The following is a 111316-nucleotide window of genomic DNA, read 5'->3' on the forward strand; positions in this document are numbered from 1 at the left end:
GGGGCGCCCCCGAGGGCGTCCGCGCCGGGCTGATCAAGGTGGCGGGCGACTACCACGGCCTCGACCCGCACACCCGCCGGGTGATGGCGGCGGCCGCCGAGGCGCACCACGCGACCGGGGCGCCGATCGCCGTGCACCACGAACTCGGCACCGCCGCACCCGACGTCCTCGACCTGCTCTGCGAGCGGTACGGCGTGCCGCCCGAGCGGGTGGTCCTCGGGCACCTCAACCGGTTCCCGGACCTCCGGCTGCACCGTGAACTCGCCGCGCGGGGCGCCTTCGTGGCCCTGGACGGCCCCTCGCGGGCCAACCACGCGAGCGACCACCACCTGTTCGACACGGTGGCGGCCCTGGTGGAGGCCGGGTTCGGCGACCGACTGCTCCTCGGCGGCGACACCACCACCCGTAGCGCCCGTTCCGCCCCCGGGCCCACGCACCTGCTCACCGCCCTCGCGCCCCGGCTGGCCCGGGAGTTCGGCCCCGAGGTCCCGCACGGCATCCTCACCGCCAACCCGGCCCGCGCGTTCGCGGTGGAGTGGCGGGGCTGAGCCCCGCCACCGCCGCCCGGGGCCGCCGTCCGCCGCCGCCCGGGGTCGCCGTCCGGGGCCGCGGACCCCGCCGGTGTCACATGTGCGTGCCGCCGTCGATCCGCAGCTCCGTCCCGGTGACGAAGGCGCCGTCGTCCGAGGCGAGCATGGCGATCACCCCGGCGACGGTCTCCGGCCCGGCGAAGCCCTGCCCGAGCGCGGGCGAGAGCTTGGCGAGCAGGCCGAGGTCCGCGTCCGCCGGCAGGCCCGGGTTGTTGGTCATGCCGCTGTCGATGCTGCCCGGCGCGACGCACACCGCCCGCAGTCCCTGCTTGGCGTACTCGGCGGCGATCGCGTGGGTGAAGGACTGGATGCCGCCCTTGGTCGCGGCGTAGGCGGCCATGTAGGGGTGGGCGAAGGCGGCGGAGGTGGAGCTGAAGTTCACCACCACACCCCTGCCGCCGGCGAGCAGCGCGGGCAGCGCCTCCCGGGTCATCAGGAAGGTGCCGGTCAGGTTGACCGCCACGATCCGGTTCCAGAAGTCCAGGCTCGTCTCGTGGGTGTGGGCGGAGCGCAGGATGCCGGCCGCGTTGACCAGGACGTCCAGACCGCCGAGCCCGTCGACCGCCCCGGCCACCACGGCCCGTACGGCGGCCTCGTCCGACACGTCCAGCACCGCCGTGGTGAGGCGGTCGGCGGTGCCGTCGGCGGTGGCGCGGTCCAGGGTGGACCTCAGGCCGTCCTCGCTGACGTCGACGGCGACGACCCGGCCGCCCTCGGCGAGGATCCGGTGCACGGTGGCCCGGCCGATGCCCGAGCCGCCGCCGGTGATCAGGACGTTCCGTCCCTCGAAGCGCTCCATGGTGGTTCTCCGTTCCGTTCGTGGTCTCTCGACCTCGATGACACGGTACGCCTGAATGGCACGTCGTGCCAAAAAGTCTCGACACGCCAAAAGGGCTCGACATGCCAAAAGGGCTCGGCGTGCCCAACCGACGTGAGATGTCACCGATCCCTTCGTCCGCGTACGCTGAGCCCGTGACCGGACGTCCGACCCTGAACCAGCGCCGCCGCGAGAGCACCCGGCTGGAGATCGCCCAGGCCGCGGCCGAGCTGTTCGCCGCCCGCGGGGCCGAGGCGACCACCGCCGAGGAGATCGCCACCGCCTCCGGCATCTCGCTGCGCACCTTCTACCGCTACTTCTCGGAGAAGGAGGACGCCGTCGCCCCGCTGCTCGCGGCCGGCGGCGAACGCTGGGTGCGGCTGTTCACGGAGAGCGCCGCCGACCTGCCGGTCCGCGAGGCGCTGGAGCGTTCGGCGGCGGAGTCCCTGAGCCCGTCCGACGCGCCCGCCGCCGAGGCCCTGCGCTGGACCCGCGACCTGCTGCGCGACCCCCGGCTGGCCACCGTCTGGCAGCGGGTGCACGCCGATTCCGAGGAGCGGCTGCGGGCCGCGATCACCGACCGCTGCCCGCCCGGGACCGATGTGCTGGAGATCCGGCTCGCCGCGGCCGCCGCCACCGCCGCGATCCGGGTCGCGCTGGAGCAGTGGGCCCGCTCCGGCGCCCCGGCCACCGGCCCCGGTTCGCCGCGCGAACTCGGTGCCCGCTGCATGCGCGAACTCACCGCCGGCCTCGACCTGTGGACCCGCGTCAACTGACGCCGCCTCCGTCACCCCCCGCCGCGGCGGCCGCGACAGGTGCGGCCAGCGGCTCGAAGCACACCCCCACGGCGCGCTTCTCCTCCTCAAGACCGATGGCGTCACCGCTGGTCGGCGGGGGCGGCGGGCACTCCGGAGCGGCTACGCTGGGTGGTCGCGCCTCGGCGACGGAGCCCCGCGGTGGACGGGGGAACCGGGGCGGCCCTCCCGGGTGTCCTTCCCCCGGGGGCGGGGGAGTACGAGGCGTGGGAGCAAACACGACATGGGTCTGACGAGCCACAAGGTGCTGGCACTGACCGTTCTGGTCGCCGTCGCGGCGATGGTCGGGACGGTCTGGCTGTGGCCGAGACTGTCGAAGCGGAACTGGAAGGCCGTCCTCGGCCGGATCGGCGCCCTGCTCGTCACCCAGCTGGCCGTGCTCGCCGCGCTCGGGCTGGTCGCCAACAACTACTTCGCGTTCTACAGCAGCTGGGACGACCTGCTGGGCACCGGCGACAGCGGGCCGGTGGTCATCCACAACAAGGTGGACGCCTCCGGCCGGCTGCGCGTCGAGACCATCGGCCACGCCGAGGTCCAGGGCGGCGGGGCGCTCGGCCGCGACCGCGACAAGTCCGGCGAGATCCGCGAGGTCCGCATCGACGGCGCCACCACCCGGCTCTCCACCGAGGGGTACGTCTACCTGCCGCCGCAGTACTTCCAGCCCGAGTACGAGCAGAAGCAGTTCCCGGTCCTGGTCGTCAGCACCGGCTTCCCCGGCATCGCCAAGAACCTCGTCACCCGCCTCAACTACCCGGGCGCGGCGCTGAAGCTGCTCCAGGAGGGGCGGATGCAGCCGACCGTGCTGGTGCTGGTGACCCCCTCGCCGGCGCTGCCCCGGGACACCGAGTGCGAGGACATCCCGGGTGCCGCGCAGTCCGAGACCTACTTCACCAAGGACGTGCCCTCGGCGGTCCAGGCGACCTACCGGGTCTCGGCCGACCCGCGGGCCTGGGCGTTCATGGGCAACTCCACCGGCGGCTACTGCGCCCTCAAGCTGGCGATGCGTCACCCCGAGGTGTTCCCGACGGCGGTCTCGCTCTCCGGCTACTACCGGGCGGCCGACGACCCGAGCACCGGGGACCTCTTCGGCGGCAGCGAACGGCGCCGCGACGAGGCCGACCTGATGTGGCGTCTCAAGAACCTGCCGCAGCCCGCGGTCTCCGTGCTGCTGGCCGGCACCCGGGAGGGCGACGGCGACTACCGGCGCGAGACCGAGGCGTTCGTGGCCGCCGCGCACGGCCCGATGAAGGTCTCCTACAGCATGCTGGAGACCGGAGGCCACAACTTCGAGACCTGGAGCAAGCTGCTCCCGTCCTCACTGGAGTGGATCTCCCAGCGCCTGACCGTCCCGGCCGCGAGCCCGTCGGCCTGACCGTGCGGGCCGTCGGCCGGTCGGCCCGACCGCACGGACAGGTGTCCGCGGGGTCGGGCGCTCAGGCCACCTGCTCCAGGGTGCCGGTGTGCAGCTCGCCGACCCGGCCGCCCTCGCCCTCGTACGTCCAGAACGCGCGGACCGTCATCCGGGCCAGGTCCATGACGTGGCTCACGGTGATGCCGCTCACCTCGGTCCAGCTGACGAAGTAGAGCTGCGGGCCGACCTCGGCGACGTGCAGGGAGACGTCCTCCCACTGGCCCGCCGACTCGCCGAGGCCCTCCCAGCGCAGCCGCTTGCCGTCGGCCGAGTACGCGTTGCGGAACGCCGCGCCGTTGTCGACCCGGAACAGGAAGGTACGGCCGGCGAAGGCGGGCGGGGACGCGGTCATGGCGGGGCGGGTCTCCTCGTCTCTGGACGTGCTGTCGTGGTGCTCGCTGCGACCCGGACGGTTCCGGGCGCGGATGGATCTCCAACCTATCCGACCACCCCGCCTCCGTGGCGCACTTTCCCCGCCGGACCCGCCACCGCGGCCAGCCCGGCCACCGCGGCCACCTGGAACCGCCGCCCCGGGGGCCGGGGCGGCGGTGTGAGCTGCGCGACAACCACCCCCGGAAGGTTGTCCGTGCGCGGACGGCCTGCCTAGCCTGCAGAGGCTTCCGCCACAGCGGAGCCCCGCCGTCGGGACGCCGAGTCCCGTCCACCCGCCGGCCGGCAATCGAGCACCACAGCGGACGGGAGCGGGGGACCCAGGTCAGTGCCCGGCCGCGCGCTCAACGCGTGCGAGTCGTGGCTAGGGGTGAAGCCGCTCTCCGGACGGCCGGGCAACCTCGCGCCCGAACCCGACAGCTCACCTCGCAGGCGTCGCAGAGGACCACTGCCATGCAGAAGCCTGCCCCGCGCTCCGCGCCCCGCCATGCCCGCCCCTCCCGGCGCGGCCGCACCGCCGCCCTCGCCGCCACCGGGGCGCTCGCCGTCACCGGCGCCGGCCTGCTCGGCGTCCCCGCCGTGACCGGCGCCCAGGCCGCCACCCTGCCGACCGTCACCCAGGACAAGCTCACCCCGGCCACCATGGTCGCGGGCAAGGCGTCCGCCGCCTCGCTGACCCTGCACTCCTCGTCCTGCTTCACCGCGAAGACCGTCGGCGTCGGCCTGCGCGACGCGGCCGGGAAGAACCTCGACTTCCCTGGGAACAGGAGCAACGTCCAGGTGTGCCCGGCGGGCCTGTCGATCACCACCGGTACCCGCACTCTGGCGGCCGGCACCTACACCCAGTTCGGCTTCTGGCAGGACAGCACCGGCGGCTGGCACAACCTGCCCTCCCGGCAGCTGGTCGTCTCCGGCACCACCACCCCGACGCCGACGCCGACGCCGACCCCCACCCCGACGCCCACCACCCCCGCCACGGGTGCCCCGGTCGCGGGCAAGAAGCTGACCTGGTCCGACGACTTCGACAGCCTCGCCCTGGGCTCCCGCTGGACGGCCGACCGGAGCAGCTCCTACCACTACGGCGACCACAACCCGAACGACAACAAGCTCGACTGGCTGAACAAGAACAACGTCGCCGTCTCCGGCGGCGTCGCCACCTTCACCGCCCGGCCGAGCGCGCACACGCTGGAGAACGGCAAGCAGGCCTGGGACACCGGGCTGCTCACCACCGAGTACTCCAGCGAGGGCTTCAAGGTGAAGGTCGGGGACTACATCGAGACCCGGGTCAAGCTCCCGGCCGGCACCGGAGCCTGGCCGGCGCTGTGGACGTGGAACAGCACCAGCGGCACCCACGGGGAGATCGACTCCTTCGAGTACCACAGCGACAACCCGAACCTGCTGGAGCTGACCAACCACATCAACCCGGGCCACCTGTACGTCACCGACGCCAAGGCGATCGCCCACGACCAGTGGGTCACCGTCGGCACCCACTACGGGGCCACCTCGGTCGACTGGTACATCAACGGCGCCAAGGTCTTCTCCGACGGCAAGGGCGTCGGGGCCGGCTGGACGGCGTACCCGATCCTCAACCTGTCCCTGAGCGCGGGGAACTACCACCCCGCGCCCTCGGGCACCACGCCGATCACCTTCGCGGCGGACTACGTCCGGGTCTACCGCTAGCAGCGGGCCACCGGTCCGGGGCCGACGGTCAGACGATCGGCCTCGGACCGGTGGACTCCACGACCTCGATCGTGAACGGCTGCCGGTTGTTGCTCTCGATCCGGTCGTCGTCGCCGCGCACCGCGACGTAGCCGCCGGCCAGCGTGCCGAGGGGGACCTCGGGGGAGAGCCGGAGCGGGATCAGCGCCGTCGCGCTGCGGAACTTCGGCAGACCGGCCGGGAAGGTGCAGCGCACCCGGTGGCCGTTCTGGAACTCGTAGCAGTTCTCCGGGAAGAACGGCGGCTCGGCCGTGACACCCTCGGGCAGGGTGATCACGACGGTGAACGGCGAGGCGGTCCGGTCCGGGCCGAGGTTGCCGACGAAGGCGTGCAGGACGGTGGTGCCCCCGGGCGCGGCCGGGTCCGGGTCGATCCGGACGACGTAGAGGTCGGAGTTCGAGGGCAGGGCCGCCACCGCCGGGTCGGCGGTCGTGCCCGGGGCCGCGGCGCCCGGGTCACCGGCCCCCGGCGCCGGGGCGCTCGCCCCGGGCGCGGACGCCTTGTCGTCCGGCGGACAGACCGCCCCCGCCTGTCCGGCGGCCAGCACCGCCACCACGCACCCCGTCACCAACGACCTGCCGAGAAGCCTCCGAACGGAACCGCTGCGGGTCATCGCCGCTCACCCAACCCTTCGTGTCCAGCGCCCCGCGCCGTCGCGGGTCGCGTCCGGACCAGCGTCGCCGACGGGTCTCCGGGGCCGGGGCGACCCGCCCTCGGACGGCCCGAAGGGTGGCTCGAACGGGTGAACGCCCGGGCGTGTCGCCCGCACTGAACGTGCGTCAGGGGGCCAGGACCTGGCCCAGCCGGGCCGCGATCCCGTGCATCACCGGCACCAGCGAGGCCGTGCCGGCCTGCTCCTCCAGCGCCCTGATCCGGGCCTCCGGGCCGGAGACGGACAGCGCCGTCGGGGTCGGCGCGCCGGGGACGGCGAGGGCGATGCAGCGCACCCCGATCTCCTGCTCCTGGTCGTCGACCACATAGCCGCGCTCGCGCGCCTCGGCGAGCTGGGCCATCAGCTCCCGCGGGTCGGTGACGGTGTGCGGGGTGTGCGCGGGCAGCGGGTTGGGGCCGAGGACGGCGCGCGCCTCCTCCTCGGGCAGCTGCGCCAGCAGGGCCTTGCCGACGCCGGTGCAGTGCGGCTGCACCCGGCGGCCGACCTCGGTGAACATCCGCATCGAGCGCCGCGACTGCACCTGCCCGACGTAGACCACCTCGCCGCCCTCCAGCACCGCCAGGTTGGCGGTCTCGCCGGTGGCCTCCATGAGTTCGGCCAGGTAGGGGCGGGCCCAGTTGCCGAGCAGACGCCCGGCGGTCTCGCCGAGCCGGATCAGCCGGGGGCCGAGGGTGTAGCGGCGGGCGGTGTCCTGGCGGACATAGCCCTGCTGCGCGAGGGTACGAACCAGGCGATGGATGGTCGGCATCGGCAGTCCGGAGGAGGTGGAGAGCTCGCTGAGCGTCGCCACGCCGCCGGAGTCGGCGAGGGCCTCCAGCAACTGGAAGGCCCGTTCGACGGACTGCACCCCGCCGCCGGTGCGCTCCTGCCCCGTCGGGGCGGGCGCCTTCGGGGCACCGCCCTCGCCGCTCGCGGTGCTCCCGCTGCTTGCGGTGCTCTCACTGCTCTCGGAGGTCGGGGCCACCGGCGTTCCCTTCGCGGTCGGAGGAGGAGTACAGTCCCAGCGATCATCTCAACAAACCGTTGAAATTCTGTATCGCGGAAACTAGTCTCCACCTTACAGAATCAAGCCCTCCACTTAGGAGTGTCCTGCTCATGGCTGCAGATCAGGGACCCGGAGCTTCCCCCACCGCTCCGGTCGTCACGGTCGCGGGTCCGCGCGTCCACCGGGCCGAGGAGGTGCTCACTCCGGAGGCGGTCGCCTTCGTCGTCGGCCTGCACCGCTCCTTCGAGGGCCGGCGCCGCGAACTGCTCGCCCGCCGCCGGGAGCGCCGCGCGGAGATCGCCCGCACCGGAACCCTGGACTTCCTGCCCGACACGGCCGGGGTCCGCGCCGCCGACTGGCGGGTCGCCGAGGCGCCCAGGGCGCTCCAGGACCGCCGGGTCGAGATCACCGGCCCCACCGACCGCAAGATGGTGATCAACGCGCTCAACTCCGGCGCGAAGGTCTGGCTCGCCGACTTCGAGGACGCCACCTCCCCGACCTGGGAGAACGTGGTGAGCGGTCAGATCAACCTGATCGACGCCTTCGAGGGCCGGATCGACTTCGCCACCGACGCGGGCAAGGCGTACACCCTGCGCCCGGCCGCCGAACTCGCCACCGTCGTGGTCCGCCCCCGCGGCTGGCACCTCGACGAGAACCACCTGCTGGTCGACGGCGAGCCGGTGGCCGGCGCGTTCCTCGACTTCGGCCTCTACTTCTTCCACAACGCCGCCCGGCTGCTCGCCCGAGGCGCGGACGACCCGAACTCCGGGCCGTACTTCTACCTGCCGAAGACCGAGAGCCACCTGGAAGCCCGGCTCTGGAACGACGTGTTCACCCACGCCCAGGCCGAGTTGGGCATCCCGCACGGCACCGTCCGCGCCACCGTGCTGATCGAGACCATCACCGCCGCCTTCGAGATGGACGAGATCCTCTACGAGCTGCGGGAGCACGCCGCCGGCCTCAACGCCGGCCGCTGGGACTACCTGTTCTCCATCGTCAAGAACTTCCGGGACGCCGGCGAGCACTACATCCTGCCCGACCGCAACACCGTCACCATGGCCTCGCCGTTCATGGCCGCCTACACCCGGCTGCTGGTGCGGACCTGCCACCGGCGCGGCGCGCACGCGATCGGCGGCATGGCCGCATTCATCCCCAGCCGCCGGGACCCCGAGGTCAACGCGGCCGCGCTGGAGAAGGTCCAGGCGGACAAGGACCGCGAGGCCGGCCACGGCTTCGACGGCTCCTGGGTCGCGCACCCGGACCTCGTGCCGGTCGCCCGCGCCTCCTTCGACGCCGTGCTCGGCGGGCGCCCGCACCAGAAGGACAACCCCGGCCCGGACGGGCCGGTCACCGCCGAGCAACTGCTCGACATCGCGGGCGCCGGCGGCAGCTGCACCCGGCACGGGCTGCACAACGCCGTCCAGGTCGGCATCCGCTACATCGAGGCCTGGCTGCGCGGCCTCGGCGCGGTCGCCATCTTCCACATGATGGAGGACGCCGCCACCGCCGAGATCTCCCGCTCGCAGATCTGGCAGTGGATCCACAACGACGTCGTCCTCGCCGACACCGGGGAGAAGGCCACCGCCGACCTGGTCCGCCGTCTGGTCGCCGAGGAACTCACCGCGCTGCGGGCCGAGGTCGGCGACGAGGTCTACGCCGCCGGACGCTGGCGCGAGGCCGCCCAGCTCTTCGAACAGGTCGCGCTGGCCGAGGAGTTCGCGGACTTCCTGACCCTGCCCGCACTGCCCCTGCTCGGCTGAGGTCCCGGCCCGCAGCACCCCTGCCGGACCGAGGTCCACGCTACCGGCCGGGCGTGCCGCCGGCCCCCGCCAGAGCGGCGCACCCGGCCCGCAGGGTGCGCCGTTCCGTACGGCGACACCCGGCCCGGTGGTGCGGAGCGGCCCGGCCCGTCACCCCTGGCGGCAGGTCAGCGCGTCGCCGAGGGCGTTGCGCCGGTAGAGCACCCGGCGGCCGTGCCGGGTGCGGTCCAGCAGACCGGCCGAGGCCAGCGCCCCCAGGTGGCGGCTGACCGCGCCGGGCGTCACTCCCAGCCGCTGGGCCAGCTCGGTGGTGCTGGCGGGCGAGGCCAGCAGGACGAGCAGCCGTGCCCGCGCCGCCCCGACCAGTCCGACCAGAGCGGCCGGCGCCGTGCCCGGCCCGGTCCCGCCGGCCAGGCCCTCCCCCATCGTCGCCCGGCCGCGCGCCGGGTAGGCGATCAGCGGCGGGCCGTCCTGGGTGATGTCGGTCTGCGCACCGATCCCGGCCAGCGTCGGGATCAGCACCAGGCCCCGCCCGGCCACGTCCACCGAGGTGCCCAGCGCCTGCACCGCCGGATTGCTGTCGTTCAGCCGCAGCACCCCGGCCCGCCAGGAGATCCGCTCGTCGAGGTCCGCGAACAGCCCCTCCGAACCGCGCTCCGAGAGCATCCGGCCCCGGTGGGCGAGGTCCGCCTCCAGCACCTCCCGCGCCCGGGGCCACCACGCGGGGGCCAGGCAGCGCGTCCAGTACGCCGACAGTGCCTCCGCCACCCGGTCCCGCAGCTCCACCGGACGGTCGACCAGCGCGGTCAGCACCGGCGGCAGCGGGCTCCCGTCACCGGAGTAGGCGGCCAGCACGTCCGTCCTGACCTCCTCCGGCGGAGTCCGGGCCAGCTCCGCGAGCTCGTCGTGGAAGTCCGGCCGCGGCACCGCCGGACGAGGCGTCAGGAAGTCCGGCACAAAGGCGTTCGGCGTGATCAGCGCGTCCAGCAGCGCGGTGTCCAGGGTCTCCCAGCGGTCCTGCCAGCCGGCGATCCAGGGCTGCTGCTCCGGGTAGTACCACGTCCAGCGGCGCGCGCGCAGACCCAGCACCGTCTCCTGCAGGGGGGAGTAGGCGAACCAGGTGGCGGCGAGGTCCTCGACCCCGAGGCGGAACTCGAACATTGACCGTAACGGTAAAAGAATTCCGCCCGCCCGGGAACCCCGCTGTCCTTGCTCCATGACCTCCTCCCCCCGCACGGGGGCGCGCCCGCGCGCCTCCGGCCGCCGCCTCCTGCCCGCCGACCCGCTGCTGCGCAGACTCGTCCTGATGGGGTTGGTGAACTCCGTCGGGGACGGGCTCTTCGTCACGGTGAACGTGCTGTTCTTCACCCGCTCCATCGGTCTGACGCCCACCTCGGTGGCGCTCGGCCTCACCGTGGCCGGCGTGTGCGGGGTGTTCGCCGGGGTGCCGATGGGGCGGCTCGCCGACCGAGTGGGGAGCAAGCGGCTGCTGCTGGTGGTCGGGCCGCTGGAGGCGGCGGCCGTGCTCGGCTACGCGTTCGTGCACTCCTTCGCCGCCTTCGTGGTGCTGGCCTGCGCCGCGACGGCGCTGTCGCGCGGGGCGACCGCGGTGCGCAGCGCGCTGATCGCCCGGGCGCTGCCCGCCGAGGGGCAGGTGCGGGCGCGGGCGCTGCTGCGCTCGGTGATGAACGCGGGCCTGGTCGTCGGCTCCGGCGGTGCGGCGATCGCGCTGCAGGCCGACAGCTACACCGGGTACGTGACCATGATGGTGCTGGACGCGGTGAGCTTCCTGGGGGTGACGGTGCTGCTGGCGGGCCTGCCGGTGTCGGGGACCGCCGCCGGTGCCCCCGGTGCCGCGGGCGCCGCGGGTGCCGCCGCGGACGACCCGCGCGGGCCGCGGACGGCGCTGCGCGACCGCCGGTACCTGCTGGTCACGGCGCTGCACGCGGTACTGGAGCTCCAACTCGCCGTGCTGACGGTGGGGTTGCCGCTGTGGATCGTGCTCGGCACCGGGGCTCCGGCGGCCATGGTCGCGGCGGTCAACGTGGTCAACTGCCTGCTGGTGGTGGTGTTCCAGGTGCGGGCGAGCCGGGGCGTCACCGATGTGGCGTCGGCGGCGCGGGCGTGCGCGCGCGGGGCGCTGCTGCTGGCGGGCGGGTGCCTGGTCTACGCGGCGGCGCAGTACGGCCCGGCGTGGGCGGCGGCCGGAGCGCTGCTGGTGGGGGCGCTGGTGCACACCCTGGGCGAACTGCTGACCTCGGCGGGCGGCTGGACGCTCAGCCTGGACCTGGCGGACCCGCGCTCGCACGGCGAGTACCAGGGGGTGTTCATGAGTGGGCAGGCGGCCGCGCACGTGATCGGGCCGCTGGTGGTGACGCTGACGGCGGTGGACCACGGGGCGGTCGGCTGGGTGGTGCTGGCGGGGGTGTTCGCGCTCACCGGACCGGCGCTGACGGCGGCGGTGCGGGGCGCGGGCCCGGGGGCGGTCCCGGCCGCGGCCGTTCGCCCCGGCTGAGCCCGGGCCCGGTCTGTCGCGCACCGGTGCGGGCGCCCCACGGGGGTGGGAGCCGGCTCCGGTGCGGCGGCACGCCGCGGCCCCGGACCCTCGCCGTGGGTCCGGGGCCGCGGTCCACCGGCCGGGCGGGCCGGACCGGGAGGATCCGGGGCCGTCCGGCCGGTGGAGTCCGGGTGACGCACCGTCCCTGGGGCGGCCCGGAGTTCGGGTGGAGAGCGGTTCTCGGTGTGCGGTTCTCGGTGAGCGGTGGAAAGGTGCGGACGGATCGTCAGATCGGCCTGGCGGCCAGCTCCTTGGCGGCCCGGGCGCAGGCCTGCGCGATCCGGTCCTCGTTCACCGTGGTCAGCTGCCCCTTCTCGACGACGGCGTTGCCGTTGACGAAGAGCACGGCCAGCGGCGGCAGCGCGCCCAGGGCGAGCGCGGCGACCGGGTCGGCGATCGAGGAGTGCATGATGCCGTCGACCTTCCACAGCGCGAGGTCGGCGAGCTTGCCGGCCTCGATCGAGCCGATCTCGTTGTGCCGGCCGAGTACCCGGGCGCCGCCCATGGTGCCCAGGCGCAGCGCCTGCCGGGCGGTGAGCGCGGTCGGGGTGCCGTGCAGCCGGTTGATCAGCAGCGCGTTGCGCAGCTCGGTGCCGAGTTCGCCGGACTCGTTGGAGGCGGTGCCGTCGACGCCGAGGCCGACCGGGACGCCGGCCGCCAGCATGTCGGGGACCCGCGCGATCCCGGCGGCCAGCCGGGCGTTGGAGGAGGGGCAGTGGGCGACGCCGGTCCCGGTCTCGGCGAACTTGGCGATGTCGGAGTCGTTCATGTGGACGCAGTGCGCCATCCAGACGTCCTCGCCGAGCCAGCCGACCGACTCGAAGTAGTCGGTCGGGCCCATCCCGAACAGCTCCTTGCAGAAGGCCTCCTCCTCGGCCGTCTCGGAGCCGTGGGTGTGCAGCCGGACGCCCTTGCGGCGGGCGAGTTCGGCGGACTCGCGCAGCAGCCGGGTGGACACCGAGAACGGCGAGCAGGGCGCGAGCGCGATCTGCAGCATCGAGTCGGCGGAGGCGTCGTGGTAGCGGTCGACGGCCTCCTCGGAGGCGGCGAGGATCGCGTCCAGCTCCTCGACGGCGTGGTCCGGCGGCAGGCCGCCGTCCTTCTTGCTGCGGTCCATCGAGCCGCGCAGCGCGGTGAACCGCAGGCCCAGCTCCTGGACGGCCTCGATCTCGGCGCCGAGGATGTCGCCGCCGTCCTTGGGGAACACGTAGTGGTGGTCGGCGGCGGTGGTGCAGCCGGACTTGAGGAGCGCGGCGGCGGAGCCCTGGGCGGCGGCGTGCACGAGCCGGTCGTCGATCCGGGCCCAGGTCGGGTAGAGGGCGACCAGCCAGTCGAAGAGGATGTTGTCCTGGGCCAGGCCGCGGGTGATCCACTGGTAGAAGTGGTGGTGGGTGTTGACCAGGCCGGGGGTGACGAGGTGGCCCTCGGCGTTGATCCGGCGTACCACGTTGTCCAGCCAGGACGGGGCGGGGCCGTCGCCGACCGACTCGATCCGGTTGCCGAGCAGGACCACGTGGCCGCGGGCGTACTCGGTGTCGTGGGCGTCGACGGTGGCGATCGCGGCGTTCTCGATGACGATCCGCTGATCGGCGGGCGGGGGCTGGACTGCCATGGTGACTCCAAGGGGGAGGGCCGGGCGGGCACGGTGCGCATGCCCGCCCGGTGGGTCAGGACGGTGACGGGGTCGCCGTCGGCACCGACGGGTCGGACGACCCCTCGGCGGTGGCCCGGCGGGTGGCGCCGAGGTGGTGGAACAGCAGGTTGAGCAGGACGGCCGCGACGCAGCCGGCCGAGATGCCGGAGTGGAGCAGGGTGCGGGCGGCCTCCGGGAAGGCGTCGTAGAAGGTCGGCGCGGCGATCGGGACGATGCCGACCCCGAGCGAGACCGACACCAGGACGGTGTTGGCGCCCGAGTCCAGGCCGGCCTCCGCGAGGGTGCGGATGCCGCTGGCGGCGACGGTGCCGAAGAGCACGATCCCGGCGCCGCCCAGGACGGGCTGCGGGACGAGCGAGACGACCGCGCCGAGCACCGGGAAGAGCCCGAGCAGGACGAGCAGCCCGCCGCCGGTGGCGACCACGAAGCGGCTGCGGATCCCGGTCAGCGCGACCAGCCCGATGTTCTGGGCGAAGGCGCTGGCCGCGAAGCCGTTGAAGACCGGGCTGACGGCGGTGGCGAGACCGTCGGCCCGCAGTCCGGCGGCGAGGGTCTTCTCGTCGGCCTCGCGGTCGACGATCCGTCCCAGGGCGAGCATGTCGGCGGTGGACTCGGTCATGGCGACCACCATGACGATGCACAGCGAGGCGATCGCGGCGGCGTCGAAGATCGGCGCGCCGAAGTGGAAGGGCGAGGGCAGGGCGAAGACCCGGGCCTCGTGGACGGCGCCGAAGTCGGCCAGCCCGAGCGGGAAGGCGAGCAGGGTGCCGACCGCCAGGCCGATGAGCAGGGAGAGCTGCTGCCAGAAGCCGCGCAGCAGCCGGTTGCCGAGGACCACCGCGCCGAGGGTGAGCGCGGCCAGCCCGATGGCCTTGGTGGAGCCGTAACCGGGGGCGTCCGGCGAACCGCCGCGGGCCCAGTTGACGGCCACCGGCAGCAGGGACACCCCGATGAGGGTGATCACGGTGCCCTGGACGACCGGGGGGAAGAACCTGATCAGCTTGCAGAAGTACGGTGCCGCGAGGAGGCACAGGATTCCCGCGACGATCACCGCGCCGAAGATCACCGGGAGGGCGTCCTTCGGCCCGTGCTCCTTGGCGATGGCGATCATGGGGGCGACGCCGGCGAACGAGACGCCGTTGACGAACGGCAGCCGGGCGCCGATCCGCCAGAAGCCGATGGTCTGGAGCAGGGTGGCCAGTCCGGCGGTGAACAGGCTGGCCGATATCAGGAGGGCGAGTTCGGCGGGGCTCAGGCCCACGCCGGCGCCGACGATGAGCGGGGGAGCGACGACTCCCGCGTACATCGCGGCGACGTGCTGGAGCCCGCTGGTGAGGAGCCTCACCGGGGGCAGGAGCTGGTCCACGGGGTGGACCTCCGGTCCGGACGGCGTGCCGGCGGGGCGTGCCGGTGCGCCGTCCGGGCCGGGTGTTCTCGCAGGGATGGAACCGCCGTCGTTGCTGCCGGTGGTGCTGGGTGCCATGTCGAGCCCCTCTTGTGCCTCGGCTCTCGGCGCGCCCGTGACGCTGGAGGTGTCCCCCGAGGGCGGGGACGGCGGAGCAGGAGTCCCTCGGGGCGGGTTCTCCAGCTCCCCGGGCCGGCCGCCGTGAGGCTGGGCACGGTCTCCGATGGGTGGGGGTGGAGAAGCAGGTGGTGCGGGAGGTGCAGCGGGTGGTGCGGTCGGTGCGGACCGGCGCCTTCGGTTCAGGCGACCGGGATCACCGGTACGACGCCCTCGCGGTGCACGGTGCCCTCGATGAGCCCGTACATCCGGTCGGCGGCGTAGTAGACCTCGTTCTCGTTCTTGAGTCCGAACGGTTCCAGGTCGACCAGGAAGTGGTGCTTGTTGGGGAGTTCGAGCCGGACCTCGTCGACCTCGGCGCGGTTGTTGAGGACGCGGGTGCCCATCCCGTGCAGGGTCTGCTGCAGCGAGTAGGAGTAGGTCTCGGCGAAGGCTTCCAGCAGGTGCCGCTTGATGTGGGTGTAGCTGCGGTTCCAGTTGGGCTGGGCCTCGTCGTCACGGCCGGTGAAGCCGTACTTCCAGCGGGCGGTGACCTGGGTCGCGAGGATCCGGTCGTACGCCTCCTGGAGGGTGGTGTACTTGTCCTTGATGTAGCCCCAGAACTCCGAGTTGGTGGAGTTCAGCACGACCAGGTCCTTCAGTCCGGAGATCACCTGGACGGACTCCCCGTCGTAGACGATCTCGCTGGTGCGGACCTCCTGGCCGGTGCGGACGAAGGAGTGCCCGACCTCCTCGGAGCCGATGAAGCGGGCGCTGCTGTCGGGGGTGCGGATCCGGTCCCAGGAGTACTCCTCGATCCGGATCCGGGCCCGGTGCACGACACCGCGCTCGGTGTCGTCGACGAAGTGCCGGGCCAGGAGGATGCCGAAGGCCTCGGCCGAGTCGATCCCGTACTCCTTGGCGAAGGCGAAGACGGTGTTCTTGGTGGTGTCGGTGGGCAGGCAGTTGGCGTTCGACCCGGTGAGGTGGACGTCGTCGAACTCGCCGGAGAGGGCGACCGAGACGTTCAGGTCTTTGATCTCGTGGCGGGTCGAGTCGCGGTAGACGCGGACGATCCGGTTCTCCGCCTTGCCGTACTGGTTCTGACCGAGCACGTGGGCCATGACATGGCTCCCATATCAATCGATCGGTCTAGCTTCCGCGGTAGACCGAGTATCCGAACGGGTTCAGCAGCAACGGCACGTGGTAGTGGTGCTGCGCGGGCGCGACCGTGAAGACGATCGTGACCTCGGGGAAGAACGGCGGCTCCGCGGACTTCCGGGCGAAGTACGCGGCGGTGTCGAAGAGCAGCCGGACGACCGAGCCCGCCTCCACGGCCGGCAGGTCCTTGGCCCGGCCGTCGGAGTCCGTGGCGGAGGTGCCGAGCACCTGCCAGCCACCCTCGGTGTGCAGTGCGAGCTCGACCGGGACGCCCTCGGCCGGGCGGCCGAGGCTGGTGTCGAGCACGTGGGTGGAGATGCCAGTCATGGGTGGGGTGACCTTACTGATGGCAGAGGTGGTGCGGGGGACGCGGAGGTGCTGCGTCAGTGATACCTGAGGCGGCGCCGGAGGCGTCCGACCGACCGTCAGTTGTCGTCGAGCAGCCGGTTGATCCGGATGTCGTTGATCTTGCGCAGTTCGCCCCGGACGATCTCCGCCTCGGTGGCGGGGTCGTTGGGCCGGCGCTCGCGCAGGGCGTCGAGCATGGTGGCCGCGGTGCGGCCGGTCGCGCAGATCAGGAACACATGGCCGAACTTGGCCTCGTAGGCGGCGTTGGCCCGGCGCAGTTCGTCGAGCAGGGCCTCGTCGGCGCCGTGGACGCCGGCCTGCTCGCGCTCGGAGACGGCGTCGCCCGGCTTGGGCGCGCCGATCCGGGCGTGGCCGGCCATCGCTTCGTGCAGGTCGGAGGCGGAGAGCCCGGCCATCGCCTTGGCGTTGGCCTCGAGCAGGGCCCGGCGGTCCTTCCACGGACGGGCCGCCGCGACGGCGTCGGCCCAGGCGGGGCTGGTGCAGACGTCCAGCAGGATCTCCCTGAGCTCGGCGGCGTCGGCCGCCGCCAGGGCGTCAAGGGCGTGGGGGTGGTTGGTCACGGGTGGACCTCCTGGAGAGTGGTGCCACCCGCACAAGCTAGATCGGTGGGATCAGGCCGTCAACACTTTGTTGAACGGTTGGTGGTTACGTTTCGCGACGGCCCTGGTCGCGGGGTGTTTCGTGTGTGATGAGACAAGTGCGCCCCGCCGGGGCCCGGGTCAGACTGGCCGGGCCGGCGGGGCGCACCCCTGCGGAAGGGGTCAGTTCGGCTTCGCGCCGTCCTGGCGGTTGAGGTAGTTGTACACGGTGAAGCGGCTGACGCCGAGCGCCGTGGCGACGGTCTCGACGCCGTGGCGGACGGTGAAGGCGCCGCGCTCCTCCAGCAGTGCGACCACGCGCTGCTTCTCCCAGCGGTCCAGCTCGGTCAGCGGCCGGCCGTCGAACTGGCGGGTCATCTCGGCCAGTAGGCGGTCCAGCGCGCTGCTGAGGTGCGGCAGCCGGACGGCCAGCGCCCGTTCGCCCTCCCACTCCAGGACGACGTCCTCGGCCTTCGCCTCGTCCAGCGGGACGGGCGTCGCGCCGACCGCGTCCAGCAGCGGCTTGATCGCCGCGGCGAGCGGGTGCTCGGTCTGCTCGGTCACGGCGTACCGCCCTCCCCCGCGGCACTTCCGCCCTCGGCCTCGGTGTCCGCGAGGACGCTGACCTGGACCGAGATCCGGGTCGCGCCGGCGTCCAGGCTCTCCCGGAGCAGCTTGGTCACGGCGGCCAGGATCTGCTCCGCCTCGCCCTCGGCGCCGGTGCCGAACGGGCCCACCGCGACGTCGAGGCCCGCCTCGTCGACCACCTTGCGGGCCGCCGCGGCGTGCGGCGGGAACGTGTCCAGTTCGAACGGTTCTGTCGTGAACTCCACCATCAATCGCACCCGGCCACTCTAGCGAGCGCGCGTACGGCGGTGGGCCGGTCGCGGGGGACCGGCCCGCGGGCGGAGCGCTTCAACAATTTGTTGCAGATGCCTTGACAGTCGCTCGATGCCCCGGACATGCTTCCACCAGACAGAATCCCTCTTCCGGATCGTGGAAGTTGCGGATGTCGGAAGAGAGAGTACGAGGTGATGGACATGGCCGCCGGAACGAGCGCCGCCGCCCGGCACAGCTTCACGGTCAACCTGTCGATCCTGTTCGGCGAGCTCCCGCTGCTGGAGCGCCCGGCCGCGGCCGCCGCCGCCGGCTTCACCGCCGCCGAGCTGTGGTGGCCGTTCGGCGAGGAGCACGACCCGTCCGAGGCCGAACTCGACGCGCTGCGCAAGGCCTTCACCGACGCCGGCGTCCGCCTCACCGGTCTCAACTTCCTCGACGACCTGACCCTGGGCGCCCGCGGCACCGTCTCGCTGCCCTCGGAGCGCGAGCGCTTCCGGGCCAACGTGCCGGTCACCGCCGCGCTCGCCGCCGCGCTCGGCACCCCGGCGCTGAACGCCCTCTACGGCAACCGCGTCGAGGGCGTCGACCCGGCCGAGCAGGACGCGCTCGCCCTGGAGAACCTCGTGCTCGCCGCCCGGGCCGCCCACGGCATCGGCGCGATCCTGCTGGTCGAGGCGCTGAACCGGCCGGAGTCCCCGGACTACCCGCTGGTCTCCGCGGCCGCCGCGGTCGAGGTGGTGGACAAGGTCAACGCCGCCACCGGCCTGGGCAACGCCAAGTTCCTCTGCGACCTCTACCACCTGGCCCGCAACGGCGAGGACCTCGCCGCGGTCATCGACACCTACGCCGACCGGATCGGCCACGTGCAGATCGCCGACACCCCCGCCCGCAACGAGCCGGGCACCGGCGGGCTCGACTTCGAGGACCTCTTCGCCCGTCTCACCGCGGCCGGCTACACCGGCCGGATCGGCCTGGAGTACCGGCCGTCCACCGGCGTCAGCGCCGACAGCTTCGAGTGGCTCGCGCGGGAGCACCGCGCGGCGGCGCTCTGATCCCCTTCCCTCCCTCCGCACCCCGCACGCACGCAACAGAAGGAACGACGCGATGAGCCGCAAGATCGCCTTCATCGGCCTCGGCATCATGGGCAGCCCGATGGCGGCCAACCTGGTCCGGGCCGGCCACCACGTCACCGGCTACAACCTCACCCAGCCGCAGATCGACGCCCTGGTCGCGGTCGGCGGCCACGGCGCCACCAGCATCGCCGACGCGGTGAAGGACGCCGAGGTCGTGATCACCATGGTCCCGGCCGACCCGCACGTCGAGCAGGTCGTGCTGGGCGAGGGCGGCGTCCTCGAGCACGCCCGCCCGGGCACCCTCCTCATCGACATGTCGAGCATCACCCCGCAGACCTCGATCAAGGTCGGGGCCGCCGCGAAGGAGAAGGGCGTCCGGGCCCTGGACGCCCCGGTCTCCGGCGGTGAGGCGGGCGCGGTCGAGGCCGTGCTGTCGATCATGGTCGGTGGCGCCGCCGAGGACTTCGCCGAGGCCGAGCCGCTGTTCGCCTCGCTCGGCACCACCGTGGTCCACGTCGGCCCGGCCGGCGCCGGCCAGACCGTCAAGGCCGCCAACCAGCTGATCGTCGCGGTCAACATCCAGGTGCTGGCCGAGGCCGTGGTCTTCCTGGAGAACGCGGGCGTGGACCTCGCCGCCGCGCTGGACGTGCTCGGCGGCGGCCTGGCCGGCTCGACGGTGCTGAACCGCAAGAAGGCCAACATGCTGGACCGCGAGTTCGCCCCCGGCTTCCGGATCGACCTGCACCACAAGGACATGGGCATCGTCACCGACGCCGCCCGGGCCGTCGGCGCGGCGCTGCCGGTCGGCGCGGTCGTCGCCCAGCTGGTCGCCTCCGCCCGCGCCAACGGCGACGGCTCCCTCGACCACTCGGCGCTGCTGCGCGGCGTCGAGCGGCTCTCCGGCCGCGAGGTGAAGTAGCCCCTCGGGCCCGGCCGGTCCCACCGGTCGCGGGGCGAAGCAGCCCCGCGACCCCACAGCTCCTCCCGGTGGCGTGACCCTGTCCGGTCGTGCCCGCGCCACCGGGAGGCCGACCGGCGGCCGACGGCCGACGGCGTTCGTCGGCCGCCGGCCGACTCCAGACCCGATCGGCGGGCGGGCCGGGGCTCATCCGCCCGCCCGTCGATCGACCAGGCTGCGACGCGCCCACCCTCACGGGGCACTTCGGTCGTGCACCCGGCGCGTCGCACCGGCTCCCTCCCTCACCGAGGGGAGCCCCTCGTACGTCGGAAGCGGGCGAGGGGAACGGCGGGGAGGGAGCCGCTCCCGGGCCGCCCGGGCCCATGCTTGACGAACCATTGCCAGACCAGCCCGGAAGTGAGGCCCACGCCATGCCCGCCACCCCCCACCAGGGCCATGTGGTCGTAGCTCCCGACAAGTTCAAGGGCACCCTCGAAGGCGCCGAGGCCGCCGCCCGGATCGCCGCCGGCATCCGCCGGGCCGCGCCCGGCACCGAGGTGCGCGAACTGCCCGTCGCCGACGGCGGCGAGGGCACCCTGGCCGCCGCCCTCGCGGCCGGTTTCACCAGGGTCGCCGCCAAGGTGGCCGGTCCCACCGGCCTGCCGGTGGACGCCGCGCTCGCCGTCCGGGGCACCACCGCCGTGGTCGAGCTGGCGCAGGCCTCCGGCCTGGCCCGGCTCCCCGGCGGGCGGACCGCCCCGCTCGCGGCCGGCTCCTACGGCGTCGGCCAGCTGATCGCCAGGGCCGTCGCCCAGGGGGCCCGCCGGATCGTCCTCGGCCTCGGCGGCAGCGCCGGGACCGACGGCGGGGCGGGCATGCTCCAGGCCCTCGGGGTCTCGCTGCTGGACGCCGACGGCGTCGAACTCCCGCCCGGCGGAGCCTCGCTGCGCCGACTGGCCCGGATCGACCTCGGCACCTCGGCCCGCCTGATGGAGGGCGTCGAGGTGGTCGTCGCCTGCGACGTGGACAACCCGCTGCTCGGCCCGCGCGGGGCCGCCGCCGTCTACGGCCCGCAGAAGGGCGCGGACGGTGAGGACCTGCTGGTCCTGGAGGAAGGTCTGACCCGGTTCGCCGACGTGGTCGCCGCCGCCGTCGGCCGGGACGTCCGGGAGGCCCCCGGCGCCGGGGCCGCGGGCGGGGTCGGCTTCGCCGCCCTGGCCGTGCTCGGCGCCACCATGCGACCCGGCATCGAGCTGCTGCTCGACCTGCTGGGTTTCGACGGGGCGGTGCGTGGGGCACGCCTCGTCGTCACCGGCGAGGGCTGCCTGGACGCACAGACGCTCCACGGCAAGGCCCCCGCCGGCGTCGCCGCGGCGGCTGCCCGGGCGGGGGTTCGGGTGGCCGCCGTCGCGGGACGGGTGGAGCTGTCCGAACGCGAGTGGCGCTCCGCCGGCTTCGTCGCCGCCTACGCCCTCGCCGAGTTGGGCGAGACCCCGGGCGAGGGCATGACCAGGGCCGGGGAGCTGGCCGAGGTCGCGGGGGAGCGGCTCGCCGCCGACCTCCTGCGCCGCTGACCCGTCCGGTTCCGGCCTCCGGGCCCTGCCCGCTCCGGCTCCCGTCCGCCGCGCCCCTCGTAGTTTCCTCCATTGACGTTTTGTTGAAGGCGGGCCTAGGCTCCGGGCCATCCTTCGGCGCACCCCTCGTACCAGCCATCCCCTCATCAGGCTTCGGAGGTTCCCCATGCCCATCAGCGAGACCGAGGTGATCCGCTCCCGCCGGGTGGTCCTGCCGGACGGCGAGCGTCCCGCGGACGTGCTGGTCCGGGCCGGGCGGATCGAGCGGATCGCCCCCCACGGCACCCTCCCGGCCGACGGCCACCGGGTGACCGACCTCGGCGGCACCGCCCTGCTCCCCGGCCTGGTCGACACCCACGTGCACGTCAACGAGCCCGGCCGCACCGAGTGGGAGGGCTTCGCCACCGCCACCCGGGCCGCCGCCGCCGGCGGCGTCACCACGATCGTCGACATGCCGCTCAACTCGGTGCCCCCCACCACCACCCTCGCCGGGCTCGAAGCCAAGCGGAAGACCGCCGAGGGCCAGGCCTGGGTCGACCTCGGCTTCTGGGGCGGCGCCGTCCCCGACAACCTCGCCGACCTCGAACCCCTGCACCGGGCGGGCGTGTTCGGCTTCAAGTCCTTCCTGGCACCCAGCGGCGTCGACGAGTTCCCGCACCTCGAGGCGGCCGGACTGGAGGCCGCGCTGGCCGAGCAGGCCCGGCTCGGGGCGCTCGCCATCATCCACGCCGAGGACCCGGCCGTCCTGGCCGCCGCGCCGCAGCAACCCGGCGTCCACTACCGGGACTTCCTCGCCTCCCGCCCCGCCGACGCGGAGACCGCCGCCGCCGCCCGACTGCTGGACGCGGCCCGCCGCACCGGCGCCCGGGTGCACGTCCTGCACGTGTCCTCGGCCGCCGTGCTGCCGCTGCTGCGCCGGGCCAGGGCGGACGGCGTCCGGGTCACCGCCGAGACCTGCCCGCACTACCTGACCCTCGCCGCCGAGCGAATACCGGACGGTGGCACCGCCTTCAAGTGCTGCCCGCCGATCCGCGACGAGGCCAACCGCGACGCGCTCTGGGAGGCCCTGGCGGCAGGGGAGTTCATCGCCGTCGTGTCCGACCACTCGCCCTCCACCCCGGACCTCAAGCTGCTGCCCGAGCACGGCGGCAGCGGCGACTTCGCGGCCGCCTGGGGCGGCATAGCCTCCCTCCAGCTCGGCCTGCCGGCGGTCTGGACCGAGGCCCGGCGGCGCGGCCGCACCCTGGCCGAGGTGGTCGGCTGGATGTCGGCCGGCCCGGCCCGGCTGGTCGGCCTCGACGGGCGCAAGGGCGCCATCGCGGTCGGCCACGACGCCGACCTGGTGGCCTTCGACCCCGACGCCGACTTCGCCGTCCACGCCGCCGAGCTGCACCACCGCAACCCCGTCACCCCGTACGCGGGCCGGACGCTCACCGGCGCCGTGCGCACGACCTGGCTGCGCGGCCGGGTCGTCGACCCGGGCGGCGAACCGTTCGGCGTCCGGCTCACCCGCCCCAGCAACCCGTCCGAGGAGATCCAGTGACCACGGTCCCCGCCCAGAGCGCTCCCGCCACCGCCGGTACTCCCGGCGGGGCCCCGGCCGCCGCCCCGGCCCGCGCGCCGTTCACCGAGCTGGTGAACCTCGCCTCCCGCGCCCTCGGCGCCGGCGTCGTCGCCACCAACGAGGACACCTTCGCGGACGCCGAGAACCTGCTGGTCGCCGCGCCCGCCGAGTTCCGCCCGCACACCTTCGGCCACAAGGGCCAGATCATGGACGGCTGGGAGTCCCGCCGCCGCCGCGGCGCGAGCGCCGGGCAGCCGCACCCCACCGACGAGGACCACGACTGGGCGGTGGTCCGGCTCGGCGCGGCCGGGGTGGTCCGCGGACTGGTCGTCGACACCGCGCACTTCACCGGCAACTACCCGGAGAGCGCCTCCGTCGAGGCCGCCTCGGTACCCGGCCACCCCTCGCCGGCCGAGCTCGCCGACGCCGAGTGGACGGAGATCCTGCCGCGCACCCCGCTGCGGGGCGACACCGCCCACGCGTTCCCGGTCGACTCCGCGGCCCGGTACACCCACGTCCGGCTCAACATCTTCCCGGACGGCGGGGTGGCCCGGCTCCGCGTCCACGGCGAGGTGCTGCCCGACCCGCGCGAACTGGACGGCCTCACCTTCGACCTGGCGGCCCAGGAGCACGGCGGTGTCGCCGAGGCCGCCTCCGACCGCTTCTACTCCTCCCCGCACAACCTGAACGCTCCCGGTCGCGCCTCCGTCATGGGCGAGGGCTGGGAGACCCGGCGTCGGCGCGACAAGGCCAACGACTGGGTGCGGATCGCCCTGGCCGGGGGCGGTGAGGCCCTGGCGGTCGAGGTGGACACCACCCACTTCGTCGCCAATGCCCCCGGCTGGGCCGACCTCGCCGGTTACGACGCCTCCGCCGGCGGGGACCCGGCGACCGACGCGGACGGCTGGTTCCCGCTGCTGCCGCGCACCCGCCTGCAGCCCGACACCCGGCACCGGCTGCGGCCGGCCCCCGGCCGCCCGGTGACCCATGTGCGGATCGACGTCCACCCGGACGGCGGCCTCGCCCGCCTCCGGATCACCGGCCGCCTCACCGAGGCCGGCCGGGCCGCCCTCGCCCTGCGCTGGTTCGACGCCGTCCCGGCCGCCGAGGCCGAGGGCGCGCTCACCGAGGCCGGACTGACCGCCGCCGAGGCCGCCGAGCTCACCGCCGCCCGTCCGCTGGGCGGGCCGGTCGCGGCCCGGGCCGCCGTCGCCGGGCTCAGCCCGTCCGACGGCCCCGACGGCGAGCACTCCTCCCGCCGCCGCTCGGCCGCCTGGCGACTGCTCGGCATCTGAGCGGTCGACCGCCCGAGCATTCGCGCATCCGAGCATCCGGTCCGGCGGCGCCGCGCCGTACTCGACGCAGCATCACATCTCTCCGCACGCAAGACCCTTATCGACACCGAAGGACCCGTCATGTCCAAGATCCTGACCACGGAGTCCGGCGCCCCGGTCGCCGACAACCAGAACTCGGCCTCGGCCGGCGAGTACGGCCCGCTGCTGATCCAGGACCAGCACCTGCTGGAGAAGCTGGCCCGGTTCAACCGCGAGCGCATTCCGGAGCGCGTCGTGCACGCCCGGGGCTCCGCCGCGTACGGCTACTTCGAGGTCACCGACGAGGTGTCGCAGTACACCCGCGCCGCGTTCCTCGGCGAGGTCGGCAGGCGCACCGAGCTGTTCCTGCGCTTCTCCACCGTCGCGGGCAACCTGGGCTCCAACGACGCCGTCCGCGACCCGCGCGGCTTCGCGGTCAAGTTCTACACCGAGGAGGGGAACTACGACCTCGTCGGCAACAACACCCCGGTCTTCTTCATCAAGGACCCGCTGAAGTTCCCGGACTTCATCCACTCGCAGAAGCGCGACCCGTTCACCGGGGTCCAGGAGGCCGACAACGTCTGGGACTTCTGGGCGCACTCGCCGGCCTCGACGCACCAGATCACCTGGCTGTTCGGCGACCGGGGCATCCCCGCCTCGTACCGGCACATGAACGGCTACGGCTCGCACACCTACCAGTGGGTCAACGAGCAGGGCGAGGCGTTCTGGGTCAAGTACCACTTCAAGACCAACCAGGGCATCCGCTCGCTGGACGCCGGGCAGGCCGCCGAGGTGGTCGGCGGCGACGCCGACAGCCACCAGCGCGACCTCCACCAGGCCATCGAGCGCGGGGTGTTCCCGACCTGGACGCTCTACGTGCAGCTGATGCCGGTCGCCGAGGCGGCGGACTACCGCTTCAACCCCTTCGACCTCACCAAGGTGTGGCCGCACGCCGACTACCCGCTGGTCAAGGTCGGCCGGCTGGTGCTCAACCGCAACCCGGAGAACGTCTTCGCCGAGGTCGAGCAGTCCGCGTTCTCCCCGAACAACTTCGTGCCCGGCATCGGCCCGTCCCCGGACAAGATGCTCCAGGGCCGGCTGTTCGCCTACGCGGACGCCCAGCGTTACCGCCTCGGCGTCAACCACACCCAGCTGCCGGTCAACGCGCCCCGGGCCACCGAGGCCGCCAACTACGGCCGCGACGGCCTCAGCGCGCTCAACCCGGCCGGCCGGGGCCGGAACTACGAGCCCAACTCCTACGACGGTCCGGCGCAGACCGACGCGGCGCTCGCCGCCCCGACCGCGCTGAGCGGCTGGACCGGCACCTGCACCACCCCGGCGCACACCAAGGACGACGACTTCTTCCAGGCCGGGGAGCTCTACCGGCTGATGTCGGAGGGCGAGCGGGGCCGGCTGATCGCCAACCTGGCGGGCTCGCTGGCCCAGGTCACCCGGGACGACATCGTGGAGAAGAACCTCGCCCACTTCCACGCGGCCGACGAGGAGTACGGCACCCGGCTGGAGGCCGCGGTGGCGAAGCTGCGGGCCGTCGACGAGTCCTGACCCCTGGTCCTCGCCCCCCGTTCCAGGGCGGCCGGCCCCGCACGCCGGCCGCCCCTCCCGACCGGGCCGTTCCCCCGAGGCAGTGGGGGAGCGGCCCGGCGGCGTCCCCCGGTCCGGCACCCCGGCCGGAGCGCGCGGGAGTGAGCGGGTGTCCGGTGGGGCATATGCCAGTCAAGCGATTCACCGTGTCCGCCCGAATATTCCACGAGGGGGAGTTGGTGGAGGCGGGCGGTGGATAGGGTGGACCCTACCCGCGGGTCACCTGGCGGGTGGACATCGGAAGGGGACGACATGTCGACACCAGCCCCGGGCCGTCACGCCGTACCGGAGCAGGGAGCGCCCGGTCCGTTCACCTCGCTGCGACACGCCCTCAGACTGCTGGAGGCGGTCGACCGGCACCCCGGTGGCGCCACCCTGGTGACCCTCGCCCGGGAGACCTCGCTCGGTCTCCCGACGGTCCGCCGGCTCGCCGAGATCCTGGAGGTCGAGGGCTATCTCGACTGCCAGGACGGCGGTTGGGTGATCGGCGGCACCTTCGCGCTGCTCGGCCAGCACAACCGCGAGCAGCTGGTGCGCGCCCGGATGGACCGCAAACTCGACGAGCTGCGCGAGGAGTTGGGCGCGGCGGTGTACTTCAGCCGGTACCACGACGGGGAGTTGTCGGTGGTGGCGGTCTCGGCCTCCGACCTGGCGCCGGCGGTGCAGGAGTGGGTGGACTTCCGGGCCACCGCGCACGCCAGCGCGATCGGCAAGTGCCTGCTCGGCCAGCTCGACCACGACGGCCGGCGGGACCACCTGTCCCGCCACCCGGTCGCCCGGCTGACCTCCAGGACGGTCACCGACGCCGACCAGCTGATGCACCGTCTGGAGCGGCAGCCCGCCACCGTGCCGGTGCTGGACATCCAGGAGTACGCCGTCGGCACGGTCTGCGCGGCCGTCCCGGTGACCGCCGGCAGCACGGTCGGCTGCCTGGCCACCTCGATGCCGGTCGGCGACGCGCACCGGCTGAAGGCGGCCGCCGAACTGCTGGCCGCCCGCGCCGCGCCGCTGATGCTCGCGATGGCGGTCTGACCCGCCGCACGCCCACGGGACCCCGCTCCGGCGGGGTCCTCGCGTTTCCGGGCCTCCCGGTGGTCCGGGTTTCCCCGGGCCGGGTTTCCTCGGTCCGGGTTTCCTCGGTCCGTGTTTCCCGGTGGTCCGCGCGGTGCACATCACTTATTAGACTCGATGTCGATAAGGCGTGCCGAACCCCTTGTGGCGCGGGCTACCCGCGAGTACGTTTTGCCGGGTCGAGCCGCCACCCGCAGGTCAGGAGGGCCCTCCCATGCCCAGCCCCACCCCCGTCCCCGCCCTCGCCGCGCCCGCCGCCCGGGTGCACGAGAGCCTCGTCCTGGAGCCCCGCGACGTCCGCTTCGACTGGGCCGGGCTGCCGCTGCACTGGATCCCCGACGAGCCGATGGCCACCCACGTCATCAACGTGCTGCACCTGCTGCTCCCCGAGGGCGAGCGCTGGTTCGTCAAGGTCTTCAAGGACGCCCTCCCGCTGGTCCGCGACGAGCAGCTCCGCGAGGAGGTCCTCGGATTCATCGGCCAGGAGGCCATCCACGCCGAGGCGCACCAGGAGGTCCTGGACCACCTGCTCGGCCAGGGCCTCGACCCGCGCCCCTACGTTCGGCAGGTCTCCTGGCTGTTCCAGCGCGTCCTCGGCGACAAGCCCGGCCTGAGCCCCGCCCGGCAGCGCGAGAACCTCATCGAACGGGTCGCCTTCGTCGCCGCGATCGAGCACTTCACCGCCTTCCTCGGCAACTGGGCGCTCAACTCCCCGGGCCTGGACCGCGCCCAGGCCGACCCGACGATGCTCGACCTGCTGCGCTGGCACGGCGCCGAGGAGGTCGAGCACCGCAGCGTCGCCTTCGACCTGATGGTCCACCTCGACCCCGGCTACGCCCGCCGGATCCGCGGCATGCTCGTCTCCGGCCCGCTCCTGGTCCACCTCTGGGTGCGCGGCGCCCGCTTCCTGCTGGCGGCCGACCCGACCCTCGACGGGCGGCTCAGGCCCACCTGGCGCGAGACCGGCCGGATCGCCAAGCGGGGCCTGCTGCCCGACCCGGTCCGGTCGATCCGCTCCGGACTGCGCTACCTGCGGCCCGGCTACCACCCCACCCAGGAGGGCTCCTCCAGCCAGGCCCTCGGCTACCTCGCGACCTCCCCGGCCGCCCGCGCCGCCGCCGGGCGGTGACCCCGGGGGCGCCGCCCGCCCCTTCGCCGCCCGCCCAGCCCGATACCCCCGCCGCCCGCGCCCCGCCGCCGGCCGCCACCGGAACCGAGGACCCCGCCGGATGGACCTGAGCACCCCGCCCCCCGACCTCTACGGCCGCCCCCGCGCCGACACCTTCTTCCGCTTCCTCACCGCCTTCGGCGACCGCTACAGCCCCGCCCTCGGCAGCCCGCTGCTGCGCCGCAACCCGCGCCGCCCCTACAGCCGCCCGACCGAGGCCCTGCAACTGGTCGTCACCGCCCGCCGTCGGGTAGCCGCCGACGTCGTCGAGCTCACCCTCGCCGACCCCTCCGGCGGCCCGCTCCCCGGCTGGCAGCCCGGCGCCCACCTGCGCCTCACCCTCCCCTCCGGCCGCGAGCGCCACTACTCGCTCTGCGGCGACCCGGCCGACGGCGCCGAGTACGCCGACCGGACCGACCGGACCGACCGCGCCGACCGGACCGACCCGGCCGAGGGGGCCCGCTACCGGATCGCCGTCCGCCGCCTGCCCGACGGCGGCGGCGGCTCCGCCGAGATCCACGACACCCTCCACCCCGGCACCCGGCTCACCGCCCGCCGCCCGCGCAACGGCTTCGCCTTCTGCGCCGAACCGGCCGTCCTGTTCCTGGCCGGCGGCATCGGCATCACCCCCCTGCTCCCGATGGTCCGGGAGGCCCGGCGCAACGGCCTGGACTGGCACCTCGTCCACACCGGCCGCAGCGCCGACACCCTCCCGTTCGCCGCCGAACTGCGCGTCCTCGACCCGGCCCGGGTCCACCTGCGCACCGACGACGAGCACGGCGGCCCGCCCACCGGCGCCGAACTCCTCGCGCACGCCCCGCGCGGAGCCGCCGTCTACTGCTGCGGCCCGGCCCCGATGCTCACCGCCGTCCAACGGGCCCTGGACGCCTCGCCCGCCGCCTCCCTGCACTTCGAGCGCTTCGGCGCGGCCCCGGTCACCGACGGCGAGCCGTTCACCGTCCGCCTCGGCGCCGACGGCCCCGAACTGCCCGTCCCCGCCGACCGCTCCGCCCTGGACGTGCTCCGCGAGGCCCGCCCCGACCTCCCGTACTCCTGCAAGCAGGGCTTCTGCGGCACCTGCGAGGTCCGGCTGCTGGCCGGCACCCCCGACCACCGCGACCGCCGCCTCACCCCCGAACGGCGCGCCGACGGCGCCCTGCTGCCCTGCGTCTCCCGCGCCGCCGCGGGCGAGACCCTCGTGCTCGACGTCTAGCCACCAGCGCAAGAAGGAGCCCCCGCCGTGCCGCGCACCCCCGCCTTCCCGTACACCGAGCGCGACCTCGCCCGCTTCCGGGAGACCCAGCAGCTCGCCTACGACTGCGCCGAGCAGGTCGCCGCCTGGATCGAACCCGGCGTCACCGAGCGCCAGGCGACCGCCCAGCTGCGCCGCCGCCTGGTCGCCGCCGGTGTGCAGGACTTCTTCCACGTCCCGTTCGCCTGGTTCGGGGACCGGACGGCGTTCCGCCACTTCCGCACCCCGCTGCAGTTCTTCGCCGGCAACCGCCGCCTCCAGGAGGGCATGCCGTACGTGCTGGACTGCGCGCCCGTCGTGGACGGCTACACCGCCGACATCGGCTACGGCGGCAAGGTCGGCGAGAACCGGGTCTGGGACCGCCTCGCCGCCGACCTCCGGGTCTACCGCGAGCTGATCCTCGCCGAGGTCCGGGCCCGCAAGCCGCTCGCCGAGGTGTACGCGGCCGTCGACGCCCAGATCGAGGCGCACGGCTACGACAACCGCCACCGCGTCTACCCGGGCCGGGTGATCGGGCACCAGGTCACCCGGACCACGGCCCGCGGCCCGGCCGGGGTGAACGTCCTCGGCTTCGGCGTGCGGACCCTCCAGACGCTCGGCCGCGAGCTCGTCAGCGAGCGCCTGCAGGGCCGTTCCCCGCTCTGGGCGGACGGCCGCTCCTCCCGGCACGCGCCCACCCCGGGCCTGTGGGCGGTGGAGCCGCACATCGGCTTCCGCGAGGTCGGCATCAAGTTCGAGGAACTGCTGGTGGTGACCGAGGACGACGCCTACTGGCTCGACGACGACCTCCCGCACGTCCGCCGCTGGGCCGACGCCGCCACCGCCACCGCCACAGCCCCCGAGGGAGCCGCCCGATGAGCACCAGCGCCGACCGCGCCACCCGCCCCCGCACCGTCCGGTCCGGCGGCCTCCCGCTCGCGGTCTTCGAACAGGGCGACCCGTCCGCACCCACCGTGCTGCTGGTCCACGGCTACCCCGACACCCACGCGGTCTGGGACGATGTCGCCGCCGACCTCGCCCGCGACCACCACGTGGTCCGCTACGACGTGCGCGGCTCCGGCGCCTCCGGCGTCCCCGCCGACCGCGCCGGCTACCGCCTGGAGCAGCTCGCCGCCGACCTGTTCGCCGTCGCCGACGCCGTCAGCCCCGACCGCCCGGTGCACGTCGTCGCCCACGACTGGGGCTCGCTGCAGTCCTGGGAGGCCGTCACCTCCCCCGGCGCCGAACACCGCCTCGCCTCCTACACCACGATGTCCGGGCCCTGCCTCGACCACATGGGTTTCTGGCTGCGCGAGCGCCTGCGCCGCCCCACCCCGCGCCACCTGCGGCAACTCCTCTCCCAGGGCGCCCACTCCTGGTACATCACCGCCTTCCACCTGCCCTTCCTCGCCCCCGGCGTCTGGCGGCTCGGCCTGGCCCGCGCCTGGCCCCGGGTGCTGCGCGACCTGGAGGGCGTCACCCCGCGCGCCGACCACCCGCAGCCCACCCTGCGGCGCGACGCGGTCCGCGGCATCGAGCTCTACCGCGCCAACATGCGGCCCGCCCTGCGCCGTCCGCGCGAGCGCCCCACCGAGGTGCCGGTCCAGCTGATCACCCTCACCGAGGACCACTACGTCGGCACCTACCTCTCCGAGGGCCTGGAGCGCTGGGCGCCCAGGCTGACCCGCCGGACCCTGCGCGCCACCCACTGGTCCGCACTGCTGGAGAAGGGAACCACCGTGGCCGGACTGGTCCGTGAGCACGTCGCCCGCACCGGGGCCGGGGCGGACGCCGCACCGTCCGGGACCCCCGACGACGGCCGGCTCGTCGTCGTCACCGGCGGCGGCAGCGGCATCGGCCGGGCCACCGCGATCGCCTTCGCCGCGGAGGGCGCCCGGGTGGTGGTCTGCGACCTCGACCTCGACGCGGCCCGCCGCACCGCCGAACTCGCCGCCCTGATCGGCCCCCCGGCCCACGCCTACCGGGTCGACGTCAGCGACGGCGCCGCCGTCGACGCCTTCGCCGAACAGGTCGCCGCGGAGCACGGCGTGCCCGACGTGCTCGTCAACAACGCCGGCATCGGCCACTCCGGCACCTTCCTGGAGACCACCGAGAAGGAGTGGCAGCGGGTCCTGGACGTCAACCTCTGGGGCGTCATCCACGGCTGCCGGGCCTTCGGCACCCTGATGGCCGACCGGGGCGAGGGCGGCCACATCGTCAACCTCTCCTCCGCCGCCGCGTACCTGCCCTCGAAGGCCCTCACCGCCTACGCCACCAGCAAGGCCGCGGTCTTCATGCTCTCCGACTGCCTGCGCGCCGAACTCGCCGGCCACGGCATCGGCGTCTCCACCATCTGCCCGGGCCTCGTCAACACCAACATCACCCGCACCTCCACCTTCTCCGCCACCACGGCCGACGAACAGGCCGCCAAGCAGGCCCGCGCCGCCCGCCTCTACGCCCGCCGCGGCTTCCCGCCGGAGAAGGTCGCCACCGCCATCCTCGCCGCCGTCCGCACCGGCCGCCCCGTCGTCCCCGTCACCCCCGAGGCCAAGGCCGCCCGCCTCCTCAGCCGCCTCGCCCCCGGCCTCCTCCGCCTCGCCGCCCGCCTGAACGTCACCTGAGCGGCCCCCCCGGAACCCGGGGCGCACGGTGCCACCGCGCGCCCCGGGCCATGGAGTCGATCACCGGTCGAAGGGCAGGATCCGGAAAGACTTGTGAGTGGTCAGGGGTCTGATCGCCCGGAAGTCGCGCTGATCGAGTGTGAGGATCGCGTCCGTGCGGAAATCCGCAGCCAGCGCCACGTTGACAGCGTCCGCGAGGTCGAGGCGAAGGTCGAGATGCCGGGCCCGGACGGCCTGAGCGGCGTCCAAGGTGTCGGCAGTGATCTCGGGCAGCACCGCCCGCCCGGATCGCACTCGGCGTCGCACGTCGTCGATCGCGACCATGGACGCGGTGGGTCCGAGGAGCTTTCGGGCCATATGGTCGAGTTCGCTCAGGAGGACGGGGGAGATCACCAGCATCCCCGCAGCGTCCAGCACCTCGCGTGCCGCCGGTCCGATCGGGTGTTTGCGGTCGAGCGCCGCGAGAAGGCCCGAGGTGTCCGCCACCACCACGATCATGCGGCGCCCTGCTCGGTCGACGTGCGCGCGGCGTTCTTCGTGCGCTCGTAAGCAGCCGCTTTCTCCGCCCAGATGTCCTCTTCGGTGGCGTCCCCGATCGGCTCGTAGGTCGCGCTGAAGAACGGCTCGTTCCAGACCCGCCGGGCCATTGCCGCGAGGTGGATCCCTTCTCTGATGATCTCCGCTTCCGCTATTCCCTCCCGGGCCGCCGCCTCCTTGATCACGGCGAGGTCCTCGGCTTCCACGTAGACAGTCGTGCGCTTCAGAGTCATATGCGTATGGTACCGCTGCCATACGTCCATCCCGTGGCTTCGTCGAGAATCCCGACAGGAGGTGTCGGGATTCCCGGGGAGTATCGGACGCGACGGGTGGAGACACCGCGGCACGTGAGGAAGGGCGAGACATGACGGAGCAGCAGCCGCTCAAGGGCAGGGTCGCACTGGTGGCGGGAGCCACCCGGGGGGCCGGGCGGGGGATCGCGGTGGCGTTGGGCGCCGCCGGGGCGACGGTGTACGGGACGGGGCGCAGCGCCGAGGGCCACCGGGGGGAGTACGGGCGGCCGGAGACCCTGGAGGAGACGGCGGAGCTGGTGACGGCCGCCGGCGGGCAGGGCATCGCGGTGCGCGCCGACCACCTGGTCCCGGCCGAGGTGGCGGCGGTGGCCGCCCGGATCGAGGCCGAGCAGGGCGGGCTCGACCTCCTGGTCAACGACATCTGGGGCGGCGAGGAGCTGTTCGGCTGGAACGTCCCGGTCTGGGAGCACGACCTCGACAAGGGCCTGCGCCTGCTGCGGCTCGCCGTCGAGACGCACGCGGTCACCAGTCACCACCTGCTGCCCCTGCTGCTGCGCCGCCCCGGCGGGCTGGTGGTCGAGATGACCGACGGCACCACCGAGTACAACGCGACCCGCTACCGGAACTCCTTCTTCTACGACATCGCCAAGGCCGCCGTGCTGCGGATGGCCTTCGCGCTGGGCCACGAGCTGGGCCCGCGCGGGGCGACGGCGGTGGCGCTCACCCCGGGCTGGATGCGTTCGGAGATGATGCTGGAGCACTTCGGGGTCACCGAGGCGACGTGGCGGGAGGCGACGGCGGCCGAGCCGCAGTTCGGCATCTCGGAGTCCCCGGCGTACGTGGGCCGCGCGGTGGTCGCGCTGGCCGCCGACGCCGATCGGGCGCGGTTCAACGGCACCTCGCTGTCCAGCGGCGGCCTGGCGCTGGAGTACGGCTTCACCGACCTGGACGGGAGCCGCCCGGACGCCTGGCGCTACCTGGTGGACATCGAGGGCACGGACGACCCGGTGGACCCGGCCGGCTACCGCTGAGACCGGTCGGCGGGCGGTACGCCGTACAGGGCGGCGGCCCGGGCCGCCGCCTCCGCGAACCGCTGCCGCAGGGCCGGGGGCTCCAGCACCTCGGCCTCCGACCCGAGCCGCAGCACCTCCTCGTAGCCGACGTCCAGCGACTCGACGGGCAGCCGGACGGTCACCCGCCCCTGCCCGTCGGGCTCCCCGGCGCTCGCCAGGGCCTCCCGGGCGGCGAGCGGTTCGAGCAGCCGCGGCAGCAGGGCCAGGCCGGGCGGGCCCAGCCGCAGGGTGACCGTCTCCCGGAGCAGCGAGCGGGCGAACCCGGCGGCCCGGGCCTCCCAGAACGCGGCCAGGTCGAACTCCTCGTCGGTCCGGTCGGGCACGAAGGAGTGCTCGGAGGGTGCGGCGGCCACCAGCCGGTCCACCCGGTACACCCGGTGGGTGCTGTCCTGCTCGTCCGGCCGGGCGACCAGGTACCAGGTGCCCGCCTTCAGCACCAGCCCGGACGGCCGCAGCACCCGCTCGACCGGGTCCGCCTCCGGCCGCCGCCGGTAGCGGGCCCGCAGCACCCGCCCGCCCCACACCGCCCGCGCGACCTCGGCCAGCAGCGGCGGCACCGGCGCGTCGCGGAACCAGCCGGGTGCGTCCAGGTGGAACCGCCGCGCCCCGGCGGCCGGCGCCCCGCCCAGCTCGCCGGTCACCTTCAGCCGGGCCGCGAGCGCCGGATCGGCGAGGCCCATGTCCTGGAGCGGCCCGGGCAGCCCGGCCAGCAGCAGGACTTCGGCCTCGGCCCGGTCCAGCCCGGTCAGCCGGGTCCGGTAGCCGTCGAGCAGCCGGTAGCCGCCGGCCCGCCCCCGGTCGGAGTACACCGGGACCCCGGCCTCGGCCAGCGCCAGGACGTCGCGCTGCACGGTGCGCTCGGAGACCTCCAGCTCGGCGGCGAGTTCGGCGCCGGTCATGCTGCGGCGGGCCTGGAGCAGCAGGAGCAGGGAGATCGCGCGGGCCGTCCGCATCCGTCGCCGTCCTTCCGTTCGGGCCGGGGCGTGCGCCCGGCGGGTTCTGCACCGATCATGGGTGGCGAGGGGGGAGCCTGCGGCCCGCGTGCCGACAACGGACCCGAGGAGACCCCGATGGCCACCGGCATCGTGCAGTCCTACCAGGCCGACCACGGTTACGGCCTGATCACCCCCGACGACGACGGCCCGGCGCTGTACGTGTACTACGACTCGATCGTGCCGGCGGCCGGTGGCGACCGGACGCTGGTCGAGGGGCAGCGGGTGGAGTTCGACCCGACCGAGCAGGAGGGCCGCCGGGTGGCCGAGCGGGTGCGCCGCCCGGAGTGACACCCGGGATGACGCCCGGGGTGACCCCGGTGTGACGCCCGGAGCGGCCCCCTCCACCGCCCCGGCCGCATATTTGCTTGCGGCCGGGCCGCCAGGCCCCCGTACGATCGTGGGCCATGGAGATGACGACCGCCCTGTGGTCCTTCGCCCTCGTCGTGGGCCTGCTGACGCTCACCCCGGGCCTGGACACCGCCTTGATCCTCCGCACCTCGGCGCTCGGCCACCGACGGCAGGCCTGGGGCGTGGTGCTCGGCATCCAGACCGGCACCCTGCTCTGGGGCGCGCTCACCTCGGCCGGTGTGACGGCGCTGCTCACCGCCTCGCAGCTGGGCTACGAGATCCTCCGCTGGGCCGGGGCCGCGTACCTGGTGTGGATGGGCGTCGGGATGCTCCGCTCCCGCGCCCACCCCGAGCCCGAGGAAGCCGTCGCGGCGGACATCCCCGCGGACACCCCCGCGGACGGTCCGGCCGACGGCCTCGCCGCGGGCTGGCGGCGCGGCCTGCTGACCAACCTGCTCAACCCCAAGGTGGGTGTCTTCTACGTGGCGGTGCTGCCGCAGTTCATCCCGGCCGGCGCACCGCACTTCGCCGCCGGCGTCGCGCTGACCTGCGTGCACGTGGTCGAGGGCCTGCTCTGGTCGACGGTGCTGGTGGGCTTCGCCCAGGTGCTGCGCGGCTGGCTGCGCCGCCCGTCCGCGCGCCGGGCGATGGACCGGGTGACGGGCCTGGCCGTGGTCGGCTTCGGCGTGAAGCTGGCGGTCTCGGACTGAGTCCGACCGGTCGGGCGGGCTCAGCGGGCCACGCGGCCGAGGCCCTCGCGGAGGTCGTCCGGGGTCATGCAGATGTGCATGTCGATGTCGGCGTTGAACTCCAGCCAGAACGGTTCGCAGATCGCGACCACCGCGGCCTCGTCGGCGACGTCGACCACCACGATCTGGCAGCGCCGGCCGTTGCGCGGGAAGGCGTAGGCCGCCTCGGGCTTCAGGTCGGCCATGATCTGGTTGAACCTCGCCATGATGGCGCCGTCCGCGACGGCCCGGTTGGCCGTCTGGGTGTCGAGTTCGATCTCCAGCAGGGCGCGCATGGCGGTGCCCCTTCCCGGGCGCGGGCGAGGGCCCGGACGAGTCCTCGGTTCCAGCCTGCTCCGCTCCCGCGGGGCCCGCAATTCACCCGGTCGGCGGTACCGGGTGGGCGCCGGGGCGGCCGGGGGGCTGCACTGGGAGGCGGCCGGGCGGTGAGCGGACGCCGCCCCGGAGCGCGGCGGCGCAGGACTCGCGGGCAGCGCAGGACAGGAGTCTCCCGATGGCGGTCATCGTGGTGTTCGACCTTCCCGGGGTGAGCCGGGAGCAGTACGAGGAGTCGGTCGACCGGTTGACCGGCGGCTCCGGGTTGAACCGGCCCGAGGACTGGCCGGTGCGCGGGCTGCTGACGCACGCGGCCGGCCCGCTGCCGGACGGCGCCGGCTGGCACGTGACCGATGTCTGGGAGTCCCGGGAGGCCTACGAGCACTTCGCGGCGGTGCTGCTGCCGATCCTCCGCGAGCTGGGGATGGCGGGCGGCCCGCCGCTGATCTGCGAGGCCCACAACGTGGTGCGTTGACCGGCCCGGGCGAGCGGACCTAAGCGGCGTGCGGCTTGCGGACCCGGCGGGCCGCCGTCGTCTCCCGGGTGTCCTCGGCCGCCGCCGGGTCCTGTGCCAGGTCCTGCGCCAGGTCGTGGTGGATCGGCCCGCTCCCGGCGCTCAGCGGCAGGCAGCTGCCGCCGCGCCGGTGGGCGACGATCTCGGCGGCGACGGAGACGGCCGTCTCCTCGGGGGTACGGGCGCCCAGGTCGAGGCCGATGGGGGAGCGCAGCCGCCCGATCTCGGCCTCGGTCAGTCCGGCGGCGCGCAGTCCGGCCTCGCGCTCGCGGTGGGTGCGGCGCGAGCCCATCGCGCCGACGTAGCCGACCGGCAGCCGCAGCGCGCGCTCCAGCAGCGGGAGGTCGAACTTGGCGTCGTGGGTGAGCACGCAGAGCACGGTCCGGCCGTCCAGCCGGTCCAGCTGGGTGTCCAGGTAGCGGTGCGGCCAGTCGACGACCACCCGGTCGGCCTCGGGGAAGCGCCGTTCGGTGGCGAAGACGGGCCGGGCGTCGCAGACGGTGACGTCGTAGCCGAGGAACTTGCCGATCCGCACCACCGCGGCGGCGAAGTCGATCGCGCCGAACACCAGCATCCGCGGCGCGGGCACGTACGACTCCACGAAGAGGGTGACGGTGCCCTGCCCGTGCTCGTCGCAGGGGCGGCCGTCCAGGCCGAGGACGATCCGGCCGGTGCGGCCGGCGTCGAGCATGGCCCGGGCCTCCGCGACGACCGACCGCTCCAGCGGGGCGGCCACGGAGGGCGCGGGGGAGAGCAGGCCGTGGTGGGTGTCGGCGGTGACGGCGACGGTGGCGCCGAGCAGTCCGGCCGGTCCGGCGACGACCCGGGCGAGTGCCACCGGGGTGCCGTCGGCGATCAGCGCGATACCGGCGTCGAGGGCCGGGTCGGCCCCGGGGCGTACCGGCTGGACGAAGACGTCCAGGATCCCGCCGCAGGTCAGGCCGACGGCGAAGGCGTCCTCGTCGCTGTAGCCGAAGCGTTCGAGCACCGGCTCGCCGGACTCGATCGCGGCCCGGCACAGCTCGTAGACGGCGCTCTCGACGCAGCCGCCGGAGACGCTGCCGATCGCCTCGCCGTCCGCGTCGACGGCGAGCGCGGCGCCCGGGTCGCGCGGGGCGCTGCCGGTGACCCCGACGACGGTGGCCACGGCGAAGGAGCGGCCGGACGTGTGCCAGGCCAGCAGCTGCTCGGCGATGTCCTGCATGACGGAAGCTCCTTCGCGCTTTCGAGGGTAGTCAATCGGGGGCGGACGGGCCGGACGAGGACGGACGGGACAGGACGGACAGGACGGACAGGACCGGAGGGACGGGCGGGGACGGGCGGCCCCGCCGCCGTACGGGAGAACGATTCCGTACGGCGGCGGGTACGTCGGGACGTGGCTCGGCCGGGCCGGCCGCGCCGGTCAGTGCACGCCGAGCCAGGACTTGACCGGGCCGAGCGCGAAGTACACGACGAACACCCCGGTGAGGATCCACATCAGCGCCCCGGGCTCGCGCCACCGCCCCCGGCCGGCCTTGATCACCGTGTAGGAGATCACACCGGCCGCGACACCGGCGGTGATGCTGTAGGTGAACGGCATCAGCGTGCAGGTGAGGAAGGCCGGGATGGCCACCTCGCGGTCGGACCAGTCGATGTGCCGGGCCTGACTCATCATCATCGAGCCGATGACGACCAGCGCCGCCGAGGCCACCTCGACCGGCACGATGGCGGCCAGCGGGGAGAAGAACAGCATCAGGGCGAACAGTCCGCCGGTGACGGTGGAGGCGAGTCCGGTGCGGGCGCCGTCGCCGACGCCGGTGGCGGACTCGACGAACACGGTCTGTCCGGAGGCGCCGGCCAGGCCGCCGACCGCGCCGCCGGCGCCGTCGATGAAGAGGGCCTTGGAGAGGCCGGGCATCCGGCCGCGCCGGTCCGCGAGTCCGGCCTCGGTGCCGACGCCGATGATGGTGGCCATCGCGTCGAAGAAGCCGGCCAGGACGAGGGTGAAGACCGCGACCGAGGCGCTGATCGCGCCCAGCCCCTGGCCGCCGAAGGCGCCGAACAGGTCGACGTCGCCGAACAGGCTGAAGTCGGGCGCGGCGACCGGCGAACCGGGCCAGACCGGCGCGGAGTTGCGCCAGGCCTCGGCGGGTACGTCGGCGAGCTTGTTGACGATCATCGCGACCACGGTGCCGCCGGCGATGCCGATGAGGATCGCGCCGCGCACATTGCGGGCCATCAGCACGAAGATGGCGAGCAGGGTGAGGCAGAAGACCAGGACCGGCCAGCCGGTGAGTTCGCCGGCCGGGCCGAGCGAGAGCGGGGTGGGTCCGCCGGTGTGCATGAAGCCGGCCTTGAAGAGGCCGATCACGGTGACGAACAGGCCGATGCCGATGGTGATGGCGTGCTTGAGCGGCAGGGGTATGCCGTTCATGATCTTCTCGCGCAGGCCGGATACCACCAGCAGCACGATCAGCAGGCCGTAGATGACGCACAGGCCCATCGCCTGCGGCCAGGTGGTGTGCGGCACCACCAGGGCCGAGACGGCGCCGGAGACGGAGAGGCCGGCCGCGAGCGCGAGCGGGACGTTGCCGACCACGCCCATCAGGACGGTGGTGACGGCCGCCGCGAGCGCGGTGGCGGTGGTGAGCGCCGCGTGGTCCAGCTTGACGCCGGTGACGTCGGCGCCGCTGAGGATCAGCGGGTTCAGCAGGATGATGTACGCCATCGCCATGAAGGTGGTGAGGCCACCCCGTAGTTCGTTGGCGAGGGTCGATCCCCGGGCGGAGATCTTGAAGTAGGCGTCCAGGGCGTTCCTGGGCGCGGCCGGGGGCGACGTGGGGGTGTCGTTCCCGGTGGCCTCGTCGGCCTCGGTGGGTCTGTCTGCAGTGGTGCCGGGCTCCGTGGGGATCCTGGTCATGTCCACTCCCAAGTGTCAAAGGGGGTTGGGGTGGGCGAGCCGACCTGGCAGCCAGGCGACGAAGGCGTGGCACAGGGGGACGATTCGACTCACGGTTGCACGGGTGGTGCGGCCCGTCGCCGGGCCCCGGCGTGGGCGGGCGGCGGCGGTCCTGGTGCGGTGGCAGTGCTGTGGTGGTGCCGGGTGGTGTGCCGTGCAGATCGTGCAAGTCACGCGGGTCGTACAGGTCGTACGGGTCGTGCAGGTCGTACGGGTTCTGCAGGTTCTGCAGGTTCTGCAGGTTCTGCAGGTCGTGCGGGTCGTACGGGCCGTGCTCGGCCCCGGGGTGGCGGGGAAGACCGGACGCCGCCCCGGGGAGTCGTGGGGGACGCGGAGCCGGTTACAGCTCCCCGGGCCGTTCGGTGGTCAGGTGCTCGGGCCGGACCGGGATCCGGCGCAGCGCCAGGCCGGTGGCGTTGCGGATGGCGGCCACGATGGACGGCGTCGCCGAGACGGTCGGCGCCTCGCCCACCCCGCGCAGCCCGTACGGGGCGTGCGGGTCGGGGAGTTCGAGGATCTCCACCGGGATCGGCGGGGTGTCCAGGATGGTGGGGATGAGGTAGTCGGTGAAGGAGGCGTTGCGCACCTTGCCGTCCCGCACGATGATCTCCTCCATCACCGCGAGCCCGAGCGCCTGGGTGCAGCCGCCCTGGATCTGGCCCACCACCGACAGCGGGTTGAGCGCCTTGCCGACGTCCTGGACGGCGGTCAGCTCGACCACCTTGACCAGGCCCAGTTCGACGTCCACGTCGACCACCGCGCGGTTGGCGCAGAAGGTGTACTGGACGTGGCCGAAGCCCTGCCCGGTCTCCTTGTCGAACGGGACGGTCGGGCGGTGGTGGTGCTCGCGGGTGAGGTCGATGGCGTCGTCGCCGAGCAGGTCGACCATGGAGACCAGCGCGCCGGCCGACTCGGAGACGACCTTGCCGCCGGCCAGCGTCAGGTCCCGCTGGGTCCAGCCGTAGCGGCGCCGGCCCTTCTCGATCAGCTCGTGCTTGACCGCCTCGGCGGCCAGCTTGACCGCGCCGCCCGTCATGTAGGTCTGGCGGGAGGCGGAGGTCGAACCGGCCGATCCCACCTCGGTGTTGGCGGGGTGGATGGTCACCTGCTCGACGCCCAGCTCGGTCCGCGCGATCTGGGCGTGCACGGTGACGCCGCCCTGGCCGACCTCGGCCATCGCGGTGTGCACCATGGCCACCGGCTCGCCGCCGATCACCTCCAGCCGCACCCGGGCGGTGGAGTAGTCGTCGAAGCCCTCGGAGAAGCCGACGTTCTTGATGCCGACCGAGTAGCCGACGCCGCGCACGATGCCCTCGCCGTGCGAGGTGTTGGACAGCGCGCCGGGCAGCAGCCGCACGTCCAGGTCGTCGGTGTCGAGCGGCGGCGGAAGCGGCATGTCCTTGACCCGGCGCAGCAGTTCGGCGACCGGCGCGGGCGCGTCGATCTCCTGGCCGGTGGGCATCCGGTCGCCCTGCTGCATCGCGTTGAGCTGCCGCAGCTCGACCGGGTCCATGCCCAGTTCGGCGGCCAGCCGGTCCATCTGGGTCTCGTAGCCGAACGCCGCCTGCACCGCGCCGAAGCCGCGCATCGCCCCGCAGGACGGGTTGTTGCTGTAGAGCGCGATCGCGTGCATCCGCACGTTCGGGATCACGTAGGGGCCGTGGCCCAGCGAGGCGGCGTTGCCGACCACGGCGGGCGAGGCGGAGGCGTAGGCGCCGCCGTCGAGCACGATCCGGGCGTCGGCGTAGACCAGCTTGCCGTCCCGGGTGGCGCCGTGCTCGTAGAACATCTTCGCCGGGTGGCGGTGCACATGGCCGAAGAAGGACTCGTCCCGGGAGTAGACGATCTTGATCGGCTTGCCGGTGCGCTGGGCCAGCAGGCAGGCGTGGATCTGCATCGAGAGGTCCTCGCGGCCGCCGAACGCCCCGCCGACCCCCGCCAGGGTGAGCCGGACCTTCTCCTCCGGCAGCCCGAGCACCGGCGCGATCTGCTGGCGGTCCACGTGCAGCCACTGGGTGGCGATGTAGAGGTCGATGCCGCCGTCCTCGGCCGGCACCGCGAGCCCGGACTCCGGGCCGAGGAAGGCCTGGTCCTGCATGCCGACCTCGTAGGTGCCGCTGACCACGACGTCCGCCATGGCCCGCACCTCGTCGGTCACCCCGAGCCCGGAGACCAGGTGCTGCTCGTGGCAGATGTTGCCGTGGGCGTGCGACTTGTACTCGTGCGGCTCGTGCACGTAGCCGTGCGTCTCCGGGTCGAGGCACTGCTCCTCGGTGACGATCGGGGTGAGCACCTCGTACTCGACCTTGATCTTCTTCACCGCGCGCCGGGCGGTCTCCGGGTGGTCGGCGGCGACCAGCGCGATCGACTCGCCGTGGTACCGGATCCGGTCGATCGCCAGGGCCGGCTGGTCGGCGATCTCCAGGCCGTAGTACTTGGCGCCGGGGATGTCCTCGTGGGTGAGCACCGCGTACACGCCGGGCACGGTGAGCGCCTCGGAGACGTCCACGGAGAGGATGTTCGCCCGGGGGTGCGGCGAGCGCAGCGCCATGCCCCAGAGCATGTCCTCGTGCCACATGTCGGAGGAGTACGCGAACTCGCCGCGCACCTTCAGCGTGCCGTCCGGGCGCAGCGGCGAGCCGCCGATGCCGTCCTTGCTGGACTGCCGGATGTCCTGGAGGTTCTTCTGCCCCTGGATGGTGCGGGCACTGTTGTGGGCACTCGTCCGCGCGTTCATTCCGCCACCGCCCCGCCGGCACGGTCGCCGGCGCACTTGCGGGCGGACGCCAGCCGCACCGCGTCCATGATCTTCTCGTAGCCGGTGCACCGGCACAGGTTGCCCGACAGGGCCTCGCGGATGTCCGAGTCCGACGGCTGGGCGTCCTGCGCCAGCAGCGCGTCGGTCTGCACCAGCAGGCCCGGCGTGCAGAAGCCGCACTGGACGGCACCCGCGTCGACGAACGCCTGCTGGACCAGGCCCAGCCCGCCGTCCTCGCCGCCGAGCCCCTCGACGGTGCGCACCTCGCGGTCCTGCACCTGGCCGGCCGCGACCAGACAGGAACAGACCGGCACGTCGTCCAGGTAGACGGTGCAGGAACCGCACTCGCCCTGCTCGCAGGCGTTCTTCGAACCGGGCAGGCCGACGCGTTCGCGCAGCACGTAGAGCAGGCTCTCGCCCTCCCACACGTCGTCGGCCTCGACCGGCTTGCCGTTGGCGGTGAACGTGACCCTCATGCCGCGCTCCTGATCTGCTTGCGGTAGTCGTTCCAGGTCCAGGTGAGCGTGCGCCGCGCCATCACGGCGAGCGCGTGCCGCCGGTAGTCGGCGGTGCCCCGGACGTCGTCGATCGGGGAGGCGGCGGCCTTGACCAGCTCGCCGAACCGCTGGATCACCTCGGCGCCCAGCAGCTCGCCGCTCTCCCACAGGCCGCGCCCGGCGAGCACGTCCCGCAGGTACTCCTCGGCCTCGACGGCGCGGCGCGGGGTGGGGGCGGCCGAGCCGATGCCGGTGCCGACGGTGCCGGTCCTCGGGTGCAGCGCGAAGCCGAACGCGCAGACCGCGATCACCATCGCGTTGCGGGTCCCGATCTTGGAGAACTGCTGCGGGCCGTCCGCGACCGGGATCCGCACGGCGCGGATCAGCTCGTCCGGCTCCAGGCAGTTGCGCTTCACCCCGACGTAGAAGTCGTCGATCGGGATCAGCCTGGTGCCGCGGACCGAGGCCGCCTCCACCAGGACGTCCCGGCCGGCCGCCAGCAGCGCCGGGTGGGAGTCCCCGGCCGGCGAGGCCGCGCCCAGGTTGCCGCCGACGCCGCCCCGGTTGCGGATCTGCGGGGATCCGACGGTGTGGGCGGCCAGCGCGAGGCCGGGCAGCGGGCCGGACAGCTCGTCGATGATCCGGCTGTAGGGGACGGCTGCGCCGAGTCGGACCACCTCGCCGTCGTTCGACCACTCGGTGAGCTCGGTGACGCGGTTCAGGTCGAGAATCGCGGGTGGCCGGTGCACGTCGAAGTTCATCTCGACCATGACGTCCGTACCGCCCGAGATGGGCAGCGCGGTCGGGTGTTCGGCCTTCGCCGCGAGCGCCTCGTCCCAAGTGGCGGGCCGAAGGAACTCCATGCGGGTGTCTCCTCAAGTCGTGACCGTCCGGACGGGTGGGCACAGTGCCCGGCCCGGTCGCCCGGGCCCCGGTGTTCGGACCGGAACCTCCGCGTCGTCGCCTCCGCGTCGGATTCCGGTCACCGGGGTGTGTCCGGCGGCGTGTGGCCAGTGAACCGCTGTGACGGGGGCCACTGGCAGTCACCGATGGCATGAAGCCCCGGCTGTGGTCCCGCCCGGCATCCTGTACGTTCCTCTAAGAAGGACGATCTCGCAGCCCAGCCGTTGACCGGGCCACACCTACGACCGTAATCCGGCCGTGATTCCCGAGCTACGACCTCGTGATCCGGGCACCCGTTGGGACGTAACGCCGAGCACGGATGTTCGGGCACACTGTCACCCCGGACCGAGCCCTCGGACCGCCCCCACCCCGCCACCCGCCCGTTAGGAGCCTCCGGATGCGTGTCCGTGACCTGCTCGCCCCCGGCGCCCCGCGCCTGCGTCTGCTCGCGGCCGAGGAGGAGCTGGACCGGCAGGTCAGCGGGGTGATGACGACCGACCTCTCCGACCCCGGGCGCTATCTGCACGGCGGCGAACTGGTCCTCACCGGCATGCTCTGGCGCACCGCCCCGGCCGACTCGGAGCGCTTCGTGCGCACCATCGTGGCCGGCGGCGCGGTCGCCCTGGCGGCCGGCGAGGCCGAGGTCGGACCCGTCCCCGAGGACCTCGTCGAAGCCTGCCGCCGGCACCGGATGCCACTGCTGGCCGTCCCCGACGACATCGCCTTCGGCACCGTCACCGAGTTCGTCGGCCGCCAGGTCTCCGCCGACCGCGCCGCCGACCTGGCGGCCCTGGTCGACCGGCACCGGCTGCTGGTCTCGGCGGTCGGCGGCGGCGGTCTGGACGCCGTGCTCGACCTGCTCGGCGGCGACCTCGACCTCGACTGCTGGGTGCTCACCCCGACCGGCGCGGTGATCGCCGGCCCCGTCGACCGGCTCCCCGTCGCCGACCGGGACCAGCTGATCCGCGCCCACCTCGCCGCCCAGCGCCAGCGCCGCCGCCCCCCGCACCGGGCCCGCCTCGCCGCCGGCGCCTACTCGCTGCTGCCCGCGCCCGCCGCGCCCGAGGCCGAGGCACCGCTCTCCGACTGGGTGCTCGCGGTCGCCGGCGACGTCACCGAGTGGACCGGGAAGCGCCAGCAGCTCGCCGAGAACCTGGCCCGGCTGGTCGCCGCCGAACGCCAGCGCCGGGACGAGGGCCGCCGGCTGCGCCGCCGCCTCGCCGACGAGGTGCTCACCCTGCTCCAGCGCGACGCGGACCCGGCCGAGATCAGCCGCACCCTGTACGCGTCCTCGGCGATGGCCGCCCGCTACGAGAGCCGCGAGCCGAAGCCGCAGGCGGCGGAGGGCTCCTGGCTGGTGCTCAGCGCCGAGGGCACCGGCCTGCCCGAGGGCGCGGTGCGGGCGATCCTGGAGGAGGCGCTCGGCGGCACCGACGACCGGGCGCTGGTCGCCGGGGCCGGGGCCGGCGCGGTGGTGGTGCTGCCCGCGACGGACGGCCCGGTGCCCGCCGACGCCCTGCGCGAGCTGCTCGCCCCGCTGGAGGCCGGGCTCGGTTCGGAGGGCCGGATCACCCTCGGGGTCTCGGCCCCCGCCAAGGAGGCGGTCGGTCTGCGCGGCGCGCTGGAGGAGGCCCGGCACGCCCGCCGGATCGCCGCCGCCCGGGTCGGCCGGGTCTGCGTGGCCGGGCCGGAGGAGCTGGCCTCGCACGTGCTGCTGCTCGCGGCCGTCCCCGACGAGGTGCGCCGGGCCTTCCGCAGCCGGCTGCTGGACACCGTGATCGCCTACGACATCGAGCACCAGGCCGACCTGGTCCGCACGCTGGAGGCGTTCCTCCGTTCGGACGGCTCGTGGACCAGGTGCGCCGCGCAGCTGCACGTCCACGTCAACACCCTGCGGTACCGGATCGGCCGCATCGAGGAGTTGACCGGCCGGGACCTGTCCCGGCTGGAGGACCGGGTGGACTTCTACCTGGCCCTCGAACTCGCCTGACGCCCCGGCCCCGCCCGAGGACCTCGGTCCCGCCCGACGCGCCCCTCCGCACGACGGCGGCGGCCCCGGAGCATCGTGCTCCGGGGCCGCCGCTCCGTACGGGGAGGCCGCGTCAGTGGGCCGGGATGATGCCGGTCAGCCACTCGAAGACGCCCGGCACCATGTCCTTCCACACATCGCTGGTGTGCGGCCCGGTGGTCTCGACCACCTGGACGGTGGTCGGCGCCTTGGCGGCACCCGCGACGGCCTGGCCGTCCTCGAAGCCGTCGCCCTTGTTGCCGGAGATGTACAGCGACACCTTCGGCGGCTGGGGCGCGGCCTTCACGATGGTCACCGGGTTGTTGGCGTCGCGCAGCTTCGCGTCCTTGCCGACCAGCGAGTCCGGCTCCTTCGCCGGGTCGTTGTAGCCGGAGAGGCTGACGCCGGCCCGGTAGCGGTTGGGGTGCGCCAGCGAGAGCTTGGTGGCGCAGTGGGCGCCGGCCGAGTAGCCCGCGATCGCCCAGCGGTCGGCCGAGGGGTCGGCCCGGAAGTTGTCCAGGACCATCTGCGGCACGTCCCGGGTGAGCCAGGTGTCCGCGTTGACCTTGCCCGGCACGTCGGTGCAGCCGGCGTCGGTGCGGTTGCCCAGCAGCAGGGTGCGCGGCGAGACCAGGATGAACGGGGCCACCTTGCCCTGCTGCATCAGCGGCTTGAGCTGCTCGGAGACCTTCAGCGTGCCGTACCAGGTGGAGGAGGAGCCGGGGAAGCCGGGGATCAGCTCGACCACCGGGAACTTCTTGTCCTTGAACGCGGGGTCGTTGTACTGCGGCGGCAGCCAGACCAGCACCTCGCCGTCGACGCCGGACAGCTGCCCCTTGAGGTCGGTCTTCTGGACGTCGTTCGGCACCTTCGGGTCGTCGACGCCGCGGAAGGCCTGCTGGACCTTGTTGGCCGGCGGGTGCGCCGCGTCGCCCGCCGGGGCGGGCGCGCCCGGGGCCGCGCCCTGACCGGCCCCCGGGTCGGCCGGCGGCACGACCGGAACCGCGCGCACGTGCTTGCCGGTCCCGAGCAGGTCGTCCCAGTTGCCGTAGATCAGGTTGGCGTTGTTGACCATCACGAAGACCATGACCACCGCGGTGGCCTGGCAGAAGACGATCATGGCGAGCCTGGACAGGACGCGCACGGGCTTGGGTCCCTTGACCCGGGCCCAGGCCCACATCGCCACGGCGATGGAGATCGGCACCAGAATGACCGTGCAGACGAAGAACGGCGTACCTGTCAGTTGCATGAATGTTTCTCGTATCCGGGTTCGAAGCCGCCCGGGCCCCACTCGCCCGGAACGCCACCTCAATGGCATCAGACGGCCCGTAACGGGGAATCGGTTGCCGTCCGAATCTGTGCGGAACCTGAGAGGAACATCACGTTTCCGTGAAGCTCCCTTTTCGGGTCCGCCCCAGTCTGCCACCCTGACAGGCTCTGCCCGGACCCCGCGTCCAGCGGACTCCCAGGAATCCCCCCGCAGGGCACGATACCGTCCGGACGGATCGGCCCGCCGGGCGAGGCGGTGCGAACGCCCGTCCGCCGGGAAGCGAGACTATGGGGATGAGCACAACCCGCATGAGTCCCGTCCGCCGGCTCCGGCCCGTCGCGGCGGCACTGGCCGTCCTGGCCCTGACGGTCGCCGTCGCCGGCTGCAGCAGCACCGGAGGCAGACGCGCCGAGGAGGCCCGCGCCAAGGCCTCCGCCGCCGCCGGCGGCGCCGTCACCACCCCGCGCTGGAAGGTCGCCATGGTGACCCACGCCGGGGCCGGCGACGCCTTCTGGGACACCGTGCGCAAGGGCGCCGAGCAGGCCGCCGCCAAGGACAACATCACCTTCCTGTACTCCAACGACGCGCAGACCCAGAACCAGGTCCAGCTCGTCCAGGCCGCCGTCGACCAGAAGGTCGACGGCCTGCTGGTCACCCTCGCCAAGGGCGAGGCGATGGCCGACGTGCTCGGCAAGGCCAAGGCCGCCGGCATCCCCGTCATCACGATCAACTCCGGTCAGGAGTTCTCCGCCCGCTTCGGCGCACTGACCCACATCGGCCAGGACGAGAGCACCGCCGGCCAGGCCGCCGGCACCGAACTGGCCTCCCGCGGCCGCAAGAACGTGCTCTGCGTCATCCACGAGCAGGGCAACGTCGGCCAGGAACAGCGCTGCGGCGGCGCCCGCGGCACCTCCGGCGGCGCCTTCCAGGTCCTGTACGTCGACGGCGTCAACATGCCCGACGCCCGCGCGGCGGTCTCCGCCAAGCTCCAGGCCGACCCGGCCATCGACACCGTGCTCACCCTCTCCGGCCCGATGGCCGCCACCGGACTCCAGGCGATCCAGGACGCCCGCCGCCCCGTCGAGCTCGACACCTTCGACCTGGGCACACAGGTGGTGTCCGGCCTCAAGGCGGGCACCGTCGGCTTCGCGGTCGACCAGCAGCCCTACCTCCAGGGCTACGAGGGCGTCGACCTGCTCTGGCTCTACCGCTCCAACCTGGACATGCTCGGCGGCGGCAAGCCGGTCGCCACCGGCCCGCAGATCCTCACCAAGGACGACGCGGACGCGCTCGCCGAGTACGTGGCCAGGGGGACCAGGTGAGTCCCTCCGACGTCCTCGTCCAGGGCCGCGAACGCCCGGCCGCGCTGCGCCGCCTGGCCGGCCGGCCCGAACTCGGCGCGCTGATCGCCGCCGTCGCCGTCTTCCTGGTCTTCGCCGCCGTCGCCGAGCCCTTCCTGCGGGTCTCCTCGCTCGGCACCGTGCTGTACGCGGCCTCCACCATCGGGATCATGGCGGTCCCGGTCTCGCTGCTGATGATCGGCGGCGAGTTCGACCTCTCCGCCGGCGTCCTGGTCACCACCGCCGCGCTGACCTCGTCGATGGTCTCCTACCAGCTCACCGCGGTGACCTGGGTGGGCGTGCTGGTCTCGCTGGCCGTCACCCTGACGGTCGGCCTGTTCAACGGGTGGATGCTCTCCCGCACCAAGCTGCCGAGCTTCATCGTCACCCTCGGCACCTTCCTGATGCTGACCGGCGCCAACCTCGGCGTCACCAAGCTGGTCTCGGGCACCGTCTCCACCAAGCCGATCTCCGACATGGAGGGCTTCGCCTCCTGCCGCTGGCTGTTCGCCTCCGAGGTCACCGTCGGCGGGCTGACGATCAAGGCCACCGTCTGGTGGTGGCTCGGCCTGCTGCTGGCCGGCAGCTGGGTGCTGCTGCGCACCCGCTTCGGCAACTGGGTCTTCGCGGTCGGCGGCGACGCGGCCGCGGCCCGCGCGGTCGGCGTCCCGGTCGCCCGGACGAAGACCGTGCTCTACCTGTTCGTCGGCTTCGGCGCCTGGGTGCTCGGCCAGCACCTGCTGTTCTCCTTCGACACCGTGCAGTCCGGCGAGGGCGTCGGCAACGAGCTCATCTACATCGTCGCCGCCGTCATCGGCGGCTGCCTGATCACCGGCGGCTACGGCTCGGTGGTCGGCTCCGCGCTGGGCGCGCTGATCTTCGGCATGGCCAGCAAGGGCATCATCTACGCCCAGTGGAACCCCGACTGGTTCAAGTTCTTCCTCGGCGCGATGCTGCTGCTCGCCGCCCTGCTGAACACCTGGGTCAAGCGCCGCGCCGAACGGGGGCCCCGATGACCGAGCTGCTCTCCCTCACCGGGATCGGGAAGACCTACGGCACCGTGCGCGCCCTGGAGGACGTCTCGCTGACCCTGCGGTCCGGCGAGATCAGCTGCGTGCTCGGCGACAACGGCGCCGGCAAGTCCACCCTGATCAAGATCATCGCGGGGCTGCACCGGCACGACGAGGGCACCTTCACGGTGGCCGGCGAGGAGGTCCGCCTCGACTCCCCGCGCCAGGCCCTGGACCGGGGCATCGCCACCGTCTACCAGGACCTCGCCGTCGTCCCGCTGATGCCCGTCTGGCGCAACTTCTTCCTCGGCTCCGAACAGGGGCACAAGCGCTGGGGCGGCCTGAGCATCGACGCCGACGGCATGCGCGCCACCACCCGCCGGGCGCTCGCGGACATGGGCATCGACCTGCCCGACGTGGACCGCCCCATCGGAACCCTGTCCGGCGGCCAGCGCCAGTGCGTGGCCATCGCCCGCGCCGTGCACTTCGGCGCCAAGGTCCTCGTCCTGGACGAGCCGACCGCCGCACTGGGCGTCAAGCAGTCCGGGGTGGTGCTCAAGTACGTCACCGCCGCCCGGGACGCCGGCCTCGGCGTCGTCCTGATCACCCACAACCCGCACCACGCCTACCTGGTCGGCGACCACTTCACCCTGCTGAAGCGCGGCCGCATGGCGGGCAGCCACGCGCGGGCGGAGATCGGCCTGGAGGAGCTCACCACCGAGATGGCGGGCGGCTCCGACCTGGCCGAGCTCTCGCACGAGCTGGCCCGGCCCGGGGCCGGGTCCGGGGCCGGGTCCGTACCCGCCGACCCGGCGCGCCCGGCGCATTCCGCTGATCCCGCCGATTCCGCCGATCCCTCCGATTCCGCCGAGGAGCGTCCCCAGCCGTGACCAGCCCCCACGGCGGCAACCGACCGCCGGTCCTGCCCACCCTGCTCGGCCTCGGGCCGCGCGCCGAGCGCCGCCGCCGGGCCCTGCCGGCCGGCCTGCTCCGGCTGCCGACCATCGGCGTGGACATCGGCGGCACCAAGGTGGTCGCGGGTGTGGTCGACGGCGAGGGCAAGGTGCTGGAGAAGCTGCGCACCGACACACCCGACAAGTCCAAGAGCGCCAAGGTGGTCGAGGACGTCATCGTCGAACTGGTGCTGGAACTCGCCGACCGGCACGACGTCCACGCCGTCGGCATCGGCGCGGCCGGCTGGGTCGACGCCGAACGCTCCACCGTGCTCTTCGCCCCGCACCTCAACTGGCGCGGCGAACCGCTCCGGGAAGCGCTCAGCTCCCGGCTGCGCTTCCCGGTCATCGTCGAGAACGACGCCAACGCCGCCGCCTGGGCCGAGTGGCGCTTCGGCGCCGGCCGGGGCGAGGAGCACATGGTGATGCTCACCCTGGGCACCGGCATCGGCGGCGCCGTCGTCCGCGACGGCTACGTGGACCGGGGCAAGTACGGGCTGGCCGGCGAGTTCGGGCACATGCAGGTGGTGCCCGGCGGCCACCGCTGCCCGTGCGGCAACCGGGGCTGCTGGGAGCAGTACTCCTCCGGCAACGCCCTGGTGCGGGACGCCCGCGAACTGGTCGCCGAGGAGTCCCCGGTCGTCCAGGCCCTGCTGGCCCGGGCCGGCGGCACCGTCGAGGGCATCACCGGCCCGCTGGTGACTGAGGCCGCCCGGGCCGGCGACCCGACCGCCACCGAACTGCTCTACGACGTGGGCACCTGGCTCGGCGTCGGCATCGCCAACCTGGCGGCCGCCCTCGACCCGGGCCGCTTCGTCATCGGCGGCGGTGTCTCCGAGGCCGGTGACCTCCTCCTCACCCCCGCCCGCGACACCTTCCGCCGCACCCTCACCGGCCGCGGCTTCCGCCCCGAGTCGACCATCGTCCACGCCGCCCTCGGCAACGAGGCCGGCCTGGTCGGCGCCGCCGACCTCGCCCGCCAGGTCGCCCGCCGCTTCCGCACCATCAAGCGCCGCCGCGTGGAACGCGCGGTGCCGTAGCGGGCTGTACCGCGAACGCCTCCGGAGCGGGAAGTCGGCTCGGTCGACTTCCCGCGCCGGAGGCGTTCCGGGGTGGTGCGTCAGCCGGCCGACTGCCAGCGGTTGCGGCCGTCCGAACCCGGACCGCACACCATGGCCGTGCCCTTGACGGTCACGCCGGTGGCGCCCGCCGGTGAGCAGAACGAGCCCGCGTGAACGGTGCCCGCGCTGCTGCCGCCGGTCGAGGAGCCGCCGGTCGCCGAGCTCCCACCGGTCGAGCCGTCACCGCCGGTGGTGGTACCGGATCCGCCGGTGGTGCTGCCGCCGGTGGTGGTGCTGCCGGTAGTGGTGCCGGATCCGCCGGTCGTCGTGGTGGTGCCGCCCGTGCTCCCGGCGTCGGCGGGTCGGGTGGCGGGGGCCGCCGGGGTGGACTTCGGTGCCTTCGGCGTGGTGGCCGCCGGCTCCGGGGCGTGCGTCTGCGGGAGCGGTACGGGGACCGGCGGAGCCGTGGTGGGGACCGGCGCGGCCGGGGCCTCCGGGGTGGGCTGGGCGGGCGGGCTCGCCGGGGCCGCGGTCGGGGTGTCGGCCGGTACCGCCGTCGGTGACGGCACCTCGGTGGGGGTGGGGGCCGCGGCCGGGGAGGTCTCGGTGGGGGAGGGCGTCGTTGTGGCCGCGGCCGGGGCGGGCGGCTGCGCGGCCGGCTTCGGGTCGGTCACCGCGCCGATCCACACCAGGCAGCAGAACGCCGCCAGCGCGCTGCTGACCAGCTTCTTCCAGAGCGGCCTCGGCCAGGTCCAGGCGATGAGGAAGGTCGCGAAGGGGAAGACGAGGAGGCTCGCGATGTGCACACCGCGCCGCTGCCACCAGGGGCGGGGCGCCGGGGGAACGGCGGTGGGGAACGGCGGTGGCGGGGCCTGGTACACGGGGAAGTCGGGTCCTTTGTGTGAGGAATGCATGATCGACCCGCACAAGCTATCGCCGTGATGACGACCTGTTCATTTCTTCACCCGTTCGAATTCGAAATGTGATCGCGTGCCGAACGGCCGATCGGTCGGTTCGCTGCGGTGTGTCAACTACCCGTTGGTAGCGCCGAGGCGCTGTTGTCGCGGTCATGGCTCCTGTGAAACAACGGAGTTGACGTCAACTCAGACATTCAGGAGGACCCCGGATGAGAGCGCTGGCACGAATCGCACCACCGCTGCTGCTCGCCACGGCCCTGGTCTGCACGGTCGCCGCCGGACCGGCCGGGGCTGCGGCGCCGCCCGCGAAGGTGCCCGAGGCGGTCGGCCGGGGCGGTGCCGTCGCCAGCGTGGACGCCGACGCCACGGCGGCCGGGATCGAGGTGCTGCGCAAGGGCGGCAACGCCGTGGACGCGGCGGTCGCGGTGGCGGCGGCACTCGGTGTCACCGAGCCGTACTCCGCCGGGATCGGCGGCGGCGGGTACTTCGTCTACTACGACCACGCCACCGGCCGGGTGCACACCATCGACGGCCGGGAGACCGCCTCCCGGACCGCCGACAGCTCGCTCTTCCTGGAGGACGGCAAGCCGCTGCCCTTCGCCGACGCCGTCACCAGCGGCCTGTCCGTCGGGGTGCCCGGCTCCCCGGCCACCTGGGAGACCGCCGTCGGCCTCTGGGGCCGGCGCAGCTTCGCCGAGGCGCTCGAACCCGCCCGGCGGATCGCCGAGCGGGGCTTCACCGTCGACCAGACCTTCCAGGACCAGACCGCGCTCAACCAGGCCCGGTTCAAGGACTTCCCCGACACCGCCAAGCTGTTCCTGCCCGGCGGCGCGCTCCCGGCGGTCGGCTCCACCTTCCGCAACCCCGACCTCGCCGCCACCTACCGGCAGCTCGGCCAGGAGGGCACCGAGGCCCTCTACCGGGGCGGGATCGCCGCCGACATCGTCCGCACCGTCCAGCACCCGCCGGTCGATCCCGCCTCCGGCCGGGTCGCCCGCCCCGGCAAGGTGGACGCCACCGACCTCGCCGACTACCGGGTGCGCCGTCAGCAGCCCACCCATGTCGCCTACCGGGACTACGACCTCTACTCGATCGCCCCGTCCAGCTCCGGCGGCACCACCGTCGGCGAGGCGCTCGGCATCCTGGAGGACGGCGAGGTCGCCGACTACGACGCCACGCAGTACTACCACCACTTCCTGGAGGCCTCGCGGCTCTCCTTCGCGGACCGCAACCGCTGGGTGGGCGACCCGGCCTTCAACGACGTCCCGGTCAAGGAGCTGCTCTCCGCCCGGTACGCCGCCTCCCGGGCCTGCCTGATCAGCCCCGACCGCGCCCTGACCAGCCCGATCGCACCCGGCGACCCGCGCCACCCCGCCCCCTGCGCGACCGCGGGCCCCGCGCCCGCCGCCGAGCCCTACGAGGGGCTGAGCACCAGCCACCTCACCGTGGCCGACCGCTGGGGCAACGTCGTCTCCTACACCCTGACCTTGGAGCAGACCGGCGGCAGCGGCATCACCGTCCCCGGCCGGGGCTTCCTGCTCAACAACGAGCTGACCGACTTCAACTTCACCCCGCTGGTGCCGGGCGTGCCCGACCCCAACCTGGCCGGCCCGGGCAAGCGGCCGCGTTCCTCGCTCTCGCCGACCATCGTGCTGCGGGACGGCGAGCCCGTGCTGGCGGCCGGTTCGCCCGGCGGCGCGACGATCATCACCACCACCCTCCAGGTGCTGCTCGGCCGCCTCGACCGGGGGCTGAGCCTGGAACAGGCGATCGCCGCGCCGCGCGCCAGCCAGCGCAACACGGCGGCCACCCAGGCCGAGCCCGCGTTCCTGGCGCTGCCCGAACGGGCGCGGCTGGAGGCGCTCGGCCACGTGTTCGCCAGTACGCCGGAGATCGGGGCGGCGACCGGCGTCGAGCGGCTGCCGGACGGCCGCTGGGTCGCCGCGGCCGAACCGGTGCGGCGCGGCGGCGGCGCGGCGGCGGTGGTCCGGCCCGAGCCGTAACGCCGGGCGCGTTGGCGTCGTGCGGCCGGCTGTTGCTGTTGCTGTTGCGGCGGTGGCGTGCGGTCGGCTGCTGCGCCGTCGTGCGGTCGGACGGCGTTGTCGGTGCCGTTCGGTAGATTCGGGGTGGGCGTCGTCCGGGGGACCGGGGCGCCCACCCCGTCCGTACCGAACCACCGGGAAGGCCGCCCGCCGTGACCGTCCGCATCGCCACCTGGAACATCAACTCCGTCACCGCGCGGCTGCCCAAGCTCCTCGAATGGCTGGAGAGCGCCAAGCCGGACGTGCTCTGCCTCCAGGAGCTGAAGTGCGCCGCCGACGCCTTCCCGTACGAGCCCGTCCGCGAGCTCGGCTACGAGACGGCCGCGCACGGCAACGGCCGCTGGAACGGCGTGGCGATCCTCTCCCGGATCGGTCTCGACGACGTCGTCCGCGACCTGCCCGGCCAGCCCGGCTACCTCGCCGACGACGCCCTGCTGCCCGACGTCGAGCCGCGCGCGGTCGCCGCCACCTGCGGCCCGGTCCGGGTCTGGTCCGTCTACGTGCCCAACGGCCGCGAGGTCGACCACGCCCACTACCGCTACAAGCTGGAGTGGCTGGAGGCGCTGCGGGTCGCCTCGCTGGAGGACGCCGCCGGTGAGCGCCCGTTCGCCGTCCTCGGCGACTTCAACATCGCGCCCACCGACGAGGACGTCTTCGACCTGGCCGCCTTCGAGGGCCTGACCCACGTCACCCCCGCCGAGCGCGCCGCCCTCGCCGCCCTGGACGCGGCCGGCCTGCACGACGTGCTGCCCCGCCCGCTCAAGTACGACCGCCCCTACACCTACTGGGACTACCGTCAGCTGGCGTTCCCGAAGAACCGGGGCATGCGGATCGACCTCACCTACGCCAACAAGCCCTTCGTGGACGCCGTCACCGACAGCTACGTCGACCGCGAGGCGCGCAAGGGCAAGGGCACCTCCGACCACGCCCCCGTGGTCGTCGACCTGGACCTCTGAGCTTCTCCGGGGGGCCGGTCACCGACGGTGTCCGGCCCCCCGAACGGGCCAGAGCGGTGGCCGGGCGCGGAGGGTGTGCCTACCGTCGGGGAGTGACCGGGTGTAGTTGTTCGATCACGTGGACTTCGGAGTCCCCGGCTGCGCCCGAGAGAACCCGGAGGTTCCGGTATGCGCCCCACGCGTACGGCCGCCGCCGCCTTGATCGGCGCGACGGTGCTGACCGGCCTGACGGCCCCCCTCGCGCTGGCCAAGGACGGCGCGGCCTCGGTCAGCCCGTCCCAGGCCGCACCGGGCCAGACCGTGACGGTCACGGTCGCCTGCGAGAAGTCCGACAAGCCCAACGCCAAGACCATCACCGCCAACTCGCCGGCCTTCGAGGGCGGCCCGGCCACCCTCACGCTCGGCTCCGACGGCAAGCACACCGGCTCTGCCCGGCTGGCGAGCAAGAACAGCGGCGAGAACAAGATCGACGGCAGCTGCCCGGACGGCGGCGCCTTCACCACCAATGTCACGGTGACCACGGTCTCGGTGACGACCGGCGGCTCCTCCGCGCCCTCGGGCCTGGGTGGCTGGAGCGAGGCGGCCGGCGAGTGGGCGGGTTCGCTCGGCCAGTCCGGTGCCGGCAGTCAGCAGGTTGCCCCGCACGGTGCGGTGAAGACCGGTCTGGGCGGCTCGGTGGCTGCCGACCCCGCGGAACTCGTGGGCGGCGCGCTGCTGGTGGTGGGCGGGATCGGCGGCTTCTGGCTGCTGCGGCGGCGCTCGGCCGGCGCCGGGTCCGTCTGACGGGACGTTTCGCGGGCGCGGCCTGCTGCCCTGTGGCCTGTGGCCTGTGGCCTGCGGTGTTCGGTGCGCGGGCCGTGGCTGGGCAGGGTGCCGGGTGTTCGGGCACTTTGCAAAGTCAACTTTGCAAAGTGCCCGCCTGCTGTGCGGTGTCGGGGTGCCGTCGGACGCAGGGTCCGACGGCACCTTCGCGCGTTTCGGCGGCGTTGGTTTCGTTGGGTGGAACGTTTCTGCGGATGGGGGTAGGCCCGCGGTGTGCGGGTAGGCCCTGGACTTTGCAAAGTGCACTTTGCAAAGTTGGTGGGTACTTTGCAAAGTCACGGTGCCGTCGGACGGGGCGTCCGACGGCACCCTCGTACGTTCGGCCGGTGTGCGGTGTGCGGTGTGCCCGGGCGTTCGTCAGGCCGTGGTGGTCGCCGCTGCGGTCGCCGTCGCCGCTGTCCTCGTGGTCACGCCCAGGTCGGCGTCGCGCCCGGCGCGGTGGCCGTCGGCGCTCCGGCCGCCCGCGAAACGTCGGCCCCGGCCTCCCGCTCCTCGGCGGCCCGCAGTGCACCGGTCGCCAGCAGGTACTGCGCCAGGAGGTACGTGGCCATGATCCAGAAATCGTGCCCCGGCAGCTCCCGCCACTTCGCCAGCTTGGTGGCGATCAGCGTGTCCGAGAGCAGGAACAGCGCCCCGCCGAGCCCGCCCCGGACCCCGAGCCCGGCCGAGGCGACCGCCGTCGAGGCGAGCAGCAGGCTGTAGCCGGCCACCGGCGCCCGCAGGTCCCCGAGGTCGGGCCAGAGCCGCCCCACCATCGTCACCCAGGCCGTCGCGTACGCCGCCGCGACCACTGCCGTCCGCCGCCGGTCGGTCAGCGCGCTCTGGCCGACGAACATCGTCACGTAGCAGACGTGCGCCGCCGCGAACGATCCCATTCCGGCCAGGAACGCGGTGTCGTCGCCGAGCTGGAGCAGCACGTCCCCGCCCGCGCTCAGCAGCAGCGCCGGCGCGAGCAGCTTCGGCGCGCGCCGGCCGGCCTCGGTCGCCCTGGTGACGCTGTGCGCGGCGAGCAGCGGCATCAGCGCGGGCTTGGTGGCGTGGCGCAGCGCGGGAGTGCCGGTCAGCAACGCCCCCAGGTGGGCCGCCGAGGTGGTGGCGTAGCCGGTGAGCAGGCCGCCGGCGGAGCGCAGCCGGCCGCCGAGAACGGCGCGGGTGGTCGTACGGATGCTCATGCGGCGGTGTCCTCCGGACGGTGGGGGAGCGGTCGGGGCGGGTGGCGGGGCGGGGGAGCGGGTGCGCCCGTGCCGGTCACCGTCCTGCCGGGCACCGAGGGCGACCGGCAGGGGGCGTGGAAGAGATTGTTACCGGTGCGTAGGTCCGGCCGTGCACCCGGGGTGACGTGTCGCCCGTCGGCCGCCCGTCCGGCGCCCGTCCGGACGCCGGTGGTCGTCCCGTCGCGGCCCGGCCGCCGTTCGGCCGGATGTCGTCGGGAGCCGGGCGGCTGCCAGCGAGGGCGGCGCCCACCGTCTAGTCTGGTCCCCGACATGGAGCAGCAGGAGTACGCGACCGGCGCCGCGCGGACGGCCGGTGGCACGTCGGACGGGCGCACGGGCGGGGCGGGGCGGGGCACCACCGCCGCCGTCGTCGTCGTACGCGGATCCGGTCCCCGGGCCGTCCCCGGTACCGGAGCTGACGCCCCGCAGGACGCTCCGCGGGACGCCGTACCGGTCCGCGACTCCGGCTCCCCCTCCACCGCCGGGCTCTCGCCCGACCCCGGGCTGCTGCGGCTCGCGCGCTGGTTCGCCGAGGCCGAGCCCGGCACCGCCGACGACCTGTGCGCCGCCTCCCTCGGCCTCTACCCGGCCCGCCACTTCGGCGCCCCCGCCGGTCCGGCCACCGGGCCCGCCACAGCCGGTCCGGCCGCCGACCCGTCCGCCGCCGCGGCCCTCGCCGTCGCGCCGCCCACCGCCGAGGTCAGCTGGTGGCACGGCCCCACCGCGCACACCCCCGCACCGCTGCGCGCACGCGAACCGCGCCCGGCCGGCGGCCTGCGCCGCGCCCGCCGGGACGCCGCCGCGCTGCCCGTCGTCCTCTCAGGCGCCAAGCCGGGCAAGCCCGGCCGCCACCGCAAGCCCGAACGCTCCCGGGGCGCCGGTACCGTCCCGCAGGATCGTTCCGCCGCGACCACCGCCGCCGAGCGCCGGATAGCCGCCCGGCTGCTCGTCGCCCACCCGCTGGTGACCGCCTCCGGGCCGCACGCCGACGGCTTCCCGCTGATCCGCCGTCACCGCGACTGGCTCGCCGAGCGCTTCGACACCCTGCTCGGCTACCGCCTGGTGGTCGGGCCCTGGCACGCCCGCCTGCACAAGGCCGGACTCGGCCCCGGCGCCACCCGCCGCCTCGAACACCCCGCCACCGGTGCTCCGTTCACCCCCGGCGGCTACGCGCAGCTCGCCCTCGCGCTGGCCCTGCTGGTCGACGCCCCCGAGCGGCTCCCGCTGGACGGCCTGCTCGCCGCGATGGACGCCGCCCGTCCCGGACCGGGACCGGCCGCGCGGCCGGCGGACCGGGCCGAGCTCGCGATGGCGTTCGCCGTGCTCGTCGACTGGCAGGTGCTCGGCGACCTCCCCGCCGCCGCCCTCGCCGATCCGGCCGCCGCCGGTCCCACCGTGCTGACGGTCGACCGGGAACTCGCCCGGGCCGTCCCGGTCGGCCCGCCCGCGCTCGCCGACGACGCCACCGACCTCATCCGCCGCGCCGCCGAGGCCGAGCCCGGTACCGCCGTCCGCCGCCGCCTCGCCGAGACCCCGGCGGTGCTCGCCGCCGACCTGTCCGAGGAGCAGCGCGCCTGGCTGCGCGAGCACGGCCGCACCGGCCCGGCCGCGCTCGCCGAGTTCCTCGGCCTGGAGGCGGAACAGCGGGCCGAGGGTGTCGCCCTGCTCGACCCGGCGGAGGAACTCACCGACCTCGCCCTGCCCGGCGCCGACACGGCCGCCCAGGCGGCCCTGCTGCTGGTGGAGCGCCTGGTCGAGGAGGTCAGGCCGCTCCCGGGCGAGACCGCGGGCACCGATGTGCCGGTCCCCGACGCGCTGATAGACGGTGTGCTGGGCGACATCGCCGACGAGTACGGCCTGCCGGCCGGCTGGCGCCGCGACTACCTCGCCGACCGCACCGCTCTGCGCCGCGACGCGCTGGACCTGCTCCACCGGATGGGCCTGATCACCCCCGCCCCGCGCGGCACCCGCCCCCCGGGCTGGCTCCTCCGGGCCCCCGCCGCCCGCTACGCGCCGGCCCCCGATCTCCTCCCGGCCCCCGGCACCGGCCGCCACTCCCGGCCGGACCCCGGTTTCACGGTCCCGGCCCCCGTCTCCCCGCGGGCCGGTCAGCCGGTCTGATCCCGGTACGTTCCTCGGGGCCGGTCGACCCGTGCGACGTCCGTCGGTCTGCCGGGGGCGTCCCGGCCGTGCTTCCGCACCGGCCCCTCACCGGTCCTCATCGGCCCCGCGCCGCTGGCACCGGCCCTCGTCCCCACCCGGCCCCGGGCGGGTGCGTGCGGACATGGGGAAGCCCGCGCCGCAGCGGGGCGGGGCGGGCGGTGGTGGGCCGTGGTGCAGGCGGTGCCTGTGTGTGCGCCGGTGCCTGTGTGTCCGGTGGCGCCAGTGTGTTCAGTGGCGTCGGCGTGTCCGGTGGCGCCGGTGTTTCCAGGTGGGGCTACTTCCGGACGGGCGCCGTGGCGGTGGCGACGGTGCCGTGCTGGACAGTTTCGACGGTGGCGCCGACACCGAGGATGCCCAGGGCGATGGAGGCGAGCACGGCGGAGCCGGCCAGGACGCGTCGGTGGCGCTTGGGCATGGGGAAGCGCGGGTCCTGGGGGGTCGCCGGAGGGATGGCGTTCATGGCAGGGAGGTTTCCAGGGCGGTGTTAACGATCGCTACGTGCGGGTGAAGTCCGGATGGGGGGTGGGCGTCGGCTTGGGCGAGAACCGCAACGCCGCAGGTCACGCCGGTGCCCCGGGGCGGGTGGCGGCCCACCCCGGGGAGGGCGTTCACCCGGTCGGAGGACGCCGGTCCCTGCGGCGGGCGTCGGCCATGGCCTCGCCGACGGCGACCCGGACGGCGTCCCGCAGGCCGTGCGCGGGGTGGAAGCGGGACGGTCCGGCGGCGGGGTCGGTGCGCAGCTCCTTGACCAGTGCGACGCAGAGCAGCAGCATCACCCCGACGAACGGCAGCGCGACCAGGATGGTGGCGTTCTGCAGTGCGGTGAGCCCGCCTGCCAGCAGCAGCGCGGCCGCGACCCCGCCCATCAGCACGCCCCACACCACGACCAGCCAGGTGCGCGGGTGCAGCGAGCCGCGGCTGGAGAGCGAGCCGAGGACGAGCGAGGCGGAGTCGGCGCTGGTGATGAAGAAGGTCATCACCAGCAGCACCGCGATCACGCTGGTCACCGTGCCGGCGGGGAGCGAGCGCAGCATTTCGAAGAGCGAGGCCTCGGCGCCCTGCGGGATGGTCTCGACGAGGTCGGCGGCGCCGGTGCTGTCGAGCCGGATCGCGGTGCCGCCCATGACGCAGAACCAGATCACGGTGGCCCCGCTGGGCACCAGCAGGACGCCGATCAGGAACTGCCGCACGGTGCGGCCGCGCGAGATGCGGGCGATGAAGGTGCCGACGAAGGGGGCCCAGGAGAGCCACCAGGCCCAGTAGAAGATGGTCCAGCTGCCGAGCCAGCTCTCGTCCGTGAAGGCGCCGGTCTGGGTGGACATCGCGAGCAGGTCGGAGAGGTAGCCGCCGACGGTGGAGGGGATCGCGTCCAGGACGAAGACGGTCGGGCCGACCACGAAGACGAAGAGCATGATCAGCGAGGCCAGCACCACATTGGCGGTGGAGAGCCACTTCACGCCCTTGTGCACGCCGGAGAAGGCGGAGAGCACGAAGGCGGCGCTCAGCGAGGCGATGATCACCAGCTGGGTGCGCTCGGTGTTGCCGATGTCGGAGATGTAGCCGAGGCCGTCGGCGACCTGGAGGGCGCCGAGGCCGAGGCTGGTGGCCGAGCCGAAGACGGTCGCGAAGACGGCGAGCAGGTCGATCGCCCGGCCGGGCCAGCCGTCGGCGCCGCGCTCGCCGATCAGGGGCACGAAGGCGGCGGAGATCCGGTTGCCCCGGCCCTTGCGGAAGGTGGTGTAGGCGAGCGCGAGGCCGCCGACCGCGTAGATCGCCCACGGGTGCAGGGTCCAGTGGAAGAGGGAGAACTCCAGCGCCTGCTGGGCGGCGGCCGCGGACTGCGGTTCGAGTCCGGAGCCGGGCTGCGGGGTGGCGAAGAGCTGGAGCGGCTCGCCGACGCCGTAGAACATCAGGCCGATGCCCATGCCCGCGCTGAACATCATGGCCACCCAAGCGAGGGTGGAGAACTCCGGTTCGTCGTCGTCCCGGCCGAGCCGGATCCGTCCGAAGCGGCTGAACGCGAGCAGCACGGTGAGAACGAGGAAGATGTCGGCGGCGACGACGAAGAGCCAGCCGAAGTTGTGCAGGACCCAGCCGAGGGCGGTGCTGGAGGTCCGGCCGAGGTTGTCCTCGGCGAAGATGCCCCAGGCGACGACCCCGAGCACCGCGACCGCGCCGATCCCGAAGACCACCCGGTCGACGGGGAGGGTGGCGGCGGGTTCGTCCGGCGGCCCGGTGGGCTGACTGGTCATGGGGTACCTCTCACGGCGTACTGGCGGGCCGACGGCATGCGTCGGCGACATGATCTAAAAGGGATACATGTCGTACTATGTCCAGTTCCCGTCGGGAGTGTCGGGACGGCGCGCCGGGAGGCGGTGACCTGAGGGGGCGTCGGCGGGCTCTGGCCGCGACGGCGCGCGGGCATGACGGCACGGCGGCACGGCGGCATGACGGCATGACGGCATGACGGCACGGCGGCATGACGGTGCGACGGCACGGTGGGGCGCGGGCCGGGACTCGGGGTCGGGCTCAGGCCGTGGACGTGACCTCGTACGGGGCGGTGTGCGGCGTCTCGTACGGATTCAGCACCAGCCGCACCACGTCCTCCAGCCGCCGCCGGGCGTCGCCCAGGGTGGTGCGGCCGGTCACCCAGGCGGTCAGCTCGCCCTGCCAGGCGTGGCCGACGATGTGCCGCACCAGGTCGCTGGCCGCGGCCGGCACTTCGTCGGCCATCACCGCCTGGAGGGCCGTGCTGTCGGCCCGGGCCATGCCCTGGAGCGCCTCGCTGGCGAAGGGGTCGGTGGAGGCGGCGACGGCCACCCGCAGCCGGGCCAGTTCGGGCTGCCGCTGGTAGGCACGCATGCCGCCGCGGACGAACCGCGCCACCCGGTCGGTGGCGCCCAGTCCGGCGCGCGGTCCGCGCAGCTCCGCCACCAGGTCGGCCAGCAGCAGCCGGTGCCAGTCGGCGATCGCCGCCGCCAGCAGGTGGTCCTTGGAGGAGAAGTAGCGGTACGCCGTCCCCAGGGCGACTCCGGACCGCTCGCAGACCTGTTTCATCTGCAGCCGCTCGACGCCGATCTCGTTCACCAGGGCGAGCGCCGCCGCGATCAGGCTTTCGCGGCGTTCGAGCTGACGCGGAGACATCGCCTCCACCGGGCGTGGTGACAGGTCAACCTTGGTCACCCGCACCATGATACGGGCCGGGGCCGCTCAGGAATATGACGCCGTCCGGCCGCCCGCCGTTCGCCCCTCGGTCACCGGGTGCGGTCGGGGTGGCGAACGGCGGGCGCGGCGGGGGCGGCCGGGCGGCGCGGCCGGGAGGACCGGGTGGTCAGCGGGGCGCGACGAGGCGTTCGCGGATCAGCGCCTCCTGGACGGCGGAGGCCACCAGCCGGCCCCCTCGGTCGTAGAACTCGCCGAGTGCCAGCCCCCGGCCGTCCGAGGAGGACGGGCTGCGCTGGGCGAACAGCAGCCACTCGTCGGCCCGGAACGGCCGGTGGAACCACATCGCGTGGTCCAGCGAGGCCATCAGCAGCCGGGGCGGCTCGGTGCGCTGGAAGAAGTTCGGCTGGACGTGCAGCCCGGCGGTGGAGGCCAGGGTGAGGTCCGACAGGTAGGTGAGGGCGCAGACGTGCAGCAGCGGATCGTCGGCCGGCAGCGGGGAGCCGGCCCGCAGCCAGACGAACTGCTGCGGCATGCCGGGCACGGCCGGCGGCACGCCCGGCGCGTCCGGCGGGACGAAGCGCAGCTCCAGGGCGCCGAAGCCGCTGGCGGCCAGCGCCGCCCGGGCCTCGTCGTCCCAGTGCGCGAAGGCGTCCGGCAGTTCCTCGGGGCCGGGCAGCGCGGGGATCTCGCGGTGCCGGTCGGCGGCCGGCTCGGGGCGCTTGAAGGACGCCGAGAGGGTGAAGACGGTCTCTCCCTGCTGGACCGCCGTCACCCGCCGGGTGGCGTAGGAGGAACCCTGGCGGACCCGGTCGACCAGGTAGTCGATCGGGCGGCCCGGGTTGCCGGGCATCAGGAAGTAGCCGTGCAGCGAGTGCACCGAGCGGTCCGCCCCGATCGTCCGCCCGGCCGCCACCAGGGCCTGCGCGGCGACCTGGCCGCCGAACGCGCGCATCGGCGCCCCGGCGTGGCAGCGGCCTCGGAACGTGTTCTCGTCGAGGGTCTCGATCCGCAGCAGATCGGCGAACGGTCCGACCGTGTCGATCGCCCGTCTGTCCTGTTCGGTCAGCTCTGTCACGGGCCCATAGTGGCAGACCGGGGCACCCCGCCGGTGTGACGTGGGTAACCCGTCCGGGCGAACATTCTTGCTAGAACGTGTTCCATTAGCCGGATTCCGGCGGCGGTCGGACGGCGGCGCGGCGGACGGGTGCGGGGGTGGCTGCGAAGGCCGGGACGGCCGATTGTCAGTGCCCTGACCTAGCGTTACGGGCATGTCGCAATCCGCACACGCGTACGCCTATCTGCGCCCGTCCGCCGTCCTCGACGGCGCGGCCGGCCGGAGCCTCGCCCTGGAGACGTCCGGCGGAGCCACCCCGCTGGGGGACGCCGCCCACCCGCGGTTCTTCGCGGGTTTCCTGGCCGAGCCGGCCCCGGCCGCCGCCGCGCTGCTCGCCGTGGCCGACGTCGCCGCCGCCCGGTACTACCAGCCGCAGTTGCGCGCCTCGCTCGACCCGGTGGTCACCGCGAACGGCGACCGGCTCCGGTTCGAGTCCTTCTCCGGCTGCTGCGGCGTCTACGCCCGCCTGGACGTGCTCGCCGCCGGCCTGGACGGGGACGCGATAGGCCACGGCACCACCAACGTCGACGTCAACAATCCGTTGCGAGAAGCACTCACCCGGATCGCTCCGGCCGAGCCGCTGCACCTCGCCGTCGGCCCCGACGCCCTGGAGGTCACCACCTTCGACGGCCCGGTCGTCGAGAAGAAGGTCCCGCTGCCCGAGCGCTGGCTGCGCGGCTTCGCCGAGACCCAGGTGACCGCCGCCGGCTTCGACCTGCGGGCCGAGCTGCCCGCGGCCGAGGCGGTCCGCTTCCTCCGCTCGCTGCCCCGCGGGGGCCGGGCCGGGGCCAGGACGGTCCAGTGGGTGGTCCTGGCCGGGCGGACGCTGCGGCCGACCACCAGGCCGGTGGCCGGCGCGGTCTGCCTGCCGGGTCCGGAGCGGCTGGCCGCCCTGCAGCGGGTGCTGCGGCACGCCCGGGCGCTGCGGATCTACGGCCCGCCGGTGGTCGGGGACGGCCCGACGGCCTCCGCCTGGGAGGTCGAGCTGCCCGGGATGCGGCTCACCCTCACCCTCTCGCCGGACGCCTCCCGGGGTTTCAGCGGCGAGGGCGGCGTCCTCGGGGCGCTGGCCACCGACACCGCCGAGCCGGACGCCGACCTGGTCGCGGCGCTGCTCGCCTGGGAGCCGAGGATCGACGTCGCCGAGCTCGCCGAGCAGGCCGGCCTCACCCCGGCCCGGGTGCGGGCCGCGCTGACCAGGCTCGGCACCGCCGGGCAGATCGGCTACGACGTGGCCGAGGCCGCCCACTTCCACCGCCGGCTCCCCTACGACGCGGGGCGGGCGGAGTCGGCCAACCCCCGGCTGAAGGCCGCCCGCGCGCTGGTCGCCGCGGGGGCCGTCCGGCTGGAGGACGGCGGCGCGACGGCCGTCGTCACGGTCGACGACCACATCCAGCGGGTGCGGACGGAGGCGGCGGGCGCGGTCGGCTGCACCTGCCTCTGGTGGGCGAAGTACCGGGGCGGGCGCGGGCCGTGCAAGCACGTGCTGGCGGTGGGCATGGTCCGCGAGGCGCGGGCCCAGGACGGCGGAGACCGGGAGGGGACGCGATGAGCACGGGGACGATGACGGGGGCACCGGCCGGGGCGGGCACCGGGGCGGCGGCCGGCGCCGTGCAGGCGGTGCTGGCCGCGGTCGACGAGGGCGCGACCGATCGCCTGCCGCGGCTGCTGGCCGCGCTCGGGCCCGCCGAGCGGCGCTCCTGCGTCCCGGCGCTCAAGGAGCTGCGCCGGGCGAACCGCGGCGAGTGGACGAAGCGCGCCAACCAGCGGATGTGCGCGCTGCTGGTGGCCGGCGCCGGCTGCCACCCCGGCCCGGCCGGTGCCGCCGCCTGGATCGGCTCCCGGGACTTCACCGGCCGCTCCTGGGCCCGCCACCCCGCCCTGGCCGAGGTCGTCGAGGCCCAGCCGGAGGAGTGGCAGATCGAGGTGGTGGGCCGGCTCGCCGCCAAACGCGGCTCCGGCTTCAGCTGGGACCTCTTCCCGCTGATCGAGCGCGTGGTGCGGCGCACCGGCTGCGCGGTGCCGGCCTCCGCCGAGTTCACCGCCGAGTGGCTGCGCTCCGGGGCCGGTCGGGAGAACGGCCCGCGCGGCAGCGCCACCACCCTGCTGGACCGGCTGCGGGCCGACGCCTTCACCCCGGTCCTGCTGCCCCGGGTGTTCGAACTGGAGGACGTCGCCTGGTCGCTCGAGGCCGGCCTCGGCACCAGGCCCGGGGACGACTGGCCGGCGGCGATCGCCGGGCTGGCCGAGGACGGCCCGGTCGGGCGCGCCGAGCTGCTCGACCTCTGCCTGGGCCGGTTGGTGCGCGGCGGCCGGGCCGCCGACCAGCGGGCGTTCCTGGGCGTCCTGACCGCGCTCGCGCCCACGCCGCAGGAGTACGCGGCCCGGGTCCGCGACCTGATGGCCCTGCTCGACGGCCTCTCCGCGGTGGCCGGGCACGCCCAGCAGGTGCTCGCCGGGCTGGACGGGGCCGGGCTGGTCGAGCCGGAGCTGGTCACCGAGGCCTCGGCGGTGGTGCTGTTCCGCGCCGAGAAGAAGCTGGTGCGCGCCCAGCTCGCCTGGCTGGAGCAGGCGGCGAGGAGCGCGCCGGAGCGCTCCGGGCCGGTCGCGCTCGCCGCCGCCGAGGCCTTCGGCCACCCCGACAGCGCCCTCCAGGAGCGGGCGCTCAACCTGGTCGCCCGCCGTCTGAAGACCGCCGGCGAGGCCGTCCTGCCGGAGCTGCGCCTCGCCGCCGAGGCGCTCGACCCCGTCCACCACGCCCGGGCGGGCGCGCTGTTCGGCGCCGTGCTCGGCGGCTCGGGGGAGGACGACACCGCCTGGGACGAACTGCTCCCGCCGGTCCCCGAGCCCGCTCCGCTCGGGGAGCCGCTCGCCACCCCGGCGGAGGTCGCCGAGGAACTGGCCGTGCTGCTGGCCGCCGGTCGCCCCGGCGTGGCCGTTCTCGAACGCGTCCTGGACGGCCTGGTCCGGCACGCCCACCGCGACCGTCCGGCGCTGGCCGGGGCGCTGGAGCCGGTGCTGTCGGCCCACCCGTGGCAGAACGTCGGCCGCTGGCAGGACTGCGGCCCCACCGACGCGCTCTACCTCGCCGCCGTGGCGGCCGGCCGGGTGGAGCCGCACCGGCCCGGCCACGTCTTCCGGAAGAAGGGGCGGCACCCGCTGCACGGCGAGCACAACACCGTGTACGGGGCGGTGCTGGCCGCCCGGATCTCCGAGGCGGCCGAGCGGGTCGCCACCGACCCGGTGCCGCTGCTGCTCGCCACGCCGACCGACGCCACCGGCGCGATCGCCGCGACCGCGCTGGTCGGGCGGATCGCCGCCTACGAGGCCGCGGGCGCGACGGCCGGTCCGGCCGACCTGAGCGCCGCGCTGCTGCGGGTCGCGCCGACGGCGGACCGGGAGGTGCTGGCCGCCGCCGACCGACTGGCCTCGCCCGCCGGGCGGTGGCTGGCGGCGTGGCTGCGCGGGGGCGGCCTGCCGCCCCAGCCCTCGGAGCGGGTGCTGTTCGCCCCGGCCCCGGCGTCGATGCGCCCGCTGCGGTACTGGGACCGCTGGTGGGAGACCCTGAAGCGGCTCGCCGTCGCCCAGCCCGGCAGCGGCGGACCGGCCGGGCCCGGGGGCGAGCGGCTCGGCCCGGAGTTCCGGGCACTGCTGGAGGGCACCGAGCCCAGCGTGGCCCGGGTCCGCAAGCAGGACGAGTGGCTCTGGGAGCCCACCGAGCACTGGGCCGCGATGCTCCCGCACCACCGGGAGGAGCTGGCGGCCCGCTGGCTGGACCGGTTCGCCGACTCCGCCGACCGGGAGCGGCGCGGTGCCGCCCGGATGCTGGTCGTGCTCGCCGAGGCCGGCGGTCCGGCCGGGCTGGCGCTGCACCTGGCGCTGGCCTACTGCCTCGGCGCCCGGTTCCCGGAGGACCGCACCGCCGCGGTGGACGCGCTGCTGGTACTGGCCGCCCGGGGCGATCTGGACGGCGCCCTGCTCGGCCGCGAGCTGGGCGAGCTGGTCACGCTCGGGACGGTGAAGCCGAACCGGCTCGCGCACGCGCTGGGCACCGCCGCCGACACCGGGGCCTACGCCACGGTCTGGTCGGTGCTGGCCCCCGCCCTGCCCGCGCTGCTCGTCGGCGAGGCCCTGCGGGGCACCGGCGATGTGCTCGCGGTGGCGGTCGACGCCGCCCGCCGCTCGGGCGCGCGCGGCCCGGTGGAGGAGGTGACCGCCACCGCGGCCCGCACCGGCGCCGCCCGGCTGGTGAAGGAGGCCCGAGCGCTGCGCGACGTCCTGGCCGGGGGCTGAGTCCGGGGCCCGGGCAGCAGCGCGCCCGGAACGGCGGTGGCGTCCCGTCCACCCCTGTCCGACCCCGGCTGTGCCGGTCCGTCGCGGTCCGCCTCCCTCCGACGGCCCGGCACGGGGGTCTGCCGGACCGGGCGGAACCGCCGCACCCTAGGGTGAGCGGGACCCCTCCGCCGCGCCCGTCCGGAGCCTCCGTGCTGCACCTCCGTCTGATCGTCCCCGTCGACCTCCGTGACGCCGTGCTGAACTGCCTGGACGACTGTGTCGGGGTGACCCATGTGGTGGTGCTGCCCGATGCGGCCGTCCGCCCGGCGGGGGACGTCGTGCTCTGCGACGTCGCCCGGGAGTCCGCGGACGAGGTGCTGGTCGGCCTGCGCGGGACCGGTCTGCCGGAGCGCGGGGCGATCGACGTCCAGGAGATCGGGCTGACGCTCTCGGCGGCCGCCGACGAGGCCGAGCGCCTCGCGCCGGGCGAGGGCGCCGACGCACTGGTGTGGGAGGCGGTCTCCGAGATCACCCACGAGGAGTCCACCCTCACCGGCGTCTACCTCGCCTTCCTCGCGGTGGCGACGATGCTGGCGGCCTGCGGGGCGGTGCTGGACAGCGCGATCCTGGTGGTCGGCGCCATGGCGGTGGGCCCCGAGTTCGGACCGCTGGCCGGGCTCTGCGTGGCGCTGGTGCAGCGCCGGGCGCGCCCGGCGCTGCGCTCACTGAACGCGCTGGTCACCGGATTCGCGGTGGCGATGGCGTCGACCGTCCTGTTCACCCTGGTGATGGACGGCCTGGGGCTGTTCACCCGGGAGGAGTTCGACGCGGTACGACCCAACACCTCGTTCATCTGGCAGCCGGACGCGACCTCGTTCGTGGTGGCCTTCCTGGCGGGCATCGCCGGACTGCTCTCGTTGACCTCGGCGAAGGCCGGGATGATGGTCGGGGTGGCGATCTCGGTCACCACCGTGCCGGCCGCCGCGAACGCGGCGGTCGCCCTCGGTTACGGCGACTTCCGGCAGTTCTGGGGCTCCAGCCTGCAACTGTTGCTGAACCTGGCCGGCATCGTGCTGGCCGGGTTGCTCACGCTGGTCGTGCAGCACGAAGCCTGGGAGCGGATCCGCCGCCGGGCCCGGCGGGTCCGGCGGCCGCGCTCGGCCGGCTGAGCCCGGCCGCGGCCACCCGGCACTCAGACCGGGACGCCGTCGTCCTCGGACGCCCGCCGCGGTCGGCGCGAACCGTCCGGGCCGGACGACTCGGGCCCCGGAGCCGTGTCCGCCTGCCCCGTCGTCCTGCCGTCCGGTCCGGCCGTCGACTCCGCCGACCCTTCCGGCACCACCAGCGGCGTGCCGTCCCCGGGCGGCGCGGCCACCGCGCGCCACCAGCGCCGCAGCGCGGGCGGGTCGACCGGTTCGAAGGGCTTGCCGGGGCGGGGCACCACCAGCCGGGCGCCCTGCGCCCGCGCGGCGGCGACCACCCGCTCGGCGGGCTCCTCCCACGGGTGCGGGGCGAGGTTGAAGGTGCACCAGTGGATCGGCAGCAGCACCTCGCCGCCGAGGTCGAGGTGCGCCCGGACGCCCTCCTCGGGCGTCATGTGCACCTCGGGCCAGAAGTCGCTGTAGGCGCCGACCTGCACCATCGTCGCGTCGAACGGGCCCAGCCGGCGGCCGATCTCGGCGAAGCCCGCGAAGTACCCGGTGTCCCCGCTGTGGAACACGGTGCGGCCGCCGCCCGCCACCACCCAGGACGCCCACAGGAAAAGCGGGCTGGTGCGCGGGCCGCGGCTGCAGTAGTGCCGGGCGGGGGTGGCGGTCAGCGTCAGTCCGGCCACCTCGGCCGACTCCCACCAGTCGAGCTCGACGATCCGCTCGGCCGGCACGCCCCAGTACTCCAGGTGCGCCCCGACCCCGAGCGGCACGGCGAAGGTCGCGCCGGTGCCGATCAGCGCCCGGACGGTCCCCATGTCGAGGTGGTCGTAGTGGTCGTGGGAGACGACCACGACGTCCACCCCGTCGAGTTCGGAGAGCGGCAGCGGCACCGGGTGGAGCCGTTTGGGGCCGGTCCAGGCGAAGGGCGAGCAGCGTTCGCCCCAGACCGGGTCGAACAGCACCCGGCGGCCGCCGATCTCGGCGAGCACGGTGGCGTGGCCGAGCCAGGTGAGCCGCAGGCCGGAGGCGGGCGGTTCGGCGAGGTCGACCGGCAGCAGCCGGTGCAGCGGCACGGCGGCGGTCGGTACCCGGCGGGCGCGGTCGGCCGCCAGCTGGGCGCGGGTGATCTCCAGCGGGCTGCGTTCGTAGACCAGTCGGCGGGTCGGCACCGGGTTGCGGAAGGCGCCGTCGGCGAACTGCGGGGAGCGGTGGATCCGGGCCAGCCGTTCGCCCCGCGGCTCGGCGCCGAAGGCGTCCGTCCGGACCCGGTGCCAGGCCGCCCGGGGCAGCCCGGTCAGGCCGGACAGCCCGGTCCGGCCGGGGGGCGCGGTGAGGGCGGAGGGCAGGCCGGGGACGCGGGAGTACCACGGGGCGGCTGGGCGGGGCACGGCACCTCCAAGGACGGCGACGGATACCTGGCATGCCGGGGCGCGCACCGTCGGCGGGGACACCGATTCGGTACGACAACCATCTCGTCGGAGGTTACTCGTGCTCGGCCCTCCGGACCCGGCGAGCGGCGGCCGCCGTCCGCCGACCAGGGGCCTTCCCCTGTGATCAGGCGTAGAAACGGGTGATCGTCTCGGCGACGCAGTGCGGCTTGGCGCTCTCCGCGCTGGTGATGGTGAACCGGACCACGGCCTGCACCCCGCCGGACACCTCGGTGGCCGAGACGAGTTCGGCGGTGGCCCGGATCGCCGTCCCGACCGGCACCGGGGCGGGGAAGCGGACCTTCTCCGAGCCGTAGTTCAGCGCCATCCGGACGCCCTCGACGCCGTAGCACTCCTTGGCCAGCACCGGGATCATCGACATCGTGAGGTAGCCGTGCGCGATGGTCGAGCCGAACTGGCTCTCCTTCGCGCGCTCCGGGTCGACGTGGATCCACTGGTGGTCGCCGGTGGCCTCGGCGAACAGGTCGATCCGCGCCTGCTCGACGGTGTGCCACTGGCTGGTCCCCAGCTCGGTGCCGACGGCGGCGGTCAGCTCGGCGAGGGAGGCGAAGATCGTCACGGAGCGCTCCTGAGGGCGGGCGGTGCGACAGCGGTCGCGGTGCGGTGGTGCGAACTCCGCAGAGTATGCCTACTCGCCGGTCACCTGTCAGGGGTCCGCCGGAAGCGCCCGTCCGGGGTGCCCACGTGTGTCGGAGCGGTCGGTGTCGGGCGTGCGGTCGGCCTCAGGCGTGCGGGACGGGGTGGCCGGACGCGGCCAGCCGACGGCCGCTGATCAGTTCCGGTACCACCGCGACGAACATCGGGTCGGACTCCTCGGTCCACGGCCGCAGTCCCGAGCGCAGCGCGCCGAGGATCTGCTCCGGGTCGCGCAGGATGTCCGCCCGGCCGTGGACCAGCACGCTCCAGCCGCTCCGGGTGAGCGGGTCCAGCAGGTCGGCCTGGAAGGCGACGACGGTGCCGTCGAGCCCGCGCGCGGTGGCACTGTCCCGGCGCACGGCGAGCAGCAGGCGCCCGTCCGGGACGACCTCGAAGGAGACCGGCAGCACGGCCGGAAGCGCGTGTTCGGTGTACACCACGCGTCCGACGGGCACGGTGCTGAGCAGGCGGAGGCACGCCTCGGCGCCGAGTTCCTCCGGTTCGTCGTCCAGTGCGTCGTCACGGTCCATGGGTCCGATCGTCCCCCTGCCGGGCGCGGGCGGACAGGGCCCATGGTCCCTGAGCGGCAGGGCTTTGGGGCCGTCGTCCGGACGCGGACGGGCCACGGGCGACGCGCGGAGGGCAGGTGGAGGACGGCCGCGTCGGCCGGACTCGCCGAGAAGGCGGTGCCCGGAGTCCGGACGCCGACACTCCGGGGCGATAGCCTGCCCGGCGGTGGCACCGGGGCGCACCCGTTGTGCCGCGGGGCCCGGAGCGGGCGGCGGAACGGTTCGGCGGCCCCGGGGGACCGGGGCCGGGGCAGGGGCAGGAGGGGGCGGTGCGGGTGGCAAGCGGGATCGATCTGGTGGTGATCGGCGCGGACGGCGGGCCGGACCGCGCCTTCGGCGGTTCGGCCCGGGCGGCCGAGGGCGCCCGGGAACTGGCCGAGGTGCTGCCCGGGATGTGCTTCGACACGGGCGCGGCCGACAGCCGGGTCACCGTGGTGGAGCCGGGCGCGGACGCCAACGCCATGCTCACCGCCGTCCGGGAGGCGGCCGCCCGTCCGGGCCGCTGGCTGCTGGTGTGCCTGGTGGGCCAGTTGGTGGCCGACCCGCGCGGTCGCCGGCTCGCCCTGGTCACGGCGGGCTCCACCGCCGACAACGCCTACCGGCGCGGGCTGGCCTGGGACTGGGTGGTCAGCGCGATGGTGCACGGCGACCAGGAGGAGGCGCTGCTCCTGGTCGACGCGGTGGCCGACAAGGACACCTGGGCGGCGCTGGAGCGCGGCGGCGGCGAGGACGGCGCGGGTGAACTGCTCAGCTACCCGCGGGTCCCGCTCTGGGGCCGGATCGGCCGGCACGCGCCGGGCCGGACGATCCCGGGCAGACGCGTCAGGGAGGCCGTCCTCCCCGGCGGCCCCGGGTCGTTCAGCCGGTCGCTCACCACCGTGCTCCGGCAGGGGGTCCCGGGGGCGCCTGCCGCCGTCGGTCCGCACGACCTCCAGCCGGCCGTCGGCGCGCTGCTCGACGGCGGCGCCCCACAGGAGGGGGACGGCGCCGGGGCGCCCGCGCGGCAGGGCGAGACGCCGGGTGTGCGCCTGCTCGTACCGCCGGAGGGCGGGCGCCTGTTGATGCGCAATCGGGCCGCGATTCGGGGCGCATTGGCCGGATTGTCGCTTTCCGAAGAACTGTTGGCTCTTCTGTGGCGGGAAAGTGCCCCGACGGATCCTCCTTCCGCGTAAGGTCAGGGGGCCCCGGGTGTTGCCGTGAAGGTTCGGTTTGGCGAAGAATCGATCCTCGCGAGGCAACACCAGCGGGACTGCGGAATTCTTCTGGCGGCCCCGGACCACACACGGGGCAGGCTGCGACGAGGTGGGGCGATGCGGCAGCGCGGAATTGTGTTGCGCCCTGGGGCGGTTGGGATCGGTGGGGTGATTCTGGCGTTGCTGCTGAGCGGCTGTTCCAGCAGCGGGGCCGGGGGGTCCACCGATCGGCTGGGGACGAACGCGCCGACGGTTGCGGAGGTGACTCCGGTAACTCCTTCGGGTGGTTCGGCAAACGTCGGGAACGCGCCGACCGACGGAGTCGAAGGCGCCGCCGCACGCGAGGCGGTGAGGACCTATCAGGACTGGTGGAATGCCCAGGCCGAGGCCTACGGGCAGCCGGACGCCGACGGTTCGAACTTCGGGACCTTCGCGTCCGGACAGGTGCTGACCGACGCGCTGGTCAACCTCAAGCAACTGCACGACGCCAAACTGGTGATGACGGGCGGTCCGAAGAATTCCCCGGTGGTGAAGTCGGTCGACATCTCGGCCGATCCGAACACCGCCGTGATCGAGGACTGCCTGGACGTGTCGGGGTGGCACCAGGCGGACGCCGCGACCCACGCGGTCGTGGACCCGCCCGACCGGCTCACCCGGTATGTGGCGACCGTTTCGCTACGACAGTTCCGAACGCGCTGGCTGGTCCACGATTTCAAGCGGGAGGTGGGACGCACATGCTGAAGCCGGTACGGCGATTGGTGATCGGCGCGCCGCTGTTCGCCGGATTACTGATGGCCCCGACGGGCACCGCCGCGGCGGACTCCACCCCCACCGGGGGTGCGACCCGCTGCCATGTGAACGTGATCTGCACCGGGACGAGCGAGACCACCACCAAGCCGCCCACGGGCGGTGGGGGTACCGGGGGCGGGGGGACCGGCGGCGGGCCGCAGGTCTGCACCTACAACGGCCAGAACTTCGCCTGCAGCGACCCGGCGCTGGGCTGGTTCAGTTCCTCGACCGGCTGCTACTACCGGCTCGTCAGCCCGCCTCCTGCGGCGGACGATCCGGTCTGGAAGGGCCACAAGCCCGAGGACGGCGGGATCTACAACCCGACCTGCGTCCAGAGCGACGGCACCCGCAGCCCCGGCCCGGCCGAGTTCTTCGCCCAGCCGCCCGCCGGCCCGCCGCCGGACAACCCGGTCGAGCTGGCCAAGAACGCCGCCGAGGAGATCGTTTTCCCGGACCCCGTGCCCGGCATCGCCCCCGAGGGCACCTCCGTGGTGGGCGTGCCGGTCTGGTTCTGGCTGGCCAACCCGCAGCCCCCGGCGGCGAAGACCGTGCGCGGCAACGTCATCGCGGTGACCGTCACCCCCCGGCTGAAGAGCCTGGAGTGGAGCCTCGGCGACCAGTTGGACCCGAAGAAGGAGACGGTCAAGACGTGCGCGGGCGCCGGCACCCCGTACGAGCCGAAGTACGGCGCCAGCCCGTCCCCGACCTGCGGCCACGTCTTCACCACCGGCTCCGGCACGCGTAAGGACGGCCTCTTCTACGGGACCCTCACCGTGCACTGGGTCGGCGACGTGACCATCACCGGCGGCAACCAGACCGTGGCGCCGATCGACCTGGAGACCAGCGTGCGGCTCCAGTTCCCGGTGGCCGAGGTGCAGGTCCTCAACTAGGCGGCGGACAGCCGCCACCCCAGCAACGACCGAACGAACGACGCGAGGAAGGCCGAAGCCCGGTGGAGAACCGTACCTTTGCCGCATCCGGCTCCGGCACGTCCGCCACGGCGACCGCGAGCAGCACCGCGCCCGCGCCCGTGGCCGTGCCGGAGCAGGGGCGCGGCGCACCGCGCACCCCCGGGCGGGCGCTCGGCGCCCGGCGCAGGCGGCCCGCCGTGCTGGCCATGGCGGTGGCCCTGATAGCCGCCGGCGGGCTGGGCGGCGCGGTGCTCTACAACAGCACCGGCCAGCGGATCACCGTACTGGCGCTGGCCCGTGACGTGCCGTGGGGGCAGACCCTGGCCGAGGGCGACCTGGTGACCGTGCGGATCGCGAGCGACCCGGCCCTCAAGCCGCTGGACGCGGCCGACCGGGCCAAGGCGATCGGCATGCGGGCCACCACGGACCTCCACCGGGGCGGGCTGCTCACCAAGTCGGACCTCGCGCAGTCGCTGATCCTGAACCCGGGTCAGCTGCTGGTCGGCGTCGCGGCCAGGCGCACCCAGCTGCCGGCCACCCGGCTCCAGCCGGGCCTGCCGGTGATCGTGGTGTACACCTCGGACGGGGGACGGTCCGAGACGCTCGCCGCCACCGTCTTCAACGCCGGCCGGGCGGACGCCGACGGCAGCCAGGTGTTCGACGTCGTCGTCAACGAGGCGGACGCCGCCAAGCTGGCGGGCTGGGTGGCCACCGGGCGGATCCAGGTGGTGCTGGCCCCGCGTCCCTCCGCCGCCTCGCCCGGCGCGGCCGCCCCGGGCACGCCCGCCCCCGGTACCACCGGAACCCCCGCCGCCGGTGCGCCGACGAGCGGAGCGGCGGCCCCGGCCTCGGTCTCCGGGGCGTCCGCCGGAACCCCGGCCGCAGGAACCCCGGCGGGTGCGCCGGCCACGGGCCGCCCCGCGGCCCCGGGGGCGCCGACCGGGGCGGGTGGGAACTGAGATGGCCGTGATCGCGGTGGTCGGCGCCCCGGGGGCACCCGGCGCCACCACGAGCGCGCTGGCGCTGCTGCTGGCCTGGCCGCTGCAGCCCGGCCGCCGCATCCTGCTGGTCGAGTGCGACCCGGACGGCGGCGCCGTCCTGGCCGGTGCCCTGGAGGGCCGGGTCGAGGCGGTCTACGGACTGCGCAACCTCGCCGTGGCCGACCGCAGGGGACTGCTCGCCCAGGCCCTCTGGGAGCAGCTGATCGACCTCTCCCCGGCCGGCAACGCCGAACGCCTCCTGCTGCCCGGACTGACCGACCCCACCCAGGCGCCCGGCCTCGCCTACACCTGGGAGCCGCTGATGGAGGTGCTGCACGGGCTGGAGCCGCAGGGCTACGACGTCGTCCTCGACCTCGGCCGGTCCGGCGCCACCGGCACCAGCGCGGTGCTGGCCCGCCGGGCGGACGTGGTGGCGGCGGCCGTGCGCACCACCCTGCGCGGGCTGAGCGCGGCCCGGCCCCGGCTGGCCACGCTGGCGGAGGACCTCGCCTCCGCCGGTACCGGCGCCGACGCGCTGGGTCTGCTGCTGATCGCCGAGGGGCCGTACTCGGGGGCCGAGGTGTCCAAGGAGTTCGGGCTGCCGGTGTTCGGCCTGCTGCCGCACGCGCGGCGCACCGCCCAGGTGCTGTCGGACGGCGGGGACGTCACCGACCGGCGGTTCGTCCGCTCGGAGCTGATGCGCACGGCGCGGTCGGCGGCGGACGAGATCCAGTCGACGGTCCGTCGGCGGCGCCAGCGGCTCGCTCCGGCGGCGGCGGGGCCCGCGCAGCTCGGGCCGGGGACGGGTGCGGCGGCGGGCACGGGTGCGGGGGCGGACGCGGCGACGGGGGCCGGGCCGGTACCGGTGGCCACCGGGCTGACGCCGGTGCCCGGCACCGCGACGGCCGCACCGGCCGGGCCCCAGCAGCCGGACGCGGCCGGGGCGGGGTACGGGTACGCCCGGTCGGCGGCGGCGGCCTCGGCCCCGCAGCCCGCGCCGACGTACCAGCAGCAGTCGTACCAGCCGACGTACCAGCAGCAGACGTACCAGCAACCGGGCCAGCAGGTGTACGAGCAGCAGGCTCACGAGCAGCCGTACGGGCAGCAGGCGTACGGGCAGCAGGCGTACGGGCAACAGGTCTACGAGCAGCAGCCGTACGAGCAGCAGCCGTACGGGCCGGTGTCGCCCGTGATCACCACCGGCCCGGTGGCGCCGCTCGCCGGCCTCGCGCCGCAGCCGGCCGCCCCGGCGCCGTTCCCCGGGCACGGCCACGTCGGCCAGCCGTACGCGGACCGGGCGTACCCCGAAGGCGCGTACCCCGGTGGCCCGTACCCCGAGACCGGGTACCCGGGGGCCCCGCAACCCGCCGGCCCGCAACCCGCCGGCCCGCAGTCCGGCGGCCCGTACCCGGGAGTCCAGCCGTACCCGGAGCCCGGGCCGTCCGGCCCCGCTCCCGAGGTCCGGGACCAGACCGTCGACGGGGAGGTGCTCCGTGCGCGGTAGTCCGCTGCACCAGCAGCCCGCGACCGACCCGGCCGCGCTGCCCTGGTCGACGCCACTGCCCGGCCCGGTCGGGCCGATGACCACCGGCCGGGTCGTCCCCGGCCCCGCAGCCCCCGGCCCGGCGGGTCCCGGCCCGGCAGCCCCTGGACCGGCAACCACCGGACCGACAGCCCCGGGCCGGTCGGCCGGAGCGCCGGCGGCCGCCGCCACGCCCACCGCCGTCCCCTCCGCGCTGCCCTCGCTGGACCGGCGCGGCGCCGGCACCCGGCCCGCCGTCGACCCCGCGGTCGCGCGCGAGCTGAAGCGCCAGGTCGCCGCCGAACTGCACCAGCAGATCACCCGGTTGACCTCGGGCTCCGGTGCGGAGCCGGACCGGGCCACCCGTCGCCAGCGCGGCCGCGCGCTGATCGAGGAGGCCGTCGCCCGCTGGTCCGACACCTACGCGCAGACCCACGGCATCCCGCCGACCCGCGAGCAGGACCGCGCGCTCGCCGAGGCCGTCTTCGACCTGCTGTTCCGGGCCGGCCGGCTCCAGCCCTACCTGGACGATCCGGACATCGAGAACATCCTCGTCAACGGCTGCGACGACGTCTGGGTCTCCCGGGTGCACCAGCCGCTGCGCCAGGTCCCGCCGGTGGCCGACAGCGACGCCGAACTCGTCGAACTGCTCCAGGACCTGGCCCGCCAGCACGGCGGCGGCGAGCGTTCGCTGTCCACCGCCAGCCCGATGCTCGCCCTGCGTCTGGAGGGCGGCATGCGCCTCCAGGCGCTCACCGAGGTCACCCCGCGCCCGTACGTCGCGATCCGCCGCCACCGGGTGGCCTCGGCGACGCTGCCGGAGATGGTCCGGCTCGGCGCCGTGGACAGCACCCTCGCGGCCTTCCTGGCCTCGGCCATCCGGGCCCGGAAGAACGTGATGATCACCGGCACCCAGGGCGTCGGCAAGACCAGCCTGCTGCGGGCGATGGCCGCCGAGATCCCGCCGGACGAGCGGGTCGGCACCCTGGAGTCGGAGTTCGAGCTCTGGCTGCACACCCTCGGCCACCTGCGCCAGGTCGTCCCGATGGAGGCCCGGGAGGGCAACGGCGAGCGGGTGGAGGGCCGGGCGGCCGGCGAGCTGACCATCGGCGACCTCATCCCGGCGGCACTGCGGATGACGCTCTCCCGGATCATCGTCGGGGAGGTCCGCTCCGGCGAGGTCGTCCCGATGCTGCGCGTCATGACCAACGGCGAGGGCGGCTCGATGTGCACCCTGCACGCGCGCGGCCCGCACATGGTCGTCGACCGCATCGCCGAACTCTGCCTGGAGTACGGCTCGCACATGACCGACGCGCTCGCCTACCGGCTGACCGCCAACGCGGTGGACTTCATCGTGCACGTGTCGATGGTCGACGAGACGCACGTCGGCGGCCGTCGGCACCGCTTCGTCTCGCACGTCCTGGAGGTCGCGGGCCTCGGCGAGAGCGGCCGGCCGGCGCTGAACACCGTGTTCGGGCCGCGCCCCGAGCTGGGCGAGCCGCGCGCCGTCCCGCACACCCCGCCGCAGTGCCTGGACGACCTGCGCCGGGCCGGCTTCGACGCCGCGCTGCTCGGCTCCCGCTACGGCAACTGGGCCGAACCGCTCCAGCTGCGGATCGGTGGTGCCCGGTGATGCCGCTCTTCGTGCTCTGCGGCCTCGCGGTCATGGGGGGCCTGGTCGCTCTGGTGGCCTGGGCGCGCGGCAGCGACCCGGCGCGGGAGCCGGCCGAGCCCAGGGCGCTCAACCCGCTCGCCTCCCGGCTGCACGTGTTCTGGTACGGCGCGCCCGGCACCGCCTCCCACCGGATGGCGAGGCTGCGCCGGATCCAGCTGCCGCTCGTCCTGATCGGGGGACCGCTCGGCTGGCTGTTCACCGGCATCCCGCTGACGGTGCTGCTGGTGCCGCTGGCGGTGTTCGGCCTGCCCTGGCTGTTCGACACCACCCGCTCCGACACCGACCGGATCGAGCGGCTGGAGGCGCTCTCGGAGTGGACCCAGCGGATCGCCGACGTGCTGCTGCTCGGGGTCGGCCTCAACCAGGCCATCATCACCAGCCGTCGCACCGCGCCCGCCGCGATCGAGGCCGAGGTCGGCGAGCTGGCCGCCCGGCTGCAGGCCCGCTGGCGCCCGGAGGAGGCGCTGCGGCTGTTCGCCGACAGCATGGCCGACGCCACCGCCGACAAGGTGCTCGCCGCACTGGTGCTGCGCGCCGCCGACAGCGGCCCCGGTCTGGCCCGGGCCCTGTCCGACATGGCCGAGTCGGTCCGGGAGGAGGTCCGGCAGCGGCGCACCATCGAGGCGGACCGGGCCAAGCACCGCACCACCATCCGCTGGCTGGTGGGCATCATCCTGCTGGTCGTCACGGTGGGCTCGTTCAACACGGAGTACACCGCCCCCTACAGCACGGCGCTCGGCCAGATCGTGCTCGGCGTGATCTGCGCGCTGTTCGTGGGCGTGATCGCCTGGATGCGCGCGCTGGCCTCGTACCCGCCGGTGCCGCGGCTGTTGGAGCCGGACCGCCGCAGCCGGACCGGCCGCGCGCTGCACCGGCGCGGCGAGGGGCAGGGCCCGGACGGGCCGGACCCGGCCGACGGCACCGACGGCGCCGAGGGCAACGCGCGACTGCTCGGGGAGGTCCGATGATCTCCCCGTGGTCCGTGCTGGCCGGCGCCGTCGCGGCGGGCGGCCTCGCCATGCTGATCGCCGAACTCCGGCCCTCGCCGCCCGATCTGGGCCAGGCGCTGGACCGGCTGCACCGCACCCCGGCGGACCGCACCCCCGACACGGACGAGCGGCCGCGCTGGTTCGACCGGATCGGCGAGCGCTCGATCCATCTGCGCGGGGTCCGCGTCCCGGAGCGCGAACTCGCCCTGATCGGCCGCACCCCGGCCCGGTTCATGGCGCACAAGATCCTGTTCGCCCTGCTCGGACTGCTGCTGCCGCCCTACCTGGCGGTGGCGGCGCTGCTGCTCGACGTGGACCTGCCCTTCGCCCTTCCGCTGGTGGTCGGGCCGCTGCTGGCCGGGCTGCTCTGGTTCGTCCCGGACGGCATCGTGCGCGGCGAGGCCAAGGAGGCCCGGGTCGAGTACCTGCACGGCATCGCCGCCTACCTGGAGCTGGTGGCGATGGAACGGGCCGCCGACCTCGGCCCGGCCGAGGCGCTGCGCCGGGCCGCCACCGTCGGGCGCGGCGCGGTGTTTCTCCGGATCCGGGACGCGCTGGACCGGGCGACCACCGACCGGTTGCCGCCCTGGGTCGGACTGGACGCGCTGGCCGAGGAGTTGGGCCTGACCCCGCTCCAGGACCTGGCCGACATCATGCGGATCTCCGGCACCGACGGGGCCGCCGTCTACGACACCCTGCGGGCCCGGTCCAAGGGTCTGCGGGGCGAGTTGCTGGCGGAGGACCTCGCCCGGGCCAACGCCGACAGCGAGCGGATGGTGGCACCGGGGTCGGCGCTGACCATGCTGATGACCTTCCTGGTCGTCTTTCCGGCGCTGTTCAAGATGCTCAACTGAACCGTCCCCGCAGCACCCTGATGCACCATCGAGCACGTCGCAGTACCTCGCAGCACCTCGCAGCACCCCTGAACGACCTGAACCACCCCGTCGCGGAGGTCAGCGCCTCCGTCACCACAATTCACCCCTGGGAGCAGTTGATGAAGGACCGACTCAAGCCACTGGCCCTGCTACTCGTCGGCGCGGCCCTGCTGCCGCTCCAGTTCGCCACCACGCTCTTCCACTTCCGGATGGGCCGGGCCAAGGCCGCCCGGGCGCGCGGCGACAAGGGCGCCATCAGCATCGAACTCGCCCTCGCCGTCATCGCGCTGGTGTTCATCGCGGGCCTGGTGGTGTTCGCCCTGGTCGCCCTCAAGACCAAGGTCGTGGAGAAGGTCAACCAGGACCCGAAGTACACCGGCGGTGCCGGGGCTCCGGCCGGCTCGTGATCCACCGTCCTCGCCTCCGTCGTCCTCGTCCCCGTCGTTCCGACCGGGGGGCGATGAGCCTGAGCCTGGCCATCGTCTTCCCGATCGTCCTGATCCTGGTCATGACCGTCGCCCAGACCGGGATGTGGTGGTACCACCGCCAACTCGCCCTGAGCGCTGCCCGCGAGGGCGTCGACGCGGGGCGGGGCCAGGGGAGCCGGACGGACGAGCAGAAGAACGACGCCGCGCGGCGGCAGGCCGAGGACTTCCTGAACCGGCAGGGCGACACGGACCACCGGGTCGTCACCGACGGCAGCACGCCGGTGCTGATCAAGGTCACCGTCCAGGTGACGCCCCCGGTCATCATCCCGTTCATCACTCCGCCGACCGTCACCCAGTTCGCCGAGGCGCCGCGCGAGCGGTTCGTGCCCCCGGTGGTGCGGCCGTGAGTCGGCCGGCGCGGTGGGGATGGCGGTCGGCGCGCCCGGTCCGGTCCGCGGACGACGCGGACCGGGCCGGGCGGAGCGCCTCCGGACCCGGACGCGGGTCCGGGGGCGGGGCCGAGGAACCGTCGGAGCGCCGCTCCCGTCGGCCGGGAGGGTGGCCGCGGGGGTTCGCCGCCCGCCGTGCCGCCCGGTGGCACCGGGGGCGGGACGGCGGCAGCGTCGCGATCGAGGCGGCGATCGTCGCCCCCGCCGTGGTCGCGCTGATCCTGGTCGCGGTCGCGGCGGGCCGGGTGCAGACCGCCGGCGGCACCGTCGAGGCGGCGGCCCGTTCGGCGGCCCGGGCGGCGTCGCTGGCCCGCGGCAAGGCCGACATGGACGCCGCGGCGAAGGCGGCCGCCGCGGACTCGATGCGGCAGCAGGGTGTGAACTGCGGGAAGAGCAAGGTCACCGTCGAGCACAAGAAACGGACGAGCCAGGGTGTCGACTGGGACACGGTCGAGGTGACGGTGACCTGCGAGGTCTACCTCGGGGACCTGCTCGGCGGGCCGGAGGTCCTCCCGAAGACGCTGACCGGCTGGTTCGTCTCGGTGGTCGACCGGTACCGGGGCCCGTGAGGCCCGGGTGCCGTCCGGTGGGGCGGGCGGCCGGGGTGGCGCGAGCGGCCCGTGGGGGGCGAGCGCGGCAGGTGGGTCGAGTGGGTCGAGCGCGGCAAGTGGGTGGAGATTGTGTCGGGTCGTGGGGCAGGGGTGACCGGGCTGTGAGGACGAGGCGGCCGGACGGGGATTGGGGAGCCGTCGGGCGGGGGAGACGCAAGCGGAGGACGCCCTGGGGAGGGCGGCGGAGCCGGTGGGGAGGGAACGCCATGGCACGCGCACACACGCGCGCGGTGCGGCCGTCCCGTGCCCGGCCGCCGGGTCTCCGGCCGTTCCCCGGCAGGGGGTTCCGGGCCCGGCTGGGCGGTCCGCTCGGCGGCCGTTCGGACCGGGGCGCGCTGTCGATCTTCGTCGCCATCTGCGCGGCCTACGTGGTGCTGGTCATCGCGCTGGTCATCGACGCCGGCGGCAAGCTGCGGCTCGCCGAGCGGGTCGACGCCTACGCCCAGGAGGCCGCCCGGATGGCCGGTCAACAGCTGGACGAGGCAGCCCTGTTGAGGGGCGAGGGGTACAAACTGAGGGCACGGACCTACGTCGAAGCGGCGGCCGACAGCTATCTCGCGCTGTACGGCCTGTCGGCGGCCGACGTGGAATTCTCGCCGGACGGCGCCACCGTCACGATCACGGTGCGGGCCGAGTTCCGCCCCGTCCTGCTGGGCGAACTCGGCACACGGAAGGTCACGGGCAAGGGGAGCGCCACCCTCGTCCACGGAGTCAAGGAAGCGGAGACCGCCTGATGGCCGCGCCACGCGCCAAGGACCAGACCCGTGCCGGGCGTCCGGCCCGGGGAGCGAACGCCACCCCCGCGTCCGGCCGACGGCCGGCGCCGCTGCCGTCCCATCGGGCGCGCGGCGGCCGTCGGCGCGGCGGGGGCGGCGCCGTACTCGCCGCGATCGCGGCCCTGATCACCCTGCTCGTCCTGATGGTCGGCGTGCCCGCCCTGCTGCTGTACGGCACCAGGTCGGTGGCCGACATGGGCGAACTCGCGCCCGACGGCCTCGGCGCGCTGCTGACCAGCCCCGACGACGGGCGGCTGTTCCTCTGGCTGCTGGTGGTGGTCGGCTGGGTCGGCTGGGCGTGCTTCGCGCTCTCCGTCCTGCTGGAGGTCCCGGCCCAGTTGCGCGGCCGGGTGGCCCGGCGGATCCCCGCCTTCGGCTGGAGCCAGCGGGCCGCGGCCGGACTGGTCGGCGCGGTCATCGCCCTGGTGCCGGTGGCCGGTTCGGCCTTCGCCGCCACCGCCGAGCACGCGCCGGCCGCCGCCACCGCGCAGGTGACCGCGGGTGCGCAGGCCGCCGCGCAGGCCGCGCCGGCCGCCGCCCCCGCCGCCGACCCGCAGGCCGGCTACACCGTGCGGGACAGCCGCCCGGCCGACAGCCTGTGGTCCATCGCCGAGCGCCAACTCGGCTCCGGCGAGCGCTGGACGGAGATCGCCAAGCTCAACGACGGCCGGGTGATGGACGACTCGGGGAACCGCTTCGACGCGGACCGGCCGATCCAGCCCGGCTGGAAGCTCGCCATGCCGGCCGACGCCAAGCCCGACCAGGCGGGCCCCGGGCCCGCCGCGCCCGCGCCCGCCCCGGCCGGGACGCCGCAGACCGGCCCGGCCGGCGGCACGGCCCAGGGCGGCACCGTCACCGTGAAGGCCGGCGAGAGCCTGTCGGAGATCGCCCAGAGGGAGCTGGGCGACGCGGAGGCCTGGCCGAAGCTGTTCGAGGCGAACCAGGGCGTCCAGGCGCCCGACGGCGAGCGGCTCACCGACCCGGACGTGGTGGTGCCGGGCATGGTGCTCAGCCTGCCCGGCGCCCCGGCGCCCGCCCCGGCCCCCGCTCCGGCTCCGGCTCCGGCGCCCGAGCAGGCGCCCGCCCCCGCGCCGACCCCGCCGCCGCCCGCGCCGAACACCCAGGCACCCTCGGTGCCCGCCGCGCAGACGCCCGCCCCGGCGCAGCCGTCCGCGCAGGCCCCGGCACCCGCGCAGCCCTCCGCCCAGGCCCCGGCCCCGGCGGGGACGCCCGCCCCGACGATCGGGGCCCAGGCCCCGGCCGCCCACGCCGAGAAGGCGGACGACGACTACGGCGTCGCCCTCGCCGCCTCCACCATCGGCGTGCTGCTCGCCGCGATCATGGTCGGGGCCGTCGCCCGCAAGCGAGGCGGCCAGCTCCGCGGCCGCCGCCCCCGGCACCGCATCGCCATGCCCAGCGCCCCGGCCGCCGCCTTCGAGGCCGAACTGAAGGCCCGCCAGGACGACGCCGGACTGCACCTGCTCGACCGCGCCCTGCGCAGCATGGCCCGCAACACCGTCCGCGGCGGCAAGCGGCTGCCCGCGATCGTCGCCGCCCGGATCACGCCCGGTCGCACGATCGAGCTCCACCTCTCCGGCCCCGCCGCGCCCATCGCGCCGTTCCGCGCCGCCCACACGCCCGACATCTGGTGGTGCGCCGCCGACTCCGAGGGCCTGCTCTCGCCGGCCCAGGCCCGCAAGACCGCCGCCCCCTACCCGGCCCTGGTCACCCTGGGCTCGGCCGCGGACGGCTCGATCGTCCTCGCCGACCTGGAGACGGTCCGGCTGCTCCACCTCTCCGGACACCCCGACGACGCCCGCGACGTCCTGCGCACCCTGGCCCTCGAACTCGCCCACAGCCCGCTCGCGGACCGGCTCCACCTGCACCTGGTGGACCTCGCCGAGGAGATGCCGATCAGCGGACCGGCGGCCGAGCGGATCCACCGCCACACCACCCTGGAGGCCGCGCTCGCCGCACTCGGCCCGCGCACCGCCAAGGCCCGGGCCACCCTGGTCGCGGCCGAGGCCGCCAGCCCCCGGGACGCCCGCAGCCGGGGCCTGGCCGACGAGTCCTGGGTGCCCGAGATCGTGCTCTGCGGCCACCAGCCCGGCGGCGGCATCCCGGCCGAACTCGGCCGGCTGCTCGACGCCAGGCCCCGCACCTGCGTCGCCGTGGTCACCCGCGCCCCCGAGCGCGGCACCGGCCCGGTCGCCCGCTGGACCCTCCCGGCCACCGGCCAGGCCACCGTGCCCGGCCTGCACGTCACCCTGGAGCTCCAGCGCCTGACCACCGGCCAGTACGAGCAGGTCACCGAGCTGCTCCGGGCCGCCGACGACAGCACCCAGCACCCCGCCCCCGCGTGGACCCTGGACGGCGACGAGCTGGAGCCCGCCGACCTCCCGGCCGCCGTCCCGGTCCTCGCGGGCGTCGGCGCGGCGTCGGGCTCCGGGTCGGACGGCCCGTCGGGCGCCTTCTCGCTCGCCGCGCTGGACGCCGCCCTGGGCGACCCGGACTCCGGGGACGACGCGGACGACGACCTCGGCGGCGGCCGGGCCGCGGCCGGACCTCGGCTGCTGGCGCGGGTGATCGGCACCGGGGCCAGCCCGTTCGCGGGCACCGACCCGGCGGCACCGGTCCCGGCGCCCGCCGGACCGGCCGCGCTGCCGGCCCCGCGGCACCTCGTCAACGGGCTCGGCCGGCAGGCCGGCGCCGCCACCGGGCCGCTTCCGGTGGCACCGGCGGTCGCCGTGGTGCCGGGCGTGGTGCCCGGCGTGCTGCCTGGAGTGGTGCCCGGAGTGGTCCCCGCCGCGGTGCCCACCGGACCGGCCGCCGCCTTCCCGGTCGCTCCGCCCGCCGGGCCGGAGACCGACGACGGCGGATCCGACGGCCCCGGGTCGTCGGACGGCTACGAGGGGGACGAGACCACCCAGAACCTCGGCCTGCCGACCGCCGTCGTCCCCGTCCAGCCGGTGGCGCCGGTCGCCCCGGTGCCGCCGATGGGGCCGGTGGCTCCCGCGGTCGAGGGCCCCTCCTCGGAGCCCGCCGTCCCCGCGCCCACCGTCCCCGAACCCGCCCTCCCAGAACCCGCCGTCCCCGAACCCGCCGCTCCCGCTCCCGCCCCCGAGCCGGTACCGACCCACGACCCGGCCCCCGCACCCACCGGCGCGGACCCGCGCGTCCCCGCCAGGCCCGAGCCGGGCCCGTCCGCCACCGCGCTCGTCCGGACCACCTCCGGGCGCAGCGACAGCGACGACCTGCTCGCCATCCTCCGTTCGCCGGAGGCCCACGCCGTCCGCAACGCCCCCCGGATCCGCCTGCTCGGACCGGTCGACGTCGCGGGCACCGGCGGCACCGCCGAACCGGGCGCGCTCGGCCGGCTCACCGAGCTCGCCGCCTACCTGGCCCTGCGCCCCGGCGCCGACCACGTCGCCCTCGACCACGACCTGCACCCGGGGGCGGCCCACCTCGACCCGCACCCCACCGCCGCCGACGCCCGGAACCCGCTCTCCGACAAGCTCGCCGACCTGGCGGCCTGGCTGGGCACCACCTCGGACGGCCGGCCCCTGCTGGTCACCGGCCAGGCCGAGGGCTGCACCTTCGCCCCGGCCGTCACCTGCGACTGGGACGAGTTCCGCAGCCTCTACCGGCGCGGCATGCGCAGCACCAGCGCCACCGCCGACGCGGCCCTCGCCCACGCCCTCGCCCTGGTCCGCGGCGCCCCGTTCGCGGAGGCCCCGCCCGCCTCGTACGGCTGGGCCGAGGCCGAGCGGCAGGACATGATCGCCGCGATCGTCGACACCGCCCACGAACTCGCCGCCCGCCGCCTCCAGTACGGCGACCACCGCAGCGCCGAGGCCGCCGTCTTCCGCGGCCTCGCCGTCGCCCCGGACGTCGAACTCCTCCACCGCGACCTCTTCTACGCCTACGCCTCGGCCGGCGCCCGCGACCAGCTCCTGCGCGCCGTCAACCGCCTCGACGCCCTCAGCCGTCGAACCGGCCGCGAGCTCGACGCCGACACCATCGCCCTCCTCCGCGACCTCCTCGCCGGCTCCTGACCCACCGTCCCGTCAGCACCGCGCCCCCCGCGGCCCGAGCGCCGAGCGGGGCGCGGTGCGTTCGTACCCGGCGCCCCACGGACGGCGAGAATGCCTGAACGAGGCCACACGCCGGCATGTCGCCCGAGGCCGTCCAGGGCCGGCCACCGAACCACCGCAGGAGCGAGCAATGAGGTACGTCGATCTCGACGCCCGGATCGGCGAACTGACCGGGCTCCTCGACCCGGGTCCCTACCTCGACCTTCTGCCTGCCCTGAGTACCGGTCTGCCCCCGGGCGCCAGGGCCTTCGCCACCGACCGCAGCCACTACGACTTCGCCGGTAGGCGCTGTGTGAAGGACCTGACGGTCCACCGGGCCACGTTCCTCCAGGAGGGACGGGCCCTCGACCTCCACCTCCGTCACAACTGCTGGAAGCACGACGAGGACCTGCTCATCCGCTACGCAGGGGTGACGGCCGTCCGGATCGGGACTCCGAACGAGCCCTCGACCTGGGACGACCTCGGCCCGCTGATCCTGGACGAGATCCTTCCGGACGGCCGGGGCTGCACCCACGAGATGGCTTTCAGGCCCGGGTCGGTCGTCATCACGTGCACCGACATCACCGCGACCTGGGTCGCCGCGGACTGCCCCGAAGGCCACGGAGATCGAGGCCGTCCGGCCAGGATGCCAGGCAGGCCCCGGACCGATGCGCAGCGGGCCGGGGTACCGGGGGGCGGGAACGGCCGGCTGTCACACCGGTCTGATGGGATGCCCGCATGACTGACTGGTCGCAACTCAGCCACGCCTACGGCTCCGCCGAGGACATACCCGCCCTGCTCGACCGGATCGAGGCGGATCCGAGTGCCGAGGGCTGGAGCGACCTCTGGTCGGCGCTCTGCCACCAGGGCAGTGTCTACTCGGCCAGCTTCGCGGCGCTTCCCCGGCTGACGGCGGTCGCCACCACCGCCGCCGACCCGAAGGAGCAGGTGAACGCCGTGCAGTTGGCAGCCGCGATCGTGGCTGGGGCGGACCAGCTGAACGGGGACGGCGATCTCCGGGCGAAGCACGCCCAGGAGATCGCCGTCCTGCTGCGCGCGGCGAACGAGCACCTGCGGACGGTTCCCGACCGCACCGACTACATCTATCTGCTCGAAGCCGTCCTGGCCTTCGAAGGTGTACCGGTCTGGGGTTCGGAGCTGGCCAACGGACTCGTGAACGAGGAGTACCAGACCTCCTGTCCGCGGTGCGAGAGCGACCTGTTCATCGCCATCGGTGAATACGGCTACTTCTCCACGAGCGGTGACTACGCCCTGCACGACGAGGTCGAGAAGGCTCCCCTGCGGCCCGCGGACCCCGGTGACCTGGACGGCATCGGCCGGCGCCTGCACAGCCTCGCCCTCGGTGACGGTCGGTCCGACGTCGCCACCGCGTTGACCTACCTCTTCGGGGGCGCTCACTGCACGGACTGCGGGGCGGACTTCGTGGTGGCCGACCGGATGGGCGAATTCTGCTGACGTCGCCGCAGCAGGGACCGGGCGCGGAGCGGGAAGTCGGCCCGGTCGACTTCCTGCTCCGGCGCCCGCCCCGGCCCGCGGGGTCCCGGCGCCGGGCCCCGTTCACCCACCCGGCCTGGCTCCGGCATCACCCGATCTCGTAGGGTGGCGCCCGTGGTGTGGTGACAGGGGCCACACGGGGTACGAGGCAGCAGAACGCCGCTCAGCGGCGGGGCGGGGCGGTGACCTGGAAATGGCGGAGACTACGGCGGTCCCCGGAGGTTCCGACCCCGTGACGGACGCCGGCCCCGGCCCCCAGGACGCCGTACCGCCGAGGTTCGCGCGCAACGCCTACGAGGAGCACCCGCCCGGCCCGGCCGCGCTCTACGAGCCCCCGGCGCCGCAGCCCGCTCCGGTCCCTCAGCCCGCCCCGGGCCCGGTGGCCGGGCCGCCCGCGCCGTCCACCGGATGGACCGTCACCGGTATGCCCGCCATGGGCGGCGCACCCGTCGTGCCGGCCCCGGCCGGTGCGACACCGCTGCCGTTCACCGTCCCCGGCGCCACCCCCGCGCACGGCCTGCCCGGCATCGGCGGCGCCCTGGGCAGCGGCCCGCGCGGCCGGATCCTGGTCGTCGAGGGCGGCTACGGCACCTCCGGCCGCCGCACCTGGGGTCGCGGCGGCCCCGCCCAGGCCCCGGTGCTGTCCGCGATGCTCGCCGCCGTCTCCCCGCAGGTGCTGCTGGCCGCCGACACCGTCGACGCCGTGCACCTGCCCGGCGCCAGCGACCCGCACACCGTGCTCGCCCATCTGCGCGCCGCCGCCCGCCACCCCGGACCGCTGCTCGTCCACCTCGGCGGCCACCTGCTCGCCGACAAGCGCGGCGGCCAGCTCCACCTCACCCTGCGCGACTCCAAGCCCGGCAGCATCCGTCAGGACGGCCTCGCCTGGCAGTCGATCGCCGGCGAGCTGCGGCACCGCCCGGCCGAGTGGCAGACCCTCGTCGTCGCCGACCTGAGCGCCGATCAGAACGCCTGGTCGCTGCTCCAGGGCGACCTCGCGCCGTTCAGCGAGGGCCTGCCGCTGTGGGCGGTGGTCAGCCCCGACCCGGACCAGATCGGCACCTTCACCCGTGCCCTGATCGAGGCCCTGCACGGCGGCCGCCCGGGCGGCGAGGCCGTCCTCGCGCCGGAACAACTGCGCCACCAGGTCTACTCGGTGCTCCGCCCGGACGTGATCGTGGTCAGCACCCACGCCCCGGACCGCCCGTTCTTCCGCAACACCGCGCGGCGCGGCGAGGGGGCACCGACCGAGTTCGCCCCGTACGAGGCCCCGAGCCCGGCCGCCGTCCTGCCCCGCCCGGCCGCGCCGGACGAGGTCACCTGGGAGGACCGGCCCTGGGGCGAGTCGCCCCGGGACGCCGCCGTCCCGCAGGACGCGGTGCCGGGGCTCCGGTCGGCCGTCACCCTGGACAAGCCGTCCGTCGCTGCTGCTGCCGCTGCCCCGGCCGCTGCCGCACCCGTGCGGCCGTCCGACGGGCGTGTGAACCTGCTCAAGCCCGGCGTACCGCCCACCCCGCCGCCCCCGCCGCACCCGGTCGACCTGCGGAAGGCCGGGGCCTGGCAGCCGCCGGCGGTGGAGCCCGAGGTCGAGGCCGAGGTCGTGCCCGAGCCCGAGGTCGTGCTTGAGCCCGAGGCCGTGCTTGAGCCCGAGGCCGAGATCGTGCCCGCGCCCGAGCCCGAGCCCGCCGAGGAACCGGAAGCGGAGCCCGCCGACGCCGAGCCCGAGGTGGCCCGGCCCGAGGTGGCCCAACCCGACGACGCCACCGGCGAGGAGCCCGTGCCCGCGTCCGCCCCCGCCCCTGAACCCGCCCCGGCGCCGGAACGCTCCGAGCCCCGCGCCGACTACCGCGAGGTCATCGGCCGGATCGTCCGCAGCGCCGACGCCGGTGACCACGCGGCCGCCACCGACCTGGCCTTCGCCCTGGAACTGGAGGCGATCGCCGAGCACGGCCCGGTGTCCGCACCCGTCCTCCAGGTCCGTCAGGTCCGCGCCCACGTCTCCCGCCTCGCCGGACGGACGGCCGAGGCCGCCGGCATCTACCGCGAGGTCGCCCTGACCCTGCTCCGCAGCGAGGGCCCCGAGCACCCGGAGACCCAGCACGCCGCGACCAACGCCGAGGCCTGCTGGCGGGCGATCCCGGACCGCGAGGAGGCCCTGCGGATCGCCCCGGAGATCATCGAACTGCGCGCCCACCTCCCGGGCCCCGACGGCCGCAAGCTCCGCGCCGCCGAACGCCACCTCGCCACCCTCGCCGGCCCCCGCCCCGACCCCGCCTGACCGGGGATGGGCTTCTGGTCGGCGTGGCGGGAGAACCGCCGCTCCCTCAAGCGCTCGCTGCGGACGGGTGAGCCCTGGCCGGAGGCGGACGTGGCGGAGTTCGTCGCGGCCGTCGAGGCGTCGGGACTCTTCGAGTCGACGGAAGCGGTGACGGTCGCGCCGGGGAGCGTCGACCTCTACCTGGAGGCACCCACCGGCCAGGCCTTCGTCGTCATGGTGGCGGACGGCTCCGACTCCTGCCGGATCATCTGCGACGCCTACGTCTTCGACTGGGTCCCGGCGTGCCTGGTGCTGGAGTTCCTCCGGACCGTCATGGCCGACGAGATCGAAGTGGATTTCTCGACCTCGCGCCGCCGTGTGGTGCTGGGCGTCCCGCTGGCCGGTGAGGGCACCTGGCGGGATTCCCGCTGGTTCCACGACGACCTCGCCCCGTGGGAGACCCGGGCGATGGCGCGCGACCGAACACCCGCGCCCTGACGGACACCGGCCGCGTCGTATGCTCGTCCGCTGTGGACGACGCCGAGCTGACGAAGCTCACGACGATACCGATGACCAGCAAGAATGCCCGGATGCTGGAGCGGACGGCCCGCCGTCGGCTTCGGCGCGACGGGGCGGCCTTCGTGGCCGGCCTCGGCATCGGGCTGGCGCCGCGGCACCGGTCGTTGCCGGCCGGTTCCGAGGCATCGGCGGCGTTCGACGACCTCCTGGACCGCCTGGTGCGCCTGCTGGCGGTGACCCGAGGCCCCGGGCACGTGGACGAGTTGCTGCGGTTGCTGGCCGCGAGCAGGCCGGACGATTCCGAGCACGACCGCTACGTGGCCTCCCTGCTGGCCTCCTGCCAACGGCCCGCCGACCTCGCCGCGGTGTACGAGGAGAAGGCCGTTGCCTCCGAGGAGCTGCGGGCCTGCCTGCTGCACGAACTGGTGCTCCGGGGCGTCCCGGTGGCGGAGCTCCCGGGCATCGTCGCTTGGGCGACCTCCCCGCACTGGCGCGACCACCCGTTGGCCGCGCTGCCGCTGGTGCCTACGGAGCCGGAACGGGACCCGGACCTGCCGGCCTACTCGGTCGACGGCAGCAGCTGCGGGTTCCCCTACCCCGACCCGGACGATCGCTACCCGGCACCCCGGCTCGATGCCGCGCCGGCGGCGGTGGAGACGACGACCGCCGCCACCGCCCGGGCCATGGCGTCGGCGGTGGCGAACTGGGCCGAGCACCCGGAAGAGCCGGAGGGCCGCGTCGAGGCGCGGACCTTCGCCTTCGCGGAGCCCCTGGAGCCCGATGGCGTGCCCGGCGCGCTCCTCGCGCTGGGCCTGGACTGCCTGACCGACCTGGGCGAGCTGCCGGAGCCCGGGCGGAGGACCGCGTTCGGGGTGGTCCCCGTCGAAGCGGCCGAGGTCTGGCAGTTGCTGTTCGCCGCCTCCTCCACCGGTGGCGCCTACGACTCGGCCTGCTACGGCGCCTACGGACGGCTCCACGCCTGGCGCTCGCTGGCCGCACTCGCCGGGGCGCCGCCGGACGCCCCGCCGAGCGAGGTGGAGGCCCGCGTCCGGGAGTGCACCTGGTACCGCTTCGGCGCCGACACCCCGTGGTTCCACCGGGTGGTCTGGGACCTGGGCGTGTTGGCGCTGTCCCCGGACCGCCGCCGCCTGGCCGTCCTGGCGGCTACGACGACCGACTGACGGGGCCGCGGAGTGGGAAGTCGGACCGCCCGACTTCCCACTCCGCGGCGGCAGGGGAGTACGAACGGATGGGGAAACCTCCCTGCCGGAGGCCGGGGGAGCGGTGCGCCCCTAGGCTCCCGGTCGGGGACGAGGTACGAACCCGCTCAGCCGAAGCCGACCTCGGTGAAGCAGCAACCGCCGCGCTCGGCGGCGGGCAGGACCGGGCCCGGGGTGAGCCGCGGGGCCTGGCGGAAGTACTGGCGGAAGCCCGACGCGCGGAACCTCAGGTCGAAGGAGTGGCCCTCGATGTGCCATTGCGGCCAGTCCTGCATGCCGTCGTCCGGTGCCAGCCGGTGCACATCGGAGATCTCCAGCTCCGGGTGCGTGCCCTTGAACCCGAGGTTGCCCTCGAGCTCCCCGACTTCCTCGAAGACGAGCGTCGCAGGGGCGGTCCAGAAGGAGAAGCTCTTCGCCGGCCCGACCGGGTGGACCCAGCGGACGATGTAGTCGAGGTCGAGCAGGAGCCTCGGCAGGATGTCCGTCTGTTGCAGGTGCAGACCGTGAATGGTGGCGTCGTGCCAGCCCATCTCCTCGAAGTCGGCCTCGCTCCAGACGCTCTTCGCGAGACCCGATTCCTGGTGGCTGTCCATACCCGTATCCAACCAGGGCGGTTCGTCCCGGCCCGCCAGGGGTTGGCGGTCGGAGTGGGAAGTCGGACCGGCCGACTTCCCACTGTGCGCCGACCGACGACCGTTGGCCGTTGGCCCGGGGGCTGTTCAGCGGTCGCCCGCCGGGGCGAAGGGCCCGTCCAGGGCCGCCCACTGCAGCAGCAGGACGGTCTTCCCGTCGGTGATGCGTCCGTCGCGGGTCATGGCGAGGGCCTGGGTGAAGGGCAGTTCGAGGACTTCGATGTCCTCGCCGTCCTCCTCCAGTCCGCCGCCGGGGCCGGTCCGGTCGGCCGGTGTGTAGGGGGCGGCGAAGAAGTGGAGGCGTTCGGTGACGGAGCCGGGGCTCATGTAGGCGTCGAGGACGTGGGTCAGCGGCCCGAGGGTGACGCCGAGCTCCTCGGCGCTCTCGCGTCGGACGGCGGCGGGCGGGTCGTCCGCGTCGAGCAGGCCGGCGGCGGCTTCGACGAGCATGCCGTCGGGGTGGTCGTTGACGTAGGCCGGGTAGCGGAACTGGCGGGTGAGCAGGACGCAGCCGCGTCCGGTGTCGTAGGGCAGGACGACGGCGCCGTTGCCCCGGTCGTAGGTCTCGCGCTGCTGGGTCTCCCAGCGTCCGTCGCGGCGGCGGTAGTCGAAGGTGGTGCGCCGCAGGACGTGCCAGCCCTCGGAGGTGAGCTCGACGTCGCGGACCCGGACGTCGGGGTTGCGGTCAAGGCCGCGTCCGGCCCGGTCGAGGCCGGTGCGGCCGCGGTGGTCGGGGACGTCGAGGCCGGGGCGGCCGGTCACCTGGTCTCCTGCGGGGTGCGGCGGGGGATCTCGGCCACGTCGTGGTAGACGGGCAGGCCGAGGCGGCGGGCGGTGGCGACGTCCTGGTCGGCTCCGGCGGAGTCGCCGGGCAGGCGCAGCACGGCGTCGCAGTGTGCGAGCAGGCGGTCGGCGGTCGGGTGGAGGACCTGGTCGGCGAGGGGGTCGGTGGGGCCCGCGCCAGCCGAGCGCAGGACGGGCAGGGCGATCCACTCGCCGATCACGGGCAGGTGGCCGGTGGCGAAGACGGGCCAGGCGGCGGCTTCGAGGCGGGCGAGGTTGGCGGCCATGGCCTGCGGGTCGCCGTCGGTGCCGGAGCGGTAGGGACCGGCGATCAGGACGAGCATGGGCTTGTCGGTCATGGAGCGGTACGATACATGCAGAAACGTGCAAGAACAGGAGAGAATACGGATGCTGGCCGCTGAACGGCGTGAACACCTGTTGGGTCTACTGGCCCGCGAGGGCAAGATCGTCGCCAAGGACGTCGCCGCCGAGCTGGGAATCTCCGAGGACAGCGTGCGCCGCGACCTGCGCGACCTCGCCGCCGACGGACTGTGCCAGCGGGTCTACGGCGGCGCGCTTCCCGTCTCGCCGGCAGTGGTGGACTACGCCGCCCGGCAGAGCGTGGCCCAGGACGGCAAGCGGAAGGTCGCCGCGGTGGCCGCCGCTCTGGTGCCGCCGGGCGGCACACTGATCCTCGACGGCGGCACCACCGCCCTCGCGGTCGCCCGAGCACTCCCGCAGGACCTGGCCTGCACCGTGATCACCCACAGCCCGACGATCGTCGCGGCCCTGCTGGACCATCCGCAGGCGGAGCTCTTCCTGCTCGGCGGCCGGATCTTCAAGCACTCGGCGGTCGCCTGCGGCGCCGCCGCGGTCGAGGCCGCGCAGCAGGTCTCCGCCGACCTCTGCCTGCTCGGCGTCACCGGCGTCCACCCCGAGGCGGGCCTGACCACCGCCGACGCCGAGGAGGCCGCGATGAAGCGCGCCCTGGCCGCCCGGGCGGCGGACACCTACATCCTCGCCTCCTCCGAGAAGATCGGCACCGCCTCGCGGTTCCGCGTCCTGCCCTGGGAGAAGGTCGGCGGACTGATCACCGACGCCGACCCTCACGACGCCGTCGTCGAGCGGATCAGGGCGCTCGGCGTGGAAGTCCTGCGGGCCGACTGACAGTTGAGGGTCGACACGCGACCACGAACCTGCCGGTCCCGGCCGGCTGGTCCTTGAGCCCCTGCAGGGCGCCCCGGAGCAGGTGCTGCGTGCGTGGAGTGCGGGCCGGGGAGAGGCGTGGCCCGGGCCTGCACCCGGGCCACGGCCTCGGCAGCGGCGAACTGGGGCGACCCCCGGAGGAGCGGGAAGGTCGCGTCGAGGCGCGGACTTTCGTCCTCACGGAGCCGCACCGGCCACTACGGAGCCTATGGACAGCTCCACGCCCGACCCTCGCTGGCCTCGCTCGCCGGGGCGCCGACGGACGCCCCGGCGAGCGAGGTGGAGGCCCCCGTCCCGAGCCTGCGCGCGGTACCGCTTCGGCGCGGACACCCCGTGGTTCCGCCGAGTGGTCCGGGACCTGGGCGTGCTGGGGGTATCCCCGGACCTCCGCAGCTTGGCCGTCCTGGCAGCAACGACGACCGACTGACGGGGTTTCGGAGTAGTGGGAAGTCGGCCCACCCGACTTCCCACTCCGGTGCGGTGGCCTAGCGACGCCACCGCACCGGTCGGGCGGACACGCTGCCCACCGGGTCCGAGTCCTCCGACGCGTGGTCCGAGGAGTCCGAGCGATCCGGCGGGGTGAGGTGGGCCAGTGGTGGACGGTTACCCGAGCCGGTGGCGGAGCCAGGCGAGTCCGTGGGTGCTGAGCGCGACCCACCGGGGGCCGGGGGTCTCGGCGGCGCGCAGGGTCCACAGGCCGGTGAGGATCGCGCCGAAGGCTGTGACGGACCGATCGGGCGCGGCACGCCACAGGGACACGCTGTCGGCCCATCGCTCCGCCTGCTCGGGAGTGTGTCCGGCCTCGATCAGCCGGACGATCATGTATGCGGTGTCGGCCCATGCTGCGCCGGGAGCGGGGAAAGCCCAGTCGACGACGCGCACCGCTGCGCCGTTCACCAAAAGGTTCGGGCCGGTCAAGTCGGTGTGGACCAAGGTCTTGCCGTCGATCAGATCGGGCGCATCGTGTTCGGCCAGGACCAGCGTGTCCAGTCGCGTCACGGTCCACGGGTCGAGCCGGTCCCGGTAGCGGCTGCCGAGGTTGTGCCAGAAGTCCTGTCCCGACCACCGATCCGCCAGGCTGAAGGCACGCAGTGGCGGCGCCGGGGTGAGTGTCCCGGCGAGCGTCTCCAGTGTCGAGGCGACCAATGGCAGGTCGGCGGACCCCGGAGACAGGTCCGCGTGCCTGCCGGGAACGTGCTCGAACCCCAGGGCCAGCCACCCGTCGGCCTCGACCTTCCAGAGCATGCGGGGAGCGATGTCCGGCGGGAGTACGGCGTTCACGACGGACTCCAGGCGGTGCATCCATGCCCCCGGGTTGTCCTCGCGCACGGCCTTGCAGAACACCGGCCCGCCGGTCGTCTCCAGCGTGGCGGCGAAGTCGGAGACCGTTCCCGCAGTCGGGGGGAGAGCGGCGGTCACCGCGCCGGTCCGGGCCTCGATGCTGATGCGCACGCCACGCGGTAGTTGATTCCAAGTGTCTGTCATCGGGGTGCCTCGGGTCGGGCCCGCCCGGCCCCGGATCGTGGGGCCGGGCGGGCGATCTGATCGGTTCCTAGCTGCTGTGGCAACCACGGTGGCACTGCGCGCAGTTGCCGCTGCCGCTGGTGTCGCTTCCGTCTCCTCCGCTGCCTTCGGAGCAGTCGGCGGACATGCTCCACAGTTCGGAGTCCACGGCGTACCCGCTCGCTTCGATGACGGCTACCGTGGCGGCGATGCCGATGCCCTTGGTGGACTCGTCCGGGCCGCCGGTCGGCACGTGGTGGAGGAACTGGCCGGACACCGAGTGGCAGAACTCGGCGTATTCGGTGGTGTGGAGGATGAACGTGTGCCATCCGATGTCCACCAGGCTCGACGGGGCGAGGCCGGCGCCCGGGTTGACCGCGCACGCTCCGAGGAAGGCGAGAGCCTGGTCCACGATGCGCGCGGCGAGCACGAGATCCATCTCCTCCTCACTGGCGATTCGGGTGGTCATCCGGTCGAACAGGGCCGGGTCGATGAGGGACCGGCCTGTGATCTTCTCCGTGCTGGTCGACAGCATGTGTGCTCCCCTGTCTCCGAGGTACGGCTCTCGGCCAGGACGGTATGCGTGCGGGAGTCACCGAAGGGCCTGTGATTCTCGAATATTCCAGGGCTTGCGGGCCGTATCGGCGAGGATTCCTCAGACGGCTCCCAGCGCCCTGCGGCACCGCGCGAGAACCCTGTGAGCATCCGAGCCGAAGACGGCCGCCTCGGTCATCGTTTCCCAGACGCGTGTGTACAGGCCCACGTTCTCCGCCTGCTCCAGCCACAGTTCGGCGTGCCAGTCCTCGACGATGACAAGCCGTTCGTCGTAGATCCAGAAGCCGTTGGAGGGAGGCAGCCTGAGCTGGGCCTCGAACGGCACGATGCCCAGGGTGACGGTGTCGAGGCCGATCACGCCGCTGAGCCGGTCGAGCTGGGCGGCCATGACGGCCGGTGGGCAGAGCCGGGCGCGCAGAGCGGCTTCCCACATGACGATGCGGTACTGCTTGCCCGATCGGTAGAGGCTCTCCTGTCGTCGGACTCGGGCCCGCACAGCCTCCTCGACATCACGCGGCGACTGATGGAGGTCGACGTAGGAGTTGAAGATGTGCCGGGCGTAGTCGGCCGTCTGGAGCATGCCGACGATCATCGAGCCTTCCCAGGCACGCATGACCGTCGACCGCTCGTACTCGACGGTCAGCGCGTCCTGCACCGGTCGGTGGCCGGCGGCGAGTTGCCGTCGCCACGACCGGGACTGCGTTTCGAACGCCTTCAACCTGGCGACCAATTCGGACGCCGCGCCAGGTCGGCCGACACCCGCTGCCCACGCCTTGAGGTCGTCGTGGGTGGCTGTCTGTCGGCCGGTCTCCAGCTTGCTGACTTTGGACTGCGCCCACCCGAGGCGCTCTGCCAGTTGCCGACCGGTAAGCGCCCTCGGTGCGCAGCTCGCGGAGCCGCAGACCGAGGGCGATTCGTGCCTGTTGGAAGTCGGTACTCACACGTCGGACGGTACCTCGGCGAGGAACGCCCGGTACGTGGTGGCGAAGTGCCAGGCAGCGTCGCGCACCTGGCAGGCACGAGCCACTTGGACCGGGTCGGTGATCAACTCCACGCCGGTCAGGTCGTCGTCGGAGTCGAAGTGCAGCAGGGCGATCACGCGGGAGTCGAACAGCCAGGCGTCTTCGTCGGGAAGACCCATGCGAGCGGCGTCGGCGCGCCAGAGGTAGCGGATGTCCTCGCCCACCGCACAGTTCCGCTCGGCGTTGTCGAGCAGGTACCGCTGCCCCGGAGTGGGCGGGTTGTCCATGATCCTCACTCGCTCGAACCGCTTGCCACGAGCCACCTGTTCGCGGCGCGAGAGGCACCACGGGTCCTCCAGGTCCCAGCCGGGCGCCTTCCCGGCGGCGAACCGGCGGTAGGTCTCGGTCTGTTCGTCGGACCGGTACCTGCGGCGGGTCTCCAGCCGGAAGGCCGTGTGCTCGAAGTTCTCGAACATGCCGTCGAACTCTTCGAAGCTGATCAGCGTCGGCTCCCGGTCCACGTCTCGTGGGGCGAAGTCGGCGAGCAGTACGCGGGGCACGACCACGAAACCTTCGCCGGGCTTGATCTTTCGGAGCTGAGCGACCTCGTCGGGATCGGTGACGGCGTCGCCCTGTACCAGTACCTCCCCGGTCTCGATGTCCTCGTAGAGCGTCGGGCATCCGTTGTTCCCCGAATTGCTTCCGATGTACCGCAGGCGTCGGCTCACAGCTGCTCCCATCACGATCGGTCGGTTGGGCGGATTCAGGATGGCGTGGGGTCGGATAGGTGTGGGCGTTGATTCGCGAATATTCTCCCGACCCCGATCGAGGGGAACTTCGACTGCACCGGTCGAGGTGGAGCGGAGTGGTGCGCGCCCGGCGTGCGGGGGCGGGGGAGAGGTGCGGCACGGGGCTTCGCACCGGTGTGCGCCGGTTGGTGGTGCTGCTTCGTGGTGGTGTTGATGTTCTTTGGTGTCAAGGGAGTTGGGCGTCAGTGGAGAAATGGGAGGTGGTGAGTCCCTCGGGTCGGGTGGGCTCCGGTGGTCGGGAAGGCGTTCGAAGTGCGGGGGTGGAGGGGCCTTCTCGGGCCTACGCTGACGATGCATCCGACGCGCACGGTGCGTGCCCGTTCAGATGCGGACAGTGCGACATGAGTGTGACCGGAGACCAGGGGAGGCCGGGATGGCCGAGGTTCGGGGTGGCGGCGAGAGCGGCGACGCGAGGCCGGAGTTGGACGAGGACCTGTCGGAGGTCTCGGACTTCCTGCACGCGATCGGCCAGCAGATCAAGCTGCTGCGTGAGCAGGCGGGCCTGACGCAGAAGCAGTTCGCCAAGGAGGTCGGCTACACCGAGAGCCTGATCGGCTCGGTGGAGCAGGGGAAGCGGACGCCGCAGCGGGAGCTGCTGGAGGCGTCGGAGCGGCTGTTGGACGGCAGGGGGCTGCTGATCGCTGCCGCGGACGACATCGAGAAGGCGAAGGCGAAGGCTCGGGTGCGGCATCCGGAGTGGTTTCGGAACTACGCCACCCTTGAAGCATCAGCTCTCGAACACCACGACTGGAGTGCCTACTTGGCACCTGGGCTTCTCCAGACGGAGGAGTACGCCCGTGCTGTCTTCCGGATGCGACAGCCCCTGCTGACGGAGGAGAAGGTCGAGATCCGGGTGGCAGCTCGGATGGCGCGGCAAGAGGTCCTTGCCCGGTGGCCCCGCGCGGTCTTCAGTTGGGTGATCGACGAGAGCGTGCTGAACCGGCGGCTCGGCGGCCCGGAGGTGCACAGGAGGCAGCTCGAACGGTTCCTGGAGATCGGGGAAACCCGGGGCATGACGCTTCAGGTCATGCCGATGGACCGGGCCGAGAACGCCGGAATGGACGGTTCGTTCATCCTCATCACGCCCAAGGGACGGCCGCAGACCGGCTATATGGAGGTCCAGAGGAACGGTAGGCTCATTACCGATGCGGAGGAGGTCCGGCTCCTCAATGTGCGGTACGGCACCCTCAGAGCGCAGGCGCATTCTCCGCAGGAGTCCCTGTCCTTGATCGAAAAGATGCTGGGAGAGCGATGAGCAGCGATCTGGTGTGGTTCAAGAGCAGCTACAGCGGCGGCGAGGGCGGCGCTTGCGTCGAGATCGCCGAGGCGGCGGAATCGGTCCTGGTGCGTGATTCGAAGGACAAGTCGGGTCCGCAGTTGGCCTTTTCCTCCGAGGCGTGGCACTCGTTCGTCGAGTTCGCGCAGTCGGTTCGATGACCGGCAATCCACTGTGGTTCAAGAGCAGCCACAGCGGCAACGAAGGTGGCGACTGCGTCGAGGTGTGGTTCAAGAGCAGCCACAGCAGCAACGAGGGCGGCGACTGCGTCGAGGTCGCCGAGACCACGGACGCGGTCCTGGTGCGTGACTCCAAGGACAAGTCCGGCCCCCGGCTCGCCTTCTCCTCGACCGCCTGGCGCTCCTTCGTCGAGTTCGCACAGTCGGTCTGACGTGACAGTGCGGCCGTCCGCCGATCGGCGGACGGCCGCACCTCTGCCTGACTACCGCCCCGCGACCGCGTGGACGAAGCGGCCCGCGTCGATGGTGCCGAGGCCGCTGGCGAGGTCGTAGCCCTTGGCGGCCTGGTAGCCGGTGACGGTGTCCCAGCTGTTGTCGCCGGTGGTCACGTCACTGATGCCGCTCCACTGGTTCGGGAGCAGGTTCAGGCCGTAGAGGCGCCAGTTGAGCTGGCCGAGCCGGTGGCCGGCGAGCTGGTCGGCCAGGGCGACGACGCCGGAGAAGATCGGCGCGGCCTCGCTGGTGCCGCCGGTGAGGTGCCAGCCGGCGCGGGTCGGGTCGTAGGACTCGTAGGTCCACGCGCCGCCGTCGACGGCCGCGCTCATGCTGATGTCCGGGGTGCCGCGGTGGTTGCCGGCGACCTTGGCGACGCCGGTCTGGTACAGCGGCCGGTCGAACACGCCGGAGACGCCGCCGCCGCCCGCGCCGTAGGCGTCGTGCCAGACCTTGTCCGGAGCGGTGCGCTTGCCGCTGTCGTCCAGGGTCATCTGGGTGCCGCCGATGGAGGTGACCAGCGGGTCCGAGGACGGCCAGGAGTTGACCTTGTACGGGTACAGGTCCGAGCCGTTCTCCTTGGCGTCGGTGGCCCCGTTGTCGCCCGAGGAGGCGAGCACCGTGACGTCGTGCGCGGCGGCCTCCTTGAAGGCGTAGCGCAGGTCGGTGAGCGACTTGAAGTCGCCCTTGTCGAAGCCGGGGAAGGTGTTCTCGGTGGCGCCGAAGCTCTGCGAGATGACGTCCGCCCGGCCGGAGCGGATGAGCGCCTGCTCGGCGTCCATCATCTCGGGCAGGCCGGTCACGCCCTCGGTCTCGGCGACGCCGGTCTCGACCAGGATGATGTGGGCGTCGGGGGCCACGGCGTGCGCGTACTCGACGTCCAGGGTGGACTCGCCGGCCCAGCCGGTGTGGTCCGGGTTGGTCGGGTCGAAGGGCGGGACGTTGCCCCACTTGACGATCTCGACCTGGGTGTCCGGGATGCCCCACTGCTTGTCGAAGACCTCCAGGTCGTGCTGGATGGTCGGCGAGCCGAAGGAGTCGACGATGACGATGTTGCGGCCCTTGCCGGTGACGCCCTCCTTGTAGAGGGAGTTCAGGTTGTAGGCCTCGCGGTACTGGAGCGGGGAGTAGCAGTGGATGCCGAGCTGGCTGACGCAGTCCGAGGTGGACAGCGGCGCGGTCCGGCCGAGGGCGTTGACGTGGCCGGCCGAGGCGGGCCGGATGTGGACGCCGGCGGCGGTCGGCGCGCCCGCCGTGGTGGCGCCGGCGACGACGGAGCCGGTGGAGACGGTGCCGGCCGTGAGGGCGGTGGCCCCGACGGCGAGCAGAGCCAGGGCGCGGCGGAGGGTGCGGGGGCTGCCCATGGGACTCCTTGGGACGTGGGCCCGACCGGGGTCGGTCGGGTCGGTTGGGCCATCCCATCGACTGCCGCATGATCATGCCATAGTCATTTCATACTGTCGGCATGGTCGTCTTCGGCCACGGGAAAAGGTCAAGACCGTCCCAGGTGAAGGTAACCCAGCACCGGGGACGGTCTTCTGATGATCCGTCAGGCGGACTTCGCTGTCATCGCGCCCCGCCGTTGACGTACAGGGTCTGGCCGCTCACGTAGGAGGCCTCCTCGCTCGCCAGGAAGGCGACCACCGAGGCGATCTCCTCCGGCTGCCCGACCCGTCGCAGCGGCGTACGGGCGGACACCTCGGCCTGGTGGTCCTCGGCGGTGGCGCCGACCCGCTCGGCCGTCGCGGCGGTCATCGGGGTGGCGATGTAGCCGGGGGCGACGGCGTTCACATTGATGTTGAACGGGCCCAGCTCGATCGCCAGCGTCGCGGTCAGGCCCTGGATGCCGGCCTTGGCGGCGGCGTAGTTGGCCTGGCCCCGGTTGCCCAGCGCGGAGCGCGAGCTGAGCGAGACGATCTTGCCCCACTTCTGCGCGACCATGTACTTCTGCGCCACGTGGCTGCAGTTGTAGGCGCTGGTCAGGTTGACCGTCAGGACGGCGTCCCAGTCGGCCTTGGGCATCTTGAAGAACAGGTTGTCCCGGGTGATGCCCGCGTTGTTGATCAGGATGTGCAGACCGCCGAGGTCCTCGGCGATCCGGGCGAACACCGCCTCCACGGCGTCGTAGTCGGCCACGTCGCAGCCGTACGCCCGGGCCGTGCCGCCCTTGGCGGTGATCTCCTCGGCGGTGCCGGCCGCCCGTTCGGCCGAGAGGTCGACGACGGCCACCGTCGCGCCCTCCTCGGCCAGCAGGCGCGCCGTCGCGGCGCCGATCCCCTGCGCGCCGCCGGTGACGACGGCGACCTTGCCTGCGAAACGCGTCATGGTGCTGCTCCTCGGGAGCTCAAGAGTGGACAGGACAGAGGGAGTTCGGGCCGTCAGGCGGACTCGACCAGCACCGCGGTGCCCTGGCCGACGCCCACGCACATGGTGGCGAGGCCGCGGCGGCCGCCGGTACGGCGCATCCGGTGCAGCAGGGTGGTGAGGATCCGGGCGCCGGAGCCGCCGAGCGGGTGGCCGAGCGCGATCGCGCCGCCGGTCGGGTTGACCAGCTCGGGGTCGAGGCCCAGCTGGTCGACCGAGGCCAGCACCTGGGCCGCGAACGCCTCGTTCAGCTCGGCCTCCGCCACGTCCGCCAGCGTCCAGCCGGCCCGGGCGAGCACCTTGCGGGTGGCCGGCACCGGACCGATGCCCATCACGTCCGGGTGCACGCCCGCCGAGGCCCCGGCCACGTACCGGCCGAGCGGCTCCAGCCCGAACTCGCCGAGCGCCTCCTCGCTGACCAGGACGAGCCCGGCCGCGCCGTCGTTCATCGGCGAGGCGTTGCCCGCCGTCACCGTGCCCTCGGGGCGGAAGGCGGGCTTGAGCCGGGCGAGCTTCTCCAGGCTGGTGTCCTCGCGGATCGACTCGTCCTGGTCGACGGTCACCCCGTCGGCCCGCTCGACCGGGATCAGCTCGGCGTCGAAGTGGCCGTCCTTGCGCGCGGCGGCGGCCAGCCGGTGGCTGCGCAGCGCGAAGGCGTCCTGCCGCTCCCGGGTGATGCCGTACCGGCCGGCCACCTCCTCGGCGGTCTCGCCCATCGAGAGCACGCCGTGGAGTTCGGCCATCCGCGGGTTGGTGAGCCGCCAGCCGAGCCGGGTGTCGAAGGTCTCGATCCGGTGCGGCAGCGCCTCGTCGGGGCGGGGCAGGACGAAGGGGGCGCGGGTCATCGACTCGCAGCCGCCGGCCAGCACCACGTCCGCCTCGCCGGAGCCGATCGCCCGGGCGGCCATGGTGACCGCCTCCAGGCCGGAGGCGCAGAGCCGGTTGACGGTGGCGCCGGGCACGCTGTCGGGCAGTCCGGCGAGCAGGACGGCCATCCGGGCCGCGTTGCGGTTGTCCTCGCCGGCCTGATTGGCGGCGCCCCAGTAGACGTCGTCGATCCGGGCCGGGTCGAGGGTGGGCAGGTCGGTGAGCAGGGCGCGCAGCACGGTGGCCGAGAGGTCGTCCGGGCGGACCGCGGCGAACGCTCCGCGCAGCCGGCCGATGGGTGTGCGGCGGGCCGCGGCGAAGTAGACGGGACGCACGACGGCGGTTCTCCTTCTGGGAGGGTGGTGGTGGGGGAGGGGTGTCCCCGGGGTGTTTCAGAAGGCATGGGTGTCAGCAGACGTGGGTGTCAGAAGGCGTTGACGCCGGTGAGCGCGCGCCCGATGAGCAGTTGGTGGATCTGGCTGGTGCCCTCGTAGAGGGTCATCACCCGCGCGTCGCGCAGGTACTTGCCGACGGGGTACTCGTCGATGAAGCCGTAGCCGCCGAAGACCTGGAGCGCGTTGTTGGCGGCCCGCACCGCCGCCTCGCTGGCGAACAGCTTGGCGACGGAGGACTCGGTGGCGAACGGCAGGCCGCGGTCGATGTGGTCGGCGACCTTCCAGGTGAGCAGCCGGGCGGCCTCGACGTCCACGGCGATCCCGGCGAGCAGCTGCTGCACCAGCTGGTGCGAGGCGATCGGCACGCCGAACTGCTCGCGCTCGCCCGCGTACCGGACGGCGGCGTCGAGGCAGGCCCGGGCGATGCCGACGCAGCCGGCGGCGACGGACATCCGGCCCTTGGCGAGCGCGGCCATGGCGACGGTGAAGCCCTTGCCGACCTCGCCCAGTCGCGCGCTGTCGGGCACCCGGACGGCGTCGAAGGCGAGTTCGGCGGTGGCCTGGCCGCGCAGGCCGAGCTTGCCGCGGATCTCGGTGCGGGTGAAGCCGGGCAGGTCGGTGGGGACGAGGAAGGCGGTGATGCCGCGGTGGCCCGGCTCGCCGGTGCGGGCGAGGACGAGGGCGACGTCGGCCCAGGTGCCGTTGGTGATGAAGGTCTTGGTGCCGCTGAGCGACCACTGGCCGTCGCTCTCGCGGACGGCCCGGGTGGTGAGGTTGGCGGCGTCGGACCCGGTGCCGGGCTCGGTGAGGGCGAAGCAGCCGAGCACCTCGCCGGAGGTGAGCCGGGGCAGCCAGTGCCGCTTCTGCTCCTCGGTGCCGAAGGCGTTGACGGACTTGGCGACCAGGCCGAGCGAGACGGAGACGATGCCGCGCACGGCGGAGTCGCCCCGGCCGAGTTCCTCCAGGACGAGGCAGTAGGCGAGGTGGTCGCCGCCGCTGCCGCCGTACTCCTCGGGGAGGGTCAGCCCGAGGAAGCCGAGCTTGCCCAGCCGGCCGACGATCGCGCGGTCGACCGACTCGGCGCGGTCCCAGGCGGCGGCGTGCGGGGCGATCTCGCGGTCCGTGAAGGAGGCCGCGAGCTCGCGGACGGCGGCCTGTTCCTCGGAGAGCTCCAGATCCATGGCGAGCGACCAATCCGGTTAAACTAGCGCTGCAAGTTTTACCGGGACTGTAGCCCGGGCGGGGCCTCCTGGGAAGGGGGACCTGTCAGAATCGGGCCCGCCCCGCACCGGACCCACCCGACCGGACGTACCGGACACACCTGCTGGACCGGACGGACGACCGGACACGCCCACCCGACCGCGAACCCACCGGAGGAGCCGCGCCGATGCCCCGCCCGCGCACCCCCCTGCTCAACCGCGAGCGCATCGTCGTCGCCGCCCTGCGGCTGGTCGACGACGAGGGCCTGGCCGCGCTCTCCACCCGCCGCCTGGCCGGCGAGCTCTCGGTGAGCGGGCCGTCCCTCTACAACCACTTCGCCACCAAGGACGAACTGCTGGACGCGGTCGTGGACGGGGTGATCGGGGAGGTCGACCTGTCGATGTTCGGCACCGGCGCGCCCTGGCCGGAGGCACTGCGGGACTGGGCCCGCTCCTACCGGGCCGCGCTCGCCGCCCACCCCAACATCGTCCCGGTGCTGGCCCAGGGCCCCGGGCGCCGGCCGAACGCGCTGCGGCTGGCCGACGCCGTCTTCGGCTGCCTGGTCGAGGCGGGCTGGCCGCGCGGGCAGGCGACCAGGATCGGCGCGCTGATGCGCTACTTCGTCACCGGCTCCGCCCTGGCCTCCTTCGCGGCCGGCTTCCCGGAGGACGCCGGGCTCTACGACGCGGCCGACTACCCCCACCTCGGCGAGGCGCACCGGCTGGCCGAGCACCGGGCGGCCGTGGACGAGGGCGCCTTCGAGACCGGGTTGGAGGCGCTGCTCGACGGGCTGGTGCTGCGCTTCGAACGGCTGGGGCAGGCGGCTCAGCAGGTCCCGCCCACCGCTCACCAGGTCCCGCCCACCGCTCACCAGGTCCTGCCCACCGCTCACCAGGTCCCGCCCACCGCTCACCAGGGCTCGCCCACCCCTCACCAGGGCTCGCGCGCCACGAACGCCGGTCGCAGCTCGGGGTCCACCGGGTCGTAGTACCGGTGGTAGACGGGCGTCAGCCCGCCCGAGACCGGCGGCACGATCCAGCTCCAGTCCGCGGGAGTCGGCCGCCCGAGCCGCTTCTCCTGCGCGATGTGCTTGAGGAACCGCTCCGACTCGGTGTGGTGGTCGGCCATGGTCACCCCGGCCTCCTGGAAGGAGTGCAGCACCGCGACGTTCAGCTCCACCAGCGCGCGGTCCCGCCAGAGGGTGCGTTCGTGGGAGGTGTCCAGGCCGAGCCGTTCGGCGACGGTGGCCAGCATCGCGTAGCGGTCGGCGTCGGCCAGGTTGCGGGCGCCGATCTCGGTGCCCATGTACCAGCCGTTGAACGGCGCGGTCGGGTAGCGGACGCCGCCGATCTCCAGCGTCATGTCACTGATCGCCGGTACCGCGTACCAGCGCAGGCCGAGCTCGGCGAACCACGGGTGCTCGGGGTGCGAGAGCCGGACCTCCAGGGTGGTGTCCTCCGGCAGCTCGTACCATTCCGGCCGCTCGCCGGGCCGCTCCTGGACGAGCAGCGGCAGCACCTCGAAGGGCTCCTCGCCGCACTTCCAGCCGAGGTCGCGGGCCCGGGCGGCGAGCTGCGCCCCGGCCGGGTCGCCGGTCCAGCCGCCGTCCGGGGCGGGGTGCCCGGCGTAGCGGATCAGCTGCTGGTTGACGATCCGGGCGGCCGGACGGCCCGGCCGGTCGGGGGCGAACACCGAGACCACGGGGCGGATCCGCCCGCCGTTGGTGGCGGTGCGCAGGTGGTCGAAGCACTCGGCGGCGATGTCGTCGGCGGAGGAGAGGTGGCGCAGGTCGCGCACCACCAGGCTGCGCCAGTACAGCCGGCCGATGCAGCGGGCGGCGTTGCGCCAGGCGAGCCGGGCGCCGTGGGCGAGTTCGGCGGGGGTGTGCTCGTAGGTGCCGGTGCGGTCGATCTCGTCGAGCACGGCGCGGACCCGGGCGGCGCTGTCGCCGGCGCCGGGTTGCTCGCGGTGGAACTGCCGGACGAACTCGGCCGCCTGCCGGGGGTCGGTGAAGTGGTCCTCGTCGGCCGGTTCCGGGGCGGCGGTGCCCGGGGGATCCTCCGGTACCAGGTGGCCGTGGACATGGCCGTGCGAGTAGGGGCAGGCGCCGACGGGTGCGGCGGCGGCGCGGCGCGGACCGCGGTCGGTCCGGTCGCCGCGGTCACCGCGGTCGCCGCGAATGCTGCGGGTGCGTAGCCGGTCGAAGATCAAGGACATCCCTCCTGCGGGACAGGAAACCGGAGGTGCCCGGCCCGCCGCAGAGAGTGAACGATTCAGCCCCCGCTCCCGGCGTCCAAGCGCTAGGGTGCGGGGGCTGATCAGAGGGGACGGGCTCAGCCCATGTCCTCCAGCCGGACGCCCTTGGTCTCCTTCATGAACCTCGCCACGAAGACGATCGACAGCGCCGCGAACACCGCGTACGCGAGGTAGGTCGCGGAGAGGCTCCAGCGCGAGAGCGCCGGGAACGAGACGGTGATCGCCCAGTTGGCGATCCACTGCGCGGAGGCGGCCACCGAGAGCGCGGCGGCGCGGATCCGGTTGGGGAACATCTCGCCCAGCATCACCCAGACCACCACGCCCCAGGAGAGCGCGAAGAACAGCACGAAGGCGTTGGCGGCGACCAGCGCCACGGTGCCCTGGAGGTCGGGCAGGGTGACGTCGTCCCCGCTGCCGGTGGCGGAGGAGAACGCCCAGGCGCAGGCGCCCAGGGCGACGGCCATGCCGGCCGAGCCGATCAGGGCGAGCGGCTTGCGGCCGATCCGGTCGACCAGCAGGATCGCGATCACGGTGCCGAGGATGTTGATGACCGAGCCGATGAAGCTGATCAGCAGCGAGTTCGACTGGTCGATGCCGACGGACTGCCAGAGGATCGACGAGTAGTAGAAGATCACGTTGATGCCGACGAGCTGTTGGAAGACCGACAGGCCGATGCCGACCCAGACGATCGGCAGCAGGCCGAACCGGCCGCCGAGCAGGTCGCGGAAGCGCGGGCGGTGGTCGGAGTCGATCAGGCCGCGGATCTCGGCGATCCGGGCCTCGGTGTCGGAGTCCTGTCCCTCGATGTCGGCGAGCACGGCGCGGGCCTCGTCGAGGCGGTCGGCGGCGATCAGGAAGCGCGGCGACTCGGGGATGGTCGAGGCCAGCGCGAAGTAGACGGCGGCCGGCATGACGCAGATGCCGAGCATCCACTGCCAGGCCTCCAGGCCGAGCAGCTGACCGCGGGTGTCGCCCCCGGCGGCGTCCGCGAGCACCCAGTTGACCAGCTGCGAGATCGCGATGCCGAGCACGATCGCGGCCTGCTGGAAGGAGGCGAGCCGGCCCCGGTACTTGGTCGGCGCCACCTCGGCGATGTAGGTCGGGGCGATCACCGAGGCGATGCCGATGGCCGCTCCGCCGAGGACCCGCCAGAAGGCGAGGTCCCAGGCGGAGAACGGCAGCATCGAGCCGATCGCGCTGACCGCGAAGAGCAGCGCCCCGGCCTTCATCACGGTGATCCGGCCGTAGCGGTCGGCGAACCGGCCGGCCAGGGCGGCGCCGACGGCCGAGCCCAGCAGCGCGGAGGAGACGATCAGGCCGGTCACGCCGTCGCCGACGCCGAACTTCTCCTGGATGCCGGAGACCGCGCCGTTGATCACGGAGCTGTCGTAGCCGAACAGGAAGCCGCCGAGGGCCGCGGCGGCGGTGATGAAGACGACGAAGCCGAGCCGGCCGGACGGTGCCGGCCCGGTCTCCGCCCCCGAGGGCCCCGAGGGCTCCACGGACTGCTGGGTGACGCTCACGATCTTGACTCCTGGTACTCAACGCTGAGCTTGGTAGCCGAGATCGTAACCCCTCAATGTTCAAGTGTTGTACGTGGGATGCCGCTCAACTGCCTCCGCTGATTAGTAAGGTGAACAATCAAATGCACCCCGCATCGGGTCCGCTCAGGCCGGGTGGGCCAGCGACAGCCCGAACCGGCCCTGGTCGTCCGTCCACCAGGCCGAGAGCCGCAGTCCGGCCGCCGCCAGCTCCTCGGCCACCCGCTCCCGGCGGAACTTCGCCGACACCTCGGTGCGCAGCTCCTCGCCCTGCGCGAAGGTCACCGGCAGGTCCAGGGCCGGGATCTTCACGGTCTGCTCGACCAGCGAGCGCAGCCGCATCTCGATCCACTCCCGCTCCGGGTCCCAGAGCGCCACGTGCTCGAACGAGTCCGGCTCGAAGTCGGCGGACAGCTCGCGGTTCAGCACGTTGAGCACGTTCCGGTTGAACTCCGCGGTCACCCCGGCCGCGTCGTCGTAGGCCGCGACCAGCACCTTCGGGTCCTTGACCAGGTCGGTGCCGAGCAGCAGGAAGTCGCCGGGGTCGAGCGCCTCCCGCAGCCCGCGCAGGAACGCGGCCCGCTCGGGCGGCAGCAGGTTGCCGAGGGTGCCGCCGAGGAAGGCGACCAGGCGCGGGCCGCCGGCCGGCGGAAGGTCGAGCCGGGCGGTGAAGTCGGCCAGTACGCCGTGCACCGCGAGGCCCGGGTACTCGTCGGCGAGGGCCTCCCCGGCAGCGGTCAGCGCGCTCTCGCTGACGTCCACCGGCACGTACGTCCCCAGCATGCCCAGGTCGCGCAGCGCGTCCAGGAGCAGCCGGGTCTTCTCGGAGGAGCCGGAGCCGAGCTCGACCAGGGTGCGGGCCCGGGTGGCGGCGGCGATCTCGCCGGCGCGGGCGGTGAGGATGGCCCGCTCGGCCCGGGTCGGGTAGTACTCGGGCAGCCGGGTGATCTCCTCGAACAGCTCGCTGCCCCGCGCGTCGTAGAACCACTTGGGCGGCAGCGTCTTGGGCTCGGCGGTCAGGCCGGACTGGACGTCGTGCCGCAGCGCCGTGCTGAAGTGGTCGGCGGGCAGCAGTCGGGTGAGATCAAAGGTGCTCATGACAGGCGGATCCTCTGTTCAGGAAGTGAAGATATTGGCGGCCGGGAGTGCGGCGCTCCGCGTGCGGAGGACGCTCCCGGCGCTCAGAGCGGCTTGACGGTCACGCCGTCCGGCCCGGCCAGCAGCAGCGACCGGTCCGGCACGGTGGTCCAGTCGGGGTGGTCGTCGGACGGCTCCGAGGCCACCAGCACCCCGAGCCCCGGCAGGGTCCGGTGGTGCAGGGTGTCGCCCCAGGCGGTGGCGGCGATCTCCCGGCCGTCGGTGAGCAGCAGGTTCATCCGGCCGGTGGTGTGCGCGGCCGCGTCGGCGACGGTGCCGGCCAGCGCGTCGCCGAGTGCGGCGCCCGCGCGCAGCCGGTGCAGGGCGAGCGCCCACAGCAGGGCCGAGTCGGTGCGGGCCACCAGGCCGAGCAGTTCGGCGGGCGGCAGCAGCGCGGCCAGCGCGCCGGTGCGCTCCGGCCAGCCGGCCAGTGCCCCGTTGTGGCTGAACAGCCAGCGTCCGGCGGCGAACGGCGCGGCCGCCTCCTCGCCGGCCGCGCAGCCCTCGGTGGCCGAGCGGACCGCCGCCAGCAGCGCCCGGGTGCGCAGGACCCGGGCGAGGTCGCCGAAGGAGGTGTCCGCCCAGATCGGCCCGGCCCGCCGGTAGCGGGCGGGCACCTCGTCGCCGTCCGCGTACCAGCCGAGGCCGAAGCCGTCCACGTTGACG

The 111316-nt window shown here is 74.1% G+C and carries 101 protein-coding genes, 4 pseudogenes and 1 riboswitch (2 of these 106 running past the window's edge); of the genes and pseudogenes, 58 read left to right on the plus strand and 47 right to left on the minus strand.

Going from position 1 to position 111316, the window contains the following annotated elements:
• Positions 1-548: the 3' portion of a phosphotriesterase family protein gene (locus ACW14Y_RS32190; RefSeq protein WP_456984406.1), read on the plus strand. 382 nt of this gene lie to the left of the window's left edge; the window shows 548 of its 930 coding nt (coding positions 383-930); its start codon lies beyond the left edge, outside the window; the stop codon is at positions 546-548.
• Between the two features lie 76 nt (positions 549-624).
• Here ACW14Y_RS32190 and ACW14Y_RS32195 read toward each other — a convergent pair whose 3' ends face one another.
• A complete protein-coding gene (locus ACW14Y_RS32195) occupies positions 625-1389 on the minus strand; it encodes an SDR family NAD(P)-dependent oxidoreductase (RefSeq protein ID WP_380311347.1) in 765 nt (254 codons plus the stop codon).
• Positions 1390-1562: 173 nt separating this feature from the next.
• On the opposite strand from ACW14Y_RS32195, the gene ACW14Y_RS32200 reads away from it, so the two are divergent.
• Together ACW14Y_RS32200 and ACW14Y_RS32205 are read left to right on the plus strand one after the other, a co-directional pair.
• Positions 1563-2183, plus strand: a complete 621-nt coding sequence (locus ACW14Y_RS32200; protein WP_456984407.1) for a TetR/AcrR family transcriptional regulator — start codon at positions 1563-1565, stop codon at positions 2181-2183.
• 262 nt (positions 2184-2445) lie between these two features.
• Positions 2446-3594, plus strand: a complete 1149-nt coding sequence (locus ACW14Y_RS32205) for an alpha/beta hydrolase (protein ID WP_456984408.1) — start codon at positions 2446-2448, stop codon at positions 3592-3594.
• 61 nt (positions 3595-3655) lie between these two features.
• Here ACW14Y_RS32205 and ACW14Y_RS32210 read toward each other — a convergent pair whose 3' ends face one another.
• Positions 3656-3985 carry a MoaF-related domain-containing protein gene (locus tag ACW14Y_RS32210; RefSeq protein WP_030392020.1) on the minus strand — a complete coding sequence of 110 codons (330 nt, stop codon included), beginning with the start codon at positions 3983-3985 and terminating at the stop codon, positions 3656-3658.
• A 322-nt stretch (positions 3986-4307) separates the two neighbouring features.
• A riboswitch (cyclic di-AMP (ydaO/yuaA leader) is annotated at positions 4308-4473 on the plus strand.
• 3 nt (positions 4474-4476) lie between these two features.
• Here ACW14Y_RS32210 and ACW14Y_RS32215 point away from each other — a divergent pair.
• Entirely contained in the window at positions 4477-5703 is a 1227-nt protein-coding gene (locus ACW14Y_RS32215) for a glycoside hydrolase family 16 protein (protein ID WP_456984411.1), read from the plus strand.
• A 28-nt stretch (positions 5704-5731) separates the two neighbouring features.
• Here the strand turns inward: ACW14Y_RS32215 and ACW14Y_RS32220 are convergent, their stop codons facing one another.
• Entirely contained in the window at positions 5732-6355 is a 624-nt protein-coding gene (locus ACW14Y_RS32220; protein ID WP_380436983.1) for a hypothetical protein, read from the minus strand.
• A gap of 166 nt (positions 6356-6521) precedes the next feature.
• On the minus strand, positions 6522-7262 hold the full coding sequence (locus ACW14Y_RS32225) for an IclR family transcriptional regulator (protein WP_380311364.1): 741 nt from the start codon (positions 7260-7262) through the stop codon (positions 6522-6524).
• A gap of 248 nt (positions 7263-7510) precedes the next feature.
• Here ACW14Y_RS32225 and aceB point away from each other — a divergent pair, with 248 nt between their 5' ends.
• Complete coding sequence (gene aceB, locus ACW14Y_RS32230) at positions 7511-9160, plus strand: malate synthase A (RefSeq protein WP_456984412.1); 1650 nt, start codon at positions 7511-7513, stop codon at positions 9158-9160.
• Between the two features lie 150 nt (positions 9161-9310).
• On the opposite strand, the gene ACW14Y_RS32235 is transcribed toward aceB, so the two are convergent.
• Positions 9311-10321, minus strand: coding sequence for an ArsR/SmtB family transcription factor (locus tag ACW14Y_RS32235; RefSeq protein WP_456984414.1), 1011 nt, complete (start codon positions 10319-10321; stop codon positions 9311-9313).
• A gap of 55 nt (positions 10322-10376) precedes the next feature.
• On the opposite strand from ACW14Y_RS32235, the gene ACW14Y_RS32240 reads away from it, so the two are divergent.
• Positions 10377-11675, plus strand: coding sequence for an MFS transporter (locus tag ACW14Y_RS32240; protein ID WP_456984416.1), 1299 nt, complete (start codon positions 10377-10379; stop codon positions 11673-11675).
• A gap of 268 nt (positions 11676-11943) precedes the next feature.
• On the opposite strand, the gene ACW14Y_RS32245 is transcribed toward ACW14Y_RS32240, so the two are convergent.
• The 7 genes from ACW14Y_RS32245 to ACW14Y_RS32275 form a co-directional block, all read right to left on the minus strand.
• Complete coding sequence (locus ACW14Y_RS32245; protein WP_380312604.1) at positions 11944-13329, minus strand: 8-oxoguanine deaminase; 1386 nt, start codon at positions 13327-13329, stop codon at positions 11944-11946.
• A gap of 55 nt (positions 13330-13384) precedes the next feature.
• Complete coding sequence (locus tag ACW14Y_RS32250) at positions 13385-14854, minus strand: nucleobase:cation symporter-2 family protein (protein WP_380391053.1); 1470 nt, start codon at positions 14852-14854, stop codon at positions 13385-13387.
• A 221-nt stretch (positions 14855-15075) separates the two neighbouring features.
• Positions 15076-15996: a factor-independent urate hydroxylase gene (pucL, locus tag ACW14Y_RS32255; RefSeq protein WP_380312600.1), complete on the minus strand. Its 921-nt coding sequence runs from the start codon at positions 15994-15996 to the stop codon at positions 15076-15078.
• 28 nt (positions 15997-16024) lie between these two features.
• Entirely contained in the window at positions 16025-16360 is a 336-nt protein-coding gene (gene uraH, locus ACW14Y_RS32260) for a hydroxyisourate hydrolase (protein ID WP_380312597.1), read from the minus strand.
• A gap of 98 nt (positions 16361-16458) precedes the next feature.
• Positions 16459-16962 (minus strand): 2-oxo-4-hydroxy-4-carboxy-5-ureidoimidazoline decarboxylase, encoded by a 504-nt coding sequence (gene uraD, locus ACW14Y_RS32265; protein ID WP_380312595.1) that lies wholly within the window; start codon positions 16960-16962, stop codon positions 16459-16461.
• Between the two features lie 201 nt (positions 16963-17163).
• Complete coding sequence (locus ACW14Y_RS32270; RefSeq protein ID WP_030392032.1) at positions 17164-17544, minus strand: helix-turn-helix domain-containing protein; 381 nt, start codon at positions 17542-17544, stop codon at positions 17164-17166.
• Complete coding sequence (locus ACW14Y_RS32275) at positions 17541-17816, minus strand: thiamine-binding protein (RefSeq protein WP_380308941.1); 276 nt, start codon at positions 17814-17816, stop codon at positions 17541-17543. The genes ACW14Y_RS32270 and ACW14Y_RS32275 overlap by 4 nt, the downstream gene beginning before the upstream one ends.
• Positions 17817-18020: 204 nt before the next feature.
• Between ACW14Y_RS32275 and ACW14Y_RS32280 the strand changes: the two genes are divergently transcribed.
• From ACW14Y_RS32280 to ACW14Y_RS32330, 11 genes and pseudogenes are all read left to right on the plus strand, one after another.
• Positions 18021-18872, plus strand: a complete 852-nt coding sequence (locus ACW14Y_RS32280) for a TIM barrel protein (protein WP_456984418.1) — start codon at positions 18021-18023, stop codon at positions 18870-18872.
• 52 nt (positions 18873-18924) lie between these two features.
• Positions 18925-19812 (plus strand): 2-hydroxy-3-oxopropionate reductase, encoded by an 888-nt coding sequence (locus ACW14Y_RS32285; RefSeq protein WP_380308916.1) that lies wholly within the window; start codon positions 18925-18927, stop codon positions 19810-19812.
• A gap of 410 nt (positions 19813-20222) precedes the next feature.
• Positions 20223-21365 (plus strand): glycerate kinase, encoded by a 1143-nt coding sequence (locus ACW14Y_RS32290; RefSeq protein ID WP_380392320.1) that lies wholly within the window; start codon positions 20223-20225, stop codon positions 21363-21365.
• A gap of 166 nt (positions 21366-21531) precedes the next feature.
• Positions 21532-22908, plus strand: a complete 1377-nt coding sequence (allB, locus tag ACW14Y_RS32295; RefSeq protein ID WP_456984420.1) for an allantoinase AllB — start codon at positions 21532-21534, stop codon at positions 22906-22908.
• Positions 22905-24011: pseudogene (gene alc, locus ACW14Y_RS32300) on the plus strand (allantoicase); the annotation flags it as partial. The gene allB and the pseudogene alc, both read left to right, overlap by 4 nt.
• Positions 24012-24344: 333 nt before the next feature.
• The gene (locus tag ACW14Y_RS32305) at positions 24345-25805 is read left to right on the plus strand and encodes a catalase (protein WP_456984421.1); all 1461 of its coding nucleotides are present in this window, start codon (positions 24345-24347) and stop codon (positions 25803-25805) included.
• Between the two features lie 291 nt (positions 25806-26096).
• Entirely contained in the window at positions 26097-26876 is a 780-nt protein-coding gene (locus tag ACW14Y_RS32310) for an IclR family transcriptional regulator (RefSeq protein WP_266273481.1), read from the plus strand.
• Positions 26877-27129: 253 nt separating this feature from the next.
• Positions 27130-28044 (plus strand): metal-dependent hydrolase, encoded by a 915-nt coding sequence (locus tag ACW14Y_RS32315; RefSeq protein WP_380307508.1) that lies wholly within the window; start codon positions 27130-27132, stop codon positions 28042-28044.
• Positions 28045-28144: 100 nt separating this feature from the next.
• Entirely contained in the window at positions 28145-29296 is a 1152-nt protein-coding gene (locus tag ACW14Y_RS32320; RefSeq protein ID WP_456984423.1) for a PDR/VanB family oxidoreductase, read from the plus strand.
• A 27-nt stretch (positions 29297-29323) separates the two neighbouring features.
• Positions 29324-30193 carry a M24 family metallopeptidase gene (locus ACW14Y_RS32325; protein ID WP_456984425.1) on the plus strand — a complete coding sequence of 290 codons (870 nt, stop codon included), beginning with the start codon at positions 29324-29326 and terminating at the stop codon, positions 30191-30193.
• On the plus strand, positions 30190-31935 hold the full coding sequence (locus ACW14Y_RS32330) for an SDR family oxidoreductase (protein ID WP_380436965.1): 1746 nt from the start codon (positions 30190-30192) through the stop codon (positions 31933-31935). The genes ACW14Y_RS32325 and ACW14Y_RS32330 overlap by 4 nt, the downstream gene beginning before the upstream one ends.
• Before the next feature lie 60 nt (positions 31936-31995).
• Here ACW14Y_RS32330 and ACW14Y_RS32335 read toward each other — a convergent pair whose 3' ends face one another.
• Together ACW14Y_RS32335 and ACW14Y_RS32340 are read right to left on the minus strand one after the other, a co-directional pair.
• Entirely contained in the window at positions 31996-32433 is a 438-nt protein-coding gene (locus tag ACW14Y_RS32335) for a PIN domain-containing protein (protein WP_375928629.1), read from the minus strand.
• Positions 32430-32705, minus strand: coding sequence for a ribbon-helix-helix domain-containing protein (locus tag ACW14Y_RS32340; RefSeq protein WP_380307500.1), 276 nt, complete (start codon positions 32703-32705; stop codon positions 32430-32432). Before ACW14Y_RS32340 ends, ACW14Y_RS32335 begins: the two co-directional genes overlap by 4 nt.
• Before the next feature lie 131 nt (positions 32706-32836).
• On the opposite strand from ACW14Y_RS32340, the gene ACW14Y_RS32345 reads away from it, so the two are divergent.
• Positions 32837-33757: an SDR family oxidoreductase gene (locus ACW14Y_RS32345; RefSeq protein WP_456984427.1), complete on the plus strand. Its 921-nt coding sequence runs from the start codon at positions 32837-32839 to the stop codon at positions 33755-33757.
• On the opposite strand, the gene ACW14Y_RS32350 is transcribed toward ACW14Y_RS32345, so the two are convergent.
• Positions 33748-34752 (minus strand): helix-turn-helix transcriptional regulator, encoded by a 1005-nt coding sequence (locus ACW14Y_RS32350; RefSeq protein WP_456984429.1) that lies wholly within the window; start codon positions 34750-34752, stop codon positions 33748-33750. The genes ACW14Y_RS32345 and ACW14Y_RS32350 overlap by 10 nt on opposite strands.
• A 117-nt stretch (positions 34753-34869) precedes the next feature.
• Here ACW14Y_RS32350 and ACW14Y_RS32355 point away from each other — a divergent pair, with 117 nt between their 5' ends.
• On the plus strand, positions 34870-35082 hold the full coding sequence (locus tag ACW14Y_RS32355; protein ID WP_380392328.1) for a cold-shock protein: 213 nt from the start codon (positions 34870-34872) through the stop codon (positions 35080-35082).
• Positions 35083-35198: 116 nt separating this feature from the next.
• Positions 35199-35852, plus strand: coding sequence for a LysE family translocator (locus ACW14Y_RS32360; protein WP_380307492.1), 654 nt, complete (start codon positions 35199-35201; stop codon positions 35850-35852).
• Positions 35853-35872: 20 nt separating this feature from the next.
• On the opposite strand, the gene ACW14Y_RS32365 is transcribed toward ACW14Y_RS32360, so the two are convergent.
• The gene (locus tag ACW14Y_RS32365) at positions 35873-36166 is read right to left on the minus strand and encodes a hypothetical protein (RefSeq protein WP_380392333.1); all 294 of its coding nucleotides are present in this window, start codon (positions 36164-36166) and stop codon (positions 35873-35875) included.
• A 218-nt stretch (positions 36167-36384) separates the two neighbouring features.
• On the opposite strand from ACW14Y_RS32365, the gene ACW14Y_RS32370 reads away from it, so the two are divergent.
• Positions 36385-36681 carry a hypothetical protein gene (locus tag ACW14Y_RS32370; RefSeq protein ID WP_266273469.1) on the plus strand — a complete coding sequence of 99 codons (297 nt, stop codon included), beginning with the start codon at positions 36385-36387 and terminating at the stop codon, positions 36679-36681.
• Between the two features lie 19 nt (positions 36682-36700).
• On the opposite strand, the gene ACW14Y_RS32375 is transcribed toward ACW14Y_RS32370, so the two are convergent.
• The 5 genes from ACW14Y_RS32375 to ACW14Y_RS32395 all read right to left on the minus strand — a co-directional run bounded on the left by ACW14Y_RS32375 (position 36701) and on the right by ACW14Y_RS32395 (position 43776).
• Positions 36701-37924 carry an XdhC family protein gene (locus ACW14Y_RS32375; protein ID WP_456984432.1) on the minus strand — a complete coding sequence of 408 codons (1224 nt, stop codon included), beginning with the start codon at positions 37922-37924 and terminating at the stop codon, positions 36701-36703.
• A gap of 198 nt (positions 37925-38122) precedes the next feature.
• Positions 38123-39619 (minus strand): NCS2 family permease, encoded by a 1497-nt coding sequence (locus tag ACW14Y_RS32380; RefSeq protein WP_380436957.1) that lies wholly within the window; start codon positions 39617-39619, stop codon positions 38123-38125.
• Positions 39620-39998: 379 nt separating this feature from the next.
• Positions 39999-42395, minus strand: a complete 2397-nt coding sequence (gene pucD / locus ACW14Y_RS32385; protein ID WP_380307484.1) for a xanthine dehydrogenase subunit D — start codon at positions 42393-42395, stop codon at positions 39999-40001.
• Positions 42392-42892, minus strand: a complete 501-nt coding sequence (locus tag ACW14Y_RS32390) for a (2Fe-2S)-binding protein (RefSeq protein WP_340632443.1) — start codon at positions 42890-42892, stop codon at positions 42392-42394. Before ACW14Y_RS32390 ends, pucD begins: the two co-directional genes overlap by 4 nt.
• Positions 42889-43776, minus strand: coding sequence for an FAD binding domain-containing protein (locus ACW14Y_RS32395; protein ID WP_380307482.1), 888 nt, complete (start codon positions 43774-43776; stop codon positions 42889-42891). Before ACW14Y_RS32395 ends, ACW14Y_RS32390 begins: the two co-directional genes overlap by 4 nt.
• Before the next feature lie 437 nt (positions 43777-44213).
• On the opposite strand from ACW14Y_RS32395, the gene ACW14Y_RS32400 reads away from it, so the two are divergent.
• On the plus strand, positions 44214-45806 hold the full coding sequence (locus ACW14Y_RS32400; protein WP_456984435.1) for a PucR family transcriptional regulator: 1593 nt from the start codon (positions 44214-44216) through the stop codon (positions 45804-45806).
• A gap of 112 nt (positions 45807-45918) precedes the next feature.
• On the opposite strand, the gene ACW14Y_RS32405 is transcribed toward ACW14Y_RS32400, so the two are convergent.
• Complete coding sequence (locus tag ACW14Y_RS32405; RefSeq protein ID WP_380440893.1) at positions 45919-47073, minus strand: alpha/beta hydrolase; 1155 nt, start codon at positions 47071-47073, stop codon at positions 45919-45921.
• Between the two features lie 329 nt (positions 47074-47402).
• Between ACW14Y_RS32405 and ACW14Y_RS32410 the strand changes: the two genes are divergently transcribed.
• The 4 genes from ACW14Y_RS32410 to ACW14Y_RS32425 are packed head-to-tail and all read left to right on the plus strand — an operon-like array spanning position 47403 to position 51437.
• The gene (locus tag ACW14Y_RS32410) at positions 47403-48416 is read left to right on the plus strand and encodes a substrate-binding domain-containing protein (RefSeq protein WP_380440951.1); all 1014 of its coding nucleotides are present in this window, start codon (positions 47403-47405) and stop codon (positions 48414-48416) included.
• On the plus strand, positions 48413-49450 hold the full coding sequence (locus ACW14Y_RS32415; RefSeq protein WP_380312004.1) for an ABC transporter permease: 1038 nt from the start codon (positions 48413-48415) through the stop codon (positions 49448-49450). Before ACW14Y_RS32410 ends, ACW14Y_RS32415 begins: the two co-directional genes overlap by 4 nt.
• Complete coding sequence (locus ACW14Y_RS32420) at positions 49447-50334, plus strand: ATP-binding cassette domain-containing protein (protein ID WP_456984437.1); 888 nt, start codon at positions 49447-49449, stop codon at positions 50332-50334. Before ACW14Y_RS32415 ends, ACW14Y_RS32420 begins: the two co-directional genes overlap by 4 nt.
• On the plus strand, positions 50331-51437 hold the full coding sequence (locus ACW14Y_RS32425; RefSeq protein ID WP_380311999.1) for an ROK family glucokinase: 1107 nt from the start codon (positions 50331-50333) through the stop codon (positions 51435-51437). The genes ACW14Y_RS32420 and ACW14Y_RS32425 overlap by 4 nt, the downstream gene beginning before the upstream one ends.
• Before the next feature lie 80 nt (positions 51438-51517).
• Here the strand turns inward: ACW14Y_RS32425 and ACW14Y_RS32430 are convergent, their stop codons facing one another.
• Positions 51518-52339 carry a hypothetical protein gene (locus ACW14Y_RS32430; protein WP_456984439.1) on the minus strand — a complete coding sequence of 274 codons (822 nt, stop codon included), beginning with the start codon at positions 52337-52339 and terminating at the stop codon, positions 51518-51520.
• A 245-nt stretch (positions 52340-52584) separates the two neighbouring features.
• Here ACW14Y_RS32430 and ggt point away from each other — a divergent pair, with 245 nt between their 5' ends.
• The 3 genes from ggt (at position 52585) to ACW14Y_RS32445 (ending at position 56156) form a co-directional block, all read left to right on the plus strand.
• Positions 52585-54378, plus strand: a complete 1794-nt coding sequence (ggt, locus tag ACW14Y_RS32435; protein WP_456984441.1) for a gamma-glutamyltransferase — start codon at positions 52585-52587, stop codon at positions 54376-54378.
• Between the two features lie 191 nt (positions 54379-54569).
• The gene (locus ACW14Y_RS32440) at positions 54570-55373 is read left to right on the plus strand and encodes an exodeoxyribonuclease III (RefSeq protein ID WP_266273458.1); all 804 of its coding nucleotides are present in this window, start codon (positions 54570-54572) and stop codon (positions 55371-55373) included.
• Between the two features lie 168 nt (positions 55374-55541).
• Positions 55542-56156, plus strand: a complete 615-nt coding sequence (locus ACW14Y_RS32445; protein WP_380311992.1) for a hypothetical protein — start codon at positions 55542-55544, stop codon at positions 56154-56156.
• A 446-nt stretch (positions 56157-56602) separates the two neighbouring features.
• Here ACW14Y_RS32445 and ACW14Y_RS32450 read toward each other — a convergent pair whose 3' ends face one another.
• Positions 56603-57367, minus strand: coding sequence for a lysoplasmalogenase (locus ACW14Y_RS32450; protein ID WP_456984442.1), 765 nt, complete (start codon positions 57365-57367; stop codon positions 56603-56605).
• Positions 57368-57679: 312 nt separating this feature from the next.
• Here ACW14Y_RS32450 and ACW14Y_RS32455 point away from each other — a divergent pair, with 312 nt between their 5' ends.
• Entirely contained in the window at positions 57680-59530 is a 1851-nt protein-coding gene (locus tag ACW14Y_RS32455) for a DUF2398 family protein (RefSeq protein ID WP_456984444.1), read from the plus strand.
• 316 nt (positions 59531-59846) lie between these two features.
• Here ACW14Y_RS32455 and ACW14Y_RS32460 read toward each other — a convergent pair whose 3' ends face one another.
• The 4 genes from ACW14Y_RS32460 to ACW14Y_RS32475 all read right to left on the minus strand — a co-directional run bounded on the left by ACW14Y_RS32460 (position 59847) and on the right by ACW14Y_RS32475 (position 63812).
• Positions 59847-60032 carry a hypothetical protein gene (locus ACW14Y_RS32460; RefSeq protein WP_380307653.1) on the minus strand — a complete coding sequence of 62 codons (186 nt, stop codon included), beginning with the start codon at positions 60030-60032 and terminating at the stop codon, positions 59847-59849.
• Between the two features lie 148 nt (positions 60033-60180).
• Positions 60181-61824 (minus strand): BCCT family transporter, encoded by a 1644-nt coding sequence (locus ACW14Y_RS32465; RefSeq protein WP_402721774.1) that lies wholly within the window; start codon positions 61822-61824, stop codon positions 60181-60183.
• Positions 61825-62101: 277 nt separating this feature from the next.
• Complete coding sequence (locus tag ACW14Y_RS32470) at positions 62102-62755, minus strand: TetR/AcrR family transcriptional regulator (protein ID WP_340632453.1); 654 nt, start codon at positions 62753-62755, stop codon at positions 62102-62104.
• Between the two features lie 148 nt (positions 62756-62903).
• Positions 62904-63812 carry an acyl-CoA thioesterase gene (locus tag ACW14Y_RS32475; protein WP_266273450.1) on the minus strand — a complete coding sequence of 303 codons (909 nt, stop codon included), beginning with the start codon at positions 63810-63812 and terminating at the stop codon, positions 62904-62906.
• A gap of 193 nt (positions 63813-64005) precedes the next feature.
• Between ACW14Y_RS32475 and ACW14Y_RS32480 the strand changes: the two genes are divergently transcribed.
• The 3 genes from ACW14Y_RS32480 to ACW14Y_RS32490 all read left to right on the plus strand — a co-directional run bounded on the left by ACW14Y_RS32480 (position 64006) and on the right by ACW14Y_RS32490 (position 69295).
• Positions 64006-65403, plus strand: a complete 1398-nt coding sequence (locus ACW14Y_RS32480; RefSeq protein WP_380440905.1) for an SWIM zinc finger family protein — start codon at positions 64006-64008, stop codon at positions 65401-65403.
• Complete coding sequence (locus ACW14Y_RS32485; protein ID WP_456984447.1) at positions 65400-68144, plus strand: DUF7824 domain-containing protein; 2745 nt, start codon at positions 65400-65402, stop codon at positions 68142-68144. Before ACW14Y_RS32480 ends, ACW14Y_RS32485 begins: the two co-directional genes overlap by 4 nt.
• A 191-nt stretch (positions 68145-68335) precedes the next feature.
• Positions 68336-69295 (plus strand): DUF389 domain-containing protein, encoded by a 960-nt coding sequence (locus ACW14Y_RS32490; RefSeq protein ID WP_380307661.1) that lies wholly within the window; start codon positions 68336-68338, stop codon positions 69293-69295.
• 23 nt (positions 69296-69318) lie between these two features.
• Here ACW14Y_RS32490 and ACW14Y_RS32495 read toward each other — a convergent pair whose 3' ends face one another.
• From ACW14Y_RS32495 to ACW14Y_RS32505, 3 genes are all read right to left on the minus strand, one after another.
• Positions 69319-70575, minus strand: coding sequence for an MBL fold metallo-hydrolase (locus ACW14Y_RS32495; RefSeq protein WP_456988313.1), 1257 nt, complete (start codon positions 70573-70575; stop codon positions 69319-69321).
• Positions 70576-70831: 256 nt separating this feature from the next.
• Positions 70832-71284 (minus strand): MaoC family dehydratase, encoded by a 453-nt coding sequence (locus ACW14Y_RS32500; RefSeq protein ID WP_380307663.1) that lies wholly within the window; start codon positions 71282-71284, stop codon positions 70832-70834.
• A gap of 163 nt (positions 71285-71447) precedes the next feature.
• Positions 71448-71891 carry a pyridoxamine 5'-phosphate oxidase family protein gene (locus ACW14Y_RS32505; RefSeq protein WP_380307665.1) on the minus strand — a complete coding sequence of 148 codons (444 nt, stop codon included), beginning with the start codon at positions 71889-71891 and terminating at the stop codon, positions 71448-71450.
• A gap of 314 nt (positions 71892-72205) precedes the next feature.
• Here ACW14Y_RS32505 and ACW14Y_RS32510 point away from each other — a divergent pair, with 314 nt between their 5' ends.
• The 18 genes from ACW14Y_RS32510 to ACW14Y_RS32595 all read left to right on the plus strand — a co-directional run bounded on the left by ACW14Y_RS32510 (position 72206) and on the right by ACW14Y_RS32595 (position 92673).
• Positions 72206-73102, plus strand: a complete 897-nt coding sequence (locus ACW14Y_RS32510) for a hypothetical protein (protein ID WP_380440911.1) — start codon at positions 72206-72208, stop codon at positions 73100-73102.
• Positions 73103-73291: 189 nt separating this feature from the next.
• Positions 73292-73864, plus strand: coding sequence for a hypothetical protein (locus tag ACW14Y_RS32515; RefSeq protein ID WP_456984449.1), 573 nt, complete (start codon positions 73292-73294; stop codon positions 73862-73864).
• The gene (locus ACW14Y_RS32520; RefSeq protein ID WP_380391779.1) at positions 73858-74802 is read left to right on the plus strand and encodes a hypothetical protein; all 945 of its coding nucleotides are present in this window, start codon (positions 73858-73860) and stop codon (positions 74800-74802) included. The genes ACW14Y_RS32515 and ACW14Y_RS32520 overlap by 7 nt, the downstream gene beginning before the upstream one ends.
• A gap of 62 nt (positions 74803-74864) precedes the next feature.
• Positions 74865-75782, plus strand: coding sequence for an SAF domain-containing protein (locus tag ACW14Y_RS32525; RefSeq protein ID WP_380307673.1), 918 nt, complete (start codon positions 74865-74867; stop codon positions 75780-75782).
• Position 75783: 1 nt separating this feature from the next.
• Complete coding sequence (locus tag ACW14Y_RS32530) at positions 75784-77307, plus strand: hypothetical protein (RefSeq protein WP_456984451.1); 1524 nt, start codon at positions 75784-75786, stop codon at positions 77305-77307.
• Positions 77297-78958 (plus strand): CpaF family protein, encoded by a 1662-nt coding sequence (locus tag ACW14Y_RS32535; RefSeq protein ID WP_456984453.1) that lies wholly within the window; start codon positions 77297-77299, stop codon positions 78956-78958. Before ACW14Y_RS32530 ends, ACW14Y_RS32535 begins: the two co-directional genes overlap by 11 nt.
• Positions 78958-79968 carry a type II secretion system F family protein gene (locus ACW14Y_RS32540; RefSeq protein ID WP_456984455.1) on the plus strand — a complete coding sequence of 337 codons (1011 nt, stop codon included), beginning with the start codon at positions 78958-78960 and terminating at the stop codon, positions 79966-79968. The genes ACW14Y_RS32535 and ACW14Y_RS32540 overlap by 1 nt, the downstream gene beginning before the upstream one ends.
• Positions 79965-80843: a hypothetical protein gene (locus ACW14Y_RS32545; RefSeq protein ID WP_380307681.1), complete on the plus strand. Its 879-nt coding sequence runs from the start codon at positions 79965-79967 to the stop codon at positions 80841-80843. The genes ACW14Y_RS32540 and ACW14Y_RS32545 overlap by 4 nt, the downstream gene beginning before the upstream one ends.
• 140 nt (positions 80844-80983) lie before the next feature.
• On the plus strand, positions 80984-81271 hold the full coding sequence (locus tag ACW14Y_RS32550) for a hypothetical protein (protein ID WP_266273435.1): 288 nt from the start codon (positions 80984-80986) through the stop codon (positions 81269-81271).
• Between the two features lie 53 nt (positions 81272-81324).
• Entirely contained in the window at positions 81325-81699 is a 375-nt protein-coding gene (locus ACW14Y_RS32555; RefSeq protein WP_380307685.1) for a TadE/TadG family type IV pilus assembly protein, read from the plus strand.
• Positions 81696-82310, plus strand: a complete 615-nt coding sequence (locus ACW14Y_RS32560) for a TadE/TadG family type IV pilus assembly protein (protein WP_456984456.1) — start codon at positions 81696-81698, stop codon at positions 82308-82310. Before ACW14Y_RS32555 ends, ACW14Y_RS32560 begins: the two co-directional genes overlap by 4 nt.
• A gap of 248 nt (positions 82311-82558) precedes the next feature.
• Positions 82559-83086, plus strand: coding sequence for a hypothetical protein (locus tag ACW14Y_RS32565; RefSeq protein ID WP_380311491.1), 528 nt, complete (start codon positions 82559-82561; stop codon positions 83084-83086).
• Positions 83086-87183 (plus strand): LysM peptidoglycan-binding domain-containing protein, encoded by a 4098-nt coding sequence (locus tag ACW14Y_RS32570; RefSeq protein WP_456984458.1) that lies wholly within the window; start codon positions 83086-83088, stop codon positions 87181-87183. The genes ACW14Y_RS32565 and ACW14Y_RS32570 overlap by 1 nt, the downstream gene beginning before the upstream one ends.
• 169 nt (positions 87184-87352) lie before the next feature.
• Entirely contained in the window at positions 87353-87943 is a 591-nt protein-coding gene (locus ACW14Y_RS32575; protein ID WP_456984459.1) for a hypothetical protein, read from the plus strand.
• Positions 87940-88677: a hypothetical protein gene (locus ACW14Y_RS32580; protein WP_456984461.1), complete on the plus strand. Its 738-nt coding sequence runs from the start codon at positions 87940-87942 to the stop codon at positions 88675-88677. Before ACW14Y_RS32575 ends, ACW14Y_RS32580 begins: the two co-directional genes overlap by 4 nt.
• Positions 88678-88948: 271 nt before the next feature.
• Positions 88949-90994: a hypothetical protein gene (locus ACW14Y_RS32585; RefSeq protein WP_456984462.1), complete on the plus strand. Its 2046-nt coding sequence runs from the start codon at positions 88949-88951 to the stop codon at positions 90992-90994.
• Between the two features lie 6 nt (positions 90995-91000).
• Positions 91001-91471, plus strand: coding sequence for a hypothetical protein (locus ACW14Y_RS32590; RefSeq protein WP_456984463.1), 471 nt, complete (start codon positions 91001-91003; stop codon positions 91469-91471).
• Positions 91472-91542: 71 nt separating this feature from the next.
• Positions 91543-92673 carry a DUF6183 family protein gene (locus ACW14Y_RS32595; protein ID WP_456984465.1) on the plus strand — a complete coding sequence of 377 codons (1131 nt, stop codon included), beginning with the start codon at positions 91543-91545 and terminating at the stop codon, positions 92671-92673.
• A gap of 146 nt (positions 92674-92819) precedes the next feature.
• Here ACW14Y_RS32595 and ACW14Y_RS32600 read toward each other — a convergent pair whose 3' ends face one another.
• The 3 genes from ACW14Y_RS32600 to ACW14Y_RS32610 all read right to left on the minus strand — a co-directional run bounded on the left by ACW14Y_RS32600 (position 92820) and on the right by ACW14Y_RS32610 (position 94486).
• On the minus strand, positions 92820-93305 hold the full coding sequence (locus ACW14Y_RS32600; RefSeq protein ID WP_456984467.1) for a hypothetical protein: 486 nt from the start codon (positions 93303-93305) through the stop codon (positions 92820-92822).
• Positions 93306-93431: 126 nt separating this feature from the next.
• Complete coding sequence (locus ACW14Y_RS32605) at positions 93432-94106, minus strand: NUDIX domain-containing protein (protein WP_380299340.1); 675 nt, start codon at positions 94104-94106, stop codon at positions 93432-93434.
• Positions 94103-94486 carry a DUF4406 domain-containing protein gene (locus tag ACW14Y_RS32610; protein WP_380440947.1) on the minus strand — a complete coding sequence of 128 codons (384 nt, stop codon included), beginning with the start codon at positions 94484-94486 and terminating at the stop codon, positions 94103-94105. The genes ACW14Y_RS32605 and ACW14Y_RS32610 overlap by 4 nt, the downstream gene beginning before the upstream one ends.
• 49 nt (positions 94487-94535) lie before the next feature.
• Between ACW14Y_RS32610 and ACW14Y_RS32615 the strand changes: the two genes are divergently transcribed.
• The 3 genes and pseudogenes from ACW14Y_RS32615 to ACW14Y_RS32625 all read left to right on the plus strand — a co-directional run bounded on the left by ACW14Y_RS32615 (position 94536) and on the right by ACW14Y_RS32625 (position 95760).
• Complete coding sequence (locus ACW14Y_RS32615; RefSeq protein WP_456984469.1) at positions 94536-95294, plus strand: DeoR/GlpR family DNA-binding transcription regulator; 759 nt, start codon at positions 94536-94538, stop codon at positions 95292-95294.
• Between the two features lie 117 nt (positions 95295-95411).
• Positions 95412-95615, plus strand: a pseudogene (locus ACW14Y_RS32620) (hypothetical protein); the annotation flags it as partial.
• Positions 95542-95760 carry a DUF6183 family protein gene (locus tag ACW14Y_RS32625; protein ID WP_402721755.1) on the plus strand — a complete coding sequence of 73 codons (219 nt, stop codon included), beginning with the start codon at positions 95542-95544 and terminating at the stop codon, positions 95758-95760. The pseudogene ACW14Y_RS32620 and the gene ACW14Y_RS32625, both read left to right, overlap by 74 nt.
• A gap of 176 nt (positions 95761-95936) precedes the next feature.
• On the opposite strand, the gene ACW14Y_RS32630 is transcribed toward ACW14Y_RS32625, so the two are convergent.
• From ACW14Y_RS32630 to ACW14Y_RS32650, 5 genes and pseudogenes are all read right to left on the minus strand, one after another.
• Positions 95937-96614 carry a phosphotransferase gene (locus tag ACW14Y_RS32630; protein ID WP_456984471.1) on the minus strand — a complete coding sequence of 226 codons (678 nt, stop codon included), beginning with the start codon at positions 96612-96614 and terminating at the stop codon, positions 95937-95939.
• 271 nt (positions 96615-96885) lie between these two features.
• Positions 96886-97371 carry a glycine-rich domain-containing protein gene (locus ACW14Y_RS32635; RefSeq protein WP_402721753.1) on the minus strand — a complete coding sequence of 162 codons (486 nt, stop codon included), beginning with the start codon at positions 97369-97371 and terminating at the stop codon, positions 96886-96888.
• A 120-nt stretch (positions 97372-97491) separates the two neighbouring features.
• Positions 97492-98109, minus strand: a complete 618-nt coding sequence (locus ACW14Y_RS32640; protein WP_456984474.1) for a DUF5753 domain-containing protein — start codon at positions 98107-98109, stop codon at positions 97492-97494.
• A gap of 78 nt (positions 98110-98187) precedes the next feature.
• Positions 98188-98247: pseudogene (locus ACW14Y_RS32645) on the minus strand (hypothetical protein); the annotation flags it as partial.
• Positions 98248-98328: 81 nt separating this feature from the next.
• Positions 98329-99081, minus strand: coding sequence for a DUF6879 family protein (locus ACW14Y_RS32650; RefSeq protein ID WP_402721751.1), 753 nt, complete (start codon positions 99079-99081; stop codon positions 98329-98331).
• 454 nt (positions 99082-99535) lie between these two features.
• Between ACW14Y_RS32650 and ACW14Y_RS32655 the strand changes: the two genes are divergently transcribed.
• Genes ACW14Y_RS32655 through ACW14Y_RS32665 form a run of 3 tightly spaced genes read left to right on the plus strand, consistent with a single transcriptional unit; the run spans position 99536 to position 100829 of the window.
• The gene (locus ACW14Y_RS32655) at positions 99536-100417 is read left to right on the plus strand and encodes a helix-turn-helix domain-containing protein (protein ID WP_456984475.1); all 882 of its coding nucleotides are present in this window, start codon (positions 99536-99538) and stop codon (positions 100415-100417) included.
• The gene (locus tag ACW14Y_RS32660) at positions 100414-100599 is read left to right on the plus strand and encodes a DUF397 domain-containing protein (protein WP_266273419.1); all 186 of its coding nucleotides are present in this window, start codon (positions 100414-100416) and stop codon (positions 100597-100599) included. The genes ACW14Y_RS32655 and ACW14Y_RS32660 overlap by 4 nt, the downstream gene beginning before the upstream one ends.
• On the plus strand, positions 100596-100829 hold the full coding sequence (locus ACW14Y_RS32665) for a DUF397 domain-containing protein (RefSeq protein ID WP_456984476.1): 234 nt from the start codon (positions 100596-100598) through the stop codon (positions 100827-100829). Before ACW14Y_RS32660 ends, ACW14Y_RS32665 begins: the two co-directional genes overlap by 4 nt.
• Positions 100830-100880: 51 nt before the next feature.
• Here the strand turns inward: ACW14Y_RS32665 and ACW14Y_RS32670 are convergent, their stop codons facing one another.
• The 4 genes from ACW14Y_RS32670 to ACW14Y_RS32685 all read right to left on the minus strand — a co-directional run bounded on the left by ACW14Y_RS32670 (position 100881) and on the right by ACW14Y_RS32685 (position 105697).
• Positions 100881-102254 carry a S53 family peptidase gene (locus tag ACW14Y_RS32670; protein ID WP_456984477.1) on the minus strand — a complete coding sequence of 458 codons (1374 nt, stop codon included), beginning with the start codon at positions 102252-102254 and terminating at the stop codon, positions 100881-100883.
• Between the two features lie 202 nt (positions 102255-102456).
• Positions 102457-103215, minus strand: coding sequence for a beta-ketoacyl-ACP reductase (locus ACW14Y_RS32675; protein WP_266273416.1), 759 nt, complete (start codon positions 103213-103215; stop codon positions 102457-102459).
• A 53-nt stretch (positions 103216-103268) separates the two neighbouring features.
• Positions 103269-104456, minus strand: a complete 1188-nt coding sequence (locus tag ACW14Y_RS32680) for a thiolase family protein (protein ID WP_380299350.1) — start codon at positions 104454-104456, stop codon at positions 103269-103271.
• A gap of 89 nt (positions 104457-104545) precedes the next feature.
• On the minus strand, positions 104546-105697 hold the full coding sequence (locus ACW14Y_RS32685; protein ID WP_456984479.1) for an acyl-CoA dehydrogenase family protein: 1152 nt from the start codon (positions 105695-105697) through the stop codon (positions 104546-104548).
• A 206-nt stretch (positions 105698-105903) separates the two neighbouring features.
• On the opposite strand from ACW14Y_RS32685, the pseudogene ACW14Y_RS32690 reads away from it, so the two are divergent.
• A pseudogene (locus tag ACW14Y_RS32690) lies at positions 105904-106530 on the plus strand (TetR/AcrR family transcriptional regulator); the annotation flags it as partial.
• Between the two features lie 116 nt (positions 106531-106646).
• On the opposite strand, the gene ACW14Y_RS32695 reads toward ACW14Y_RS32690, so the two are convergent.
• From ACW14Y_RS32695 to egtC, 4 genes are all read right to left on the minus strand, one after another.
• Entirely contained in the window at positions 106647-107933 is a 1287-nt protein-coding gene (locus ACW14Y_RS32695; RefSeq protein ID WP_380439903.1) for a nitric oxide synthase oxygenase, read from the minus strand.
• A gap of 116 nt (positions 107934-108049) precedes the next feature.
• The gene (locus tag ACW14Y_RS32700; RefSeq protein ID WP_456984480.1) at positions 108050-109495 is read right to left on the minus strand and encodes a sugar porter family MFS transporter; all 1446 of its coding nucleotides are present in this window, start codon (positions 109493-109495) and stop codon (positions 108050-108052) included.
• A gap of 144 nt (positions 109496-109639) precedes the next feature.
• Positions 109640-110611: an L-histidine N(alpha)-methyltransferase gene (egtD, locus tag ACW14Y_RS32705; RefSeq protein WP_456984481.1), complete on the minus strand. Its 972-nt coding sequence runs from the start codon at positions 110609-110611 to the stop codon at positions 109640-109642.
• Between the two features lie 83 nt (positions 110612-110694).
• Positions 110695-111316 carry the 3' portion of an ergothioneine biosynthesis protein EgtC gene (gene egtC, locus ACW14Y_RS32710; protein ID WP_030392116.1) on the minus strand. 116 nt of this gene lie beyond the right edge of the window, so the window shows 622 of its 738 coding nt (coding positions 117-738); its start codon lies beyond the right edge, outside the window; it ends in the stop codon at positions 110695-110697.

Source organism: Kitasatospora sp. cg17-2, assembly GCF_054031055.1.

Bases quoted from the DNA above. Each gene is read 5' to 3' on its own strand.
- ACW14Y_RS32420 (WP_456984437.1), top strand. From the start codon at position 49,447: ATGACCGAGCTGCTCTCCCTCACCGGGATCGGGAAGACCTACGGCACC.
- ACW14Y_RS32195 (WP_380311347.1), bottom strand. From the start codon at position 1,389: ATGGAGCGCTTCGAGGGACGGAACGTCCTGATCACCGGCGGCGGCTCG.
- ACW14Y_RS32530 (WP_456984451.1), top strand. From the start codon at position 75,784: ATGGCCGTGATCGCGGTGGTCGGCGCCCCGGGGGCACCCGGCGCCACC.
- ACW14Y_RS32315 (WP_380307508.1), top strand. From the start codon at position 27,130: ATGCCCAGCCCCACCCCCGTCCCCGCCCTCGCCGCGCCCGCCGCCCGG.
- ACW14Y_RS32275 (WP_380308941.1), bottom strand. From the start codon at position 17,816: ATGGTGGAGTTCACGACAGAACCGTTCGAACTGGACACGTTCCCGCCG.
- ACW14Y_RS32370 (WP_266273469.1), top strand. From the start codon at position 36,385: ATGGCGGTCATCGTGGTGTTCGACCTTCCCGGGGTGAGCCGGGAGCAG.
- egtD (WP_456984481.1), bottom strand. From the start codon at position 110,611: ATGAGCACCTTTGATCTCACCCGACTGCTGCCCGCCGACCACTTCAGC.
- ACW14Y_RS32625 (WP_402721755.1), top strand. From the start codon at position 95,542: ATGGACAGCTCCACGCCCGACCCTCGCTGGCCTCGCTCGCCGGGGCGC.
- ACW14Y_RS32675 (WP_266273416.1), bottom strand. From the start codon at position 103,215: ATGACGCGTTTCGCAGGCAAGGTCGCCGTCGTCACCGGCGGCGCGCAG.
- ACW14Y_RS32465 (WP_402721774.1), bottom strand. From the start codon at position 61,824: ATGACCAGTCAGCCCACCGGGCCGCCGGACGAACCCGCCGCCACCCTC.
- ACW14Y_RS32540 (WP_456984455.1), top strand. From the start codon at position 78,958: ATGCCGCTCTTCGTGCTCTGCGGCCTCGCGGTCATGGGGGGCCTGGTC.
- ACW14Y_RS32390 (WP_340632443.1), bottom strand. From the start codon at position 42,892: ATGAGGGTCACGTTCACCGCCAACGGCAAGCCGGTCGAGGCCGACGAC.
- ACW14Y_RS32340 (WP_380307500.1), bottom strand. From the start codon at position 32,705: ATGACTCTGAAGCGCACGACTGTCTACGTGGAAGCCGAGGACCTCGCC.
- ACW14Y_RS32665 (WP_456984476.1), top strand. From the start codon at position 100,596: ATGACCGGCAATCCACTGTGGTTCAAGAGCAGCCACAGCGGCAACGAA.
- ACW14Y_RS32695 (WP_380439903.1), bottom strand. From the start codon at position 107,933: ATGTCCTTGATCTTCGACCGGCTACGCACCCGCAGCATTCGCGGCGAC.
- ACW14Y_RS32210 (WP_030392020.1), bottom strand. From the start codon at position 3,985: ATGACCGCGTCCCCGCCCGCCTTCGCCGGCCGTACCTTCCTGTTCCGG.
- ACW14Y_RS32655 (WP_456984475.1), top strand. From the start codon at position 99,536: ATGGCCGAGGTTCGGGGTGGCGGCGAGAGCGGCGACGCGAGGCCGGAG.
- ACW14Y_RS32240 (WP_456984416.1), top strand. From the start codon at position 10,377: ATGACCTCCTCCCCCCGCACGGGGGCGCGCCCGCGCGCCTCCGGCCGC.
- ACW14Y_RS32460 (WP_380307653.1), bottom strand. From the start codon at position 60,032: ATGAACGCCATCCCTCCGGCGACCCCCCAGGACCCGCGCTTCCCCATG.
- pucD (WP_380307484.1), bottom strand. From the start codon at position 42,395: ATGAACGCGCGGACGAGTGCCCACAACAGTGCCCGCACCATCCAGGGG.
- ACW14Y_RS32380 (WP_380436957.1), bottom strand. From the start codon at position 39,619: ATGACCAGGATCCCCACGGAGCCCGGCACCACTGCAGACAGACCCACC.
- ACW14Y_RS32565 (WP_380311491.1), top strand. From the start codon at position 82,559: ATGGCACGCGCACACACGCGCGCGGTGCGGCCGTCCCGTGCCCGGCCG.
- ACW14Y_RS32335 (WP_375928629.1), bottom strand. From the start codon at position 32,433: ATGATCGTGGTGGTGGCGGACACCTCGGGCCTTCTCGCGGCGCTCGAC.
- ACW14Y_RS32450 (WP_456984442.1), bottom strand. From the start codon at position 57,367: ATGAGCATCCGTACGACCACCCGCGCCGTTCTCGGCGGCCGGCTGCGC.
- ACW14Y_RS32670 (WP_456984477.1), bottom strand. From the start codon at position 102,254: ATGGGCAGCCCCCGCACCCTCCGCCGCGCCCTGGCTCTGCTCGCCGTC.
- ACW14Y_RS32545 (WP_380307681.1), top strand. From the start codon at position 79,965: ATGATCTCCCCGTGGTCCGTGCTGGCCGGCGCCGTCGCGGCGGGCGGC.
- ACW14Y_RS32250 (WP_380391053.1), bottom strand. From the start codon at position 14,854: ATGGCACCCAGCACCACCGGCAGCAACGACGGCGGTTCCATCCCTGCG.
- ACW14Y_RS32575 (WP_456984459.1), top strand. From the start codon at position 87,353: ATGAGGTACGTCGATCTCGACGCCCGGATCGGCGAACTGACCGGGCTC.
- ACW14Y_RS32395 (WP_380307482.1), bottom strand. From the start codon at position 43,776: ATGGAGTTCCTTCGGCCCGCCACTTGGGACGAGGCGCTCGCGGCGAAG.
- ACW14Y_RS32480 (WP_380440905.1), top strand. From the start codon at position 64,006: ATGTCGCAATCCGCACACGCGTACGCCTATCTGCGCCCGTCCGCCGTC.
- ACW14Y_RS32215 (WP_456984411.1), top strand. From the start codon at position 4,477: ATGCAGAAGCCTGCCCCGCGCTCCGCGCCCCGCCATGCCCGCCCCTCC.
- ACW14Y_RS32290 (WP_380392320.1), top strand. From the start codon at position 20,223: ATGCCCGCCACCCCCCACCAGGGCCATGTGGTCGTAGCTCCCGACAAG.
- ACW14Y_RS32615 (WP_456984469.1), top strand. From the start codon at position 94,536: ATGCTGGCCGCTGAACGGCGTGAACACCTGTTGGGTCTACTGGCCCGC.
- ACW14Y_RS32360 (WP_380307492.1), top strand. From the start codon at position 35,199: ATGGAGATGACGACCGCCCTGTGGTCCTTCGCCCTCGTCGTGGGCCTG.
- ACW14Y_RS32285 (WP_380308916.1), top strand. From the start codon at position 18,925: ATGAGCCGCAAGATCGCCTTCATCGGCCTCGGCATCATGGGCAGCCCG.
- ACW14Y_RS32520 (WP_380391779.1), top strand. From the start codon at position 73,858: ATGCTGAAGCCGGTACGGCGATTGGTGATCGGCGCGCCGCTGTTCGCC.
- ACW14Y_RS32375 (WP_456984432.1), bottom strand. From the start codon at position 37,924: ATGCAGGACATCGCCGAGCAGCTGCTGGCCTGGCACACGTCCGGCCGC.
- ACW14Y_RS32220 (WP_380436983.1), bottom strand. From the start codon at position 6,355: ATGACCCGCAGCGGTTCCGTTCGGAGGCTTCTCGGCAGGTCGTTGGTG.
- ACW14Y_RS32365 (WP_380392333.1), bottom strand. From the start codon at position 36,166: ATGCGCGCCCTGCTGGAGATCGAACTCGACACCCAGACGGCCAACCGG.
- ACW14Y_RS32610 (WP_380440947.1), bottom strand. From the start codon at position 94,486: ATGACCGACAAGCCCATGCTCGTCCTGATCGCCGGTCCCTACCGCTCC.
- ACW14Y_RS32580 (WP_456984461.1), top strand. From the start codon at position 87,940: ATGACTGACTGGTCGCAACTCAGCCACGCCTACGGCTCCGCCGAGGAC.
- ACW14Y_RS32590 (WP_456984463.1), top strand. From the start codon at position 91,001: ATGGGCTTCTGGTCGGCGTGGCGGGAGAACCGCCGCTCCCTCAAGCGC.
- ACW14Y_RS32550 (WP_266273435.1), top strand. From the start codon at position 80,984: ATGAAGGACCGACTCAAGCCACTGGCCCTGCTACTCGTCGGCGCGGCC.
- ACW14Y_RS32305 (WP_456984421.1), top strand. From the start codon at position 24,345: ATGTCCAAGATCCTGACCACGGAGTCCGGCGCCCCGGTCGCCGACAAC.
- ACW14Y_RS32280 (WP_456984418.1), top strand. From the start codon at position 18,021: ATGGCCGCCGGAACGAGCGCCGCCGCCCGGCACAGCTTCACGGTCAAC.
- ACW14Y_RS32555 (WP_380307685.1), top strand. From the start codon at position 81,325: ATGAGCCTGAGCCTGGCCATCGTCTTCCCGATCGTCCTGATCCTGGTC.
- ACW14Y_RS32355 (WP_380392328.1), top strand. From the start codon at position 34,870: ATGGCCACCGGCATCGTGCAGTCCTACCAGGCCGACCACGGTTACGGC.
- ACW14Y_RS32455 (WP_456984444.1), top strand. From the start codon at position 57,680: ATGGAGCAGCAGGAGTACGCGACCGGCGCCGCGCGGACGGCCGGTGGC.
- ACW14Y_RS32595 (WP_456984465.1), top strand. From the start codon at position 91,543: ATGACCAGCAAGAATGCCCGGATGCTGGAGCGGACGGCCCGCCGTCGG.
- ACW14Y_RS32400 (WP_456984435.1), top strand. From the start codon at position 44,214: ATGCGTGTCCGTGACCTGCTCGCCCCCGGCGCCCCGCGCCTGCGTCTG.
- ACW14Y_RS32485 (WP_456984447.1), top strand. From the start codon at position 65,400: ATGAGCACGGGGACGATGACGGGGGCACCGGCCGGGGCGGGCACCGGG.
- aceB (WP_456984412.1), top strand. From the start codon at position 7,511: ATGGCTGCAGATCAGGGACCCGGAGCTTCCCCCACCGCTCCGGTCGTC.
- allB (WP_456984420.1), top strand. From the start codon at position 21,532: ATGCCCATCAGCGAGACCGAGGTGATCCGCTCCCGCCGGGTGGTCCTG.
- ACW14Y_RS32235 (WP_456984414.1), bottom strand. From the start codon at position 10,321: ATGTTCGAGTTCCGCCTCGGGGTCGAGGACCTCGCCGCCACCTGGTTC.
- ACW14Y_RS32350 (WP_456984429.1), bottom strand. From the start codon at position 34,752: ATGCGGACGGCCCGCGCGATCTCCCTGCTCCTGCTGCTCCAGGCCCGC.
- ACW14Y_RS32635 (WP_402721753.1), bottom strand. From the start codon at position 97,371: ATGCTGTCGACCAGCACGGAGAAGATCACAGGCCGGTCCCTCATCGAC.
- ACW14Y_RS32685 (WP_456984479.1), bottom strand. From the start codon at position 105,697: ATGGATCTGGAGCTCTCCGAGGAACAGGCCGCCGTCCGCGAGCTCGCG.
- ACW14Y_RS32445 (WP_380311992.1), top strand. From the start codon at position 55,542: ATGCGCCCCACGCGTACGGCCGCCGCCGCCTTGATCGGCGCGACGGTG.
- ACW14Y_RS32310 (WP_266273481.1), top strand. From the start codon at position 26,097: ATGTCGACACCAGCCCCGGGCCGTCACGCCGTACCGGAGCAGGGAGCG.
- ACW14Y_RS32410 (WP_380440951.1), top strand. From the start codon at position 47,403: ATGAGTCCCGTCCGCCGGCTCCGGCCCGTCGCGGCGGCACTGGCCGTC.
- pucL (WP_380312600.1), bottom strand. From the start codon at position 15,996: ATGGCCCACGTGCTCGGTCAGAACCAGTACGGCAAGGCGGAGAACCGG.
- ggt (WP_456984441.1), top strand. From the start codon at position 52,585: ATGAGAGCGCTGGCACGAATCGCACCACCGCTGCTGCTCGCCACGGCC.
- ACW14Y_RS32205 (WP_456984408.1), top strand. From the start codon at position 2,446: ATGGGTCTGACGAGCCACAAGGTGCTGGCACTGACCGTTCTGGTCGCC.
- uraH (WP_380312597.1), bottom strand. From the start codon at position 16,360: ATGACTGGCATCTCCACCCACGTGCTCGACACCAGCCTCGGCCGCCCG.
- ACW14Y_RS32345 (WP_456984427.1), top strand. From the start codon at position 32,837: ATGACGGAGCAGCAGCCGCTCAAGGGCAGGGTCGCACTGGTGGCGGGA.
- ACW14Y_RS32660 (WP_266273419.1), top strand. From the start codon at position 100,414: ATGAGCAGCGATCTGGTGTGGTTCAAGAGCAGCTACAGCGGCGGCGAG.
- ACW14Y_RS32320 (WP_456984423.1), top strand. From the start codon at position 28,145: ATGGACCTGAGCACCCCGCCCCCCGACCTCTACGGCCGCCCCCGCGCC.
- ACW14Y_RS32405 (WP_380440893.1), bottom strand. From the start codon at position 47,073: ATGCAACTGACAGGTACGCCGTTCTTCGTCTGCACGGTCATTCTGGTG.
- ACW14Y_RS32570 (WP_456984458.1), top strand. From the start codon at position 83,086: ATGGCCGCGCCACGCGCCAAGGACCAGACCCGTGCCGGGCGTCCGGCC.
- ACW14Y_RS32505 (WP_380307665.1), bottom strand. From the start codon at position 71,891: ATGGACCGTGACGACGCACTGGACGACGAACCGGAGGAACTCGGCGCC.
- ACW14Y_RS32245 (WP_380312604.1), bottom strand. From the start codon at position 13,329: ATGGCAGTCCAGCCCCCGCCCGCCGATCAGCGGATCGTCATCGAGAAC.
- ACW14Y_RS32600 (WP_456984467.1), bottom strand. From the start codon at position 93,305: ATGGACAGCCACCAGGAATCGGGTCTCGCGAAGAGCGTCTGGAGCGAG.
- ACW14Y_RS32330 (WP_380436965.1), top strand. From the start codon at position 30,190: ATGAGCACCAGCGCCGACCGCGCCACCCGCCCCCGCACCGTCCGGTCC.